Source organism: Neotabrizicola shimadae, assembly GCF_019623905.1.
Taxonomy (GTDB): domain Bacteria; phylum Pseudomonadota; class Alphaproteobacteria; order Rhodobacterales; family Rhodobacteraceae; genus Neotabrizicola; species Neotabrizicola shimadae.
Genome location: NZ_CP069370.1, coordinates 564,284 through 677,734, shown reverse-complemented (window position 1 = coordinate 677,734; position 113,451 = coordinate 564,284). Strand labels below are relative to the sequence as shown.

Below are 113,451 nucleotides of genomic sequence, written 5' to 3'. Positions count from 1 at the left end.
CGCCGCGCTGAACGACTGGACCCGGCGCGAGGCGGGGCGCATCCTGCCACGGTTGGCCGATCTTGGACCGCTGGTGGCGGCGCTGGAGACGGAGATCGGGGCGAACGGCTGGCAGATCGTCCAGTCAGACGAGCGCGGGGTTTCCTATCTTTTCCCCTTTGCGCTGCTGGCGCCCGATCCCGAAGGCGGGGAGCAGGGCGCCAGCTGGATTTCGCAGGATGGCGGGTTCGGCCTGATGTTGTCTTCTGCACCGCCGGATGAGGCGGACGCCCTGCATGACTACCTGCTGGGCGAGGCGGCCGAAGGGTCTGACCCGTTCCATGCGGAGGATACGGACTGGCGGTCCACGGCCGTTGACCTGGACGATGGCACACGGGTCATGGCGATGAGCGAGCGCATCGGGCCGGTGTTTGAAACCATGGTCGTTCTGGCGACAGAGCCCTATCTGCCGCAGATGTCGCTTTTGGCGGCGAGCTTCGTGCCGGGGCGGTTGGACGGGTTGGCCCTGCCGGCGGGCGGCGCTTTGGCCGGCCTGCCGGGGGTTCAGGGTCCGGGCGCGGAGGGCGCGATGACCGTGCCGCGGCTGGAGCCCGAGGACGACGGGATGGCCCGGCCCGAAACGGACACTGAGGGGAGCATCGGGGAAGGCGCGACCGGATCGGGAACGGCTTTCCATGTGGCGCCCGACATCCTGGTGACGGCGGCGCATGTGGTGCGGGGTTGCCGCGAGATGCGGCGGATCGACGGGTTGCCGCTGACCGTCCTGGCGGCGGATGAGACGCTTGACCTGGCGGTGATGCAAGCGCCCGAACCTTCGCAGGATTGGCTGGACATGGGCACGGCCGAGCGGCCGAGGCTGGGTGAGCCGGTCACGGCGCTTGGCTTTCCCTATCTGGGCAACCTTGGGCAGGGCCTGACGGTCACGGGCGGCAATGTGAGCGCCTTGAAGGGAATCGACGGCGGCGAGGGCGAGATCATGATTTCGGCCCCGGTGCAGCCGGGCAATTCGGGCGGGCCCCTACTGAATGCCTCGGGCGCGGTGATCGGGGTGGTGGTGGCACGGGTGGATGACCTGGCGATCCTGGAAGAAACCGGCACCCTGCCGCAGAACATGAACTTTGCCGTGCCAAGCCCCGTGCTTTCGGCTTGGTTGAGCGAGGTAGGCGTGGCCTTGCCAGAAGGGCGCGGCACCGCCGACGACCTGCGCGCCGGGATCAGCGACCGCATTGCGCGATCTGTCGTGGCAGTGCTGTGCTATGGGGAGTGACGCAAGTTGCGCGTGATCGGCATTCTGGGAGGCATGTCGGCGGCCTCGACCCAGATCTACTATCGGCTGCTGTGCGAGCTGACGCGCGACAGGCTGGGGCCGAAGCATTCGCCCGAACTGCTGATCCGGTCATTGGACTTTGCCCCGATTGCTGCCGCTCAGGCCGCCGGTGACTGGGACGGGCTGGGGCGGCTTCTGAACCGTGAGGCGAAGGCGTTGCAGGCGGGTGGGGCCGAGGTTCTGCTCTTGGCCACCAACACCATGCATAAGCTGGCTGACGAGATGACGGCCGGGGTTGGCCTGCCGATGGTGCATATCGCCGATGCCACGGCACGGGCGATCCGTGCGGCAGGATTGTCGCGGCCGGGGCTGATGGCCACGGCCTTTACCATGGAACAGGATTTCTACACCGGGCGTCTGCGGGCGGCGGGGCTGGCGCCCGTTGTGCCGGGGGCAGAGGATCGGGCGGAGACACACCGGATCATCTATGAGGAATTGGTGCAGGACGTGGTGAGCGAGCCGTCGCGCCAGAGCTATGAGGCGATAGCCGGTCGGCTGGCGGCGGCGGGGGCGGATTGTCTGATTCTGGGATGTACCGAGGTGGGCATGCTGCTGAATCAGGGCAATGTGCCGGTGCCGGTGTTCGATACGGTCAAGATCCATTGCGAGACGGCGCTTGAGGCGGCGCTGACCTGAACGAAGCGAGCCATGCGCCGATTGCATGGCGGTGCTTCCGGGCTGCGCGTGGTGCGGCGTGGCTGCAAGGTCTATCTGGGGGGCGAGGGAAGGACAGTGGAGAGACCAGATGTCTGCCTTGCGTGCCCCGAAATCCCAGCCCCAGCCGACGGCCCCGAGCGTCGAGGTTCCGGGGCTGTCTTACTATGCCCCAGAGCCGGCCAACCGCCCTGCCCCGCCGGCAAGTCCGCTGACGGCACTGGAGCAGATGTACGGCTACTGGAGCGCAGAGGGCTGAGGCGACTTCTGTTCGGTGGGGCAGCATTGACGCCACCCATGGGCCCGGAACAGCATGGGCTCGGACCAGATTGCGTCAGCCTGACGGGAGCCCCCATGCCGCGCCCCTTCCCTGAGTGCATCGCCGGAGTGGTCGGGTGACGGGCGTCTTGCGCCGCCTTGCGGCTTGGGGCGGGCATCGCCTGCGCGAGGTGGCTGTGCTGCCGCGCGCGCTGGATCGGCGGGACGGGCCGCGCATCGCCTTTTTCCCCAGCTCCAGCCGCGAGGGGGCAAGCCTTTTGCGCGCCTGGAACATGGCAGGGGCGCTGCGCCCCCTGGGCTGGCGCACGCTGGTGGTGCCGATGCAGTTGGAAGAGGTCCAGCGGCGGCGGCTGATGCGGGTCTTCGCGCCGGACCTCATCCTGTTCCAGCAATGCCGTCATCCCTTGAACGATGCGAATCACGCGATGGGACTTCCCTTTGTGCTGGATTGCGACGATGCCGATTTCCTGGACCCGGCCATCGCGCCCCGGCTGGAAGCGACGGCACGGGGGGCGATGGGGGTGGTCTGCGGCAGCCGGTTCATCCGCGACTGGGCGGCGGGGCTGAATGCGCGGGCCGAAGTGATCTGGACCGGCACGCCTGTGAGCCCGGTTCCGCCGCCTGACCAGCGGACACGCGGCGCGGTGGTGGCCTGGGCGCAGGCCTCTCCCGCGGGATACCCAATGGAATTGGCCTTCGTGCAGGAACTGACGCGGCGGCTGTGGGCGCGTGGGCTGCGGTTCCGGCTGCGCCTCTACGGCGTGGGCACGGCGGAGGAGGCGGCGATCCGCGCGGGCTTCGGGCCGGGAGCCGACCTGGAGCTGATGCCGCTGATGGGCTATGACGCCTTCCTGGCCTCGCTGCGCGACGTGGCGGTGGGGCTGTCGCCGATCATCGCGGCTTCGCCGTTCAGTCGCGGCAAGAGTTTTGGCAAGATCCTCGGCTATCTGGATGCGGGGGTGCCGGTGATCGCCAGCGACGAGGCGGATCACGCGCTGTTCTTCACGCCCGAGAGCGGTGTGGTGAGCAACGACCCCGCCGTGTGGGAAGCGGCGGTGGCGCGGCTTCTGGGGGATGGCGACGCGCGGGCGGCGATGGCGGGGGCGGCGCGGGCCGAGATGGAACGGCGGCTGTCGGTGACGGCGGCGGCGGCGCGGCTGGATGCCTTCCTGCGCGGGCTGCGGTTGCCGAAATAGAATCGTTCCAAGGTTGACGTCGCGCCGGGCGAGGCGCATATCCGAGTGGAACAGTCGGAGACTAAAGATGTTCATCCAGACCGAATCCACGCCGAACCCGGCGACGCTGAAGTTCCTGCCCGGCCAGGCCGTTCTGGAGATGGGGACGGCGGATTTCCCGAATGCCGAGGCGGCGGCAGCCTCGCCTTTGGCGCGGCGCATCTTTGCGGCCGGCGGCGTGACAGGGGTGTTCTTCGGCACCGATTTCGTGACTGTCACCAAGGCGGACGAGGTGCGGTGGGAGCATGTGAAGCCCGCGATCCTGGGCGCGATCATGGAGCATTACCAATCGGGCGCGCCGGTGATGGAGGGCGCGCAGGCCGGGGGCCATGCCGCGCATGAGGGGCCGGACGGGGATATCGTGCGGCAGATCAAGGAGTTGCTGGATACGCGCGTACGGCCGGCGGTGGCGCAGGATGGCGGCGACATAACCTTCCACGGCTTTGATCGCGGCGTGGTCTATCTGCACATGCAGGGCGCCTGCGCGGGTTGCCCGTCCTCGACGCTCACGCTGAAGATGGGGATCGAGAACCTGCTGCGGCACTATATCCCGGAGGTGCTTGAGGTGCGGCCCGTTGCCGCCTGATCCGGTCACCCTGGCCTTCGACACATCGGCCGCGCATTGCGCGGCCGCTTTGCTTGTGCGGGGGCGGATCGTCGCGGCGCGGGACGAGGCCATGGCGACGGGCCAGGCCGAGCGGCTGGTGGCGATGCTGGAGGAGGTGCTGGCCGAGGCGGGGCTGGGCTGGGGCCAGGTGGAGCGGATCGGCGTGGGTACGGGGCCGGGCAACTTTACCGGCGTGCGCATTGCCGTGGCGGCGGCGCGGGGGCTGTCGCTTGGGCTGGCTGTGCCGGCAGTGGGCGTGACGCGGCTGGCGGCTCTGGCCGAAGGGCTGCCCCGGCCGCTGGCGGTGGTGGAAGATGCGCGGCGGGGCGAGATCTATCTGCAAGAGATGCCAGGCAGCGCGGCGCGGCTGACGACGGTGGAGGGCTGCGGTCTGGGACCGGTGGCTTTGGTGGGTTCGGCGGCAGAGGCGATGGCGGCTGTCACCGGGGGCGCGGTGATCCAACCTGCGATGCCGCTTTGCGAGGCCATCGCGCGCATTGCCGCGCGGTCGGAGCCGGGCGCGCGCCCTGCCCCGTTCTACCTGCGTGGCGCGGATGCGGCGCCCCCGTCGGACCCGCCGCCGGTGATCCTGCCCGACCCGGCCCTCCCATGACACCCGAAGCTCTGGCCGTCCTTCATGCCGAGAGTTTCGTCATGCCGCGGCCCTGGTCGGCGGCGGAGTTCGTGGCGCTGATGGCGTCGCCCGGCGTCTTCCTTCTGACCGAGGGCAGCGCGGGCTTCCTGATGGGCAGGGCGCTGGCGGGCGAGGCCGAGCTTCTGACCGTGGCGGTCGCGCCTGCGGCGCGGCGGCAGGGCATCGGCGCGCGGCTGATGGTGCGATTCCTAGACGAAGCGCGGCAGCGGGGCGCCGAACGCGCATTCCTTGAGGTCGCGGCCGGAAATGACGCGGCCCGCACGCTGTATGCGGCGGCGGGATTCGCCGAGGCCGGGCGGCGCCGCGGCTACTACCGCAACCCGCAGGGCGGCGCCGAGGATGCAGTGGTGATGGCCCGGCCCCTTGGCTGAGCGGCCCGGCGCAAGTTTGATCGAAAAGTAAAATCCCGTCGGGGCGGCGACCAAATCGCTCTTGACCGGTCGCCACGGCTGCGCGCTAATCCCAGCCGATCCTCCGCGAACGGCACCTTAGGGGCCGGGGACAGGGGGGTAATGGTCCGACTGACCCAAACGACAACGGGAGAGATTCCATGACCCTGATGAAGACGCTGGCCGGAGCGACGGCTGCGCTGGCCCTGATGTCCGGCATCGCCGCGGCCGACCCCGCGATCATCTATGACTTGGGCGGCAAGTTCGACAAATCCTTCAACGAAGCCGCGTTCAATGGCGCCGAGCGTTGGGCGAAGGAAACCGGCGGCACCTTCAAGGAACTGGAGATGCAGTCCGAGGCGCAGCGCGAGCAGGCGCTTCGCCGTCTGGCCGAATCCGGCGCCAACCCGGTTGTTATGACCGGCTTTGCCTTTGGCGACGTGCTGGACAAGGTCGCCCGGGACTTCCCCGACACCAAGTTCGCCATCATCGACATGGTGGTGGAACAGCCGAATGTGAAATCGGTCGTGTTCAACGAGCATGAGGGCAGTTACCTGGTTGGCATGATGGCCGCCATGGCCTCGAAGACCGGCACGGTCGGCTTCATCGGGGGCATGGACATCCCGCTGATCCGCAAGTTCGGCTGCGGCTACGCCGAAGGCGTGAAGGCGGTGAACCCCGATGCGAAGATCGTGGTCAACTTCACCGGCACCACGCCGGCGGCGTGGAACGACCCGGTGAAGGGCGCGGAACTGGCCAAGGGGCAGAAGGCCCAGGGCGCCGACGTGATCTATGCCGCCGCTGGCGGCACGGGCGTGGGCGTGCTGCAAGCGGCGGCCGACGAGGGCATCCTGTCGATCGGCGTGGACAGCAACCAGAACTACATGCATCCGGGCAAGGTCTTGACCTCGATGCTGAAGCGCGTGGACAACGCGGTCTACGAAGCCTTCAAGGAAGGCCCCGAGCTGAAGCCCGGCATCACTGTGATGGGTCTGGCCAACGATGGCGTGGGCTATGCGCTGGACGACAACAACAAGCCGCTGGTGACCCAGGAAATGCTGGACGCGGTGAATGCAGCCGCCGGCAAGATCAAGGCGGGCGAACTGACAGTGCACGACTACATGTCGGACAACGCCTGCCCGGCCGTCGCGTTCTGATGGCGGGCACTCGGATTGGTGCGGAGGGGCGGCCGGCAACGGCCGCCCCCTTTGCGATCGAGTTGAAGGGCATTTCAAAGGCCTTCGGCCCGGTTCAGGCGAACAAGGACATTTCCATCGCCGTGCCGAAGGGCACCATTCACGGCATCATCGGCGAAAACGGCGCGGGCAAGTCCACGCTCATGTCGATTCTATACGGCTTTTACCGCGCGGATTCCGGGTCCATCTGGATCGACGGGCGCGAGACCGCCATTCCCGACAGCCAGAGCGCGATCCGCGCCGGCATCGGCATGGTGTTCCAGCATTTCAAGCTGGTGCAGAACTTCACGGTGCTGGAGAACGTGATCCTGGGCGCCGAAGACGGCCCCATGCTACGCGGGTCCATCGCCAAGGCGCGGCAGGAACTGGAACGGCTGGCGCGCGACTATGAGCTCGACGTGGACCCCGACGCGCTGATCGAGGATCTGAGCGTGGGCCACCAGCAGCGGGTGGAAATCCTGAAGGCGCTGTACCGGCAGGCCGAAATCCTGATCCTGGACGAGCCGACGGGTGTACTGACCCCGGCCGAGGCCGACCACCTGTTCCGCATCCTGAAAGGGCTGAAGGACCAGGGCAAGACCGTGATCCTGATCACCCACAAGCTGCGCGAGATCATGGAGGCCACCGACAACGTGAGCGTCATGCGGCGCGGGACGATGGTGGGCACGGTCAAGACCGCCGAGACCAGCCCTGAGGAACTGGCCGAACTGATGGTGGGGCGCAAGGTTCTGCTGGAGGTGGAGAAGACGCCCGCAGTGCCAGGCAAGGTTGTTCTGGCGGTCGAGAACCTGCGTGTGAAGGACGAGCACGGGGTCGAGCGCCTGAAAGGCGTGAGTTTCGAGATTCGTGCAGGCGAAATCCTTGGCATTGCCGGTGTGGCGGGCAACGGGCAGTCGGAACTGCTGGAGGCGCTTGGCGGCATTGCTGCGGCGACCGGACGCATCGTGCTGAACGGGACGGAGCTGGCGCTGGCGGGACATGGCGCAGACGGGCAAAGCCGCCGCGCCGCGGGCATTGCCCATGTGCCCGAGGACCGGCAGCACCTTGGCCTGATCATGGATTTCGCGGCCTGGGAGAACGTGGCCTTCGGCTATCACAATGCCCCGGAATACCGGAAGGGCCTGTTGGCCGACAATGCGGCGCTGCGGGCCGATTGCGCGAAGAAGATGGAAACCTTCGACGTGCGACCGCCCATCCCGACGCTGGCCGCCAAGAACTTCTCGGGCGGCAACCAGCAGAAGATCGTGGTGGCGCGCGAGATCGAACGGAACCCCGACCTTCTGCTGGTGGGTCAGCCGACGCGGGGGGTGGACATCGGGGCCATCGAATTCATCCACAAGCAGATCGTTGCGCTTCGCGATGCGGGCAAGGCGATCCTTCTGGTCAGCGTGGAGCTTGACGAGATCATGTCGCTTTCCGACCGTATCGCGGTGATGTTCGATGGCCGCCTTATGGGCTTCCGCGACCCGGACAAGACCGACGAGCGGGAGCTGGGCCTTCTGATGGCCGGCATGAGCGGGGAGGCGGCGTGATGGACCGTCTTCCGCGTTGGGCCGATGTTGTTCTTGTCCCCCTGGTCAGCCTGTTGTTTGCGGCGATTCTGTCGGCGCTGGTCATCCTCGCCATCGGGCAGGACCCGTGGGAGGCGCTGAAGGTCATGGTCGAGGGCGCGCTGCTTTCGGCCTACGGCTGGGGCTACACGCTATATTACACCACGAGCTTCATCTTCACCGCGCTGGCGGTGGTGGTGGCCTTCCATGCCGGGCTTTTCAACATCGGCGGCGAGGGGCAGGCGCAACTGGGTGGCCTGGGCGTGGCGCTGGTCTGCCTGGCGCTGCCCTGGCCGCACTGGACCATCGCTCTGCTGGCGGCGGTCACGGGCGCGGCGCTGTTCGGCGCGGCCTGGGCCGCCATTCCGGCCTGGCTGCAGGCGAAACGCGGCAGCCACATCGTGATCACAACGATCATGTTCAACTACATCGCTTCGGCGCTGATCGTCTATCTTCTGGTGGATGTGCTGCGGCCCACGGGCCAGATGGACCCGGCGACAGCGCGCTTTCCTGAAACCACGCATCTGCCGACGCTGAACGACATTCCGGGTCTGAACCTGTTCTTCGAGAAAAAGGTTCCAGCGAACGTGTCGCTGTTCGTGGCTCTGGCGGCCTGCTGGCTGGTCTGGCTCTTGTTGTGGCGCACACCGCTTGGCTATCAGATCCGAGCCTTTGGCAAGTCGCAGGCGGCGGCGCGCTATGCCGGGATCAACCCGGTGAAGATCACCATGATTGCCATGCTGATCTCGGGCGGGCTGGCCGGCATGATGGCCATCAACAACGTGATGGGCGAGGCCGGGCGTCTGGTGCAGAACTCGTCTGAGGGGGCGGGCTTCATCGGCATCGCGGTGGCGCTGATGGGGCGCAACCACCCGTTCGGGGTGCTGCTTGCGGCGGTGCTGTTCGGGTTCCTGTATCAGGGTGGCGCGGAACTGGGCCTGTGGACCTCGATCCCGATCGAGCTGCGGATCGTGGTGCAGGGGCTGGTGATCCTGTTCACCGGGGCGCTGGACATGATGGTGCGGATGATGCTGGTCTGGGTCTTCGGGCTGTTCCGGCCGCGGCGCGTAGGGGTGGCGTGATGGATTACGCGACGCTTCTGCAGCTTCTGGACTCCACGCTGCGTCTTGGCACGCCGCTGATCTTCGCCTGCATCGCCGGGCTATACTCGGAGCGTTCGGGCATCTTCGACATCGGGCTGGAAGGCAAGATGCTGGTGGCGGCGATGTGTTCCGGCACATTCGCCTTCTATTCCGGCTCGGCCTGGATCGGGCTGATGGCGGGGATCGCCGGGTCGCTGGTCTTTGCGCTGATCCACGGCGTGACCTCGATCACCTTCCGCGGCAACCAGCTGATTTCCGGCGTGGCGCTGAACTTCGTGGCCTCGGGGATCACCGTGCTGACGGCGCAGTCGCTGTTCGGCCAGGGGGGGCGCACTCCACCGCTGACCGGCGCGGCGCGGTTCAACGAGATTACGCTGCCCTTCGTCGAGGCGCTGCGGCCTGTGCCGGTGATCGGGCCACTTTATGCCGAGGTGATCTCGGGCCATTCGATCCTGGTCTATGCCGCCTTCGCGGTGGTGGCGCTGACCTGGTGGGTGCTGTTCCGCACCCGCTATGGCCTGCGGCTGCGCGCGGTGGGCGAGAACCCCGCGGCGGTGGATACGGCCGGGGTCTCGGTGAAGGGGCTGCGCTTTTCGGCAGTGCTGATCACCGGGGTGCTGTGCGGCTTTGCCGGTGCCTACATGGCCACCGCGCTGCAGGCGGGATTTGGCAAGGAAATGACGGCGGGGCGCGGCTACATCGCGCTGGCGGCACTGATCTTTGCCAAGTGGCGGCCGTGGCCTGCGCTGTGGGCATGCCTTCTGTTCGGCTTCTTCCAGGCGCTGGCGCTTAGGCCGGACATCGTGGAGGCGGTGGTGCGCGTGAAGGTGCCGGTGCCGGCGCTGGACGCCCTGCCCTATATCCTGACCGTGCTGGTTCTTGCGGGCTTTGTCGGCAAGGCCATTCCGCCGCGCGCGGGCGGCGAGCCCTATGTGAAAGAGCGGTGAGGGCCCCCGGCCCTTACTCCCATTTTTCGCCTGAGGCATCCCAGCGGGGTCCGGGGTATCCCACTCCCGATGCCTGCCAACGAACGAAAGGCCAGCCATGCGCGCCGAAGACCTCGCCCAACTCATCCGCTCCCGCGCCGGCGATGCGCCGGTCACGCTTGGCCTGATCCTGGGCTCGGGCCTGGGCCATCTGGCGCAGTCGGTCGATGGCGTGGCGGTGCCCTATGGCGAGTTGCCGGGCTTTCCCCATGCCGGCGTCTCGGGGCACAATCCGAACCTCGTGGTGGGCAGTCTGGAGGGCGTCCGCGTCGCGGTGCTCGGCGGTCGGGCGCATTACTATGAGAGCGGCAATCCGGCGGCGATGCGCCTGCCGCTGGAGGTGCTGAAGGCGCTTGGCGCGAAGGCGCTGATCGCCACCAATGCCGCCGGTTCCCTGCGCGCCGATATCCGGCCGGGCGACCTGATGCTGCTGTCGGACCATATCAACTTTTCCGGTCTGAACCCGTTGATCGGAGAAAAGACCGACGCGCGTTTCGTGCCGATGGGGGACGCGCACGATCCCGGTCTGCGGGCGGGTTTGACGGCCGCCGCCGCGGCGGAGGGCGTGGCACTGCCCGAAGGCGTCTATGCCTGGTATTCCGGCCCCTCCTTCGAGACCCCGGCCGAGATCCGTGCCATCCGTACGCTTGGCGGGGATGCGGTGGGCATGTCCACGGTGCCCGAGGTGATCCTTGCACGGTTCCTGGGGCTGAAGGTGGCGGCGGTTTCGACCATCACCAACATGGCGGCGGGCCTCTCAGACGAGAAGATCAGCCACGAACACACCAAGGCGATGGCGCCGCTTGGTGCGGCAAAACTGGACCGGGTGTTGCGAAACTTCCTGCGTTCCATGGCCGCAGGGACTGCAACCATTTGACCCCTGTCCTCGGTCGGGCCTAAGACTGGTTCAAGTGAGGATTTCCGTACCCGGGCACCCATGCAGCTTTACCTCCCCGTGGCCGAGGTATCGGTAGACGCCTTCCTTCTTCTGGGAATTGGAGGGGTTGTCGGTTTCCTGTCTGGCCTGTTCGGGGTGGGCGGTGGCTTCCTTATCACGCCGCTTCTGTTCTTCATCGGTGTGCCGCCCCCGGTGGCGGTGGCAACCGGGGCGAACCAGGTGGTTGCCTCGTCCATTTCCGGCGTGCTGACGCAACTGCGGCGCAAGGCGGTGGACATCCGCATGGGCACGGTGCTGACGCTCGCGGGCTTTGTCGGGTCGACGATCGGCGTTTGGGTTTTCAAGCGCATGACGGCGCTTGGCCAGATCGACCTGTTCGTGCAGCTGTCCTATGTCGTGCTTCTGGGCGGCGTCGGCGGCATGATGTTGCAGGAAAGCCTGCGCGCCCGGGCACGGGCAAAGCGCGGAGGCCCCCCGCCGCGGCGGGGCCAGACGCACGGGATGCTGCACAAGCTGCCTTTCAAGATGAAGTTCCGGGCGAGCGGACTTTACATCTCTGTCATCCCGCCGGCGCTGATCGGCGCCGCCGTTGGCTTTCTGGCAGCGATCATGGGCGTCGGGGGCGGCTTCGTCATGGTGCCGGCAATGATCTACCTGCTGGGGATGCCCGGTAAGGTGGTGGTGGGCACCTCTCTGTTCCAGATCATCTTCGTGTCGGCCTACACCACGCTGGCCCATGCGGTGCAGTTCCAGACGGTGGACATGCTTCTGGCGCTGGTGCTGATCGTGGGCGGGGTGATCGGGGCGCAGATTGGCACGCGGATGCAGATGAAGCTGAAGGCCGAGGACATGCGGATCCTCCTTTCGCTTCTGGTGCTGGCGGTCGCGGTGAAGATTGCGCTGGACCTGCTGCTGACGCCGACCGAGCTGTATACGATCACCCCGGTGCGGACATGAGGGTGCGGGCATTCCTTGTGGCCCTGGGGGTTGCGCTGATGGGCGCCGGCGTCCCGGCGCAGGATGTGCCGCAGGAAACCATCGTGGCAGGGCTGAGCCAGAGCCGGATTGCCATTACCGCGAATTTCGACGGATCGCAGATCATCGTCTATGGTGCGGTGAAGCGCGATGCGCCGCCGCCTTCCGGCCCCCTGGGCGTGATTGTCACGGTCGAGGGTCCGAGCGGCAAGGTGATCGTGCGGCGCAAGGATCGGGTCTGGGGCATCTGGATCAACGATGCCTCGGTGACCATCGATTCCGCGCCAAGCTTCTATGAGGTGGCGACCAACGCGCCCATCGACGAGATCCTGAGCGGGACCGAGGATCTGCGCCACAGGATCACCGTACCGCGCGCGATCCGGGCCGTGGGGGCGACATCGGAATCCGAGGATGCCGCAGCCTTTTCCGATGCGCTGCTGCGTGTCCGCAAGGAGGATGGCACCTATCGGCTGGCGACCGATGCGGTGGACCTGTCGGAAGAGACACTGTTCCGGGCCGATGTGGACCTGCCTGCGAACCTGACCGAGGGCGATTACCGGGTGCGCATGTTCCTGACGCGCGAGGGCAAGATCGTGGATTGGCAGGAGCAGTTGATCGACGTGCGCAAGGCCGGTCTGGAGCGGTTCCTGTTCAACCTGTCGCAGGAGCAGCCGCTTGTCTATGGCGTGCTGGCCCTGGCGCTGGCGGCCCTTGCGGGATGGGCGGCATCCGAGGCGTTCCGGCGGTTCCGGGCCTGAGGCTCAGGCGGCCTTGGCTTCGGCCGCGCGATAGCGCAGCGCCATGGTGACGCCGCGGGCGATGTTCAGCACCATCAGCGCGGCCCAGAGGCCGTGGTTGCCGAAGGCGGGCAGGAGCGTGATGACGGCCAGGATATAGATCGCGACCGAAATGGTCATGGCCTTCAGCATCTCGCGCGTGAGGGTGGCTCCGATGAAGATGCCGTCGAACATCCAGCTTGCAATGCCCACCAGCGGCGCGGCGGCGGCCCAGGGCAGGAAGGCTCGGGCGGCCTCCCGGACCTCGGGTGCGGTGGTCATCAGGTCGATGAGGGAGGGGCCAGCGAGGGCGAAGGTGAGCGAGAGGACAGCGGCGCCGCCGACGCCCCAGTGCGAGGCGACGATGCTGGAGCGGCGGACGGCAAAGGGATCGCGAGCGCCGACGGCCTGGCCGACCAGGGTTTCGGCGGCGAAGGCGAAGCCGTCCAGCGCATAGGCCGTGATTTCCAGGAATTGCAGCAGCACCTGGTTGGCGGCCAGCGTCACGTCGCCCTGATGCGCGCCGAGGAAAACGAAGGCCGTGAACGACAGTTGCAGCATGACCGAGCGGATCATGATGTCGCGGTTGACCGAGACCATGCGTCCAAGCGCGGCGCGGTCCATGAACCGAGCGCGGGCTGCGGCGAAGGCGCGGCCAAAGGCGGCGCGGCAGAGCCAGAGGCCGAGGGCGAGCCCGGTCCATTCGGCGATGAGCGTGGCGAAGGCCACGCCGGGCACGCCCCAGCCGAGGCCGAGCACGAACCACAGATCCAGCACGATGTTCAGCCCGTTCATCCAGAGTTGCAGCACGAGGACGCCCCGCGTACGTTCCAGCGCGATGAGCCAGCCGGTGACGGCGTACAGCGAGATGGTGGCGGGCGCGCCCCAGATGCGGATGGAGAGATACTGGCGGGACAGCGCCTCGACCTCGGGGCTGGCGGGCGCGATGGCGAAGGCGGCGCCGAAGAGGAGCCATTGCAGCAGCACCAGCACCGCCCCGGCACCAAGGCCGATGGCAAGTGCGCGCAGGAAGACGGCGTTGCGTTCGGGCAGGTCGCCTGCGCCCTGCGCCTGGGCGGCGAGGCCGGTGGTGCCCATGCGAAGGAACCCGAAGATCCAGTAAAGCGAAGCGAGGATCACTGCTCCCACACCCACGGCTCCGATCGGCGCGGCCTCGCCCAGGCGACCCACGACCGCCGTGTCCACCGCGCCAAGAAGCGGCACCGTGGCGTTCGACAGCACGATGGGTGCCGCAATGCGGAAGACGCGGGCGTGGGTGATGGCCGGCAGGACGCGGTCGGGCGCGCTCACAGAGCGACCGGGGTCACAAGGAAATGGCCGGTCGCCTGCGCGAAGGGCCGGTCACGGTTGTCCTGCCAGGCCTCGACATGGACCGAGGCATAGCGCCGGCCCGAGCGGTTTACCCGCGCGCGGGCATAGGCATCGCGCGGCAGGCCGGTGCGCAGGTAATCCACCGTGAAGTCGATGGTCTTGGGCAGGGCCGGCAGGCCGCCCGAGGCCAGGCTTTGCGGGTCGAGCCGGCCCTGCTCCATCTCGTCCCAGATCAGCGACCAGCTGAGCCCGATGATCGCCGTCATCTCCAGAAAGCCGGCGGTGACGCCGCCGTGCAGGGCCGGCAGCACCGGGTTGCCGATCAGATCGTCCCGGTAGGGCAGCGTGGCGGTCAGCTCGTCGCCGCGCCGGTCGAACTGGATGCCAAGAAAGCGGATGTAGGGCACGCCGCCCACCAGCGCCTTCAGCGCACCGTCACGGCGTTCCTTGATGACCTGCACCGGTTCAGGCGGCTGGCGGCTCATCCCCCGGCCTCCCGGTCGAAGGTGAAGGCCCCTGTCGCGGTGGCGACCGGGCGGTCCGCATCTTCGTCGGTGGCGGTGACGCGCACGAAAGCCACGGAGCGGGTGACGTGGTAACACTCGGCGGCAGCCGTGATGCGCTGGCCGGGTGTCGCCGGCCGCATGTAATCCATCCGCAAGTCAAGCGTCGCGGTTGATACGGGGCCGACCGGATGGCACATCACAGCCGCGCCCGAGGCGGTGTCCATCAGGGCGCTGACCGCCCCGCCCGCGATGACACCCGTCAATGGGTCGCCGATCAGGCGAGGGTCATAGGGCATCGAGATTCTCGCCCTGCCCTCTCCGATGTCCTCCAGCTGAAAGCCAAGCGCGGCGGCATGGGGCAAGGCCTCGATAAACTGGCGGGCAAAGGTCTTCGATGCAGGGTCCAAGAGCGGGATCCGAAAAGGGACAGCAGGCGCAAGTTATTGGCCCTTGCCAAGTGCAGCGCAAGACCCACCTAATGCAATTGCGAAGCATTCTCACGAGAGGACGACAACGCGATGACCTTGCGAACCGACACCCCTGCCCTTTCCATACCCGCCCCCGGCTTGCGTCCAGGCCGCCTGCTGCTGGTCGCGGCACTATTGGCGCTGGCAGTTGCGCCGGGAGAGCTTGGGGCACTGACGCGCGAGATGATGGCAGGCGCCTTCGTGGATGTGGCGGTCTTCGTGGCGGCCACCCTTCTGATTTTCTACGGCGCCGAGAAGATTTTCGGGATCGACCTCGGCCGGGCGATGGAGCGGGCCAGGGGATGGCAAGTCCCGATTGCGGCCTTCCTTGGGGCGACGCCCGGATGCGGCGGAGCGGTCGTCGTGGTGGCGGCCTACACGTCGGGAAAGGTATCGTTCGGGGCAGTGGTTGCCACACTGACCGCAACCATGGGCGATGCGGCCTTCCTTCTAATCGCAACCAAACCAGAGGCGGCGGCCGTGCTGATCCCGGTGCAGTTCGCAGCGGGCATTGTTACGGGTTGGCTGGTCGACCGCTTCGTGACTTCGGACTATCGTCCGAAGGGCGGCAGCTGCGTGGCCGCCCCGCTGATTGGCAGCATACGGGCGCGTGATTGGGCCTATCTGGCCTGCCTTGCGCCCGGCCTGGTCGTGGGCGCGGCGGGCTTCGCCGATATCGAGATGACCCGAATCCTGGGCCTGCCGGTGAACGCGGTCGCTTTGGTCGGCGTGGCCGTCGGTCTGGCGATCTGGGCCTTCTCCCCCGTTCAGGCGATGACAAACCCGGACGATCCGGCGCTGCCGCGCATGGCCGAAGAGACAGCGTTCATCTCGACCTGGGTGATCCTGGCCTACCTTGGGTACAACTACATCGAGACCTTCGGCGGCCTGGACCTGACGGCCGCGTTCGCGGCGGTCGGGCCTTTGCTGCCGCTGATCGGGGCAGCAATCGGCCTCATCCCGGGCTGCGGCCCGCAGGTGGTGGTGGCAACGCTCTACATCAACGGGGCCGTGCCTTTTTCGACGCTGGTGGCCAACGCGGTGTCGAACGACGGCGATGCGCTCTTGCCCGCCATCGCCCTTGCGCCACGGGCAGCGGTGATGGCGACCCTGTTCACGACGCTGCCGGCGCTGGTGCTGGCCTACGGGTTCCAGATCCTTGCGCCCGGCTTTCTGAACTAGTTGCCCCTTTCCCGGTGCCCGCGTAGCGTGGGTGCGTCCGGCCATCCCGATCCGGGGCCGGACGGGCGGCTGGAAGGGAGACGGTTGCATGGCGGATGACGTCATCAGCTTCAAGGAGATGTGCGCGCGGTTCGACGTGACGGCGCGCACCCTGCGCTACTACGAATACATCGAACTTCTCGCCCCGCTGAAGGAGGGCCGCGCCCGGTTCTACGGCCCGCGCGAGGTTGCGCGGATGACACTGATCCTGCGCGGGCGCCGATTCGGTTTCAGTCTGGAAGAGATTCGCCAGTGGCTTCTGATCTACGAGGAACAGGGGACGCGGCCGCAGCTTGAGACGTTCCTCACCCTGGCCGACCGTCAGATTGGCGAACTGACACGTCAGCGCGACGAGATCGAGGCCACGATTGCCGACCTGCAGGCCCTGCGGGGGACCGCCGAGGCCGAACTTGCGCGCCTGCCCAAGGCGGACTGAGGCCGGCTTCCGCGGCGGCATGACCTTGCGGAAGGGGCCGTGACGGGGCGTCACCGCCGGGCTGACGTCACGTCACGATGACGTGCACGTCAACTGGTCTGGTAATCGGGGTTCAAGCTTCACATCTGCGCCTCGCCCGAAAGCGAGAGAGTGGAGAAAGAAGCATGACAAACGACCTGATGACGATCCGAACCATGTGCGACGCCTTTGACGTGACCCCGCGGACGCTGCGCTTCTATGAGGCCAAGGAACTGCTGTTCCCGGTCCGTGAAGGCACGAAGCGGCTGTTCACCAAGCGCGACCGTGCCCGCCTGACGCTGATCCTGCGCGGCAAGCGCTTTGGCTTCAGCCTGGAGGACATCCGCCAGCTTCTGGATCTGTATGACCGCGACGGAAACGATCTGGCCCAGAAGCGCGCCGCCTATGATCTGGCGATGAAGCGGCTGGCCGAGATGGAAACCGAGCGCGCCGCCCTGGACACTGCCATCGCCGAGTTGAAGGGCGAACTGGCAGAGAATGCCGCCGTTGTCGCCGAACCGGCACGCAACGCGGCCTGACCCACAGAAGACGAGGAAGAGGAGCCCCGGATGACCTATACCGCCCCCGTGACCGACATGCAGTTCCTGCTGCACGACGTGCTGAAGGTGAGCGAGTCCGGGATTCCGGGCTATGCCGACCTGGACCGCGACTTCACCGCCGCGGTGCTGGACGGCGCGGGGCGGCTGGCCAGCGAGGTGCTGGCACCCTTGAACGCGGTCGGCGACAAGGAAGGTTGCCGGCTTGAAAACGGCGTGGTGCGCACGCCCCAAGGTTTCAAGGCGGGCTATGACGCGATCCGCGAAGGCGGTTGGGCCAGCCTCGACTGTGACGTGGATCACGGCGGACAGGGCCTGCCTTACCTGGTGAACACCGCCGTGGGCGAATTGTTCGTCAGCGCCAACATGGCGCTGCAGATGTACTACGGCCTGACGCACGGCGCCTATTCGGCGATCCGGGCGCATGGCACGGAAGACCAGAAGGCCAAATGGCTGCCGAAGATGGTGTCGGGCGACTGGACCGGCACCATGAACCTGACCGAGCCGCATTGCGGCACCGACCTCGGCCAGATGCGCACCCGGGCAGAGCCGCAGGCGGATGGCAGCTACAGGATCACCGGCACCAAGATCTTCATTTCGGCCGGCGAACACGACATGGCCGAGAACATCGTCCATCTGGTGCTGGCCAAGGCGCCAGGCGGCGGCGAGGGAACGAAGGGCATCAGCCTCTTCATAGTGCCGAAGTTCCTGGTGAACGAGGATGGCTCGCCTGGCGCCCGCAATGCGCTGTCCGCCGGCAAGGTGGAAGAGAAGATGGGCATCCACGGCAATGCCACCTGCGTGATGAACTATGACAGCGCGACCGGATGGCTTCTGGGTGACCTGCACAAGGGCATGCGCGCCATGTTCACAATGATGAACGAGGCGCGGCTTGGCGTGGGCCTGCAGGGCTATGCCGTGGCTGTTGCGGCCTACCAGCAGGCGGTGACCTACGCGAAGGAACGGCTGCAGGGCCGCGCCATCACTGGTGCGGCCAATCCCGCTGGTCCTGCCGATCCGCTGATCGTGCATCCCGACATCCGTCGTGCACTGATGGACCAGAAGAGCTTCATCGAAGGCGCGCGCGCACTGGCACTGTGGGGCGCGAGCCTCATCGACCGGGCGCATCGGATGCAGGATGCGCAGGCCGACGGGTTGGTCAGCCTGCTGACGCCGGTGATCAAAGGCTTCCTGACCGACAAGGGCTTCGAGGCCACGGTGCAGGCCCAGCAGATCTGGGGCGGCCACGGCTATATCGAAGACAATGCGATGAGCCAGTTCGCCCGCGATGCCCGCATCACCATGATCTACGAGGGCGCGAATGGCGTGCAGGCGCTGGACCTTGTGGGGCGCAAGTTGGCCTCGGACGGCGGCAAGCACGTCATGGCCTTCTTCGAGATGGTGAAAGCCGAGTGCCGCGCCCATGATGCCGACCCGCGCATGGCCGCTTTCACCGGCCCCCTGAAGACGGCGTCCAAGCAGCTTCAGGCTGCGGCGATGTTCTTCATGGAAAAGGGCATGAAGGATCCGAACGCGGCACTGGCCGGATCGACCGATTTCCTGCACCTGACCGGGCATGTCTGCCTGGGGCTGATGTGGACGAAGATGGCAGCCGCTGCGCTGGCCGCGCTGGATGCGGGCCAGGGCGACCGGGACTTCCTGGAAACCAAGCTCGCCACCGGGCGCTACTACATGGCGCGCCAGCTGCCGGCCTGCGCGATGCACCTGGCCCGGATCGAAAGCGGGGCCGAACCTGTTATGGCCTTGTCGGCCGAGGCGTTCTAGGCTGGGGGCGAATTTCCGCGACCATTCCGCGCCAAGACCAGCCGGAGGATGCAATGCCCAAACGCTTTCGCCTGACCCGCCGCTTCCCCGTCGCCATGACGGAAGACGGCTACCGCCGCCTGCGCCGCTTTGCGCAGGAGGCGGGGCTGGACGAGGGCGAGGCGCTGTCCTTCCTGTTCGAGCATTTCGACAGCGTGACGGACAAGGACAACCTCACCCACCGGCTGCGGCTGTTCAATTCCGAGCTGGAGGCTCGGAAGTCCTGACAAGAGAGGAAGGCGGGCCGGGCGGCCTGGCTTCTTCTGTTCTCAAATATCCCACGGGGGTCGCCGATGGTTCGCCATCGGTTCAAGAACCGGAGGCGACGGGGTGTGAAACCCCCGCTGCCGACGACAGGTCTGGGAGGGCCGGCGGGAATGATGGAGCTTCACTGCTTCGGCGAAAGCGGCAATGCCTACAAGGTGGCGTTGATGCTGAACCTGACCGGCCAGGACTGGCGGCCGGTCTACGTCGATTTCTTCAACGGCGCCACGCGCACACCCGAGTTCCGCAAGCTGAACGAGATGGGCGAGGTGCCGGTGCTGGTGGACGAGGGCGAGGTGCTGACCCAGTCGGGCAACATCCTCTATCACCTCGTCGGCAAGACCGGGCAGATGGGCGGCGCGACGCCCGCCGAGCAGAAGGAGGTCTGGCGGTGGGTGCTGTGGGACAACCACAAGCTCTCCGGCCAGGCCGGGACCTGCCGGTTCCTGGCCAATTTCCTGGCCCCCGAGAAGCGGCCGGAAGGGGTGATCCCCTTTCTGCAAGGCCGCCTCAAGGCCGCCTACATGGTGCTGGACCAACATCTGAAGGGGCGTGACTGGATCGTAGGAACCAGCCCCACCGTCGCCGATCTCTCCTGCTGCGGCTATCTCTTCTATCCCGAACCCTTCGGCTTTTCCCGCGCCGACTGGCCCCACATCGACGCCTGGCTGAACCGCATCGCGGCGCTGCCCGGCTGGAAACATCCCTATGACCTGATGCCCGGCAATCCTTCGGACCGGGCCTGAGGAGGAACCATGCAAGACGCCTTCATCTATGACGCCATCCGCAGCCCGCGGGGCAAGGGCCGCCCGGACGGGTCGCTGCACGAAGTGACCTCGGTGGCGCTTTCGGCGCAGATGCTGGACCGGATCGCGGCGCGCAACGGGCTGACCGGCCATGCGGTCGAGGATGTGATCTGGGGCAATGTCACCCAGGTGGGCGAACAGGGCGCCTGCCTCGCGCGCTCGGCTGTCCTGATGTCGGGGCTGGACCGGCGCATTCCGGGCCTGGCGATCAACCGCTTCTGCGCAAGCGGCATGGAGGCGGTGAACCTCGCCGCGAACCAGGTCAGGGGCGGCGCGGGCGAGGGCTATATCGCGGGCGGCGTCGAGATGATGAGCCGCGTGGCGATGGGCTCTGACGGGGCGGCCATCGCGGTTGACCCGCGGCTCGCCATGGGCACCCATTTCGTGCCGCAGGGCATTTCGGCCGATCTGATCGCCACGCTGCACGGCTTTTCGCGCGAGGATGCCGACGGGCTGGCGGTCGAAAGCCAGCGGCGTGCCGCCATGGCGCAGGCCGAGGGCCGGTTCGCGAAATCGGTGGTGCCTGTGACCGACCGCAACGGGCTGACCATCCTGGACCGCGATGAATACCTGCGGCCCGGCACTGACATGGCGGCGCTGGCCGCGCTGAAGCCTGCCTTCAAGGACATGGGCGAGACCATGCCCGGCTTCGACAAGGTGGCGCTGCAGCAATATCCTCAGATCGAGCGCATCAACCACATCCACCATGCCGGCAATTCCAGCGGCATCGTCGATGGCGCCGCCGCCCTGCTGATCGGCTCGGCGGAGTTCGGCCGCGCCCATGGCCTGAAGCCGCGCGCCCGCATCCGGGCGACGGCGAAGATCGGCACCGAGCCCACCATCATGCTGACCGGCCCGGTTCCGGTGACCGAACGCGTGCTTGCCCAGGCTGGCATGGCGATTTCGGACATCGACCTGTTCGAGGTGAATGAGGCCTTCGCCTCGGTCGTGCTCCTGTTCATGAAGCATTTCGGCGTGGACCCCGCGCTGGTGAACGTCAACGGCGGCGCCATCGCGCTTGGCCACCCGCTGGGCGCGACCGGCGCCATGATCATCGGCACGCTTCTGGACGAACTGGAACGCACCGGCAAATCCACCGGCCTTGCCACGCTGTGCGTGGCCTCGGGCATGGGGGCCGCCACCATCATCGAAAGGCTCTGACGATGCCGAAGCTCGATCTGTCGCAGGTGCCGGTGAAGACCGGCTCGATCTATCCCGAACCCTATGCCTCGATGGTGAAGGGCCGCTCGTCCCTTCGGCTCGGCGATGCCGGGGGCCTCACGCAGTTCGGTGTGAACCTGGTGATGCTGGAGCCGGGCGCGATGTCCTCCTTGCGCCACTGGCACATGGCCGAGGACGAGTTCGTCATGGTCACCGAAGGCGAATGCGTCATGGTGCAGGACGGGGGCGAGACCGTCATGCGCCCGGGCGATTGCGCGGCCTTCCCGGCGGGGTCCACCGACGGGCACCACTTCCTGAATCGCACCGAGAAGGTGGCGAAGTTCCTGGTGGTGGGCACCAAGGCAAAACGCGAGGTGGCGACCTATTCCGACGTCGACCTGAAGGTGGAGATCGAGGCCGGAAAGGCCCGCTTCACCTACAAGGACGGCACCGACTGGACGGGACCCAGATGATCGTCGATCCGACCCGCGCCATCACCCACCCGGAAGTCGAAGGGGTGACGACCTGCCACCTGTCCGACGCCGGGGGGCTGACGCAGTTCGGCGCCTATCTGCAGGTGCTGGCGCCCGGCGGTGTCACCTCGCGCCGGCATTGGCACGAGAGTGAAGACGAGTTCCTGTATGTGCTGGAAGGCACCGTTGTGGCTGTGGACGAAGAGGGTGAGCACCCGCTTCATCCCGGCGATGCCGCCTGCTGGCGGCACGGCGAGCCGAACGGCCACCATGTGAAGAACCTGTCGGACGCCCCCGCGCGGTTCCTGATCGTCGGTTCGCGCGCGGCGCGGGACGTCTGCCACTACCCGGACGGGGGCTGGAAGCTCGTGAACAGCGATACCGCCTGGGAGCTTCTGGACAGCGCAGGCGTCAGGCAGCGCGGCGGCGACCTGCCGGCCGAGCTTCTGGGTCTGCGGCCCGCCTGGGGCAAGCCTTGGGATGGCACGCGCAAGCCACGCTACTTCGCCAGAGGCTCGGTCCCCGGCGAGACCGGATCGGCAGGGGGCGAACATGGCCTGCCCGCGCTTGGCGCCTATGTGGCCCACCCGATCTCGGATGCTGGCGGGCTGACCCAGTTCGGTGCCTTCACCGAAACGCTCATGCCGGGGGCGCAATCCAGCCACCGGCATTGGCACGCAGAGGAGGACGAGTTCCTCTATGTTCTGGAGGGCGAGGTCACGCTGGTCGAAAATGATGGCCCGCATATCCTCCGCCCCGGCGGCTGCGCCTGCTGGCCGGCAGGCGTGGCCAATGGCCATTGCCTGCGCAATGACGGCACGGCCCCTGTCACCTATTTCGTCGCGGGCGCGCGCCTGCCCGAGGACGAAGTCACTTATCCCGACGTAGACCTGCATTACCGCCGTGCCGCAGGCTGGCGCCATGTCACCCGCAAGGATGGCACCCCCCTGCCCGGCTGGCCCAAGGAGACGAACCGATGAAAGACTTCACCCTTGCCAAGGACGCCGATGGCGTCGCCGTCATCACCTGGGACGTGCCGGGCCGGTCGATGAACGTCATGTCGCGTGACGGCTTTGCCGAACTGGACGCGCTGGTGGCCGGTGCACTGGCCGATCCGGAGGTGAAGGGCATCGTCATCACCTCGGGCAAGCCGGACTTTGCCGGGGGTATGGATCTGAACACCATCGCGCAGATGAAATCCGAAGGCGGTGAAAGCCCGGCGGCCTCGGTCTTTGCCGGGCTGATGGACGTGCACGGCATCCTGCGCCGGATCGAGCGCGCGGGCATGGACCCCAAGACGCTGAAGGGCGGCAAGCCCGTGGTTGCCGCCCTGCCCGGAACCGCGCTTGGCATCGGCTTCGAACTGCCGCTGGCCTGCCACCGTATCATCGCGGCCGACAATCCCAAGGCGAAGATCGGCCTGCCCGAGATCATGGTCGGCATCTTCCCCGGCGCCGGCGGCACGACGCGGCTGGTGCGCAAGCTGGGCGCGATGATGGCGGCGCCCTTCCTGCTGGAGGGAAAGCTCTCCGCGCCCAAGGCCGCGCTGGCGGCGGGTCTGATCGACGAGGTGGTGGCGCCCGAGGACCTGCTGAAGCGGGCCAAGGAATGGGTGCTGGCCGCCAAGCCCGACGACATCGTGAAGCCCTGGGACCGCAAGGGGTTCAAGCTGCCGGGCGGCGCGCCCTACACGCCGCAGGGGTTCGAGATCTTCGTCGGCGCCTCGGCCATGGTGTCGGGCCGCACGATGGGCGCCTTCCCGGCGGCGCAAGCCCTGCTGGCCGCGGCCTACGAGGGTTCGCTGGTGCCCTTTGACACGGCACTGAAGGTCGAGGCGCGGCACTTCACCTCGGTCCTGCTGAACCCGTCTTCCACCGCGATGATCCGGTCGCTGTTCATCTCGAAAGAGGCGCTGGAGAAGGGTGCGAACCGGCCGAAGGTCGAGGATCAGAAGGTGGCGAAGCTGGGCGTGATAGGCGCCGGCATGATGGGCGCAGGCATTGCCCATGTGGCGGCCAAGGCCGGCATGCAGGTGGTGCTGCTGGATGCCAGCGCCGAGGCGGCCGAACGCGGCAAGGCCGGCATCGCCGCCGGCATCGACAAGGACATCTCCCGCGGCAAGGGCAGTGCTGCGGCACGGGATGAGCTCTTGGCGCGCATCGCGGCGGGGGCGGATTACGCGGCGCTGGCGGGCTGCGACCTGGTGGTGGAAGCGGTGTTCGAAGATCCGAAGATCAAGGCCGATGTGACCGCCAGGATCGAGGCCGTCGTCGGCCCCGATTGCATCATCGCCACCAACACCTCGACCCTGCCGATCTCCGGCTTGGCGAAGGCCAGCACCCGCCCAGATGCCTATATCGGCATCCACTTCTTCTCGCCGGTCGAGAAGATGGCGCTGGTCGAGATCATCAAGGGCAAGGCAACCGGTCCCCGCGCCGTGGCCAAGGCGCTGGACTTCGTGCGCCAGCTTCGCAAGACGCCGATCGTCGTGAACGACGCTCGGTTCTTCTATGCCAACCGCTGCATCATCCCCTACATCAACGAGGGCATCCGCATGGTGGCCGAAGGCGTCTCGCCGGCTCTGGTGGAGAATGCGGCGAAGCTTTTGGGGATGCCTGTCGGGCCGCTGCAGCTGGTGGACGAGACCTCGATCGACCTGGGCGTCAAGATCGCGAAGGCGACGCGCGCCGCGATGGGCGACGCCTATCCCGATGGCGCGGTAGATGCGGTGCTGTTCCGCATGGCCGAACTGGGCCGCATGGGGCGCAAGGCCAAGGCAGGCTTCTACGCTTATGACGAGGCTGGAAAGAGGCAGGGCCTGTGGGATGGCCTTGGCGCGGAATGGCCGGTCAAGGCCGCGCAGCCGGATGTCGAAGAGGTGAAGAACCGCCTGGTGCTGGTGCAGGTGCTGGAAGCGGTGCGCGCACAGGACGAGGGCGTGTTGACCGACATCCGCGAGGGCGATGTGGGCGCCATCCTCGGCTGGGGCTTCGCACCCTGGTCGGGCGGCCCCTTCGGCTGGCTGGACATCACGGGCGCTGCCGCGGCGGTCACGCTGTGCGACCGGCTGGAGGCCGCACATGGCCCCCGCTTCAAGGCGACGCAAAGCCTGCGCGACATGGCGGCCAGCGGCGGACGCTTCTACGACGGCATCGTCCCCGCCGCGGCCTGACCCGCGGCCAGCGCGGTGCCCAGGTCCTGTGCCATTAGGCACAGGGCCAGGTGCCGCGCCTGATCGGCGGGGAAAGGAACGGGCGAAAGGGCTTGCGCCGGACCCTCGCCCGGGCAGGCCACCAGAAGCTCGCGCGCCGCATAGATCACCTGCGGCGCGCGAAAGCGCGGCAGGACCATCGGCACGGCGCCATGCGGCAGGGCGACGATGCCGCGCCATCCGACCAGCGCACCGATCGGCAGCACCGCGAAGGGATCGGCGTAGAGCTCTTCCGCAAGCGGCTCGTGCAGCAGAATACCCTGCCCAGGCGCCAGAGAGACCCCGCGCCGGTTGCCAAGCGCCCAGGAGGGCACGCGCACCGCGCGGACGCGCGCGGCAAGGTCGATCCGCTCCACCCCGGTCACCGCGACCGCCCCAGCATCCATCGTGAAAAGCAGGTCACCCGGCGCGATCTCTCCCGCGGGACGCCAACCCGTCGGGGTCGCCACGGGCGTCGTCAGGCCCAGCCCGACCGGCGGTAACCCGCCCTGCCCCATCTTTCTGCCTCCGCGCATCATGGTTCGGGCATGCAGGATGCAAAGCGCCATTCCACGACGGAGGAGCGGCAGTTCGATGGCAGTTCCGTCAAATTGCGCGAAGACGCGCCAGGGACCTCGGCTAGACCGCGTTGGGCAGCGGCCGTCCTTCCAGGTGGGCCACCAGATTGTCCACCGCCATCAAGCCCATGGCCTCGCGTACTTCCAGCGCGGCGGTCCCGATATGGGGCAGCAACGTGACATTCTCCATCGCCACGAGTTCGGTCGGTACCTTGGGCTCGAACTCATAGACGTCAAGCCCCGCGCCCTTGATCTGGCCCGCGCGCAGCGCCGCGATCAGCGCCGCCTCGTCCACCACATCCCCGCGCGAGATGTTGACGAAGATGCCCTCGGACTTCATGGCCGCGAAGGCCGCCGCATTGATCAGGTGATGCGTGGCCGGGCTGCCCGGCACGGCGACCACTACGAAATCGGCCGCCATCGCCTCGGCCAGCGGCACCTGGCGCGCCGGAAGGCCCGGATCGTCCACTGTCGATCGGTTGGCAAAGACCACGTCCATGCCAAAGCCGTAATGACAGCGCCGCGCGATGGCCTTGCCGATGCGGCCCATGCCGACGATGCCCACGCGCTTGCCCGTCACATGGGTACCAAGCATCTGCACCGGTCCCCAGCCTTCCCACTTGCCGGCCCGCAGGATGCGCTCGGCCTCGCCGGCGCGCCGTGCCGTCATCAGGATCAGAGTCAGCGCCACATCGGCCGTGGCATCTGTCACCGCACCCGGCGTGTTCGTCACCGCAACGCCCGCGGCCTTGGCGGCCACCGCGTCGATATGGTTGTAGCCCACGCCGAAGTTCGCAAGAATCCCGCAGCGCGGCTTGCCCACCTCGGCGAACAGCGCGGCGTCAAAACGGTCGCCCAAAGTGGGCAGCACCGCGTCGAACTCGGTCAGCGCGGCGCGCAACTCCCGCTGGGTCAAGGGCTTGGTCTCGTCGCGCAGCGTCACGTCGAAACGGGCGCCGGCAGCGGCCAGAACCCGGTCGGGCAGGCGGCGGGTGATCAGCAGCGACTGGGTCAAAAAAGGCGCCCTCCATCCGGCACGTCGAAATCGGGGCGGATCAGCACGACCTCGCCCGCTTCATCGGGAACTCCCAGCACCAGCACTTCCGACATCACCTTGCCGATCTGGCGCGGTGGAAAGTTCACCACAGCCAGAACCTTGCGACCCACCAGCGTGTCCGGTGCATAGTGCCGGGTGATCTGGGCCGACGACCGCTTCTCGCCCAGATCGCCACCGAAATCCACCCACAGCTTGATGGCGGGCTTGCGCGCCTCGGGGAAAGGTTCAGCGCGCGTGATGGTGCCCACGCGGATGTCCACCCGCGCAAAATCGTCATAAGTGATGGTCACTTGCCCAGCTCCCGCCCGCGTTCCGCCGCCGCATGGACGGCGCGGCGCAACAGGGCCGGAAAGCCCGATTCCGCATCCATCAGAACGCCAAGCGCCGCGGCGGTCGTCCCCCCCGGCGAGGTCACGTTGATGCGCAGCTGCGCCGCCGTTTCGGGTGAGCGCGCGGCCAGCTCCCCCGCACCGCACACGGTCGCTCGGGCCAGTTGCATCGACAGGTCGGCCGGCAGACCCTCGGCCTCGCCTGCCGCGGCCAGCGCCTCGATCAGGTGGAACACATAGGCCGGGCCCGAGCCGGAAACGGCCGTCACCGCATCCATCTGGTGCTCGCCCTCCAGGCGCACCACCTGCCCGACCGCCGACAACAGCGCCTCGGCCAGATCCAGATCCTCTGCCGTGGCCTGCGCGTTGCCGATGATCGCCGTGATGCCCCGCCCGACCGCTGCCGGGGTGTTCGGCATGGCGCGCACGATCCGCGTGGCCTGGCCCAGCACTGATTCATATGTGGCAATCGTGGTGCCCGCAGCCACCGTCATCACCAATGTGTCGCCGCCGCCGTACGACCGCAGCGCCGGCAGCGCCTCGCCCATCATCTGCGGCTTGACGGCAATCAGCGCCACGGCGGGATTTTCGGGCAGGTCCGCGTTCAAGCGCAGGCCACGATTGGCCAGGCCCTTCAGCCAGGGCGATGGGTTTGGGTCGTTCACCCAGGTCGCGTTCAACGCAAGCCCGCGCGACAGCCAGCCTTCCAGCATGGCAGAGCCCATCTTGCCGCAGCCAAGAAGCACAAGCCCCCGGCGGTTGATCTGTTCCAGTTGCATGGTTACCCCGCTTTGCCGCGGGAGGTTATGCGCGCCCGTAGGCCTCGGCAATGGCAACCTGCATCGCCGCTGCAGGTGTCTGGTCGCCCCAGGACACCAGCTGGAAGGCCGGATAGAACCGCTCGGCCGCCATGACGGCAGACGATATCATGCGGTCGATCTGCTCGGGCACCGCCATCTGCCCGCCATTGAGCGCAAGCCCATAGCGCCAGACCATCAGCTTCTGGTCTTCCCACCAAGTGAAGGCGCCGGTCCACACAATGTCGTTGCAGCGGTTCAGCACTTCGTACAGGGCAGCACGGCGTTCGGCCGGCGGCTCCATCTCGAAGGTGCAGATCAGTCGCAGCGTCTCGTCCTGGCCCGACCAGGCGAGCGTCAGGGAGTATGTCCTCCACTGGCCCTCGACCGCCATGGCGATCTGGTCCTCGGTGACGCGATCGAACTCCCAATCATGGGTTTCCGCAAGCGTCTCGACGATGTCGATCGGGTGAAGGTCACCCGTCGTGAGGAAATCTTCGGAAAGCGACATTGCCCGGCCTCATCATGATGCCCACAGGCAAGTCTTTCTTGCCTACCTGTTGGGTGTCTGGCAAGGGTCTGCGTTTGCCCGACGCGGCCCTTACTAGATATGGTGTGGCCAAAGCGAAAGTGTGTAAAGCAATTTCTTGCGGATTTAGCTGTGGATAAGATGTTGCTATTTTGTTCTCACGCCCACTCTGCATACAGCGCGCCCGCCGGCGCATCAACCGTCGCTGCACCGTCCAGGCGCGAAGGCAGAGATTCTCGGGAGTTCGCGGAGCGGTACGCCCTCAGGGCGATGCCGGCAGGCAAGCCCGCCGGCGCAGGGCCGGGGCCGAGGCCCCGGCCGCGGGGGTCACGACTGGCCGGCAGCTTCGGCGACGGTCATTTCCGGGTTGGTCGGGCAGGTGTTCTCCAGCTTGCGCACGATGTCGGCGTTCACTTCGTTCGGTCCACCACCGTTGATGCTCACCTGGCGGCTCACCTGCGCCATGCCCTCGGCGCTCAGCGCCATGAACTCGACGCACTTCATGGTGTTGGGGTCGCCCTCCTGGGCGAAGCTGGCCGTACCGGCCATGGCAACAAGCGAGGCAGCAGCGAGAATGCGGATCATGATTCCTCCATGGGGTCTTTTCCCACGCAGAGCTTTGCACGAAGCAAGGCTACCGACTTGCCGGATTGCGCCGTCCTGGCCGTCCCTGCGCCGCCCTCAGGGTGCAGATACATCAGCCGAACAGGCCCTCGCCCTGTTCGTCAATCATCTGCCGTGCCTTGGAAAGCGACAGTGACGTCGCCTCCTCCAGCGAGGCCATGGTATCCGCCCGGATCAAATCGTGCTTGCGCCCGTCCTTTTCGATCAGAGCGGAAACCCGGTACTGCCCCCCCTCACGGATGGGCTTGGGCGTGATGAGAAAACCCTTGTGGTCTTCGGTGCTGCCAGCGGCAGCCGAAGGTTCCCTGGACTCGGACTTGCCTCCAAAGAGGCGGGATAACAGCGACATGCGTTCCCTCCCTCACTGATCCAGGAAACTCCGCAGCTTCCTGCTCCGGCTCGGATGCTTCAGCTTCCTGAGCGCCTTCGCCTCGATCTGACGAATCCGCTCGCGCGTGACCGAGAATTGCTGACCCACCTCTTCCAGCGTGTGATCGGTGTTCATGCCGATGCCAAAGCGCATCCGCAGAACCCGCTCCTCGCGCGGAGTCAGCGAGGCCAGCACACGGGTCGTGGTTTCCTTCAGGTTCTCCTGAATGGCGGAATCCAGCGGCAGGATTGCGTTCTTGTCCTCGATGAAATCGCCAAGCTGGCTGTCTTCCTCGTCGCCGATCGGCGTCTCCAGGGAAATCGGTTCCTTGGCGATCTTCATCACCTTGCGAACCTTCTCCAGCGGCATCTGCAGCTTTTCGGCCAGTTCCTCGGGCGTGGGCTCGCGGCCGATCTCGTGCAGCATCTGGCGGCCGGTGCGCACGAGCTTGTTGATCGTCTCGATCATGTGCACCGGAATGCGGATGGTCCGCGCCTGGTCGGCAATGCTGCGCGTAATCGCCTGCCGAATCCACCAGGTGGCGTAGGTCGAGAACTTGTAGCCGCGGCGGTACTCGAACTTGTCCACCGCCTTCATCAGGCCGATGTTGCCTTCCTGAATAAGATCAAGGAATTGCAGCCCGCGGTTCGTGTACTTCTTCGCGATGGAAATCACGAGCCGCAGGTTGGCCTCGACCATTTCTTTCTTGGCCTGGCGGGCTTCCTTCTCGCCCTTCTGCACCTGGTTCACGATGCGGCGGAACTCGCTGATGTCCACGCCGACATACTGGCCGACCTGGGCCATCTCGCCGCGCAGGTCTTCCACCTTGTCGCGGCTCTTTTCCATCAGCGTCTGCCAGCCGCGCCCGGACTTCGCCGCCATGCGCTCGATCCAGGTCGGGTCCAGCTCATAGCCCTGATATTCGGCGATGAATTCCTGGCGGTTGATGCGGGCGGCATCGGCCAGCTTCACCATGCCCGAGTTGATCGACATGATGCGCTTGTTGATGCCGTAGAGCTGGTCGATCAGCGCCTCGATCCGGTTGTTGTGCAGGTGCAGCTCGTTCACCAGCACCACGATCTCCGACCTCAGCTTCTGGTAGGCCGCCTCTTCCGCCGCCGAGAACCGGGTCTTCTCCGACAGGGTCGCGCTCATCCGCGCTTCCTGCATCTCGGCCAGCGTGCCGTAATCCTCGGCGATCCTGTCCAGGGTTTCCAGGACCTTGGGCTTCAGTGCCGCTTCCATCGCGGCCAGCGACATGGCCGAGGCTTCGTCGTCCTCGTCGTCGTCATCGACCCGGCTGATCGGGTTGCCGTCCGCGTCCAGTTCAGGCTCGCTCGAGGCCGACCGGCGCGGCGCCGGGGCCGCGGGCATGTCCACGCCCTCGAGGTCCGGCCCCACCATCTCTTCGTCGCCATCGAGGCTGCGGCCGAAGGTGGCCTCCAGATCGATGACGTCGCGCAGCAGGATGTCCTCAGACAGAAGCTCGTCGCGCCAGATGGTGATGGCCTGGAAAGTCAGGGGGCTTTCGCACAGCCCCGCAATCATCGTGTTGCGACCGGCCTCGATGCGCTTGGCGATGGCGATTTCGCCCTCGCGGCTCAAAAGCTCGACCGACCCCATCTCGCGCAGGTACATGCGCACCGGGTCGTCCGTGCGGTCCAGCGTCTCGCTCGCCGGGCCGACCACCGCCACCTCGCGCGAGGTCGAGGTCTCGACCAGCTCGGTCGCCGTCGCCTCGCCTTCCTCGGCTTCCTCTTCCTCGATGACGTTGATGCCCATCTCCGACAGCATCGACATCACGTCCTCGATCTGTTCCGAGGACACGGTGTCGGGCGGCATCACCTGGTTCAGCTGGTCATAGGTGATGTAGCCGCGCTCCCGGGCATCGGCGATCATCTTCTTGACCGCCGCCTGGCTCATGTCCAGCGAGACATCGGGCTCGTCGGTTTCAGGCTTGGCGTCGTCGGTGTCTTTAAGGGCCATGCGGATTCCAGATCTGTCGGGTGTCTGTCAGGTGGCGAAGTCAGAGGGCCGAATCGGCCGAACCGGATTCGAATCAATACTGCGAATCAAGGCGGGGGGAAGGTCGGTCATCGGTTTTTCTTGCGCCAGATCTCTCCGTCGATCAGCGATTGCAGGTGGCGCGACAGCGCTGCCCGGTCTTCGCCCCCATCGCCCTCGTCCAGCCGGGACCGTTCCGCCCGGTTGCGCGCCTCGGCCGCCTGGCTCAGCCGCCAGGTCAGCCCCTCGTCGGCCAGCCGTTCCACGTCTTCCATCGCTTCGGCGATCTCGGCCGCCGCGCCGCGTCGCGCCTCTAGTTTCGCAAGCCCCTCGGCCACGCACAAGAGCGCCAACTCGCGGTCCTCGGGCTTGCGCACGGGTGGCGCCGACCGGACATGGGGATCGGCGCGCAGGGTTTCAAGCGCGGTAGACAGACGGCCTTCCAGGTCGGGCAGCAGGGCCTCCGGGTCATGGGCATGGCGCAGCAGGGCCGCCGTCAGCGCCTGCAGGTCGGCATCGGGCAGGTCCAGCCCTTCCAGGTCGCTCTCGAACCGGGCGATCAGCGCAGGGTGGGCGATCAGCGTGGCGATCAGCACCCGCGCCAGCGTCAGGTGCTCGACCTCCGGCCCTTCCGCCGCCAGCGCCGAGGCGCGCGAGGTCGGCACGGGCGCAACCGCAACCTGCGGCCCCTTGCGGAAGCCGGGCCGGAACGGGCTGACACGCCCGGCGGGCGCAAATAGCTCCGCCCGCAATCGCCGGATTTCCTCGGCGTAATGGCTGCGGATCGACGGATCGGCGATCCGCGCCAGCACCGCGCGTAGCGTCTTGTCCAGGCTCGCGCGGCGTTCGGGGCTGTCGAAGACGCGGCCCTCGGTCTCGCGCTGCCACAACAGGCTCACCATCGGCTTCGCCTCGTCCAGCACCTTCTGCATCGCAGGGGCCCCGCGCGCCTTGATCAGGTCGTCGGGGTCCATGCCGCCGGGCAGAAGCGCAAAGCGCAGCCCCTTGCCCGCCTCCAGCAGCGGCAGCGCCAGATCCACCACCCGAAGCCCGGCGCGGATGCCCGCGGCATCGCCATCCAGCGCGATGATCGGCTCGTCGGACACGCGCCACATCAGCCGCAGCTGGTCCTCGGTCACTGCCGTGCCAAGGGGGGCCACGGCGGCGCGGAACCCGGCCTCGGACAGGGCGATCACATCCATGTAGCCCTCGGCCACAATCAGCGGCAGCCCCTTGCCCGCCGCTTCACGCGCGGGGCCGATGTTGAACAGGTTGCGCCCCTTGTCGAACAGGGGCGTCTCCGGCCCGTTCAGGTACTTGGCCGAATCCTTGGGGTCCATCGCCCGGCCGCCCAGGCTGATCGCCCGGCCGCGCGCATCGCGGATCGGAAAGATGATCCGGTTGCGGAACCGGTCATAGGGCTCTCCGCCCCGGTCCGATTTCGCGCAAAGCCCCGCCTCGACCAGAAGATCGTCGGCAATGCCCTTCTGCTTCATCGCCAGTTGCAGAGCATGCCAGCCGTCCGGCGCAAAACCGATGCCCCACCGGTCCTGCGCCTCGGGCGAAAGTCTGCGGCGCACCAGATAGTCCCGCGCATCGGCCGCCGCGGCGGTCTTCAGCTGCAGCCGGAACCACTTCACCGCCTCTTCCATCACCGCCGCCAGCTGGGTACGCCGGTCTGCTACCTGTGCCTGGCGCGGGTCGCGTTCGGGCATTGCCATACCCGCCTCGCGCGCCAGAACCTCGACCGCCTCGATGAAGGACAGGTTCTCCGTCTCCTTCACGAAGGTCAGCAGGTCGCCCTTCGCGTGGCAGCCGAAACAGTAATAGAACCCCTTGCGGTCATCGACATGGAACGACGCCGACTTTTCCTGATGGAACGGACAGGGCGCCCAGAAATCGCCCTTGGCCATGTTCGACTTGCGCATGTCCCAGGTGACCTTGCGGCCGACCACCTGCGACAGGGTCAGGCGGGTTCGCAGCTCGTCAAGGAATCCGGGGGGCAGCGACATGGCACCTATATCGGCGCTTCCGGCCCCGCCGTAAAGCGGGACGGACAGGCTGAGGGGGCCGTCTGCCCTCCGGCCCCGACCCAGGATACCGGCATGACGGAAAGCGAGGCGGCCGGCCTCAGATAAGGGCCGCCCTGGCCTCCAGCACTGTCATCACCTCCTCCAACTCATGCCAGGCAGTGCGCGCCATCGAGCGGAAGACGTAAAGCTCGAAGCCCGCTTCCGTGCGGGTCAGGATCAAGCTCATGTGGTTGAGCGGCGCGCGGATGCAGCGCCCCACCGGGAAGGCGTTGTCGCGCAGGTCCACCGGCACCAGCCGCATCAGCGCCTGATCCGCCACCGCGCCGGTCAGCGTCAGGCAGGCCCAGCCATCCGACTGGTCGGTCAGCGCGGCAAGTTCCGACAGCCCCGCCGGGGCCTCGGCGCTGATCAGGAAAGCCTGATCGCGTCCGGTCCACAGGATGCGGGCGCGCCCTGCCGACAGGCTTTCGTTCGGGCCGGGGAAGACCAGGCCAAGCGGCGCCAGAACCGCCGACACCGCCGCCCCCTGCCCCGGAAACGGCGCAACCGAGGTGATGCGGCCCGGCTCGGCCTCGGCCAGGGTGATCCCGGCAAGGGTCAGGGGCGCGTGGCCAAGCGCGGGTTTGGCGATCAGGTCAGGCACGCAGCTTCCTCCCCTCGGGGTCGTGGAACACGGGGTCTGAGACTTGGCACAGCACGTCGATGCTCCGCAAATGATCGACCAGCCGGATGGTCTGGCCATGCCGCGCGCGGCCGTCCTTCAGGAAGGCCAGCGCCAGCCAACTGTCCAGCGTCACCGAATAGCCGACCGAGGTGACATAGCCCTGGTCGTTCACCCGCTTGACCTCGTCGCCGGGCACGAAGAGATGCGCGCCCGCGGTGATCGGCCGGTCCGGGGTCAGTGGCTTCAGCCCCACCAATTGCTCGCGCTCGGGCCCGGTCAGCCCGGGGCGCTGGCTTGCGGCCTTGCCGATGCAGTCCTTCTTCAGGCTGACCATCTTTTCCAGCCCGATGTCGAAGGCCGTGGTGCGGCCATGAATCTCGGCATGGGTGATGAAGCCCTTCTCGATGCGCAGGACGTTCAGCGCCTCCATGCCATAGGGTCCGCCGCCCAGGGTTTCAGCCTTGGCCAGCAGGTCACGGAACAGGCTTTCGCCGTAGCGCGTGGGCACCGCAATCTCATACCCCTCCTCGCCGCTAAACGAGATGCGGAAAAGCCGCGCCTCCACCCCACCCACCCGCACCGACCCGCAGGCCATGAACGGGAAATCGGCGAGCGGCGCATCCAGCACCGCGTTCAGCAGAACCCGCGCCTTCGGACCGGCGACGGCGAACTGCGCCCAGCTTTCCGTGACCGAGATGAACCGCACGTCCCAACCGGCGCAGAAGGCCTGCTGCACGAAATCCAGATGCCGCATCACCAGCCCCGCCGCGGCGGTGGTGGTGGTCATAAGGTAATGGTTCTCGCCAAGCCGCGCCGTGGTGCCGTCGTCCATCACGAGGCCATCCTCGCGCAGCATCAGGCCATAGCGGACCCGGCCCACCGGCAGCGTCGAGAAGGTGTTGGTGTACACCAGGTCCAGAAACCGCGCGGCGTCCTTCCCCTGAATGTCGATCTTGCCCAGAGTGGACACATCGGCCACGCCCACGCTTTCGCGCACCATGCGGACCTCGCGGTCGCAGGCTTCCTTCCAGGTGGTCTCGCCCGGCTTCGGGAAATAGCTGGGCCGGTACCACAGCCCCGCCTCGATCATCGGCGCGCCGCGGTCGCGGCTGGCTTGGTCGCTGGTCAGGAAGCGCTGCGGCGCGAAACCGGCGCCCCGCCCGCCAGCGCCCATTGCGGCGATGGAGACCGGCACGAAGGGCGGGCGATAGGTCGTCGTCCCCGTCTCCGGAATACCCCGCCCCGTCGCATCGGCCAGCACCGCCAGAGCGGCGACGTTGGAGTTCTTGCCCTGATCCGGCGCCATGCCTTGCGTGGTATAGCGCTTCATGTGCTCGACCGAGGCGTAGTTCTCCTTCGCGGCCAGCTTCACGTCCTTGGTCGTGACGTCGTTGGCAAAGTCCAGCCAGGCACGCCCCGTCCCCGGCACCGCCCACAGCGCCTTGACGTAATAGGACATATCCTCGGCCTGAGGCAGGTCGATCTCCGGGCCACGCTTGTCCATATCGGACATTGCCCGCAAAGCCGCCGCCCGCCCTTCGCGCAGCGCGCCGGCGGTCGAGAAACTGCCGTTGCAGGCCCCGGCGGCGATCAGCCCCGGCACCGCCCCCTCGCGCGGGACAAAGGCCGCGATATCCTCGCGCCAGTCGGGCCGGCCGTTCATATGGCAGGTCAGGTGCACCGTGGGGTTCCAGCCGCCCGAAAGCCCCAGGCAATCGGTCTGGATGCGGAACTCCGTCCCGCCCTTCTTCACCGTTATCTCGCTCAGCCCGTGGCGGCCCTTCGTCCCGGTGATCACCGCCCCTGCATGAACCGGGAATTCCTCGGCGGTGGAGGCATCCTCGCGCGGGTCGATCAGGCCCGCGATCTGCACGCCCGCCGCTGCCAGTTCCCGCGCCACGGCCCGCGCGCCATCGGTGTTGGCGAACAGAGTCACCCGCTTGCCGGCGCTCACGCCATAGCGGTTGAGATAAGTCCGCAAAGCCGAGGCCAGCATCACCCCCGGCCGGTCGTTGTCGGCAAAGGCAATCGGCCGCTCCAGCGCCCCCGCCGCCAGCACCGCACGCTTCGCCACGATGCGCCAGAAGCACTCGCGCGGCACACCGGGCTTCGGCGCGACATGAAGCCCTACCCGCTCCAGCGCGCCAAAGGTGCCCTGGTCATAGGCGCCGGTCACCGTGGTGCGCGTCATCAGCCGCACATTGGGCAGCGCCCCAAGTTCCGCCAGAACGCCCGCCACCCAGTCCGCCGCCGCGCCACCGCCAATCTCCTGCGGGTCGGACAGAAGCCGCCCGCCCATGCGCGCCTCTTCCTCGGCCAGGATCACATCCGCCCCGGCCCGCGCCGCCGTCAGCGCCGCCATCAGCCCGGCAGGCCCCGATCCGATCACCAGAAGGTCGCAGAAGGCAAAGGCCTTCTCGTAGACCGCCTCGTCATGCTTGCCCGAAAGGCTGCCCAGGCCCGCCGCGCGGCGGATCGCCGGCTCATACAGCCGCTCCCAGAAGGACCGCGGCCACATGAAGGTCTTGTAGTAGAACCCGGCGCTGAAGAAGGGCGCCGCCAGGTCGTTCACCGCCATCAGGTCATGCTTCAGAGAGGGCCAGCGGTTCTGGCTCTGTGTGACCAGCCCGTCATAGACCTCCTGCACGGTCGCCCGCACGTTCGGCGTCTGCTGCCCCCCCTCCAGCACCTCGACCAGGGCCGAGGGCTCCTCGGACCCCGCGGTCAGGATGCCGCGCGGACGGTGATACTTGAAGCTCCGCCCCACCAGCCGCACGCCATTGGCAAGCAGGGCTGAGGCCAGCGTATCCCCCTGATAGGCCGGGTAATCCACCCCGTCGAAGCGAAAGCGCAGCGGTTGGGTGCGGTCCACCAGACCCTTGGTGTCGATCCTCATTTCGCGCGCTCCGCCACAAGTTCGGCACCCAGCACATCGTGGGTGACCGTGTTGCGCGTCACCACCAGCCAGGACCCACAGCCGCTTTCGTGGTACCACAGATCCCGCACCACCCCGGCGGGGTTGTCGCGCAGGTGCAGGTAATCGTCCCAGGCCTCCGGAGCGGCCCCCGGTTCGGGGCGAGCCAGGTAATCGGCGGCGCCGTAGTAGTAGAACTCGCGCCGGTCGCGTTCGCCGCACAGGGGACAGGTCAGGCGCATGTCAGAACTCCGGGCAGGCGGTGACGGTGCCGACCTCGCGGCTCCCCACCATGAATCGCAACGTGCCGCCCGCGGCGACCAGCTGTTGCACCTCGTCGATCGAACAGATCATCGGCACGATCTCGTCCATGCTGACCGCCCGGTCGGCGGCGGGCGTCAGGATCAGATCCAGCCGCGCGCCCTCGATGGCGCTGTCGGTCAGCATGATCCCCGGCGCCAGCTCCCGCGGCAGCGTCGGCACCAGCGTCTCGTCCGCCATGCGAGCCATGTCGCAGATATTCGCCCCGCTGGACCCTGTGCAGGAGGCCGAAGCGACAGCGGGCGCCAGGATGAGGGCAAGGGACAGAAGGATGCGCATGGTGTTCCTCATGAATGTCGGCGGCCAGACAGGATAGGACAGAGCAGCGCCGGATCGGGCGGCCCCCCTCCCCCATCCCCTTCCCACAGGGGGGAGGGGCGCCTCTCCAGCCGAAAACCGGCACGCCCTGCGGCATTTCGCGCTTCCCTCCCCCTTGTGGGGAGGGAGAGGGAGGGGGGCGTTGTGCTCAGATTCATTCTCTTGCCCCCCTCAATGCAAATTATGCTGCGACCCGGTGCCCTCTTCATCCAGAAGATGGCCGGTGGCGAAACGGTTCAGCTTGAAGCGGCGGGCGACCTCGTGGCTTTCGCCGGTCGCCATCAGATGCGCCATGCACCAGCCGCTTGCCGGCACGGCCTTGAACCCGCCGTAGTTCCAGCCGGTGTCGACGAACAGCCCCTCGATATGGGTCTTGTCGATGATGGGCGACCCGTCGGGCGACATGTCCATGATGCCGCCCCAACTGCGCAACACCTTCGCCCGGCCGATCATGGGCATCAGCGTCATCCCTGCTTCCATCACATGCTCGACCATCGGCAGGTTGCCCCGCGCGGCATAGCTTGCGTAGAAATCCAGGTCGCCGCCAAAGACCAGCCCGCCCTTGTCGGACTGGCTGATGTAGAAATGCCCCATGCCAAAGCTGATGACATGGTCGATCACCGGCTTCAGCCCCTCGGACACGAAGGCTTGCAGGACATGGCTCTCTATGGGCAGGCGCATCCCGGCCATCGCCGCCACCTGCCCCGACCGGCCGGCCACCACCATGCCGACCTTCTTCGCCCGGATCGCGCCGCGCGTGGTCTGAACGCCCGTCACCCGGCCATTCTCGATGTCGATGCCGGTCACTTCGCAGTTCTGGATCAGATCCACCCCGCGCCGGTCCGCGCCCCGCGCATAGCCCCAGGCCACCGCATCGTGCCGGGCCGATCCGCCGCGCGGATGCAGAAGCCCGCCATAGATCGGAAAGCGCGTCTGCTCGAAATCCAGATAGGGCAGCAGTTCGCGCACGCCCTCGCGGTCCAGAAGCACCGCGTCGTCGCCCTGGTTGATCATCGAATTGCCGCGCCGGGCAAAGGCATCGCGCTGGCCGTCCGAATGGAACAGATTGATCAGGCCGCGCTGCGAATGCATGACATTGTAGTTCAGCTCTGCCTCAAGACCTTCCCACAACTTCAGGGAATGGCTGTAGAATTCGCTGTTGCCAGGCAGGATGTAGTTCGCGCGCACGATGGTCGTGTTGCGGCCCACATTGCCGCCGCCCAGATAGCCCTTCTCGAGCACGGCGATGTTCGTCATCCCGTGGTTCTTCGCCAGGTAATAGGCCGTCGACAGGCCATGCCCGCCGCCGCCAATGATCACCGCGTCATATTCGGCCTTGGGCGCGGGATCGCGCCAGGCAGGCTTCCAGCCCTTGTTGCCGAACAACCCTTCGGTGATGACCCTGAGGCCGGAATAGCGCATGGGGCAGATCCTTCTCCGTCCGGTCCAGTGAACCGGGGCGCGGCGGAGTTTTCAACCTTCCCCGGCGATTTCCTGCCCCATCCGCGACAAAAGGCGTCGCAAGCGGCACCTCACCCTGCGGCAAGCGCGCTGCGGTCGTGGTCGGCCCGGCAATGCGCGTGGTCGGCCAGGCTGTCGATCACCGCACAATCCGCCGCCGTGCCCCCCTCGCAGGCGGTCACCATCCGCTCCAACTCGCCCTCCAGTGCGCGCAACGCCGCGATCTTGCCGCGCACGTCCGCCAGCCGCTCGCGCGCCAGCCGGTCGGCATCGGCGCAGGGCGCCTCGGGATGGGCCGCAAGCTCCAGAAGGTCCGCGATGGCCTCCATCCCGAACCCCAGGTCGCGGGCATGGCGGATGAACCGCAGCCGCGCCACCTCGCGTGCGGAATAAAGCCGCTGGCCCCCGTCCGACCGGGGCGGCGCTTTCAACAATCCGCGCTCCTCGTAGAAGCGGATCGTCGTCACCTTCACGCCGCTCTGCCGCGCCGCCTCGCCGATGGTCACCTCGCGCGCCACGCCGCCTCCGGAGTCCGCTTGCCTCTACAGCGACTGTAGATGCTACGCCCCGAATCATAAGGACAAGCCCGAGTCGCAAGGACAAGAAGGAGAACGCCATGTCCGCCCAATGCGGCCATTCGCACAGTTTCGACGGCACCGATCCCGCCTACCGCCGCGTGCTCTGGATCGTCATCGCCGCCAATGCCGCCCTGTTCACCGTGGAACTCGCCGGCGGTGCACTGGCCGGCTCGCAGGCGCTGAAGGCCGATGCGCTGGACTTCCTCGCCGATGCCGTGACCTACGGCCTCAGCCTCGCCGTCATCGGCTGGCCGCTGGCAGCGCGGGCGCGCGTGGCCCTGCTGAAGGGCCTCTCGCTTCTGGCCATGGGGCTCTGGGTCTTCGGCACGACGCTCTGGCACCTCGCCGGGCCGGGCCTGCCCCAGGCCGAGGTCATGGGGGTGATCGGCGTTATGGCACTCGCCACCAACCTCGGCTCGGTGCTCCTGCTGATGCGCTACCGTGAAGGCGACGCCAATGTCCGTTCGGTCTGGCTCTGCTCGCGCAACGACGCCATCGGCAACGTCGCCGTCATGGCCGCCGCCGGCGCCGTGGCCCTGACCGGCACCGCCTGGCCCGACCTCGTGGTCGCGCTAATGATGTCGGGGCTGTTCCTCACCTCGGCCACCCAGATCCTGCGCCGCAGCCTGGCCGAGATGCGCCAGCCTGCCTCATCCCAGGCGCATCACCGCCACGCCTGACTCAGCCGGCGCTGCGCCGCATGGTCACCACCGGCTCCACCCGGCCCTGCGGCCCCTGCGGCTTGCGCGGCGCGGCCGGCGCACGCAGCGCCGGCTCTTCCGCCTTCGCCACGCTGCGCATCCGCGGCGCAGGCTCCACCGGCGCCTCGGCCAGTTCCACCATCCGCGCCGGCCGCCCGCCCTGCGCCTCCAGCGCATCGGCGATCCGCGCCAGCAGCTCGGTGTTCTCGATCTGCAACGCCACCAGGCCGAACAGCACAACCAGAAGCGCCAGGCCCAGGCCCGCAAATACCACGGCCAGAAGCGCGTTGCCCCCGGCCATGAAATAGCCCACCGCCCCGGCCATCACGGCCAGGGCAAAGGCGATGACGATTGCCTTGAAACTGGCGCGAAACGCGCCGGATAGGGTGGAGGTCATGACTGCCCCGCATCTTGGACTGCTCTGCCCCGGATGAATCAGCCTTCCGCCCGCTTGTCAACGAAACCCCGCGTGAGACGCCCCGTCACCGCGCAGGCCGCCGCAATCGCGGGCAGCCTGCGCGCCTTCGCGTCACAGACCCTTGCTCACATAGGTCATGGCCACCCGGTCGATCGCCACGAGATAGGCCGCCACCCGCAAATCCTGCACGTCGTTGCGCCCATGCCAGACGGCGCGCATCGACTGGTAGGCGGTGCGCATCGTGTCATCCAGCCCCGACCGCACCAGCGCCAGCTCGTCTGACCCGGTCAGGAACTTCTCCTTGAAATCCGGCGTCAGCGTCCAGCCCAGATGCTGGTCGGCCGACAACCGCTCCAGCTCCTCGACCAGCAACCGAGACCGCGATTCCTCGGCCCGCCGCTGCATCCGGCCGAACCGGATGTGGCTCAGGTTCTTCACCCATTCGAAATAGCTGACCGTCACGCCCCCGGCATTGGCATACATGTCCGGCACGATCACCACGCCCCGGTTCCGCAGGATCTCGTCCGCGCCAAAGGTGATCGGCCCGTTCGCCGCTTCGATGATCAAGGGCGCCTTGATCCGCTCGGCATTGCCCTTGTGGATCACGCCCTCCATCGCTGCCGGGATCAGGATGTCGCACTCCGCCTCCAGGAGCGCCGCGCCGTCCTCGACAAAGCTGCCATGCGGATAGCCCTTGATCGTGCCATGCGCCACGATCCACTGGCGCACCGCTTCCACGTCCAGCCCCTTGTCGTCGCGCAATGCCCCGTCGCGCTCGATGATGCCGGTGATGCGGCAGCCGTCCTCTTCCGACAGGAACTTGGCCGCGTGATAGCCCACGTTGCCCAGGCCCTGCACGATCACGCGCTTGCCCTCCAGCCCGCCCGACAGCCGGGCCAGCGCCACATCCTCGGGGTGGCGGAAGAACTCGCGCATCGCGAACTGCACGCCGCGCCCAGTGGCCTCGACACGGCCCTGGATGCCCCCGGCATGGGGCGGCTTGCCGGTGACGCAGGCCTTGGCATTGATGTCGGTCGTGTTCATCCGCGCATACTGGTCGGCGATCCAGGCCATCTCGCGCTCGCCCGTGCCCATGTCGGGCGCCGGCACGTTCTGCGCCGGGTTGATCAGGTCGCGCTTGATCAGCTCATAGGCAAAACGCCGGGTGATCTGCTCAAGCTCATGCTCGTCCCACTGGCGCGGGTCGATGCACAGACCCCCCTTCGATCCGCCGAACGGCGTCTCCACCAGCGCGCATTTATAGGTCATCAGCGCGGCCAGCGCCTCCACCTCGTCCTGGCTCACCGACAGCGCATAGCGGATGCCGCCCTTGACCGGCTCCATATGCTCGGAATGAACCGACCGGTATCCGGTGAAGGTCTCGATCTTGCCCCGCAGGCGCACCCCGAACCGCACCGTATAGGTCGAGTTGCAGACCCGGATCTTCTGTTCCAGCCCCGGCGGCAGGTCCATCAGCGCCACCGCCCGGTTGAACATCAGATCGACCGAGTCGCGAAAGCTCGGTTCACCCGCGTGCTTCATGCCATTCCTCCCTGTCCGGCACGGGCGCAGCCGCGCCCCGCCCGCGACCCTAGCCGCAAAACATGACAGGGACACCGGTCGAATTGCACAATGCGCAGGCGGAAACGAATCGTTCCGACCGGCGACACCGTCTTTTCGTCTGGTCGCCTCCCTCGAACCGTCCACCGGGGCCGCTCTGTCCCGTCAGCACGAACAGTCGGCACCGCCGCACAATGATCGTTCGCATGACAATGGCATTCCACGCAAAGCCCAAGATTTCGCCGCAATTCTGGCTCAAGGGTGAAGGCATCTGGCCTGTGGAGAAGTCCGACCGCAGGCACATGGTTTCCGGTGCGCTGCGTGGCTTGGAGTGTGACATGCATCTTCGTGGTTTCGGTCTGTCAATCGACCGCCTCTCGACTGCCCTCGCCCGGTTCCGCCGGGACGAGGAAGGTGCGCTCGTCTATTTCACCATCCTGCTGTTCCTGCTGATGATCATGATGGGCGGCATCGCGGTGGACGCGATGCGCTACGAACAGCGCCGCACGAACCTGCAAAGCACGCTCGACCGCTCCACCCTCGCCGCCGCCTCGATGACCCAGGATCTCGACCCCGAAACCGTGGTGCGCGACTATTTCGATAAGGCCGGCCTTACGCCCTACCTGACCAAGGTCACCGTGACCGAGGGCATGAACTTCCGCAATGTGAAGGCGCAGGCCAAGGCAGATGCCGAGCCGATGTTCCTTGGAATGCTCGGGATCGAGGATTTTCAGGCCAAGGCCGTCTCTGTCGCCGAACAGCGCATCAACAACGTCGAGATCGTGCTGGTGCTCGACGTCTCGGGGTCAATGGGAGACCCGATGTCGAGTGGCGGAAGCAAGATCGCTGCCCTGATCACGGCCGCAAAGGAATTCGTATCGACAGTCCGCGCGAACGACTCAGAGAACCGCGTGTCAATCTCGATCGTCCCGTTCAATGCTCAGGTGAACATCGGCCCCGATCTGATCGCAAAGTACAACGCCCAGTATCCGCATGGTACGGCGAATTCGAACTGCCTTGAGCTTCCGGCAAGTTCGTTCGCCTCCACGGGCATCTCGCGCACGGACCCAATTTCCTATGTGACCTACGCAGACACCGCCAACTCGTCTTCGCAGTCGAACAACAATTACGTCTCGGTGTCATCGGGCGCCGCGTCCTCCTTCTTCTGCCCGGTCTCGACCAAGAACATCGTCCGGCTTCCCCAGAACGATGTTGCGACCCTGCAGAACTACATCGGCCAGCTCACCGACGACGGGAACACGTCGATCGCGCTCGGAATGAAATGGGGTCTCGCCCTCCTCGATCCGAACGCCCGACCGATGTTCCAGGAGTTCATCACCGCAGGCAAGATTCCCGGCACCATGGCGGGTCGCCCTTTCGACTGGGATGACGACGAGGCCATGAAGGTAATCGTCGTCATGACGGACGGCGAACACGTCGCCCACGACGTAGTGAATGACGCCTACAAGAGCGGCCTGTCACCAATCTACAAGTCATCCGACGGCTATTACTCCATCCACCACACCTCTGGTCGGCCCACAGCCGCCGGAAGCAACGAATACTGGGTACCGCATCTCTGCACCTCGTCAACCTGCCGCACGACGACAAACACTTCTGCTGGATGGCGTTCGACACCCTTCAATAGCGGGGTGCAGCAGACTTGGGCACAGGTCTGGGCGTCGCAGCGGGTGACCTGGGTGGCCTGGCAGCTCTATGCCCGCGCGCTTGGCACCACATCCTCGACGCGCACAGACATTTACGACACCTGGATGGAAAACTTCGAACATCAGTATCAGTCGGTCACCAGCCTGAACTCTCTTCTCCAGCAGTCCTGCACACTGGCGAAGAACAACGGCGTCATCGTCTATGGCATCGCCTTCGAGGCGCCTTCAAACGGCCAGACCCAGATTTCCTCCTGCGCCACCTCGCCGTCGCACTACTTCAATGCTCAGGGCATGCAGATTCAGACAGCCTTCCGCGCCATTGCGAACAACATCAGCCAGTTGAGGCTGATGCAATGAGACGCGCCCTTACACGGGTCCTGTCACGCTTTGTCGGCGAGGAACGGGCCACCGCCTCGGTCGAATTCGTGCTGACCGTGCCGGTGCTCATGCTGATCTTCATGTCGTCCTTCGAAAGCGGCCTGTTGATGACCCGCCAGATCCTTCTGGAACAGTCGCTCGACCAGGTGATGCGCGATCTCCGCCTCGGCAAGGTGCCCAACCCAAGTGCGCGCGCGATCAAGAACCGCATCTGCGCCAAGTCGATCATCTTCAAGGACTGCGCCGCCTCGACCTCGGTCGAACTGACGCCGGTCAACGCGACCAGCTGGTCGCTGCCCGCCACCAACACCGCCTGTTCTGACCGCGAAGAGGATGTAGAGCCCGTTGTCACCTTCGTTCCCGGCGCCGAGAACGAGATGATGCTGGTCCGCGTCTGCGTGGTGCAGGATGCCATGTTCCCCACCACCGGCCTCGGCGCGGACCTGCCGCTCGACAGCCAGGGCGGCTACGGCCTCATCGCCGTCTCCGCCTTCGTGAACGAACCGAAGTGAGGGTGTGATGCGCTGGCTGATACAGACCCTCCGCCGCTTCCGCTCCGAAGACCGCGGCTCCGTCGTCGCCGAGGCGGTCATCGCTCTGCCCCTCATGATCTGGGCCTACATGGGCCTCTACGTCTATTGGGACGCCTTCCGCGCCGTGAACCTGGCGCAGAAGGCCAGCTACACCATCGCCGACTACATCTCGCGCGAACGCGGCACGCTCTCCAACACCGAAATCGCGGGCCTTGCCAAGGTGTTCCAGTACATGATGGACACCGACCAGACCACGAAGATGCGCATCACCAGCATCTACTGGAACCCCCAGACCAACCGGTTCGAGGTCTACTGGTCCCGCTCGCCCGGCGCCACCATGACGCCGCTCACCACCACCACCCTCCAGGCGGTGCGCGACCGTATCCCCCTGATGTCCGACGGCGACTCGGCGATCCTGCTGGAAACCGAAACCTCCTACTCCCCCGGCTTCCAGGTCGGCATCGAGGATCAGGTGTTCAAGAACTTCATCGTCACCCGCCCGCGCTTCCTGACCCGCATCTGCCTGACCGACGTGGCCTGCTGACAGGCAGCACAATCCCTGTGCGCCAGTCCGCACTTGGGCGGCGGGCCGCGCGGCCCTACCTTCCGGTCAACCGCAACATCCGGAGGTTCCCATGTCCATCCGCCCCGTCGCCGCCGAATCCCGCGCCCAGCCCCATGTCGAGGGCGCCGGCGTCCACCTGCACCGCGCCTTCGGCTTCGGCGACACCGAACTCACCGACCCGTTCCTGCTGTTCGACGATTTCCGCGGCGACCGCCCCGACGATTACCGCCGCGGCTTCCCCTGGCATCCCCACCGCGGCATCGAGACCATCACCTATGTGCTGGCCGGCTCCGTGGAACACGGCGACAGCCTTGGCAACCGCGGCACGCTGAAGGGCGGTGATGTCCAGTGGATGACCGCCGGCTCCGGCATCCTCCACCAGGAAATGCCCCTCGGCAACGCCCGCGGCCAGATGCACGGCTTCCAGCTCTGGGCCAACCTGCCCTCGTCGCTGAAGATGACCGCGCCGCGCTACCAGGACGTGAAGGGCAAGGATATCCCCGAGATCACCGATGACGACGGCACCACCGTCAAGGTCATCGTGGGGTCGTTCTGGGGCAAGACCGGCCCGGTCGACGGCATCGCCGCCGAACCGCAATACCTCGACATCTACGTCCCCCCCGGCCGCCGCAAGACCTTCAAGGTCGACACCTACCGCCGCGCCTTCGCCTATATCTTCGAAGGCAACGGCACCTTCCGCGACGCAAGCCGCCCCGAAGGCGTGCTCCTGGAAAAGGAAGTCCGCGGCGAAGAGGTCAACATCCGCGACCTCTCGGGCAACCGCACGCTCGTCCGCTTCGGCACGGGCGACGAGGTCACGGTCCAGGCCGGCCCCGACGGCATCCGGTTCCTGCTGATCTCGGGCGCGCCGTTGCAAGAGCCGGTCGCCTGGCACGGCCCCATCGTGATGAACACGCAAGCCGAAATCCGCCAGGCCCTGACCGAACTGCGCAACGGCACCTTCATCCGCCCCGCGCACTGACCGCCACGACCGGGGGCAGGGCCTGCCCTGCCGCATTTGCCTTGCCCCCGGCTTTCGTCCATCCTGCGCCCAACCCGCAGGAGGTCCCCGTTGCGCCGCGTCCTTCCCCTCTGCCTCGCCCTCGCCGCCTGTGGCGAGTGGAAGGACTTGCCCCCGCCCCCGCCCGACGACGGCCCGCCGCCCGTCCTCGTTCCATTGGAAGACATCCCCCCCGCACCCGAAGCCCCGCCCGACACGGGCGAGGAACTCACCGCCCGCGCCCAGGCGCTTCAGGCCCGCGCCGACGCGATCCGAAGCCAGTAGCCGCCGCCAGTCGCCGCGCCCACATTGCACCAGCGCCGCACCCGCGCTAACAGGGCGCGACCAGTGAACCACGAGGTGCTCCCATGTCTGCCGCCCCCCTGCGTCTTGGCCTTGCGGGTCTCGGCACCGTCGGCACCGGCGTGGTCAAGATCGTGCAGTCCCATGCCGATCTCATCGCCGCCCGTGCCGGCCGGCCCGTCGCCATCACCGCCGTCTCGGCCCGCTCGCGGGGCAAGAACCGCGGCGCGGACCTCTCGGCCTATGCGTGGGAGGACGATCCCGTGGCGCTGGCCACCCGCCCCGATGTCGATGTGTTTGTCGAGGTGATGGGCGGCCACGAAGGTGCGGCGAAAGATGCAACCGAAGCCGCGCTTTCCGCCGGCAAGGACGTGGTCACCGCCAACAAGGCGCTGCTCGCCCATCACGGCCAGGCGCTTGCGCTCGCCGCCGAACAGGCCGGCCGCACCATCCGCTTCGAGGCCGCCGTCGCTGGCGGCATCCCCGTCATCAAGGCCCTGACCGAGGGCCTTGCCGGCAATGCCATGAAACGGGTCATGGGCGTGATGAACGGCACCTGCAACTACATCCTCACCCGGATGCAGAACGCGGGCCTGCCCTACGAGACGGTGTTCGAGGAAGCCCGCCAGCTCGGCTACCTCGAGGCCGACCCCAACCTCGACGTGGGCGGCATCGACGCCGGCCACAAACTCTCGCTCCTTGCCGCCATCGCCTTCGGCACCAAAGTCTCTTTCGACGCGGTGGAACTGGAAGGCATCGGGTCGGTGTCGATCGACGACATCAATCTTGCCGCCGACATGGGCTACCGCATCAAGCTACTGGGCGTGGCGCAGATGACGGGCCGGGGGCTCGAACAGCGCATGACCCCCTGCCTCGTACCCGCCGACAGCCCGCTCGGCCAGTTGCAGGGCGGCACGAACATGGTGGTTCTGGAAGGTGACTCGGTCGGCCAGATCGTGCTGCGCGGCCCCGGTGCAGGCGAAGGCCCGACCGCGAGCGCCGTGATGGGCGATGTGATCGACCTCGCCCGCGGTTTCCGCCTGCCCTGTTTCGGCCAGCCCGCGGCCACGCTCGCCACGCCGGTCGCCGCCGCCACCTCGGCCCCCGCGCCCTGGTATCTGCGCATGACGCTGGTGGACAAGCCCGGCGCACTCGCCAAGATCGCCACCTGCCTGGGCGAGGCCGGCGTCTCCATCGACCAGATGCGCCAGTATGGCCACAAGGGCGTGCACGCCCCGGTGCTGATCGTCACCCACAAGGCCACGCGCGACGACCTCGACCACGCCATCGCCCGCTTCGCCGCGACCGGCGTGCTGGTCGGTGCGCCCGTGGCGCTCAGGATCGAAGAGGTCTGACCGCAGGATGGGCGTTCCTGCCCATCCTCCCGGCCCGACCAAGCCCGAGGCCATCGCCTCGGGCGCCGCGACCGGCTGACGCAATCCCGCCCGTGCGCAAGGCCGCACGGGCCGCGACTGCCCCCCGCAGGGCAGTCGCGCAAGCGCGACAGCCGGGGCAGCCGCAACCCGTGCCCCAGCCCGCAGGGATATCGGAAAGCCCCTTGGCGAAATGCCGGCATTTCGCCAACGCGCCGGGTCGGCCTCCACCGGAGGCCGACCCGGCGCGAAGGCAAAGCGGGTCATCCTCCCCATAACGACGCATTCGGTCTTTCCAGACTGGATCGGCGCCGAAACCCGCTTCCTCCAACCATTGCCATGCCTGCCCTCCCACCTGGCAAATGCACCCTCTCGCCGCATTTCCGTCGATCTCTCCGACCGTTAGCGCGACCATTCTTGCCGGTGTCATGACCCCGCGTTAAGGCGGCGGAAGCATCACCCCCGAAGGACCCCCGCCCATGGCCGACGTCGCCGAATTCCATGACCGCATGCTCTCGCTTGGCCTTGCCCGGGTCTCCGAAGCCGCGGCGCTTGCCTCAGCCGGCCTGATCGGCCACGGCGACGAAAAGGCCGCCGACCAGGCCGCCGTCAACGCCATGCGCGACCAGTTGAACGCGCTCGACATCGCCGGCGTCGTGGTGATCGGCGAAGGCGAGCGCGACGAGGCGCCCATGCTCTACATCGGCGAACAGGTCGGCACCGGCAACGGCCCGGCCGTGGACATCGCGCTCGACCCGCTGGAAGGCACGACGCTGACCGCCAAGGACATGCCGAACGCGATGACCGTCATCGCCATGGCGCCCCGTGGCACCATGCTGCACGCCCCGGATGTCTACATGGACAAGCTCGCCATCGGCCCCGGCTTCAAGACCGGCACCGTCACCATGACCATGACGCCGTCCGAACGTGTCTCGGCGCTCGCCGCCGCCAAGGGCGTCTCGACCGAAGACATCACCGTCTGCGTGCTGGAACGGCCCCGCCACGAGGATCTGATCAAGGAAATCCGCTCCACCGGCGCGGCGATCCGGCTCATCACCGATGGCGACGTGGCCGGTGTCATGCACTGCGCCGAACCGCACCTGACCGGCATCGACATGTACATGGGCTCCGGCGGCGCGCCCGAGGGCGTGCTGGCCGCCGCCGCGCTGAAATGCATGGGCGGCCAGTTCTTCGGCAAGCTCCTGTTCCGCAACGAAGACGAGAAGGGCCGCGCCCGCAAGGCCGGCATCACCAATTTCGACCGCGTCTATACCCGCGACGATCTGGTGCGCGGCGACGTGATCTTCGCGGCCACCGGCGTCACCAACGGCTCGCTCGTCAAGGGCATCCGACGCGAACCCGGCTGGGTGACGATGGAAACCATCCTGATGCGCTCCAAGACCGGCTCGGTGCGCCGCATCGAATACCGCACCCCGGTCCGCTGAACCCCCGCAGGCGGCTCGAACGACGCATCTCCCTCCCCCTTGTGGGGAGGGATGGGGAGGGGGGCACCGCAGCAGCACCGAACGCGCGGGCACCCGCACCCCCTCGGACAGAAGTTAAGTCCAAGTAAATCCGCGCCCGTAACCCGTTGAAATTGCAGGGTCGAGGCAAGCGTCCGAGCTCGGACGCCCGTTGGGCCCCTTGCCAAGCCCACCCACCCTTGCCACAAGCACCCCATGGGCGCCTTCCTCAACGTCGAAACCTCGCTGACCGGCCGGCGCTGGACCGGCCCGACCGAGTCCGAGCTGCGCCTGGCCGAGGCCATGGCCCAGACCACCCGCCTCCCCCTCGCCCTCTGCCAGACCCTCGTGCGCCGGGGCGTGACCCCCGGCGAGGCCGCCGCCTTCCTCGCCCCCGCGCTCCGCGACCTCCTCCCCGATCCCCTGACGCTCAAGGACATGGGGCCCGCCGCCGCCCGCTTCCTCCAGGCCCTCAGCCGCCGCGAAAGGATCGCCGTCTTCGCCGACTACGACGTGGACGGCGGCGCCTCCGCCGCCCTTCTCCTCACCTGGCTGCGCGCCATGGGCCACGCCGCCACCCTCTACATCCCCGACCGCATCGACGAAGGCTACGGCCCGAACGAGCCCGCCATGGCCGAGCTCGCCTCCCGCCACTCCCTGATCCTCTGCGTGGACTGCGGCACCCTCTCGCACGGCCCCATCGCCGCCGCCAAGGGCGCCGACGTGGTCGTCCTCGACCACCACCTCGGCGCCGAGACGCTCCCCCCGGCGCTGGCCGTGGTGAACCCCAACCGCCAGGACGAGGACGGCACCCTCGCCCACCTCTGCGCCGCCTCCGTGGTCTTCCTGATGCTGGTCGAGGCCAACCGCCAGCTGCGGGCCGAAGGCGCTCAGGGTCCCGACCTGATGGCCCTCCTCGACCTCGTGGCGCTCGCCACCGTCGCCGACGTGGCCCCCCTGACCGGCGTGAACCGCGCCCTGGTGCGTCAGGGGCTGAAGGTCATGGCGCGGCGCGACCGCCCCGGCCTCGCCGCCCTGGCCGACATCGCCCGGATGAACGAGGCCCCCACGCCCTATGCCCTGGGCTTCCTCCTTGGCCCCCGCATCAATGCCGGCGGCCGCATCGGCCAGGCCGATCTCGGCGCCCGCCTGCTGGCCACCGCCGACCCGCGCGAGGCGGCGGCGCTTGCCCAACGCCTCGACCAGCTCAACTCCGAGCGCCGCGAGATCGAACTCAGGGTCCGCGACGAGGCTCTGGCCCAGGCCGAAGCGCGCGGCCTGGGTGGCCCGCTGGTCTGGGCCGCGGCCGAGGGCTGGCACCCCGGCGTGGTCGGCATCGTCGCGTCGCGCCTGAAGGAAGCCACCAACCGCCCCGCCGTGGTCATCGGGTTCGACGGCGCCGTGGGCAAGGGCTCGGGCCGCTCCGTCACCGGCGTGGACCTTGGCGCCGCCGTCCACCGCGTCGCGGCCGAGGGGCTGCTGGTCAAGGGCGGCGGCCACCGCATGGCGGCTGGTCTGACCGTTGACCGGCCCCACCTGGACGCCGCCATGGAGCGCCTCGCCGACCTGCTGGCGAAACAGGGCGCCGGTCAGGGCGGTGCGGGCGAGTTGAAGCTGGACAGCCTACTGATGCCCGGCGCGGCCACTCCCGCCCTGGTGGAGCAGATCGAGCAGGCCGGCCCCTTCGGCGCCTCGGCCCCCGCCCCCCGCTTTGCCTTTGCCGACATGGCGATCAGCCCCCGGCGGATCGGCGAGACCCACCTGCGTCTGCTCGCCTCCGACGGCCAGGGCGGCCAGATCGAGGCAGTCGCCTGGGGCGCCTTCGAAGGCGCGCTAGGCCCCGCGCTGAACCAACCCGGCCACCGCCGCTTTCACCTCGCCGGCCGGCTGGAGCTGAACACCTGGGGCGGCCGCACCAAGGTCCAGCTGCGTCTGGAGGATGCCGCCGAAGCCTGAGCGGGACTGCAAAGAATCCGCTTGCACCCGCCGCGGCCTGCCCTTATTCAGCCCGCCACGACCGAAGCGCGGCCCGTTCGTCTATCGGTTAGGACACCAGGTTTTCAACCTGGGAAGAGGGGTTCGACTCCCCTACGGGCTGCCACTTTCCCTCCAATGAATGAACTGGTCTGTTCGACATCCGGCGGAAGTTCCCGGTGGCCTGTGGTCAATTCGCCCGATTCTCCTGCGACTTTTCGAGGGCATTGCCCGGAGAATGGGCGGGAGAAAAATCCACATCCAACCCGATTCTCAGCAGAGAGAAGCGCCATACGGCTACAGCAAGCAATGATGTTGCATGAAGCCCCGCAGTCGCGACGATATCTTCGATAATGACTGCCTATCCGGGGCATCTTTTCGAAACCCTTTCACACCGCATCGCTATCCTTTCTTGCAACTGCAAAACGGATGTCGGGGAAGGAAGCTGCCATGAAGGTCGTGGTTCTGGGGGCGGGTGTGATCGGGGTGACGTCGGCCTATTACCTGGCCCGTGCGGGCCACGAGGTGACGGTGATCGACCGCCAGCCCGGCCCGGCGCTCGAAACATCTTTCGCCAATGCCGGCGAGATCAGCCCCGGCTATGCCTCGCCCTGGGCGGCACCAGGCATTCCGGTCAAGGCGATCAAGTGGATGTTCCAGAAGCACGCGCCGCTGATCATCCAGCCGAAGCCCGACTATGCCAAGCTGAACTGGCTGGGCCGGATGCTGCTGAACTGCACCACCGACGCCTACAAGGTGAACAAGGGCCGCATGGTCCGGATCGCCGAATACTCGCGCGACGTGCTGAAGGACCTGCGCGCCGAGACCGGCATTTCCTATGACGAGCGCACCCAGGGCACGCTTCAGGTGTTTCGCACCAAGAAGCAGGTCGATGGCGCCGCCAAGGACATCGAAGTGCTGGCCGCCGATGGCGTGCCCTTCGAAGTGCTGGACGCCGCCGGCTGCGTGGCGGCAGAGCCGGGCCTGGCCGCGTCGAAGGACAAGATCGCCGGCGGCCTGCGCCTGCCGGGCGACGAGACGGGCGATTGCTTCAAGTTCACCAACAGCCTTCAGGCCATGGCCGAAGCGATGGGCGTCACCTTCCGGTGGAACGTGGCCATCGACGGGTTCGAAACCGACCGCGGGCGCATCACCGCGGTCAAGACGGCGGAGGGCCGGATCGTGGCCGACAGCTATGTCGTGGCCATGGGATCCTATTCACCGAAGCTGGTGGCGCCGCTTGGCCTGAACCTGCCGGTCTACCCGCTGAAGGGCTATTCGATCACCGTGCCGATCGTGGATGAAAGCCGCGCCCCGGTGTCCACCGTCATGGACGAGACGCACAAGATCGCCATCACGCGCCTCGGCGACCGCATCCGTGTGGGCGGCATGGCGGAAGTGGCCGGGTTCGACCTTTCGCTGAACCCAAAGCGCCGCGCCACGCTGGAACATTCGGTGGAGGACCTGTTCGGCGGCGCGGGCGACCAGAGCCGTGCCACCTTCTGGACGGGCCTGCGCCCGATGACGCCCGATGGCACCCCGGTGGTGGGCAAGACCGCCTACGGCAACCTGTTCCTGAACACCGGCCACGGCACCCTGGGCTGGACGATGGCGGCGGGTTCGGGCCGCGTTCTGGCCGACCTGATGTCGGGCCGCCCGACCGAGATCGACGCCTCGGACCTGGGCATCGCCCGGTACACCCGCAACCGCGCCAAGGCGCCGGCTCTGCGCCCGGCCACCGCCTGACGCTAGGGCCTCCGGCGCACGCGCGGGATGCGCGAGCCGGTCAGCACATATTCGGCCGCTGGATGCGGGGGCCGCCCCTCGGTGCGCGACCAGAACCGCGGCCCGCCCCGCCACAGCCAAGACGGCACCATCAGCACCATCCCGGCGATGAATCCGCCGATATGGGCGAAGTAGGCGACGCCGCCCTGGTCAGGGTCCATCGAGAAGCCCTGCACCAGCTGGATGCCGATCCAGACCATCAGCACGATCCAGGCCCGCACCGGGAAGATGCGGAAGAAGATCACGATGTAGATCAGCACATCGACCCGCGCCTTGGGAAACAGCAGCAGGTAGCCGCCCATCACCCCCGCGATGGCGCCAGAAGCGCCCACCATCGGCACGGGCGACCAGGGCGAGACCGCCACCTGCAACAGGGCCGCCGCAACCCCGCAGGCGAGGTAATAGCCCAGGAACCGCACCGGCCCGAGCGTGTCTTCCAGGTTGTCGCCAAAGACCCACAGGAACAGCATGTTGCCGGCCAGATGCAACAAGCCGCCATGCACGAACATCGAGGTGAAGACCGTGTGAAGGTCCTGCCCGCTGGACAGCTCCACCGGCTGAAGCCCCCAGTCGGTGTAGAACCGGTCGATCGCCCGGACATCCAGTGACAACTCGGCCCAGGTCAGGGCGTAGACCGCCACATTCACCAGGATGAGCGCGTAGACGACATAGGGCACGCGGCCCGAGGGGTTGTGGTCGCGGATCGGGAACATGGGCCAACCGTTCCCGATCCGTGACGTCCGGTCAAGCGGCAGGGATCAGCCCGACACCTGCGCCAGAAGCTGCGCATTGCCACCCGAGGCGGTGGTGTCGATGCAGACATGCCGTTCCAGATGCACATGCGCCGCATCGGGCATCCCGATCAGCGGCAGGATCGGCCCGCGCCGCGCCGCCAGCGCCTGCGCATGGGCCCGGCCTTGCATGGCATCGCCCCACCAGATCGCCCCCGAGAAACCTGCGAGCGTGGTCAGCGCCGCCGGGTCCAGCCCCGGCGCCTCGATGGCCGCCCCCCCCAGGGCGCGCACAGCAGCGGCCTGCGCCGCCGCCGTTTCCGCGCCGGGGCCAAGGCACAGCAGCGGCGCGCGCACCCAAAGCGACAGCCTGTTCGATTCGCCCGTCGGTCCCGGCAGGTCGCGCGTCTGCGTAGCGCGGGCCGGCAGAACCGCCGCTGCCAACGCCTTCTGCACGGCGCTTGCGGCGGTCGTGGTCGCGTCCTGCACGGCGTCAGGGACCGGCTGGCGCGTGAAGCGGGCCAGGTATTCCGGCCCACCCGCCTTTGGCCCGGTGCCCGACAAGCCCTCGCCGCCAAAGGGCTGGCTGCCCACCACCGCGCCGATCTGGTTGCGGTTCACATAGGTGTTGCCGGCGTGGATCGTCTCGACGATCTGCTGCACCCGGTCGTCAATGCGGGTGTGCAGGCCGAAGGTCAGGCCGTAGCCGCTGGCATTGATCGCCGCGATCACCCGGTTCAGGTCGCCCGCCTTGAACCGCGCGACATGCAGCACGGGGCCGAAGACCTCGCGCTCCATGTCCTCGATCCCACGGACGCGGATCACCGCGGGCGCCAGGAAATGCCCGCCGGCCGGCGCCACAAGTTCCTTCATCACCCGCCCCTCGGCCCGCGCCTTTGCCACATAGGCGGCAATCGCCCCCTGCGCCTCGGCGTCGATCAGCGGACCGATGTCGGTCTCCAGCGCCCAGGGATCGCCCAATGCCAGTTCGTCCATCGCGCCGAACAGCATCTCTTCCACCGCTTCGGCCACGTCTTCCTGCACATAAAGGCAGCGCAGCGCCGAACAGCGCTGCCCGGCCGACTGGAAGGACGAGGCCAGGATGTCGCGCACCGCCTGCTCGGGCAGCGCGGTGGAATCGACCAACATCGCGTTCAGCCCGCCGGTTTCGGCGATCAGCGGAGCGGTCGGCGCCAGGTTCGCGGCCATGGCGCGGCGGATCGCCAGCGCCGTCTCGGTCGAGCCGGTGAAGCAGACGCCATCCACACGCGGGTCGCTGGTCAGCGCGCCGCCCACGGTTGGCCCGTCGCCGGGCAGAAGCTGCAGCGCCGTCCTGGGCACACCCGCCCGGTGCATCAGGTCCACCGCCAGCGCGGCCACCAGCGGCGTTTGCTCGGCAGGCTTGGCCAGCACGGCATTGCCCGCGGCCAGCGCCGCCGCGATCTGGCCGGTGAAGATCGCCAGCGGAAAGTTCCAGGGGCTGATGCAGACCACGCGCCCGAGCGGCGGGTTGGTCAGGGCAGGCGCGCCTTCGGCATAGTAACGCAGAAAATCCACCGCCTCTCGCAGCTCGCTGACGGCATCGGCCAAAGTCTTTCCAGCCTCGCGCGCCAGCACCGCAAAGATCGCGCCATGTTCGGTTTCGTACAGGTCTGCCGCCTTGCGCAGCACTTCGGCACGGTCGATTGCTTCAGCCGCCCAGGGCTCGGCAAGGCGCAGCGCCTCGTCCACGTCGGGTTTCGCGGCCTCCAGCACATAGCCCGCCACGGCATCCGTGGCCGGGTTCGTCACCGCGCGCCGAAGGGCGCCGGCCACCGGCCCGGCGAGCCGCGGACCAGCCTCGAAAGGACGTGCCAGATGCGGCTCGCGCGCCGCCGCGATCCCGGCAAGATCGCCCGCATCCGTCAGGTCCCAGCCCTGCGAGTTCCTGCGCGCACCAAAGAGCCCCGGCCCGGTTGCCAGCGCCGGGTTGGGCAGCACCGCCAACGCCTCGACGGCGGTCAGCGGGCAGGCGGCCACCGCCTCTGGCGCCACCTCCTCGTTGACGATCTGATTGACGAAGCTGGAATTCGCGCCGTTTTCCAAGAGCCGCCGCACCAGATAGGCCAGCAGGTCACGATGCGCGCCCACCGGCGCATAGATGCGGCAGCGCGTGCCGCGGTCGGTCAGCACGATGTCATGCAGCCGCTCGCCCATGCCATGCAGGCGCTGGAACTCGAAGGCCCCCGCACCCACGCCCATCGCCTCGGCCATATGCAGCACGGCGGCGACGGTATGGGCGTTGTGGGTGGCGAATTGCGGATAGATGCGGTCGGTCAGGCCCAACAGCTTGCGCGCATTGGCAATATAGCTGACGTCGGTGGAATCCTTCCGCGTGAAGACCGGGAAGGAGGACAACCCCAGCACCTGCGCCCGCTTCACCTCGGCATCCCAATAGGCGCCCTTCACCAGCCGCACCATGATGCGCCGGTTCAGGCGGGCCGCCTGATCCGCCAGATGGTCGATCACCGCCCCGGCGCGGCGCCCATAGGCCTGCACCACCACGCCGAACCCATCCCAACCCGCCAGCGCCGGATCCTCCAGCACCGCGCCGATCACCTCCAGCGACAGTGCCAGCCGGTCGGCCTCTTCCGCGTCGATGTTGAACCCCAGTCCCGCATCCTTGGCCAGTGCTGCCAGCGCACGCAGCCGCGGCACCAGTTCCGCCAGTACCCGGTCGCGCTTGGCAACCTCGTAACGCGGATGCAGCGCCGACAGCTTCACCGAGATGCCGGGATTGGCACGGATGTCGCGCCCCTTGGCCGCTGCGCCGATAGTGGCGATGGCGCGGGAATAGGCCAGGTGATAGCGCCGCGCATCGGCTTCCGTCCGCGCCGCCTCGCCCAGCATGTCATAACTGTAGGCATAGCCCCGCGCTTCCAGTTCGGCCGCGCGGGTCATGGCCGCCTCGATGGTCTCGCCCAGCACGAACTGGCGGCCCATCTCCTTCATCGCCTGCGCCACCGCACGCCGGATCACCGGCTCGCCCAGACGGCGCACGGCGGCGCGCAGATGGCCCACCACCCCCGGCTCCCGGTCGTCCAGCACCTTGCCGGTCAGCATCAGCGCCCAGGTCGAGGCGTTCACAAGGCTGGAGGCCGACCGCCCGAGGTGCCGCCCCCAGTCGGACGGCGCGATCTTGTCCTCGATCAGCGCGTCCATCGTCTCGGCATCCGGCACGCGCAACAGCGCCTCGGCGAGGCACATCAGCGCGATGCCCTCGTCGGTGGACAGGCCGTATTCCGCCAGGAACACCTCCATCAGCCCCGGTTTCCCCCCCGCCCGGATCTGGCGGACCAGATCCGCCGCCTGCGCGACGATGGCGGCCCGCGCCGCGGCATCCAGCCCGGCCTCGGCCACCAGCTGGCGCACCAGCATGGCCTCGTCACGCAGCGATCCGGTGCGGATCACGGTCATCGGGTCGGTCTCGGGGGTCGCGGGCATGGGCGGGGCTCCTGTTTGGGCCAGTCTATCCCTGATCCGGCAGGCGATCTTCCCGCAAATCCGTGCTTCGATTATCCTTTCGCCCGAACTTGGAGGACAACACATGCCAGATGACCTTGACCGCTTCGATCTTGCCATCCTGCGCGTTCTGGCGACCGAGGGCCGCATCCCTGTGGTGGAACTCGCCCGCCGCGTGGGCCTGTCGAAATCGCCGGTGCAGACCCGGCTGAAGCGGCTGGAGGACTCCGGCGTCATCACCGGCTACCGCGCCATCCTGGACCCGATCCGCATGGGCCAGGCGCATGTGGCCTTCGTCGAGGTGCGGCTGGACGACACCCGCGAGGCGGCGCTTCAGGCCTTCAACCGTGCCGTGCTGGCGGTGCCGGAAATCGAACAGTGCCACATGATCGCCAGCCGGTTCGACTACCTGCTCAAGGTGCGCACCGCCGACATCCAGGACTATCGCCGCGTGCTGGCCGAACGCATCAGCGCCCTGCCCCATGTCGCCCAGACCTCGACCTATGTGGCGATGGAGGCCGTCAAGGAGACGCCCTGAACCCTTTGCGGCGGCACCACATTCGGCTAGCCTGCCCACAACAACAGAACACCGGGCAGACACATGGACAGGCGCGCATTCCTTTCTGGCATTTCCCTTCTGGCGCTTTCGGCCTGCGGCGGCGGCGGCGGCACGCCCACACGCGGGCCCGAGCCCGATTTCCCCAAGGCGCCGAACCCCGGCTGGGATCAATGGGTCGCCGACTTCCTGCCCCGCGCCCAGTCGCGCGGCATCTCGCAATCCACGCTGGACATGGCCTTCCGCGATGCCGGATACCTGCCGGGCGCGGTGGAGCGTTACCAGAACCAGACCGAGTTCAAGCGCAGCCTGGAAGACTATCTCGCCATTGCCGCCTCGAATGAGAGAGTGTCGCAGGGCAAGGCCGCGATGAGCCGCTATGCCGGCCTTCTGGATGCCATCGAGGCCCGCTATGGCGTGGACCGCGACGTGATCGTCGCCGTTTGGGGGCTGGAGAGCTTTTACGGCACCCGTCAGGGCACCGCGCCGGTGATCTCGGCCCTGTCCACCCTCGCCTATGCCAGCGGCCGCTCGGGCTTCTACGAAGACCAGCTCGTCGCCGCCCTGAAGATCCTGCAACGCGGCGACATCACGCCTGCGCGCATGACAGGAAGCTGGGCCGGCGCCATGGGCCAGACGCAGTTCATACCCACCACGTATCTGGCCTATGCCGTCGATTTCGCGGGCGACGGAAAGGCCGACATCTGGTCGGCCGACCCGACGGATGCACTCGCCTCGGCGGCCAACTACCTGAAGAAATCCGGCTGGACCAAGGGCCAGCCCTGGGGGGTCGAGGTCGTGCTGCCCTCGGGCTTCAACACCGCCCTCATCGGCCGCGGCAAGGGGCGCAGCCCGTCCGAATGGGCGTCGATGGGCGTGCGTGCCGCCTCCGGCGGCACCGTGCCCGACTATGGCGTGGCCTCGATCATCCGGCCCTCCGGCGCCTCGGGCCCGGCCTTCATGATCTTCAACAATTTCAACGTGATCCTGCGCTACAACAACGCCGAATCCTATGCCATCGGCGTGGGCTACCTGTCCGATCTGCTCAGCGGCGGGCCCCGTCTGCAGGCCAGTTTCCCGCCCGATGCCCAGGGCCTGACCCAGGCCGACCGCCAGCGCATCCAGCAACGTCTCACCGCTCTCGGCTTCGATACCGGCGGCACCGATGGCGTGATCGGTGCGAAATCCGAAGCCGCGATCCGCGCCTTCCAGGCCAGCCGCGGCCTGCCCGTCACCGGCCAGGCCACGCCCGAGCTTCTGGCCGCGCTTGGCTAGAGCGCATCTCTCTCGATCAGGTTCACCTGATGGAGAGAGATGCGCAACATTCCCAACGGCTTGCCTGTTCCGGATTGCGTTCAATCTGAATCGGATTGAACGCGGTCCGCCCCAGGGATCAGCGCCGGATCAGGACCGCGCGGAAATCGTTCACGTTGGTCAGCGTCGGCCCGGTGACGACCTGATCGCCAAGCGCGCCGAAGAAGCCGTGCGCATCGTTCCGCGCCAGGCTTTCGGTGGGCGACATGCCAAGGGCCTGCGCCCGCACCAGAGTCTCCGGCCCGATGATGGCCCCCGCCACGTCGGCCGCGCCGTCCACGCCATCTGTGTCGCAGGCGATCGCGTGGATGCCCGCCGCCCCGTCCAGCGCAAGGGCCAGCGCTAGGCAGAACTCGGCATTAGGTCCGCCCACGCCGTCGCCGCGCCGCGTCACCGTCAATTCGCCGCCGGACAGCAGCAGCACGGGCGCATCGCCGATGCGCATCGCAGCCCGGATCGCCCGCGCCTGCTTCGCCTGCGCGGCCGCCACCTCGCGCGCCTCGCCCTCCAGCGCATCGCCCAGAAGGCGCACGTCCAGCCCCATGCCCCTGGCCATCTCGGCCGCCGCCGCCAAGGATTGCGAAGGTGCTGCGTACAGCCGGTTCTCCACCCGCGCCAGCCGTTCATCGCCCGGGGCGATCACCCCGGTCGGGCGGTCCAGCGCGGCCAGAACAGACGGCGGGACCGGCACGCTCCACCGCTGCAGGATCGCCCGCGCCTCGGCGGCGGTGGAGGTATCGCCCACCGTGGGACCAGACCCGATGAAGGCCGGGTCATCCCCCGGAACATCTGAAATCAGCAGGGCCAGCACCCGCGCCGGAAAGGCCGCAGCCGCCAGTTGCCCGCCCTTCACCCGGCTCAGATGCTTTCGCACCGTGTTCATCTGCGAAATCGGCGCCCCGCTGGCCAGAAGCCCCGCGTTGACCGCCTGCTTCTCGGCCAGGCTCACCCCTTCGGCCGGCGCCACCAGCAGGGCCGACGCCCCGCCCGAGATCAGCGCCAGCACGAAATCGCCCTCGCCCAAGCCCTGCAGCAGTTCCAGCATCCGCGCCGTGGCCGCCAGCCCCGCCGCATCCGGTACCGGATGCGCGGCTTCGACAATTTCGATGCCCTTGGTCGGCCGGCCATAGCCATAGCGCGTGATCACCAGCCCCTCGCAGGGGCCCCATTCCGCCTCCACCGCCTCGGCCATTCGGGCGCTCGCCTTGCCGGCCCCCACCACGACCACCCGGCCCGACGGTCTGGGCGGCAGATGCCGCGCCAGCGACCGCATCGGATCGGCCACCTCGACCGCCTTGTCGAACAGCGCCCGCAGCAATTCGGCTTCCGTCATGTGCCCCCCGACGAAGCGCGGACCACCAGGTCAACCGGACCATGCCATTCCGGCGGCGGCACCTCGTCCCGCTCCAGCCAGCCCAGCACCGTCGCCGCGATCCGGCCCCCCAACCCCGCAATGTCGCAATGCACCGAGGTCAGCGCCGGCCAGACCTGCGCGCAATCCTCGATGTCATCAAACCCCACCAGCCGGAAGTCGCGTCCGACTGGGCGGCCCAACTCGGCAAAGCCGGTCATCATGCCAAGCGCCACCAGGTCATTGAAGCACAGCGCCGCGTCAATCTCGGGATGTTCCGCCGTCAGCCGATGCGCCGCCTCCCGGCCAAAGGCGCGCGAGGACCGGCCAAAGAGCGCAAACGGCTCGCGGCCCGCTGCGGCCATCGCCTCCAGATAGCCCGACATGCGCTCTGCCGTGACGCCCCGTCCTTCCAGACCGCCGACAAAGGCAATCCGCTGCGCCCCGGCGGCGATCAGGTGATCCGCCGCCAGCCGGCTTCCCCGCGCGTAATCCGGCGCGGCAAAGGGAAAGCGCGACGTGTCGGCCACCTTGCGCAGAACCTGCATCGCCGGCACCCCGGCGCGGGCCAGCAGGGCAAAGCTGCCTTCAGACCCATAGGCGGGCGAGATCACCAGCGCCGAGACGCCATGTTCGATCATCGCCCCAACCACCTGCGCCTGCAACTCCGGGCTTTCGTCGGTATTGGCCACCACCGTCGCATAGCCCCGCGCCGACAGCGCCATCTGCACCGAGGTGGCGAATTCGGTGAAGAACGGGTTCCTCAGATCGTTGATGACCAGCCCGATCAGCCCGGTGTTCGAAGACCGAAGCTGCGCCGCCGAACGGTTGTAGACATAGCCGATCTCGGCCATCGCCTGTCGCACCGTCTCGCGCGTTTCCGGCCGCACCAGTGGGCTTTCCTGCAGGACAAGGCTCACGGTCGATTTCGACACGCCCGCCCGGCTGGCCACGTCGATGATCGTCGGCCTTCGCATTCTACCCCTGTTCGATCCCGTGCAGGTCCAAGAGCCCCCGCATCCGCGCCTCGGCCAGATCGGGCTTCGCCAGAAGCCGCGCCCGGTCGGCCAGACGGAACACCTCGGCATAATGCGTGATGTCGCGGCTGGATTGAAAGCCCGCCGGCATGATGAAATGCCTCTGCCAGCCGTTCAGCCAGGCAAGGAAAGCGATGCCCGCCTTGTAGAACCGCGTGGGCGCCCGGAAAATCTCGCGCGACAGGGGCACGGTCGGCGCGAACAGGGCGTCATAGGTGGCCCGGTCCCCCTCGGCCAGCGCCTCCAGCGCCTGCGCCGCGGCCGGCGCAATGGCGGCAAAGATGCCCAGCAGCGCGTGGCTGTAGTGCCAACCGTCGCCCGCGATCAGCGGCGCGTAGTTGAAATCGTCGCCGGTATAAAGCCGCACGCCTTCGGGCAGCCGCGCCCGGAATGCCTCTTCATGCGCCTGATCCAGCAGGGAAATCTTGATGCCATCCACCTGCCCCGGATTCTCGGCGATCAGCGAAAGCACAAAGTCGCTGGCCTCGCCCACATCCTCGGTGCCCCAATAGCCCTTCAGCGCGGGGTCGAACATCTCGCCCAGCCAGTGCAGGATCACCGGCTTCTCGGCCCCGTCGATCAGCCGCCGATAGACGCGATGATAGACGTCCATCCGCGCCCCCATCGCCGGCAGCGCCCGCGTCGCCATCAGGATCAGCTGCCCCCCCGCCCGCTCGATCGCCTCGGCCTGCTCCTCATAGGCCGCCGCCACCGCATCGGGGCTGGCCAGCCCCGTCGCATGGTCCGTCCCGGCGCCACAGGCCACGCGCGGTCGCATCGGATGGGCCTTGGCCGCCCGCATCGTCCGTTCGATCAACTCCTTCGCGGTCAGCCAATCCACCCCCATGCCGCGCTGCGCCGTGTCCATCGCTTCGGCCAGACCCAGCCCCTGGTCCCAAAGCCCCTCACGGAAGGCCAGGGTCGTCTCCCAGTCCACCGCCGGCCGCGTGTCCCAGGGGTTCCGCTCGCGCAACGGGTCGCTCACCACATGTGCCGCGGCAAAGGCCGTGCGGGTCAATGCCACCCGCGGCGCCCGCGGCACCAGCGGCTCGCCGGTCAGGCGATAGCTTTCAAGGCGGAAATCCTGTGTCGGCAGCGTCAGCATCGGGACCTCCGGTCAGGCGATGGGCAGGTCAAAGACCAGGATGCCATCCAGCCCGCCTTCGGCATGGGCCACCAGCGCCGCCCCCACGCGGCGATGGTCGGGATGCACCTGATAGGCTTCCAGCGCCGCCCAATCGGCGAAATCCACCGTAAACCCATGCAGGTAGCCCCGCTCGATCTTCTCGGGGCTTTCGCTGCGCCCCGAGGCAATCGACAACAGCCCCGGCACCTTGCCCTCAATGGCATGCAGGTCGGCAAAGATCGCCGCAATGGCCTCGGGCGAGACATCCGGCCGGAACCGGACAAGAACGATGTGACGGATCATCTGCGCGCTCCATGGTCGGCCTTGATCATGTCCGCGGCCTTTTCCGCGATCATGATGGTCGGCGCATTGGTGTTCGAGGAAACGACGGTCGGCATCACCGAGGCATCGACAATCCGCAACCCCGCGATCCCGTTGAACAGCAGCCGCGGATCGACGACCGCCGCCGCGTCAGCCCCCATCCGGCAGGTGCCCGCAGGGTGGTGGTCGGTCTTGGCATGGGCGCAGGCGTAGGCGAAGTAATCCGCCTCCGTCCGCACCTCCGGACCCGGCAGGCGCTCGGCCTTCACAAAGGGCTTCAGCGCGTCCTGCGCCATGATCTCCTGCGCCAGCTTCAGCCCGCGGATCGACATCTCTCGGTCATGCGGGTCTTCCCAGTAATTCGGGTCGATCAGCGGCGCCGCCATCGGGTCGCCCGACGCCAGCCGCACCGTCCCGCGCGACCGGGGGCGCAGATAGGCCGAGTTCAGCGTCACCCCGCCATCCGGCATCGCCGCCACCCCCGCCTCGATCCCCGAGCCAAGACCCAGATGGAACTGGATATCCGGCGACCGCGCCGCGGGGTCCGCGTACCAGAACCCCCCGGTCTCGAACAGCGAAGAAGCCACCGGCCCCTTCTTCGTGAGCAGATATTGCAGCCCCGCCACCGCCGACCACAAGGGCTTGGCATAGCGGTCATAGGTATGCGGTCCGGTGCATTCCGCGATCACGAACAGGTCCACATGGTCCTGAAGGTTCGACCCCACACCCGGCTGGTCGAAAACCACAGCCACCCCGACGGAGTCCAGGTGGTCCGCCGGCCCGATCCCCGACAGCATCAGAAGCCGCGGCGAGCCGATGGCGCCCGAAGAGACGATCACTTCGCGCCCCGCCCGCACCACACCCTCAGTGCCGAGGTCCACCCCCACGGCGCGGCCCTTTTCCACCACCACCCGCCGTACCTGAGCGCCGGTCTTCACCGTCAGGTTCGGCCGTCCCCTCGCCCGCCCCAGATAGGCGACCGAGGCGGAAGACCGCCGCGCCCCGCGCTGCGTCAGCTGGTAGTAACCCACGCCGTCCTGGACCTCCCCCGTCATGTCCAGGTTGCGCGGAATGCCAATCTCGGCCGCCGCCTTGAAATAGGCCTCGCAGATCGGCAAGGGCGCCGCCGGCTGGCTCACCCCCAGAGGCCCGCCCTTGCCGTGATACCGGTTGTCCCAGGTATCGTTGTCTTCCGCTTTGCGGAAATACGGCAGCACATCCTCGTAGGACCAACCCTCGCAGCCCATCTGCCGCCATTCGTCATAGTCCAGCGCATTGCCACGCGTGTAGATCTGCGCGTTGATCGAGGAACCCCCGCCGATCACCTTCGCCTGGGTGTAGCGGATCACCATGTTTCCCATGTGCCGCTGCGGCACCGTATGCCAGCCCCAGGAGCCGATGCCCTTGGTCATCTTCGCAAAGCCCGCCGGCAGGTGATAGAACGGGTGATTGTCCCGCCCCCCGGCCTCCAGAAGCAGCACGCGGAACGCCGGATCCTCGGACAACCGGCTTGCCAATACGCAACCTGCCGAGCCGCCCCCGACAATGATGAAGTCGAATTCCTTGTCCATTTCGGACCTTTCACACCAGCAGGTCGGTCAAAGCGCCTCCCCTCCCCCTCGTGGGGAGGGGCCGGGGGAGGGGAGATGGGGCGGACTGAAAAGGTCTCATGGTCACAGCCGCGGCACCGAAAGCCCGCCATCCACGGCGATGGCCGCCCCGGTGGCAAAGGCCATCTCTCCGCGCACCAGCGGCAGCACAACGCGCCCGATATCGGCAGGCTCGCCCCACCGCCCCGCGGGCACCAGCCCCCCGGCAATCCGGGCGTCATAGCGGTCGCGCACGCCCTCGGTCATCGGCGTGGCGATGATGCCGGGGCGCAGTTCAAAGACCCCGATCCCCTCGCCCGCCAGCCGCAGCGCGAAATTCTGCGCCATCATCGAGGCCCCGGCCTTCGAGATGCAGTATTCCGCCCGCTCCGGGCTCGCCATTACCGCCGAAACCGAGGTGACGAAGATCAGGCTGCGATACTCGGCAGAGGTGTCCGCCAGCATCGCCCGCGCCACCGCCTGCGCCAGAAAGAACGTGCCCCGCAGGTTCACATCCATGCAGCGGTCGAAACTGTCGGCCTGCATCTCCAGCAGATCGCCGCGCCGCATCGCCGGCACGCCGGCATTGCAGACCAGCGTGGTCAACGGCCCCACCGCCGCCAGAAGCCGCCCGATCCCGTCAGTTTCGGCCAGATCATGCCGCAGATAGCGCGTGCCCGGCGGCAGCTCCGCCAGGGCCGCACCCACCGCCGGCGCATCTTCCGCCTGTTCGGCGGCCAGCGTCACCCGCATCCCCGCCCCGGCCAGCGCCCGCGCGATGCCCAGGCCAATGCCCTGCTGCCCGCCGGTGATCAGCGCATGTCCGGTCATTGCCAGCCCTCCCGGATGCGCTCACCCGCACGCAGCGCCAGCGCCGCCACCGTCAGCGAGGGGTTCACTGCCGCCGAGGTCGGCAGGATCGAGGCATCGAGGATCCACAGGTTGTCATGGTCATGCGCCTTGCCGAAAGCATCGACCACGCTCGTCGCCGGGTCGGCCCCCATCCGCGCCGTGCCGCATTGGTGGCTGGGCTTCGACTTCGGAAACCCGCGTGAAAGCACGATGGGCCAGCCCGCCCGCCGCATCGCCTGCCCCAGCTTCTTCACCAGAAGGTCATGGGCCCGCGTGTTGGTGCGCCGCCAGTCCAGCACCACCTCGCCGTTCCTCCAGAACACCCGGCTGTCCGGGTCCGGCAGATCCTCCGACATCGCCATGATATGGATCGACCGGTCCGCCATGTGCCGCGCCAGCCACAGGGGCAGACCCGCCTCGCCGGCAAGGATCGGCCCGGTGATGCGCCCCAGCATCTGGATATTGCCCAAAGGCTCGCCATTCGGCCCGCCGGTCAGATAGAAGTCATTGACCTGAATGGTCTTTTCATAAATTGACCGGTTCCGGCGCAGGGGATTGCAGGCAATCATCCCCGTCAGGTTGTGGTTCATGAAGTTCCGCCCCACCTGGTCCGAGCCGTTGGCCAGCCCCGTGGGATGGTCCTCGTCGGCCGAGGCCAGCAGAAGCGCCGCCGACAGGATCGCCCCGGCACAGAGGCAGACCACCGGCGCCGACAGCGTCTCGCGCTGCCCGGCCCGTTCCACCTCCACCCCGGTGATGCGGCGTCCCTCGGCCAGCAGTCGCACCGCGCGGGCGCCGGTCAGCAGCGTCACGTTCGGATGCTTCAGCGCCTCCGCCAGCCCGCAGCTTTCGGCGTCCGACTTGGCGCCGGTCGTGTCGGGAAACGCATCCCAGGTCGTCGGCGCCCGGGCCAGCCAGCGGTCAAGGTCCACGCCCAGGGGCAAGGCCGAAGGATGCAGACCTTGCGCCACGAAGGCGCGGCGCAGCGCGGCGATGTCCGGCTCATCCGGAATCGGCGGAAAAGGATATGGCCCGGAATGGGCGGGCTCGGTCGGATCGCCCGAAACCTCGCCCCGCACCCGGTAAAGCTCTTCCGCCGCCTGATAGTAACGTTCCAATTCCGCATATGGAAAAGGCCAGCCCGGGGTGGTTCCCTCCAGATGCCGCAGCGGCGCGAAATCCTCGGCGCGATAGCGCAGCAGCACCGCGCCATAGAACTTCGTGTTGCCGCCGACAAAGGCATAGTTGCCGGGGTTCAGCACCTCGCCCGAGACATCGCGCCAGGTCTCCTTCGGCTTGAAGAAGCCCCGCCCGAAGATCGCCGCCGGATCACGCGCCTCGGGGCAATCCTCCAGCCGCTCGCCCCGCTCCAGGATGACGATGCGCTTGCCCGAAGGCGCCAGCGCCGCCGCCAGCGTGGCCCCCCCCATGCCCGAGCCGATGATCAGAACGTCGGGCGTCATGGCCGGATGCGGTCCTCTGTCTTGGGATCGAAGGCCACGGCCTTTTCCATGTTCACGGCAAAATCGAAGACCTGCCCCGGCGCCACCGTGGCATCGGCCCGCATCCGCGCGATCACGTCCTTGCCCGACAGCGCCATGGTGACAAAGGTATCGGACCCCGCCGGTTCCGTCACCGTCACCCGGTTCGCCAGCGACTGGATATTGCCCGACTTGCGGTCCGCGCCCTCGGGATCGGTGATCGCCTCGGGCCGGATGCCCAGAAGGATCTCGCGTCCCGCCCAGTCGGCCAGGTTGGCCTGCCCGAACCGCAGATACCGGGCCTTGCCCTCGGCATCCGTCACCTCGGCATGGGGCGCGCCCTCCGCCATCACCACCTTCGCGGGGATGATGTTCATCGCGGGCGAGCCCATGAAGGTCGCCACGAACAGGTTGGCCGGCGTGTCGTAAATCTCCTTCGGTGTACCCAGTTGCTGGACATAGCCCTTGTTCATCACCGCGATGCGGGTCGACAGCGTCATCGCCTCGATCTGGTCATGCGTGACATAGACGATGGTGGTCTTGAGCTTGTGGTGCAGCTTCTTGATCTCGGTGCGCATATCCACGCGCAGCTTCGCGTCCAGGTTGGACAGCGGCTCGTCGAACAGGAAAACATCCGGGTTGCGCACCAGTGCCCGCCCCATCGCCACCCGCTGCCGCTGCCCGCCCGACAACTGCCCCGGCTTGCGGTCCAACAGATGGTCGATCTGCAGAAGCTTCGCCACCTCGGCCAGGGCGCGGTCCCGCTCGGGTTTCGGCACACCGTGCATTTCCAGCCCGAAGGTGATGTTCTGGCCGACCGTCATGTTCGGGTAAAGCGCGTAGGACTGGAACACCATCGCGATGTTGCGCTTCGACGGATGCACGCCGTTGATGACCCGCCCCTTGATCGAGATGTCGCCGCCCGAGATTCCCTCCAGCCCCGCGATCATGTTCAGCAGCGTGGACTTGCCGCAGCCCGAAGGCCCGACCAGCACAAGGAACTCGCCCTCCTGGACCGAGATGTCCACGCGGTGCAGAACCTCGACCGGCCCGTAGGATTTGGTGACGTTGGAGATGTCCAGAAAGCCCATGGGATCAGCCTTTGACAGAGCCCGCCATCAGGCCGCGCACGAAGTAGCGGCCCGCGACGATATAGACGACAAGCGTGGGAAGCGCGGCCAGGATCGCGCCGGCGAAATGGACGTTGTATTCCTTCACGCCCGTCGAAGAGTTGACCAGGTTGTTCAGCGCCGCCGTCATCGGCTGGCTGGTGCCGCCGAAGGACACACCGAACAGGAAGTCGTTCCAGATATTCGTGAACTGCCAGATCACCGAGACCACGATGATCGGCCCCGAAACCGGCAAAAGGATCCGCCAGAAGATTCGGAAGAACCCCGCCCCGTCCATCATCGCCGCCCTGACCAGCTCGGTCGGGAAGGACGCATAGTAATTGCGGAAATACAGCGTGGTGAAGCCGATGCCATAGACCACGTGCACCAGGATCAGCCCCTGCACCGTGCCGGCGAGGCCGAGGATCCCCAGCACCCGCGCCATCGGGATCAGCACGATCTGGAACGGGATGAAGCAGGCGAACAGCATCAGCGCGAACAGGACGGAATCCCCCCGGAACCGCCACTTGGTCAGCACATAGCCGTTCAGCGCGCCGACCACGGTGGAAATCGCCACCGCCGGCACCACCATCATGACCGAGTTCAGGAAATACGGCCGCAGCCCCGTGGGCTCCACCCCCACCTGCGCGGTGGACCAGGCCGAAAGCCAGGGCTCGATGGTCCAGACCTTGGGCAGCGCCATCATGTTGCCGCCGGTGATTTCGGACAGCGGCTTCACCGAGTTCACCAGCATCACGAAGAAGGGCAGCAGGTAGAACAGCGCAAAGACCAAGAGCACCACATAGATGAAGACCCGGGTCACGCGGCCGGTGCGGACCGCGCTGTCCTGCGTCACGGCGCTCATTCCCGCTTCTCCTTCAGCTCGGCGTAAAGATAGGGGATCATGATCGCGGCAATCGTCATCAGCATGATCACCGCCGAGGCCGCGCCGATCCCCATGCTCTTCCGCGTGAAGGTGTAGGAATACATGAAGGTCGCGGGCAACTGCGTCGCCGTCCCCGGCCCTCCACCCGTCAAGGCGATCACCAGGTCATAGGACTTGATGGCCAGGTGGCTCAGGATCACGAAAGCCGACAGGAAGGCCGGGCGCAACAGCGGGATGACGATGCGGCGATACAGGTTCCAGTTCGACGCGCCGTCGATCTGCGCCGCCTTCAGGATCTCGTTGTCGATGCCGCGAAGGCCCGCCAGGAACATCGCCATCACAAAGCCGCTCGTCTGCCAGACCGCGGCGATGACGATGGTGTAGATCGCCATGTCCTTGTCCTTGATCCAGGTGAAGGAAAAGCTCTCCCACCCCCAGAGGTGCATGGTGTTTTCCAGCCCGATGCCGGGGTCCAGGAACCACTTCCAGGCCGTGCCCGTCACGATGAACGACAGCGCCATCGGATACAGGTAGATCGGCCGCAGCACGCCCTCGCCCCGGATCTTCTGGTCCAGGAAGATCGCCAGCATCAGCCCGATCACGGTGCAGATCACGATGTAAAGCGAAGCAAAGATCGCAAGGTTCGCCAGCGCCGTGTACCAGACCGGCAGGTTCCACAGCTTCACATAGTTCTCGAACCCCACCCAGTCATAGCTGGGCAGCATCTTGGAATTCGTGAAGCTCAGGTAGACCGTATAGATGATGAAGCCATAAACGAAGACCAGCACCGCCGCGACCGAGGGCGAAAGAACGATCTTCGGCAGCCAGTCCTGCAGCCGCGTGCGGAAATCCGTCTCCGCGTGATGACCCGTGGTCGCGGTCATGCCCCCCCCCCTCGCGCCCCAGGGGCGCCTCATGTCCGAAGATGCCGGTCCGTCCCGGCCAGGTGGGCCGGGGCGTGAAACCGCCCCGGCCGCCGTGTCGTTACTGCGCGGCAGCAACCGCTTCGGCCAGCGCGGCCGCAGCGGCGGCGCCATCCGGATAATTGCCGTTCATCGCGCCGGTCACCACGTCATAGACCGCGTTCTTCACCGCGGCCGGTGCGGCATGGCCATGCGCCATCGAGCCGAACAGCGTGCCCGCGGCATTGGCTTCGGCCAGGTCCGCCATGCCCTTCTTGCCGCAATCGTCGAAGGCGTCGTTCGGCACGTCGGTGCGTGCCGGCACCGAGCCCTTCACCACGTTGAACGCCGACTGGAAGGCCGGGTCCATGATTGCCACCGCCATCGCACCCTGCGCGGCCTTGGCGCCGTCGCTGGCCACGTTGAACATGGCGAACTGGTCGCTGTTGAACGTCACCGCCCCCTGGGTGCCGGGGAAGCGGATGCAGACGAAGTCCACACCGGGCACCTTGCCGGCCTTCAGGAACTCGCCCTTGGCCCAGTCGCCCATCATCTGCATCCCGCCTTCGCCATTGATCACCATGGCCGAAGCCAGGTTCCAGTCGCGGCCCGAGAAGTTGTCGTCCACATAGGTGCGCAGCTTCATCAGCTTGTTGAAGGCATCCGCCATCTGCGGGCCGCCAAGCGCCTCGGGGTTCAGGTCGATAAAGGCAGCCTTGTAGAAATCGGTGCCTTCCGACAGCACGATCCCGTCGAAGATGGTCGCGTCCTGCCAGGGCTGGCCGCCATGCGCCAGCGGCGTGATGCCATTGGCCTTCATCGCATCCAGCACGACGATCAGCTCGTCCCAGCTTTCCGGGGCCTTGCCGCCCGCGGCGTCCAGCGCCGCCTTGTTGATCCACACCCAGTTCGTCGAGTGGACGTTGACCGGCGCCGCGATCCAGTGGCCGTCATACTTGGAAAAACCCTGCAGCGCCGCCGGCACCACCGCGTCCCAGCCACCGGGTCCCGCCACGGCGTCCAGATTGCCAAGCGCGCCCTGCCCGGCCCAGTCGGTGATGTCGAAGCCCAGCATCTGCACGGCGGTCGGCGGGTTGCCAGCCGTCACCCGGGCCGCCAGCGCCGTCATCGCGGCTTCGCCGCCGCCGCCGGCCACCGGCATGTCGACCCAGCCGATGCCCTGTGCCGCCAGGTTCTCCTTCAGCACGTTCAGCGCCGCCGCCTCACCGCCGCTCGTCCACCAGTGAAGCACTTCCACATCTTCAGCGCGCACCAGACCGGTGGTCAGCATCAGCGCAGCAACCGCGGCAAGGCCGCGTTTCATCATCGTCATGGTGATCCTCCCAAGATCAGGTCCCCACACGGGACACAGAATTTAAATCGTTGCAACAGCCGCAGAGGTCAATCGGAAATTTGCACGGACCCGTAGCATTCTGCGTTGAAATCCGTGGCCTTCCAGTCCACCCTGCAGATTGCGGCACTGCCCTGCAGGGGGCAAACAGTGTTGTATCGTTGTACATTTTGCGCAGATCCGCTCCCGGAGCCCGCCTTGCCAGACCCGCAGGCCAGCCAGACCGTCGCCCAAGCGCCCCGTGCGCGCGCCACGCTGCGCACGCTGGCGCAGGCCACTGGACTGGCCATAACCACCGTTTCGCGGGCGCTGTCGAACGATCAGCGGATCGCCGCCCAGACCCGCGCCCTGGTGGCCGAAGCCGCGCGCCAGCAAGGCTATGTCCCCGACCGCGCGGCGCAGCGCCTGCGCACCGGTCGCACCAAGGTCGTCCAGCTTCTCTTGCACCTCGACCACGAATTCCTCGGCTTCACCCACGATCTTCTGGGCGGTCTGGCCGAAGCGTTGGCGGGTACCGGCTATTCCGTCACGCTGTTCCCCGACGTGATGGCCACCGACCGCATGAACGCGGTGCGCCAGATCGTCGAAAACCGCCTCGGCGACGGGATCGTGCTCAACCGCACCGAACCCTTCGATCCGCGCGTGCGCTATCTCAGCGAACAGGGCTTTCCCTTCGTCAGCCACGGTCGCACCGAGTTTTCCGTGCCGCATCCCTTTGTCGATTACGACAACGAGGCCTTTGCCCGGGCAGCCGTGGCCCGGCTGGCCGAAAGGGGCCGTTCGCGGCTCATCATGATCCTGCCCGACGCCCGCTACACCTTTGCGCAACACCTGCGCTACGGCCTGATCGCCGCCTGTCGCGAACGCGGCCTTGCGTGGGAGGTGCCAGATCATATCACACTGGACACGCCGCCCGTGGAAAGCGCGGCCTGGCTGCGCCAGCGCCTCACGCAGCCCGACCGACCTGACGGCTTGATCTGCGTGGGCGAAGTCGCGGCCATCGCTGCGCTCGCCGCCTTGGCCGACAGCGGCCTTGCTCCGGGGCGCGAGTTGGACGTCGTCGCCAAGCGCGCCTCGGCGATCTTCGATCTCCTGCGCCCGCAGGTCGACACGGTGTTCGAAGATCTCTGGGCCGCGGGCCGCGCCATGGGCGAGACCCTGCTCCGCAGCATGGCCGGCGAGCCGGCCGAGCGGCTTCAGGTCCTCCACGCGCCGCGGATCGAGTTCCCGCTCCATCCTAGCCCCTGACCCATTTCGCCCGCGTGTCGCGCCCGACGCGCATCGCCACGGTCTTCACTTCCAGGAATTCCTCAAAGCCATAGCGCCCGATCTCGCGGCCCAGGCCGGACTGCTTCATCCCGCCAAAGGTCATCTCGGGGAATCCGTCCATCCAGGTGTTGGTCCAGACCGTCCCCGCCTGAGCGCGGCGCGCGAACTCCAGGCAGGTATGGACATTCTCGCTCCACACCCCCGCCGACAGCCCGTAAGTGGCGTCATTGGCCAGGGCCAGCGCCTCCTCCATCGTGCGGAAGGTCAGGACCGACAGCACCGGCCCGAACACCTCTTCCCGCGCAATCGCCATGTCGGCGGTCACACCCGTCACCACGGTCGGCTGGTAGAACTGCCCCGGCAGCCCCTCGATCTGCAAGGCACCGCCGCCAAGCGCCACCTCCGCCCCCGCCTCCACCGCGTCCTGCACATAGCCGTCGATCTTGCCCTGATGCGCCGCGCTGATGATCGCGCCCACCTGGGTTTCCGGGTTCAGCGGGTCGCCGAAGGCCACCTTCCGCGACAGCGCCACCACGCGGGCCACCAGATCGGCCGCCACATCTTCATGCACGATGATCCGGCTGCCCGAATTGCAGCACTCGCCCGCGTTGAAATAGACCCCGAACGTCACCGCATCCGCCGCCTGGTCCAGGTCCGCATCGGCAAAGATCACCTGCGGGTTCTTGCCCCCCAGCTCCAGCGCCACCTTCTTCAGCGTGCCAGAGGCCGCCGCCGCAATCGCCCGCCCCACCGCCGTGGACCCGGTGAAGGTCACCATGTCCACATCCGGATGCGAGGCCATCAGCGCCCCCACCGGCTGGCCGTGCCCCAGCACGATGTTCACCACCCCGGCCGGCAGCCCGGCCTTGACCAGCAATTCCCCCATCATCACCGTGGTGGAAGGCGTCATCTCCGACGGTTTCACCACGCAGGTGCAGCCAGCCGCCAGCGCGAAAGGCAGCTTCTGGCTCAGGATCCAGAACGGAAAGTTCCACGGCGTGATGATCGACACCACGCCAATGGGCTCCTTCAGCACGATCCCCAGCATGTCGGGCCCCAGCGAGTTGTGGCTGTCCCCGTGATGCGTCCGCGCCAGCGAGGCCGCAAAGCGCCACAGGTCCGCCGCCCCCGCCACCTCGCCCCGCGCCTGCGCAATCGGCTTGCCGCTCTCCAGCGTCTCGATGCGGGCAATCCGCTCCACATCCGCCTCGATCAGCTCGGCCACCCGCAACAGCACCGCCGCCCGCGCCTTGCCCGAAGCCCGGCTCCAGCCACCGCCGTCAAACGCCGACCGCGCCGCCGCAATCGCCGCCTCGGTCTCCGCCACCCCGCCCAGGGCCGACCGGCTCACCACCACCCCATGCGAGGGCGAGACGCGCTCGAACACGGCGCCATCGGCACTGCCCAGCCATTCCCCGCCAATCAGGTGGCGCCCCAGGAACACCGCATCCGGCAGGGTGGCACTTGCAGCCGCAATCAGCGTCAGATCGTTCATCTCATTCCCCCGGAAATTCCGGCTTCCGCTTCGCCCGGAACGCCGCCACGCCTTCGGCCTTGTCGGCACTGGCGCCAATCATGCCGGACCCCAGGGCCTCGACCATGGCCGCGCCATCCTCGCCCGCCGCCGCGTGGATCATGTATTTCGCCACTTCCACCGCCCGCGGCGACATAGCCTCCAGCCGCCCGGCGATGGCAAAGGCCGCGCCCCGCGCATCCCCCGCCACCTCGGCCACGAATCCAAGCGCCAACGCCCGCTCGGCCGAAAGCCGCCGGCCAAACAGCGCCATCTCCTTCACCACCGGCTCCGGCAACAGCCGCATCAGCCGCTGCGTGCCGGACCATCCGGGGACGATGCCCACGCCCGCCTCGGGGAGGGCGAGACTGGCCGCGGGCACCATCACCCGGATGTCACAGGCCGCCGCCAGCTCCAGCCCGCCGCCGAAGGCGGGCCCGGTCAGGGCGGCAACAGTAGGCTTCGACAGGCGTGCCAGCCGGTCAAAGATGCGATGGCCGCCGCGCACCCATTGGCGGGCAAAATCGGCAGGCGACAGGTCCGCCCAGGCGGTGATGTCCGCCCCGGTGCAGAAGGCCCGCTCGCCCTCGGCCGTCACCACCACGCCCAGGCACCCGGCATCGCCGTCGATCTCGTCGCAATGCCGCGCCAGATCGGACAGCATCGCCGGCGTCAGGCAATTCAGCTTTGCCGGATTGTCCAGCCGCAGCTCGGCCAGCCGCCCATGGCGGATCAGGTGGATCACACCCATCCCAATCCCCCCATCGGCCCTTCGCGCAGCAAGGACAGTGGCATCGCCCTCGCGTCCACCGCCACCGCAACGCGCCCGCCGCTGGCCGCCACGATGTCGCGCGCGGGGTCGATGCCCGGCATCACCTCCACCGCCACCAGCCCGGCATCGGTCAGCCGGATCACGCAGCGTTCGGTGACATATAGCACCTCCTGCCCCGTTGCCCGCGCCCGCGCGCCGCTGAAAGTCACATGCTCGACCATCGGCACGAACTTGGAAAACTTGCCGGGCTTCACCACCCGAAGGCCATCCGCAGCAATCGCCACCTCGGCCCCGGCCTCGAACCAGCCCGAAAACACGATTTTCCGCGCATGGGCCGTGATATCCACGAACCCGCCGCAACCAGCGGTCAGGTAGGGCTTCTTGCCCAGCTTCGAGACATTGACGTTCCCCTCCGCGTCCACTTCCAGGAACGACAGGAACGACATGTCGAACCCGCCGCCCTGGAAATAGACGAACTGCTGGGGCGAGGGCACGAAGGCGTCGGCATTGCTCGCACAGCCAAAGGCAAAGCCGGTCAAGGGCATCCCCCCCACCGCGCCCTGCTCGATGGCCCAGGTCACCGCCTGCGCCTCGCCCTCCTCCAGCAGAACGCGCGGCACCATGGCCGAAATGCCGAAGCCCAGGTTCGCCGTCATGCCGGGGCGCAACTCCATCGCCGCGCGCCGGGCGATGACCTTCTCCACCCCATGCTCGGCCAGGTGGAAACTCACCCAAGGCCGCATGATCTCGCCCGAAATCGCCGGGTCATGCGGCGTCTCTGTCGTCTGGCGCTGGTCGGGGTCCAGCACCACCAGGTCCACCAGATGCCCCGGCACCCGCACGTCATGCGGGCGCAGCGACCCCGCCGCTGTCATCCGCTTCACCTGCGCAATCACCAGCCCGCCGTGGTTGCGCACGGCAATCGCCTGCTCCAGCCCGCCCAGATAGGCGCCCTCGTGCTCATAGGTCAGGTTGCCGCGCTCATCCGCCGTGGTCGCCCGCAGGATGCAGACATTCGGCACGATGTTGGGAAAATGCAGCCAGGTTTCGCCGCCGAACTCCACCCGGCGCACGATGGGCCGCGCCGCCGCCCTGGCGTTCATCGCGCAGCCTTCGCGGACCGGGTCCACAAAGGTTTCCAGCCCCACCTTGGTCAGCACGCCAGGCCGCCGCGCCGCCACGTCGCGGTGCATGTCGAACAGGATGCCCGAGGGCACGTTATAGGCCGGGATCCGGTCCTCCACGACCATCTTCCAGATCTCCGGCATCGGCAGGTTCGACGAGCCAGAGGGGTAGGACCCGCCGATCACGCAGGCCAGAAGCCCGTCCTTGGCGATATGGTCGATGCCTTTCACGCCATACATGTCGCCCGCGGCAATGGGATGCAGCGTGGTGATGGCCTTCGGATGCCCTTCCGCATCAAAGCGCGCGCCGATGGCCTTCAGCACAAGGTCCGGGCAGCCAAGCGCCGAGGACGACGAGACCGTTACCACCGCCCCGTCCGCGATCCGCGCCGCCGCCTCGGCGGCAGAGACCAGCTTGCCCATCAGAGTCCCCCGTAATCCACGTCGCAGCGCCGGCCAGAAGCCGCCGCCTCGCGCACCGCCAGTGCCACCGCCAGCGACTTCACCCCGTCCACGCCATCCGCCGCCGGGCGGCCCCGGCCCTCGACGGCGGCCACGAACTCATCCACTGCGACCGCGTAAAGATCGTCGCCCGGAAACGGCACCGCCTCCGTGCCCTTTGCCGTGACCAGCGCGATTTCGCCTACGGGCGCCTGCGTCATCACCCCCCGCGCGAAGATCGAGCCTTCGGTGCCATGCACCTCCAGACCCGTGCCCGCGAACCGGTGGGTAAAGCTCTCGTGGCTGGAGACCATCGCGCCCGAAGGCAGGGTCCAGACCGACATGACCGAATCCTCGACGCCCTGCCCCATGCCGGACACGCCCGCCTGCGCCACCACCGAAACCGGATCCTCGCCGGTCAGGAACCGCACGCAATCCGCGTCATGCACCGTGATGTCGGGGATCACCCCGCCGCCCACGCCCGGATTGTCGATGCGCCAGCCCTGCAGATGCGGCGGCAGGAACACCGCGTGGTGCACCCGCAACGACAGCACCCGCCCGATGCGCCCCTCGGCCACCAGCCGGCGAACCGTGCGGTGACTGCCCGAACAGCGCAGGTGATGATTGGTGGCAAAGACCAACCCCGGCGCCTTGGCAGCGGCCACCATGCCAACCGCATCGGCCACGCTCATCGCCAGCGGCTTTTCACAGATCACATGTTTGCCCGCAGCAATCGTCGCCAGCGCCTGATCGCGGTGCTTTTCGTTGGTGGTCGAGATATAGACCGCTTCCACGCCCGGATCGGCCAGCACCTCGGCCAGATCGGTGGTCGCCTGCGCGATGCCATGCCGTGCGGCATAGTCCCGCCCGCGCACCGCATCGCCGCTGACGACCCAATCCACCTCGCCATGCCGCCGCAGGGCGCGGATCATATGCTCCGCCGCAATCGTGCTTGCCCCTACCAGCGCCCAGTGCATCGACTCACCCAGATTGGACCGTTCCAAATCCGTAACTGGAACGATCCAATCCGTCAACCGCAGAAGGTGCCAAGTGAGGTCTTGCCAGCGTGGGCAAAGGTCTTGGACCCGGCGCGCAAATCCCGCAGACGCGGGCAGTCCTTAAGTCCAAGTTAAGACGCGCGCGCAAGCCATTGATTTATAAGGGTCGGACAAAGCGTCCGAGCTCGGACGGCTAAGGCCCGGCCGCGACCTGGGCTTTCCTCAGCTCCGGCAGGAACCGGTTCTCGAAGTCCGCCCCCACCAGCGGCCCGGCAAAGCGGTACAGGACCCGCCCCTCACCATCCAGGATGAAGGTCTCGGGCGGCGCCGTGACCCCCCAGTCGATCCGGAAGCGCCCTTTCGGGTCCACCCCCACCGCCTTGAACGGATTGCCCTCCTCGGCCAGATAGGCCGAGGCCTTGGCATCGTCGTCCAGGATATTGACCCCGATGATCGGCACCCCCTCCGCCGCCAGCGCCTTCAGGGTCGGATGCTCCGCCCGGCAAGGCGGGCACCAGGTGGCCCAGAAATTCACCAGCGTGACGGCCCCCGACTTCAGGTCCGCCGCCGTGGGCACCGCGATCCCCGGCAACCCCTCCGACGGAACCGCCGGCGCCTCGGCCCTCTCGTCGGCCAGCACCGAGGGCAGCGCGGACGGATCGTCCCGCTCCATGCCCGCCCAGAACAGCCCAGCCAGCCCGGCAAACAGCAGGGGCGGGATCGCCATCAGCCAGCGGCTAGCCATCCTGTCCCCCCTGCCCGGCCCGCGCCTCCACCTCGGCCAGCGCCCGCCGCATCCGGGCGCCCTGCCAGACCGTCAGGCCCACGATCGCCAGCAACAGCCCCAGCCCGGCCCCATAGGACCCCAGCACCGCCACCGCATATTTGCCCAGCTCCGGCATCATGCCATCCGCTCCCGCGCCACCAGCGCCGCCAATCGCCGCGCCCGGATCTCGGTCCGCGTCCGGGCCAGCACAAGCGCGACGAACAACAGGATGAACCCGACGATGCAGACCACCAGCGGCACCCAGAACACGTCCGCCACATTCTCCTCGGCATCCATCGACAGCGACGCCCCCTGGTGCAGCCCCTGGTTCCAGAAGTTCACCGCATAACGGCTGAGCAGCGCAAAGACCGAGCCCACGATGCAAAGCACCCCGGTCAGGTCTGCCGCCGTGTCCGGATTGTCGACCGCGGCCCAAAGCGCGATATAGCCTAGGTAGAACAGCCCCAGGATCAGGAACGAGGTCAGCCGCGGATCCCAGGCCCACCAGGTGCCCCACATCGGCTGGCCCCAAAGCGCCCCTGTCACCAGGGCGATCAGCGTGAATGTCAGCCCCACCGGCGCCGCCGCCTTGGCCGCCAGCGCGCTGACATGGTGGCGCCGCACGATCCAGATCAGGCTCGTCACCAGCATCATAACCCAGGCATTGATCGCCATCATGGCCGCCGGCACGTGCAGATAGATGATCTTCACCGTCGAGCCCTGGCGGTAATCATCCGGCGTGAAGAAGAAGCCCCAGATCAGCCCGGTCACAAGGCAAACCGCCGCCGCGCCCGAAACCCAGGGCAAGGCCCAGGCCGAGGTCTGCATGAACTTCTTCGGGTTGGCGTATTCCCAGATCGACATATCCTGCGCCTAGCGTTTCACGGCGGGAACCTCAATTCCCTAACACGGGCTTTTCAACGAAGGTTGACGCGGATTGCCGCAGCCGCCGCGAAGGGCAAGAGTGCGCCGGCGCCGAACGTGATCCCCGCCATCAGCAAAAGCGGCACCGCCGCCTCCATCCCCTGCGCGCCGCGCTTCACCGCCTCGGCGCCGAAGATCAGCGTCGGAACGTACAGCGGCAGGACGATCAGCGACAGCAGCAGCCCCCCGCGCTTCACCCCCACTGTCAGGGCCGCCCCGAAGGTCCCGATCATGCTGAGCGCGGGGGTGCCCAGAAGAAGCGAGGCCAGAAGCCAGGGATAGCCTTGCGCGGGCAGGTTCATCAGAAGCGCCAGCACCGGGGAGACCAGCGTCAGCGGCAGCCCCGTCACCAGCCAGTGGGCGAGCGCCTTCATCGCGACCGTCCCCTCCATCGGGATGGGCGCGGTGGCCAGCAGGTCCAGCGAGCCGTCCTCGAAATCCAGCGCGAAGATCCGGTCCAGCGTCAGCAGGCAAGCCAGAAGCGCCCCGACCCAGAGGATGCCCGGCGCAATCCTCGCAAGGGTTGCAGGCTCGGGTCCCACGCCCAGGGGCACCAGCACGGCGACCAGCAGAAAGAAGGCGAGGCCAAGCCCGAAGCCGCCGCCAGCGCGGATCGCCAGGCGAAGGTCGCGGGTCAGGACGGCAATCATGCGAAGGCCTCGTCAAAACCGCCGGGCATCCGGGTCACCGGGCGCGCCCGGAACGGGGAAAGGTCCAGAACCCGTGCCTCGGCCAGGCCAAGGTCGATGTGGGTGGCCATCAGCGCCGCACCGCCGGTGGCCAGATGCCGCCGCACCACCTGCCCGAACAGCGCGACCGAGGCCCCGTCGAGGCTGACCGTGGGTTCGTCCAGGAGCCAGATGGGCCGGCCCGTCACCAGAAGCCGGGCAAGGCCGAGCCGCCGCTTCTGGCCGGCCGAAAGGTTGGCCGCCCTGCGGCTGCGCAGCGCCAGAAGGTCCATGGCCGCCAGCGCCTCGTCAACCGCATCGGTGCCATGAACCGCCGACCAGAAGCGCAGGTTCTCCTCGACCGTCAGCACGGCCTTCAGCCCGTCGGCATGGGCGCCATAGGCCAGGCTTTCGGGCGGGACCGAAACAGTGCCGTCCAGCGCCGGTTGCAGCCCGGCAAGGGTGCGCAGGAGGGTGGTCTTGCCGATGCCGTTCGGGCCGCGCAGGATGACAGCCTCGCCGGCCGAGAGGGTGAAGCTCACCCGCTCCAGCACAGGCACTCCGCCGCGTGCGACCGCCAGATCCTGAACCCGCAATTCCATCCCTCCCCCGTAGCGGATGGGACCCGCCCCGGAAAGGGGCTGCGGCAGGTCGCCGGGGACGCAGGCCCTTCCCACGGGCGGCAACATGGCCCACATAGGCCACCGGGCTGGCAGCACCGCGCAGCCCCGCGGGTTGCAGGAGGATGCGATGACCCTTTCCACCAATCCCTTCGGCCGGACCGGCCGGAATGTCAGCCGCCTCGGCTTTGGCGCCTGGGCCATCGGCGGGACCTGGGGAGAGGTCAGCGAGGCCGATGCCCGCGCGGCGCTTCATGCGGCGCTCGATGCCGGGGTGAGCTTCATCGACACGGCCGATGTCTATGGCGACGGGCGCAGCGAACGGATCATCCGGGCGGTGCTGGCAGAGCGGGGAGGCGCGCGGCCCTTCGTGGCGACCAAGGCGGGGCGGCGGCTCTCGCCTCATGTGGCCGAGGGCTATGATCTGGACAATCTCTCGGCCTTCGTGGACCGGTCGCGGCAGAACCTCGGGATGGACCGGCTGGACCTGGTGCAGCTGCACTGCCCGCCGACGGCGGTCTATTTCTCCAGCCGGGCCTTCGATGCGCTGGACGAGCTGAAGGCGCGGGGGTGGATCGCGGATTATGGCGTCTCGGTCGAGACGGTGGACGAGGCCAGCCAGGCGCTGCACCATCCGGGGGTGGTCTCGGTCCAGATCATCTTCAACCTGTTCCGGCTGAAGCCCCTGGAGGTGTTCCTGCCGGCGGCCAAGGCCAGGGGGGTGGCGGTGATCGCGCGGGTGCCGCTGGCCTCGGGGCTTCTGACCGGCAAGATGACGGCGGCCTCGACCTTCTCGCCCGACGACCACCGGAGCTTCAACCGGAATGGCGAGGCCTTCGACAAGGGCGAGACCTTCTCGGGCGTGCCCTTCGACGTGGCGCTGGAAGCGGTGGAGGCGCTCCGGCCGCTGCTGCCTGAGGGGGCGACCATGGCAGCCTTTGCCCTGCGCTGGATCCTGATGGAGGAGGCCGTCACCGTGGCCATTCCGGGGGCCAAGTCGGCCGCCCAGGTGGCGGGCAACCTGGCGGCGGAGGCGCTGGCCCCCCTCAGCCCCCAGACCATGGCCGCCGCGCAGGATGTCTATGACCGGCTGGTCCGGCCCCATGTCCACGGGCTCTGGTGAGGCCTCCGATCTCGGACGCTTTTCGAACGCAGCAATATCAATGACTTGCGGGCGCGATTTAACTTGCGCTTAAGGATTGTCCGGGGGATGCCCCTCGGGCGGCCAGACGGGTCTCGCAAGGACAGCCCCGGCCCTGTGGGCCCTGCCCCACGACCCATCGGCGCATTTCGCCGGGACTTCCCGCTCGCCTGCACGGCAAGCTGCGCCAAGAGCGCGCTCATGAGCGGTAAGCGCGCCCCGTGGCAGGAGGTGCTATACGCGGTGATCACCGATGCGCTCAAACGCGCGCCTGCCACGCCGCTTGATGCCGAGGCGAAGCGCGAATGCAGTGAGATCATGCGCGCCCGCGATGACTTCCTGCGCCCGAACCGTGATTTCAACATTGTCTGCGCATTCGCTGGCCTTGACCCGGAAGCGGCGCGGGATCGGCTGAGGAGGCGGATCGCCCAGGCCGATGCACGATCCGCTTGGAAGGCAGCCAAGCATGGGCCTAGCCGCGCACCGACGATGGTGACCGCGTGCGGTGAGACGATGCCGCTTTCCGAGTCGGCACGGATTGCGGGTATATCGCGCAGCACGATCTATCAGCGCATCCGGGTTAAGGGGATGGATGCCGAGGACGCGCTAACGGCGCCGACTTAGGAATACGTCTTAGCCCCTCGAAACTCGATTCGCATCAATCGCTTTGAAGAAGTCTTCTCTAGCCGCTGCGTTGCTTAATCCAAACATCCAGTCCGGCGGAGAAACCCGATGTTCTATTCAGAAACGAGTGCGCAAGCGCAATTCCAATCGGGGACAATTTGAAGTTGGCTAACCGATTATCATGGAAAATGGAAGCGATCTGGCGGGCATCCGGAAGATGTATGCTGAGTGCATCAATTATCTCGTCCGGAGTCGGTTTCCGCCCTTCAGTGAGTGCAATGTATTCGGTCATGAATGGGCCGAGCGCCTTATCCTCTTTCCATTGCCTGGCAGTGGAGCCACTTGGCGGGCGGGAGAGACAGTAATGAGCGCTATTGAATGGAGACGTCTCCCAACGCAATTCATTTACGGCATCTCCGCCCAACGCCTTCAAGTTCTCCATCTCGCCTTCAGCAACTCCCGTTGTAAAGACCTGCGGATACCTGTTCACCAAGCTCTCTGCAAGTAGCGTGATGTTGACGAATCTGCCTGCTTCGGGAATCGCAAGCAATCCTTGCGAGCCGAGGTAATCCATTGATTCGGAAGATAGTTCGATCTTGGGGAGAAGTGGAGAGATGTGGCGCGAGAAGTATTCAGATACATCGCGAATGCCGACATTTCCGGATACGGTAGTGTGATTCAGAAGGAATATGATTGAAACGTTTGCCAAATCTGGCAGCGTAAGAAACTCTGTGTGGCGTATTGCTTGGTTAAGGACCAGCGATAATCTTGTCCTTTCCGATTCCTGAGCGCGACTTAACAGAAGCTCGCACAGCGTCGAATGGAGCTCGGCGGAATCAGTCCGCGAGTAACTTCGCTGCGCATCAAATGCCGCAATGTGAAAATCTGGGTCACGAAATGCCTTCGATGCGTCTGGGCTCCGCTCGACGATCAGACTGAGGAATTCGTTCCGAAAGGATTCCAGCCTGGATTGCAGGATAGCCTCGGCCTCCTTCGTGAAGGCAATCTGCTTCTTGCCGATAAAATCAAGCACTTCTTCCATCTGCTGTAGAGACATCCCTTGAGACAACTCAATGTGGACGTCTCGGTTGGCTTGGATTGCAACAGCGCTTTCCGACGCACTTTGCGAAGACCTATTTCCGATCATTTACCTTGACATCCCTTCCGGCTTGAATTCCGCTTGAGCCTTTCTCTACCCTCTGCCGAAGTGATCGGCCCTTAACAACAAACTTAAATGAAAAAAAGGCGGCCAGAATGGTGACAAGAATCCCAACGACTGCAAGAATCGTGCCTGTGTCCATGACTTACTCCCCTGAGCATCTCGGCTTGAGCCAGCTTAGTCTCACAATGTGTTCCTGGGGAAGTGCTTAGTGGTAGAGTAGGTAAGCGCGCCGAGGGTATCTTTCGACTTTCTCACCCGATTAGGGACCGGCGGGGGAGTTCGCGCAGGACACGCCATAAATAGATTTCGGTTACCATTGGCACATGGAATATCACGTTCCGTGATGCAGCTAGTCTTGCCATGTCTGCCGTGTCCCTGCCCGAACTCAAGGCTCACCTAAACCTTGACCACGACGAAGACGACGCGCTCCTGGGCCCGTGTCGGATGGCGCCGGTGGGCAAGGATTTTCGCAGAAAATCCTTGGTTTCTGCCTAGCAAGCCGTGGGTCGGGGTTCACCCCGACACTCCTGCCCCCAACCAAGTCGCACAAGGCCGGGGTGTGCGCTGGCGGACTTGTCCCCCACCCAATCCTTAAGTCCAAGTTAATCCGCGCCCGTAACCCCTTGGAATCCCTCACTCCACCCAGGTGTCCGAGCTCGGACGCCTCAAAGGCCCAGCCTCTCCAGCAGGGCCGGGACCCCCTCGGGCGGAGCCATGCGGGACCGGAACAGGCAGGCCTGGGACTGCAGGACCAGCCCGTCGGACAGGGTCTTCAGGTGGTTGGCCCTCAGCGTCTCCCCCGACGAGGTGATGTCTGCCACGGCCTCGGCGGTCAGGTTGGCCACCGTCCCCTCGGTCGCCCCCAGGCTGTCGACCAGGGCATAGTCGGCCACCCCGTTCTCCTGCAGGAAGTCCCGCACCAGCCGGTGGTACTTGGTGGCGATCCTCAGCCGATGCCCATGCGCCGCCCGGAACGCCGCCGCCGCGGCATCCAGGTCATCCAGGGTATCCACGTCGATCCAGACCGCCGGCACCGCGATCACCAGGTCGGCATGGCCGAACCCCAGGGGCGCCACCTCCTCCACGATCTCGTCCCAGCCCGCCAACGTCTCGCGAACCAGGTCCGTGCCCGTCACCCCCAGGTGGATGCGCCCCGCCGCCAGCTCCCGCGGCACCTCGGAGGCCGAGAGCATGACCAGCGACACGCCCTCCATCCCCTCCACCGTCCCGGCATATTCCCGGTCGTTCCCGGTCCGCCGCATGGTCAGGCCACGGGCGCCGAACCAGTCGAAGGTCTTCTCCATCAGCCGCCCCTTGGACGGCACGCCGATCTTCACCGTCATGGTTTCGCCTCCCTGAGGCGCGCCACCAGCCCGGGCCGGATGATCCCCCCGACCGCCGGGATCGACCGCCCCCGCCCCAGCACCGCGGTCAGCGCATCATAGCGACCGCCCGAAGCGACGGGCGGCAGGTCCCCCGCCCCGTGGAAGCTGAAGACGAAGCCGTCGTAATACTCCAGCGAGGTCCGCCCGTGGCTCGCCTCGAAGGCCAGCGTCGCGACCTCCACCCCCCGCCGCTTCAACGCCTCCAGCCGCGTGGCAAAGCGGTCCACCGCCGGCCCGATCGCCGGCAGGAATGGAGTGATCCCCCGCAGGTGCGCCAGGGCCGCCTCGGCCGGCGCTTCCAGCGTCAGAAGGTCATAGAGCAGCGCCGCCTCCGGCGCCGAGATCGGCGGTGTGCCGGCATCCTCCAGCAGGGCCTCCGCCCGCGCCGCCACATCCTCGGCGGTCCGCGCCCCGATGAAAGGCCCCGCCGCCGCGATCAACTCCCCCGGCGCGCCGGTTGCCAGCCGCTCCAGCAGCCGCGCCCGCGCTGGCGGCGCAGGCGCCCGGCCCGAGAACCGGTCCAACAGCGCGCGGAACCGCCGGGGCCGCCAGATGTGGCGCAACAGCGCCGCCTTGCGACGGTCACTGGTCTTCAAGCCCCGGATCGCCGCCATCAACAGGCCGATATCCCCGGTCACCGCCCGCGGCGCCACGTCCGAGACCAGATCGCGGAACAGTGCAAAGACCTCGGCATCCGCCTCTTCCGGCGCAACGCGGTCAAAGACCTCGAACCCCACCTGAAGGTACTCGCTGGCCCGCGTCTCGCTGCGACGCTCCTGCTTGCGGAACACCTCGCCCAAGTAACAGTAGCGCGCCGGTTCTGCCTGCCCCTCCATATGAGCCTGCACCACCGGCACGGTGAAGTCGGGCCGCAGCATCATCTCGCCGCGGAGGGGGTCGGCGGTCACATAGGCCCGCGCCCGGATGTCCTCGCCATAGAGGTCGAGCAGCGTGTCGGCGGGCAGCAAAATGTCGGCCTCTACCGGCACGGCCCCGGCGGCGCGGAAGGCGTCGAAAAGGCGCTGCGCCTCGGCGCGGGTGGCGGCGCTTTCGGTCATTGCCCCAGCATCTTCCGCACCGCGGCCACCAAGTCGGCGCGCGGCACCTCGACCTGCGCCGGGCGGTCCTTCCATTCCTCCAGCGTCGCGCTTTCCGCGATCTTCGCACCCAGGATCAGGTCTTTCAGGATCACTGTGCCCTTCTCGCGTTCCGCCGACCCCTGGATCACCGCCACGGGAGAGGCCCGCTTGTCGGCATATTTCAACTGGTTGCCGAAATTCTTGGGATTCCCGAGGTAAACCTCGGCCCGGATGTTCGATTTCCGCAAGTCGCTGGCCATGGCGAAATAGTCCGCCATGCGGTCGCGGTCCATCACCGTCACCACCACCGGCCCTGCCGCCTCGCCGCCCATGCGCCCCTTGGCGCGGAGCGCGGCCAAGAGCCGGTCCACCCCAATGGAAACGCCAGTCGCCGGCACAGCCTGCCCGGTGAAGCGCTTGACGAGGTCGTCATAGCGCCCGCCGCCCGCGACCGAGCCGAAAGACCGCTTCCGGCCCTTCTCGTCGAGGATTTCGAAGGTCAGTTCCGCCTCGAACACCGGGCCGGTGTAATAGCCGAGGCCACGTACCACGCCGGGGTCGATGATGATGCGGTCGGGGCCATAGCCCTGGGCAGCAAGCAAGCGTGAGATTTCCAGAAGCTCTTCCACCCCTTGCTTGCCCACTTCCGATGGACCAACGAGTTCAAGCAAGTATTCTAGCGTCTTCCGATTACGAAGATTGAAGCTTGCGTCAGGGATGTTGCCTTTCTCTTTCTTGGCTATTCCTGGCACCCCGAGTCCGGCCGCGTAACCGAGTTCTCGCGTCTGCTGTTCGTCCCCCATCCCAAAAGCAACATCCTGTTGCCTAGCGAGGAGTTGAGTAACCCTCTCGTTCGCCCCGACAAACCCCATCACCACCTCGGCCTGAGCCTCACTCAGCCCCGCACCCTTGGTGAAATCGCCGCTCTCGTCCTTGCGGCCGGCGCCCAGTAGCGCCCGCACGCCGTCCTCGCCAAGCCGGTCGATCTTGTCGATGGCGCGCAGCACGATGCCGCGTTCGGCCTCGAACTTCGACGGGTCGGCCGGGTCCAGCACGCCCGCCACCTCCATCACGCCGTTCAGGACCTTCCGGTTGTTCACGCGGATCACATAATCCCCGCGCGGGATGCCCACCGTTTCCAGAGCATCCGAAAGCATCGCACAGATCTCGGCATCGGCCGCCACCGAGGGCGCGCCCACCGTATCGGCATCGCATTGATAGAACTGGCGGAATCGCCCCGGCCCGGGCTTCTCGTTGCGCCAGACCGGGCCCATGGCATAACGGCGATAGGGCGAGGGCAGGTCGTTGCGGAACTGCGCCGCCACCCGCGCCAGGGGCGCCGTCAGGTCATAGCGCAGGGCGAGCCAGTCCTTGTCCTCGTCCTGCCAGCCGAACACCCCTTCGTTCGGGCGGTCCACATCGGGCAGGAACTTGCCCAAAGCCTCCACCGTCTCGACCGCGCTCGTCTCCAGCGCCTCGAAGCCATAGCGATGATAGACCTCGGCGATGGCATCCAGCATCGCCTTCCGCTCGGTCACTTCGGCGCCGAAATAGTCGCGAAACCCCTTGGGCGTCTCGGCCTTCGGGCGGCGGGCGGTCTTGTCGCTGGCCATCATGGCCCCCTTCGCTTTTGGTCGCGCGACCTGTAACGGATGGGGCGAATACCGGCAAGCGGGGCAAGACGATGGACCGGCAACAGGCTTTGGAAGAGCGTGTGGCGCATCTGCAGAAGGCGGTGGAAGACCTCTCGGACGTGGTCGCCGAGCAGGCACGCGAAATCGCGCGGCTGACGCGGCACGTGGGCCTTCTGATGGAGCGTGAGGCGGAACGCGAGGCAGAGGGCGGCGCGATCCCCCTGGCCGACCAGAGGCCGCCGCATTGGTAAGGCTGCCCTTCCGCCTGCAGCTGAACCCCGCCGCGCTGGCCGCCACCTTGGCCATCGCGGGCACGGCGGGGCTGGTGGCTTGGGCTGCACACCTGCCGCTCGGCCTCCTTCTCGGCGCGCTTGGGGCTACGGCCACCTGCGCCATCGCGGGCTGGCGGCCCTTTGGCCAGCCGCTGCACCTGCCCGGCTGGCTGCGCACCTCTTTCGTGCCGGTGATCGGCGTCTCGACCGGCGGGGCCTTCTCGCCCGAAATCGCCGCCCAGGCCGGCGAATGGCTGGCGAGCCTTGCCGCGCTGGTGCTCTTCATCCCGCTCATCCATGCGGCGGGCTTCCTGGTTTACCGCATGGGCGGCCTGCCCCCGGCCGAGGCCTTCTTCGGCGCCGCCCCCGGCGGTCTGATCGAGACGGTGGATCTCGCCCACCGCTCGGGCGCCGACGAGGCGATGGTCACAGTCCTGCAATTCCTGCGCCTGATCGTCACCATCGTGGCCGTGCCGATGATCTTCCTGTTCCTGACAGGCCACGCCGTGGGCTCGGCTGGCGGCGCACAGATGGCCGGCGCCGGGCCGCTGTCGCCCGCCGATGTGCTGGTGCTGGCCGCCTGCGGCATCGGCGGCTTCTGGGCGGCGATGCGCCTGCACCTGCCGGCGGCCCAGATGATCGGCCCCCTGATCTGCTCCGCCGCCGCGCATGGGCTTGGCCTCGTCCATGGCGTGCCGCCCGCCTGGCTCGTGGGCCTCACCCAGGTCATCCTCGGTGCCGGTCTCGGCGTGCGCTTCCTTGGCGCAGACCATGCCATGCTCCGCCGCGCCTCGGGCCTGGCCATCCTGGCCACCGGCCTGTCGCTGGCGGGTGCCGCCGGTGCAGCGCTCCTCCTGCACGCGCTGGTGGGCGAGGACATCACCGCCGTCTTCCTGGCCTTCGCCCCCGGCGGGCTGGCCGAGATGAGCCTGATCGCCCTCTCGCTCCAGACCTCGATCGCCTTCGTGACCGTGCACCACGTCCTGCGCATCGTACTGGCGGTCAGCCTGGCCAAAGGCGGGGCGCGGTGGCTGCTGAACTGACGCCGCCCGGCGAGCGACCCGGCACCACCACGAATCCGCCATATTGGCTGCACAGGCTGCGGGGGTGAGATTAACCAGTCTGCCGGTTCCCATGCCCCGCCCCCCTTTCCGCTCCGCCATCGCGGCGCTCGTGTCCGCCTTTCTTGCCGGCCCCGCCCCGGCCGACGTCCAGCGCCCCCTCGACGAACGCGCCACTGGCCGGCTGGTGGCCGAAGCGATTGCCGAGGCCGATCCGAGACTGAAGGTGACGTTTGGCGCGACGCAGGCCACTCTGACGGCAACGCGCCCCGATGGGCGCAGCCACGCGTTCCGGCTGGATGAGATCCACGCACAGCTCCGCACGGCCCCGAACGGCGCAACCCGCAGCACTCTCCTGGACGACTACGTCGCCAAGGAACTGGCGATCATGGACGAGCTCGCCGGCGGCACGGCGGCGACCGGCCTTCAGGTGCTGAACGCCTTTGATCCCGAGGCCCTGCTGCCGATCCTGCGCCCCGCCAATTCGGATGCCTCCTGGCAAATCCCCGAGGCCAGCCATCTTGGCTTTGCCGGCGGCCTGTTCATCCTGTGGATCCAGGACAGGACGCTGCAGGTGGGAAGCTTCCGCATGACTCCTGCCCCCCTCTCGGCGCATGAGGCCCGCAGCCTGAATCTGGACAAGCTGGACCTGCAAAGGCTGGGCCTCGCCAATCTCGAAGGCCGGCTCGACCGAGTCACGCAAGCTTGGGACGGGCGCTTCCTGACCCTGTCGCTGGATGGCCGTTTCGGCTCATCCCTGATGCTTTTGCCCCGCTACTGGCAGGCCATGGCGCAGGACGCGCAGGTCCTGACCGCCGCAATCCCGCAGGACGACGCGCTGATCGTCATTGCCAATGCCAGTGCGGCCGAGCTGTCGGAGTTGCGCCGGCGCATCACGCGCAGCGCCGATGCCGCGGGCGTTCGCCCACTCAGCACGGACCTCTTTCGCTGGACAGGCAGCGACTGGCAGGTCCTGCCGCCCTGAGCGGCCTCAGATCTCCTCCACCAGCACCACGCCCTGCACCGCCTTCAGCGCGCCCTTGATCTGCGGCGTCACCGGATAGGGCTGGGGCAGCGCGATGTCGATTTCGCGCCCTTCGCCATCGGCAACGCACAGCGTCACCGGCGCGCGCCGCTTGCCCTCCAGCCTGCCCAGAATCGCCGCCAGCGAGGCCACCGCCTCGGGCCGGTTCAGATGGATGCGCAGGGGAGAAGCGCCAGCCTCCGCCGCCACCGCGTCAATCGGCTGGGCGCCCCGCGCCAACAGCTTCAGCGTCTCGCCCTCCAGCGTCGCCTCGACCGTCAGCACGACGTTGCGGCCCGGTTCCAGGTGATCGCGCGCTGCCTCCAGCACGTCAGAAAACACCGTCACCTCATATAGCCCGGTCGGGTCCGACAGCGCCACGAAGGCAAAGCGGTTGCCCTTGGCCGATTTCCGCTCCTGCCGCGCGCTCACCGATCCGGCCATCTTCGCCACCAGCGGACCCCGCTCGGCCAGTTGCGTCACCTCGGTCAGCGTCTTCACATCCTTGCGCTTCAGCGAGGGCATGTAGTCGTCCAGCGGGTGCCCCGACAGATAGAAGCCGATCGCCTGATGCTCTTGTGCCAGCCGCTCCACCGGCAGCCAGTCGTCGCGGTAGGGCAGCCGCGGCTCGGGAATGTCGGCCCCTGCCTCGCCGAACAGCGACACCTGGTTCGACCCGCGCGCCTCGTGGATCGCGGCGGAGTAGCCGACCAGCGCATCCAGCGCCTCGAAGACCCGCGCCCGGTTCGCGTCCAGGCAGTCAAAGGCTCCAGCGCGGGCGAGCATTTCCAAGGGCCGCTTGCCCACCTTCTTCAGGTCCACCCGCCGCGCCAGGTCGAACAGCGTGGCAAAGGGCTTCGCCCCCCGCGCCTCGACGATGGTCTTCATCGCCTCGACGCCCACGTTCTTCAGCGCGCCAAGCGCATAGACCACCGCCCCGTCGCGCACGGAAAACGTCGCCAGAGACTCGTTGACCGAAGGCGCCACCGTGCGGATCCCCAGCTTGTCCACCTCGCGCTTGTAGACGGCCAGCTTGTCGGTCAGGTGGATATCGCAGTTCATCACGGCGGCCATGAACTCGACCGGATGGTTCGCCTTCAGCCAGGCCGTCTGGTAGCTCACCACCGCATAGGCCGCAGCGTGCGACTTGTTGAAGCCGTAGTTGGCGAATTTCTCCAGAAGGTCAAAGACCTCGCCCGCCTTCTTGGCGTCGATGCCGTGGGTCGCCTTGCAGCCTTCAATGAACTTGGGCCGCTCCTTCGCCATTTCCTCGGCGATCTTCTTGCCCATGGCGCGGCGCAGAAGGTCGGCGCCGCCAAGGCTGTACCCCGCCATGACCTGCGCGATCTGCATCACCTGTTCCTGATAGACGATGATGCCCTGGGTTTCGGCCAGGATATGGTCGATGGTCGGGTGGATCGACTCCAGATCCCGCAGCCCGTTCTTCACCTCGCAATAGGTGGGAATGTTCTCCATCGGGCCGGGGCGGTACAGCGCCACCAGCGCCACGATATCCTCGATGCAGGTGGGCTTCATGCGCCGCAGCGCATCCATCATGCCCGAGCTTTCCACCTGGAACACCGCCACCGTCTTGGCCGCGGCGTAAAGCTCGTAAGACGCCTTGTCATCCAGAGGGATATGGCCGATGTCGTTCTCGGCCCCCGGCTTCGGCTCGAACAGCACCCGCCCGTCCGCCGCCTGGTGCAGCGCGCGCCCCGTGCCCTTGATCAGGTCGATGGCGTTCTGGATCACCGTCAGCGTCTTCAGGCCCAGGAAGTCGAACTTCACCAGCCCCGCCGCTTCAACCCATTTCATGTTGAACTGGGTGGCAGGCATGTCCGACCGCGGGTCCTGGTACAGGGGCACCAGCTCGTCCAGCGGCCGGTCGCCGATCACCACGCCGGCGGCATGGGTGCTGGCATTGCGGTACAGCCCCTCGATCTGCTCGGCATAGGACAGAAGCCGCCCCACCACCTCTTCCTTCGCGGCCTCGCGCAGGCGCGGCTCGTCGGCCAAGGCCTTGGTGATGGAAACCGGCTTCACCCCTTCCACAGGGATCATCTTCGACAGACGGTCCACCTGGCCATAGCTCAGCTGCAAGACGCGCCCCACGTCGCGCACCGCCGCCTTGGACAGAAGCGCGCCGAAGGTGATGATCTGCCCCACCTTCTCGCGCCCGTACTTGCCCTGCACATAGCGGATCACCTCTTCCCGCCGGTCCATGCAGAAGTCGATGTCGAAGTCGGGCATCGACACCCGCTCGGGGTTCAGGAAGCGTTCGAACAGCAGGGCATAGCGCAGCGGGTCCAGGTCGGTGATCGTCAGCACATAGGCCACCAGCGAGCCCGCGCCCGACCCCCGGCCCGGTCCGACGGGAATGTCGTGCTGCTTGGCCCATTTGATGAAGTCGGCCACAATCAGGAAGTAGCCGGGGAACTTCATCTTCTCGATGATCGAAAGCTCGAAGCGCAGCCGCTCCTCATAGACCTCGCGCGGGGCCGCCATGGGAATCACGGCCAGACGACGCTCCAGCCCCTCCCAGGCCTGGCGCCGCAACTCCTCCACCTCGTCATCGGCAAACTTCGGCAGGATCGGCTTGCGCTTGAAGGCGGCAAAGGCACAGCGCCGGGCGATTTCCACCGTGTTTTCCAGCGCCTCAGGCAGATCGGCGAACAGCGCGCACATCTCGGCTTCGGACTTGAAATAGTGCTGCGGCGTCAGCCGCCGCCGCGGTTGTTGCTGGTCCACATAGGCGCCTTCCGCGATGCAGATCAGCGCGTCATGCGCCTCGTACATCTCGGATTTGGGGAAATAGACGTCGTTGGTCGCCACCAGCGGCAGGCCCATGTCATAGGCCATCTCGACAAAGGGCCGCTCGGTCGCCTGCTCGCCCTCGGTCAGCCGCCCGCCCTCGCCCGGATGGCGCTGCAACTCCATATACAGCCGCCCCGGATAGGCCGCCGCCAGCCGCTGCACCAGCGCCCGCGCTTTCGGCAACTGGCCCCCCTGGATCAGCCGCCCGACCGGCCCCTCCGCCCCGCCGGTCAGGCAGATCAGCCCGTCGGCATGCGCCTCCAGCTCCTCCAGCGTCACCTGCGGCAGCTGGCCGCCCTTGTCCACGTATAGGCAGCTGCTCAGCTTCATCAGGTTGCCGTAACCCGCCTCGTCCTGCGCCAGCAGAACCACCGGCGCCGGCATCCGGGGCTTCTCCCCCGGCTGCGCCGGGTCAAAGGCCACCGAGACCTGGCAGCCCACGATCGGCTGCACCCCGGCCCCCAGGGCCGTGACGGAAAACTCCAGCGCGGCGAACATGGCATTGGTGTCGGTCACCGCCACCGCCGGCATCTTCGCCGCCTCGCACAGCTTCACCAGCTTCTTCACCGGCACCGCACCTTCCAGAAGGGAATGCTCGGTATGGACACGCAGATGGATGAATCGGGGGGCATTGTCGGACATGGGCACAGCCTAGCGACCGGGCAGCGCCAGCGAAAGTGCGCCCCATTCTGAGGCAGGCCCGAAAACTGCTTCTGCCCGCCCCTTAGACAAATGCCTTGCGCCCCCGGCCCCCCGCGTCTTTCATGCAAGAGCGCCCCGTCTTACGCCGCATCAGGCGGGCGCACCGTCCAGGGACAAGCCAGGTACCGCGGCAGGCAGACACATGACCGAAATCGCGTTTCTCCTGAACGGAACGCCCGTCACCGTCACCGCCCCCCCCACGCGCACGCTCCTCGACTGGCTGCGCGAGGACCACCGCCTCACCGGCACCAAGGAGGGCTGCAACGAAGGCGACTGCGGCGCCTGCACCGTCATGGTCACCGATGCCGAAGGGTCGCGCGCGCTGAATGCCTGCATCCTCTTCCTGCCGCAACTGCACGGCAAGGCCGTCCGCACGGTCGAGGGTCTCTCCGGCCCCGACGGCCAGCTTCACCCCGTCCAGCAGGCCATGATCGACCATCACGGCAGCCAGTGTGGCTTCTGCACGCCGGGCTTCGTCGTCTCGATGGCCACCGCCCACCTGAACGCCCGCACCGACCATGATGACGTGCTCGCCGGCAACCTCTGCCGCTGCACCGGCTACGCCCCCATCATCCGCGCCGCCGAGGCAGCGGCCAGCGCCCCCGTCCCCGCCTGGATGGAAGAGGACCGCAAGGCCCTGCTGGACCCCGGTTTCTTCCGTTCCCAAATATCCTCGGGGGGAGAGGCGCGGCACGCGCCTCCGGGGGGCAGACAGCCCCCCGTCGACGCCTTCCGCCCCACCACGACCGACGAGCTGGCGGCATGGTACGCCGCAAACCCCGAGGCCACGCTGATCGCCGGCGCCACCGACGTGGGCCTCTGGGTGACGAAACAGCTGCGCGACCTCGCCCCCATAGCCTTCCTGAACGGCGTCGCCGACCTCGCCCGCATCGACCGCAGCGGCGACACCCTCCGCATCGGCGCCGGCACCACCATCGCCACCCTGCGCGACGCCCTCCGCGACCTGCACCCCTCCTTCGCCGAGCTTCTGCGCCGCTACGCCTCCGAACAGGTGCGCGCCGCCGCCACCATCGGCGGCAACATCGCCAACGGCTCCCCCATCGGCGACGGCCCGCCCGCCCTCATCGCGCTTGGCGCCACGCTGCACCTCCGCCAGGGCGACACCCGCCGCGACCTGCCCCTCGAAGCCTTCTTCCTCGACTACCGCAAGCAGGACCGCCGCCCCGGCGAATTCGTCGAGGCGGTGACCATCCCCGCCACCGCCCCCGCGCTTCGCTGCTACAAGCTGTCCAAGCGCTTCGACCAGGACATCTCGGCCGTCTGCGGCTGCTTCAACGTCACCACCCGGGACGGCATCGTCACAGAGGCCCGCATCGCCTTTGGCGGCATGGCCGGCATCCCCAAACGCGCCGCCCATGTCGAACAGGCCCTCATCGGCCACCCCTGGACCCAAACCACCGTGCAAAAGGCCCTGCCCGCCTTCGCGCAGGACTTCACGCCCCTCACCGACATGCGCGCCTCGGCCGCCTATCGCCTGACAGCGGCACAGAACATGGCGCTCCGCTATGTCCACGACCTCGCCGGAACACCCACCAATGTGCTGGAGGTGCGGGCATGAGCATCGGCCTCCCCCTCCCGCATGACGCGGCACCGCTGCATGTCACCGGACAGGCGCGCTATGTCGATGACATTCCGCTCCCCGAAGGCGCCCTGCACCTCGCCTTCGGCACCTCCACCATCGCCCACGGCGACATCACGGCGCTTGACCTCAGCGCCGTGCGCGCCGCGCCAGGCGTGGTCGCGGTGCTCTCGGCCGAAGACCTGCCCGACATGCCGGACTGTTCGCCTTCGGTCCATGACGAGCCTCTGCTGGCCACGGGCCGTGTGCATTACTGTGGCCAGCCCATCTTCCTCGTCATCGCCGAAACACACCTTGCCGCCCGCAAGGCGGCGCGTCTGGCCAAGGTCAGCTACGCCCCCCTCCCCGCCCTCCTGACGGTGGACGAGGCGCTGGCCGCCAACTCGCGCTTCGAACAGGGCCCGCTGATATGGACACGCGGCGATGCCGCCAAGGCCATCGCCGCCGCCCCAATCAAGATCGAGGGCCGGATGGAGGTGGGCGGACAGGAACATTTCTACCTCGAAGGCCAGATCGCCGCCGCGCTGCCCCAGGAAGGCGGCGACATGCATATCCTGTGCTCGTCACAGCACCCGACCGAGATCCAGCACAAGGTCGCCCATGCGCTCCACCTGCCCATGGCCGCGGTGCGCGTGGAAATGCGCCGCATGGGCGGCGGCTTCGGCGGCAAGGAAAGCCAGGGCAATGCGCTGGCCATCGCCTGCGCGCTGGCCGCCCGCCTGACCGGCAAGCCGGCCAAGATGCGCTATGACCGCGACGACGACATGGTCATCACCGGCAAGCGCCACGACCTCGCCGTGATCTACCGCGCCGGGGTGGACGAACAGGGCCATATCCTCGGGATCGAATTCACCCACCTGATCCGCTGCGGCTGGAGCCAGGATCTCTCGCTCGCCATCGCCGACCGGGCGATGCTCCATGCCGACAACTGCTATCACCTGGCGAACGTCCGCATCGAAAGCCACCGGCTGAAGACCAACACGCAATCGGCCACAGCCTATCGCGGCTTCGGCGGGCCGCAGGGCATGGTGGGGATCGAGCGCGTCATCGACCACATCGCCCATGCCACCGGGCGCGACCCGCTCGCCGTGCGCAAGGCCAATTTCTACCGCGCGCAAGACCCGTCAGGCCCCGGCACCGGCCACCGCTACGGCGGCCCCCATTCGCCCCACCGCGAGGAGATCGGACCGCAGACCACGCATTACGGGATGCCGGTCGAGGATTTCATCGCCCATGACCTCGTGGCCGAACTGGAGCGGACCTCGGACTTCGCCGCCCGCAAGGCGGCCATCGCGCGCTGGAACCAGACCTCCCCGATCCTGAAGCGCGGCATCGCGCTGACGCCGGTGAAATTCGGCATCTCCTTCACCCTCACCTGGCTCAACCAGGCCGGCGCGCTGGTGCATGTCTATCAGGACGGCTCGGTGCACCTGAACCACGGCGGCACCGAAATGGGCCAGGGCCTGAACCAGAAGGTCGCCCAGGTCACTGCCTCTGTCTTCGGGCTGGACGCCTCGGCGGTGAAGATCACCGCCACCGATACGGCCAAGGTCCCCAACACCTCGGCCACCGCCGCCTCTTCCGGGGCCGACATGAACGGCATGGCCGCCAAGGCCGCAGCCGAAACCATCCGCGACCGCATGGCCGCCTTCATCGCCGAAAAGCACCAGGTCCCGCCCGAGACGGTGCGTTTCGAAAGCGGAATGGTCCGCGTGGCGGGCGAGGATTACGACTTCGCCCGCGTCGCCGCCTGGACCTATCAGGCGCGCATTTCGCTCTCGTCCACCGGCTTCTACGCCACGCCCAAGATCATCTGGGACCGCATCAAGGGCCAGGGCCGCCCCTTTTTCTACTTCGCCTACGGCGCGGCGGTGACCGAGGTGGTGGTGGATACGCTGACCGGCGAAAACCGCATCCTGCGCGCCGACCTGCTGCACGACACCGGCACCTCGCTGAACCCGGCCATCGACATCGGCCAGGTCGAAGGCGCCTATGTGCAGGGCGCAGGCTGGCTCACGACCGAGGAACTGGTCTGGGACGGCAAGGGCAGGCTGATGACGCACGCGCCTTCCACCTACAAGATCCCCGCCTGCTCCGACCGCCCTCCGGTGTTCAACGTGGCCCTCTGGGGCCGCCCGAATGGCGAAGATACCGTGGGCAAGTCCAAGGCCGTGGGCGAGCCGCCCTTCATGCTGGGCATCTCGGCCTTCCTCGCCCTGTCCGATGCCGTGGCCGCCTGCGGCGACGGTTCGGTCTATCCCGCGCTGGAAGCTCCCGCGACGGCAGAGCGGGTGCTGCAGGCCATCCAGCGGGTGCGGGGAAATGTGTGATTCTCCCGTAGGATGGGCAATACTGCCCATCCTACCCTCCACCCCGCATCCTGCTTCCCGCGCCGACGAGGCGGACGTCCAGTGGACGTCCGACCGGCGCGTTGGCGATTTGCCGGCAAATCGCCAAGGGGCTGTCGGATTTCCCCGAGCGCTAGAAGCACGGGGCGCGCCTGCCTGGGCGGGCGCGTCTTCGCGCCTGCCAAGGGGCGGGCAGGCGCGGCCCGTGCGCCGGGCGCACGGGCGGTCTTGTGGCATCCGTCCCCCTGTGCCCGCGGCGATGGCCGCGGGCAACCCAGCCCTCCAGGCACTCCGGTCAACCCACCTGCGCCTCCCCTCCCCCCTGTGGGGCACAAGGCACTGCCTTGCGGCGAGGGGAGGGGGGCAGTTCCCCATCCCCGCGCAGACAATCCTTAAGTCCAAGTTAAACCGCGCCCGCAACCCATTGATTTTCCTTAATCCACCCAAGCGTCCGAGCTCGGACGCCCCCCATGTTTGACCTCGCCGCCCTCACCCGCGCCGTGGCCCGGCACGGCCGGGTCGCCCGCGTGGTCATCGCCGCCCACGACGGCTCCTCCCCCCGCGAGACCGGGGCCGCCATGCTGGTCTGGGACGGGGGGCAAGAGGGCACCATCGGCGGCGGCGCCCTGGAATGGGAGGCCACCACCCGCGCCCGCGCCCTGCTGGCCCAAGGCGGCCGGCGCGTCGACCGCCAGGCCCTCGGCCCCAACCTCGGCCAGTGCTGCGGCGGGGCGGTCACGGTCCTGACCGAGGTCCACGACCCCGCGACCCTGCCCGTCCCCCAGTCCGGCCTCATCGCCCGCGCCGTGGACGGCCGCCCCCTGCCCCTTGCCGTCGCCCGCCTCCTCGACCGCGCCCGCGCAGAAGGCGCCCGCCCCGGCCCCCTGCTCCTGCAGGGCTGGTTCATCGAACCCCTGGCCGAACCCACACGCGACCTCTGGATCTGGGGCGCCGGCCACGTTGGCCGCGCCTTGGTCGGGGTCATCGCCCCCCTGCCCGGCACCCGCATCACCTGGGTGGACGTGGCCCCCGACCGCTTCCCCCCGGACCTGCCGGAGACCGTCACCCCCCTCGCTCTCCCCGACCCGGCAGAGGCCGTCGCAGAGGCCCCGGCCACGGCCGAGCACCTGATCCTGACCTATTCCCACGCCCTCGACCTGGAGCTTTGCCACCGCCTCCTGACCCACGGCTTCGCCGCCTGCGGCCTGATCGGATCGGCCACCAAATGGGCCCGCTTCCGCTCCCGCCTCGCCGCCCTCGGCCATACACCCGACACCATCGTCCGCATCACCTGCCCGATCGGCGACCCTGCCCTGGGGAAACACCCCCAGGCCATCGCCATCGGCGTGGCCGCCCGGTTCCTCTCCTCCGCCCCCGCCAACGCGGCAGCGACCGAAGCTGGCTAGGGCGCCGACCAGAACCCCTCGTGCACCGCAGCCGCCTCGTCCTCCAGCATCGGGCCGATGACCTCGACCTTCCGCTGACCGGCGGCAAAGACCACCTCGCAGGGCAGGTCCAGCGTCGGGTTCTCGGGGTGGTTGCCGGTGATCTCCTTCAACGCCCTCTCGGTCAGACCGAAGACCACCCGCTTCAGCCCCGTCCAGTAGATCGCCCCCGCACACATCGCGCAGGGCTCGGCCGAGGTATAGATGGTGCACTCCTTCAACAACTCGTGCGGCAGCGAGGTGGAGGCCCGCGTCATCAGAACCCGCTCGGCATGGCCGGTCATGTCATGGTCGGGCATGAAGGCATTGTGCTGGGTCATCAACACCGTGCCGTCCGGCCCGACGAGGATGCAGGCAAAGGGATGGTTGCCCGCCTCGCGCGCCTTGCGGCTTTCCCCGATGGCAAGGCGCAGCAGGGCGACGTGGTCAAGTTCAGGCAATGTCACACCTCCCTCGAATGCGTCACGCTCAGAGTGACGCAATCGGACCGCGACGCAAGCGCCGGTGCAGGGCCGCTCAGTGCCGGTCTGTTCCCGGTCCAAGCGATCAACAGGATGCACGGAAATTGGGCACGCCTGTCCACGCCCGCCGCAGGTCGGCCGTCCGCTGAGCGCCGGGCCTGTCCCGGCCCCATCGCGCGGGCCGCACCGAAAAGTGGGCCGCACGTCCGACATCCCGCACCAGGAGGCGCATTTCCTCAGGAAATACACGTTCCGTCCGGTTTATTCGCCCGCTGCCGACCGCCTTCGCCCGGCCTCGGGAACGAAGCACCACGCGCGCGCCTATCCTTGTGCGCCCGCTGAATCGCTTGTGACAAGATCGCTTTCCGTTCTAGCCTGCCACAAAATCAAGCAAGCACAGCTGCGGGGATGGGGGCATTGACGGGACGCGACAGCACGGGGTGCCTCGGCACCGGCCCATGCAGACCGAGTGCGCGTCTTTCGCGAATTCCTGAAAGTGCTTCAGCCGCCAGCCGCGTAGGCAAGCGCCTGCCGCCCGTTCATCACTTTCCGACCGGATGTCAGGCCGGCTGAGCCACGGAGCGCCGATGGAGAACCCTTCCGCCCCCCCCTGCCTCGATCTGTCCGGGATCAGCAAGCGCTATCCGGGTGTCCTTGCCAACGACAACGTGGGCTTCACGGTGCGGCCCGGCGAGGTTCATGCGCTTCTGGGCGAGAATGGCGCCGGCAAGTCCACGCTGGTCAAGATCATTTACGGCCTCGTGAAGCCCGATACCGGCCAGATGCGGTTCAATGGCCGCGATTTCGCCCCCGGCCGGCCAAGCGATGCCCGGGCCGCGGGTGTGGCCATGGTGTTCCAGCATTTCAGCCTGTTCGAGGCACTGAACGTAGCCGAGAACGTGGCGCTAGGCATGGAAAACCCGCCGCCGATGCGCGAACTGGCCGCCCGCATCCGCGCCGTGAGCGAGGAATACGGCCTGCCTTTGGACCCATCCCGCATGGTGGGTGACTTGTCGGCGGGCGAGCGTCAGCGGGTCGAGATCATCCGCTGCCTGCTGCAGGACCCAAAGCTCCTGATCATGGACGAGCCAACCTCGGTGCTGACACCGCAGGAAGTGGAGATCCTGTTCCGCACCCTGCGGCAGCTGTCGGCCGAGGGCACGGCGATCCTCTACATCAGCCACAAGCTGGAAGAGATCCGCTCGCTCTGCGACGGCGCCACGATCCTGCGGCGCGGCAAGGTGGTGGCCACCTGCACGCCAAAGGAAAAGACCGCGCGCGAACTGGCCGAGATGATGGTGGGCGCCACGCTGAACCCGCCTGAACGGCGGCCGGGCGAGAAGGGCGAGGTCGTGCTGGGCGTCACCGACCTCTCGGTGGAAAGCCCCATCCCTTTCGGCACCTCGCTGAAGTCGGTGGGTTTCACCGTGGCGCGGGGCGAGGTGCTGGGCATCGCCGGGGTGGCGGGCAACGGGCAGGACGAGCTGCTGCTGGCCCTGTCGGGTGAGGTGCGGACCGAAGCCGACAAGGTGCGCATCAACGGCCATGCGGCGGGCGATCTTGGACCCGCTGACCGCCGCCGCGCCGGGCTGGTGGCCGCCCCCGAAGACCGCTATGGCCATGCCGCGGCCCCCGACATGACGCTTGTGGAAAATGCCTTCCTGACCGGCGCGATCCGCATGCACCTGACGCGGCACGGCTTCATCGACTGGGCGGGCGCGCGCGCCTTTGCCGAGCAGGTGATCAAGGACTACGATGTGCGCACCCCCGGCCCCCTCGTTGCGGCGCGCGCGCTGTCGGGCGGCAACCTGCAAAAGTTTCTGATCGGGCGCGAGCTGGACCAGTCGCCCGAGGTGATCGTGATCAACCAGCCGACCTGGGGTGTCGATGCTGCCGCCGCGGCGGCGATCCGGCAGGCAATCCTGAACCGCGCCGCCGAGGGCGCGGGCGTGGTTGTGATCAGCCAGGACCTGGACGAGCTTCTGGAAATCGCCGACAGCTTCGCCGTCCTGAACGCGGGCCGGCTGACGAAACCGCGCCCGGTCGAGGGGCTGACCATCGACCAGATCGGCCTGATGATGGGCGGCGCTCATGGCATGGAGGTGGCGCACCATGGCCACTGACGCCAGCAAGCGGCAAATTCCTGTGAAGGAATTTGCAAATTCGTTCAAACGAATTTGTCCACGGCAGGGCCGGGGCGCAGGAGCGACGGCATGCTGAGACTGGAGAAACGCCCGATCCCGTCGCGCTTCTGGCTGTACGGCACGCCCGTGGTCGCGGTGATCCTGACCATGATCTTCGGCGGGCTTCTTTTCGCGCTGATGGGCGTCAACCCCTTCGCCGTCATCAAGACCATCTTTTGGGACCCGCTGTTCGGCGAATTCGCCTTCTACCTGCGCGGCCAGCTTCTGGTGAAGGCGGGGCCGCTGATCCTGATCGCCATCGGCCTGTCGCTCGGCTTCCGCGCCGGCATCTGGAACATCGGCGCCGAGGGCCAGTACATCATGGGCGCCATCGTCGGCGCCGCCGTGGGACTGGCGGTGTTCCCCACCGAAAACCGGCTGATCTACCCGGTGATGGTGCTGGCCGGCGCCCTGGGCGGATGGGCCTGGGCCATGATCCCCGCGATCCTCAAGACCCGCTTCAATACGAACGAGATCCTCGTCTCGCTGATGCTGGTCTATGTGGCGCAGACCATCCTCGCCAAGGCCTCCACCGGGTTCCTCAAGAACCCCGAGGGCATGGGCTTTCCGGGCAGCCGCAACTTCTCCAGCTTTCCGGCCGCTGCCAACCCCGAACTCATCGCCGGCTCCGGCCTGCACTGGGGCGGCGTTGCCGCCTTCGTCGTGGCGGTGGCGGCCTGGGTGCTGCTCAGCCGTCACATCATCGGCTTCCAGATCCGCCTCTCGGGCCAGGCGCCGCGCGCCGCGCGCTTTGCCGGGGTCGCCCCGCAAAGGCTCGTGGTCCTTTGCATGGGGCTTTCCGGCGCGCTGGCGGGGCTGGCCGGACTGTTCGAGGTCACGGGCCCGGCCGGCCAGATCAGCATCGATTTCAACGTGGGCTACGGCTTCACCGCGATCATCGTGGCCTTCCTCGGCCGGCTGAACCCCCTCGGCATCGTGCTGGCGGGCATCCTGATGGCGCTGACCTATGTCGGCGGCGAGATGGCCTCCACCAACCTCGGCCTGCCCTCGGCGGCGATCCAGGTCTTTCAGGGGATGCTTCTGTTCTTCCTCCTGGCGCTGGACCTCTTCACCAACTACCGGCTGCGGTTCGGCCTGCGGGAGATCGCGTGATGGATCTGGGCGGCATCAACCTCGTCACGCTGGTCGCCTCCCTCATGGTGGCCGCGGTGCCGATCATGCTGGCGGCGATCGGCGAGTTGGTGGTCGAGAAGTCGGGCGTCCTGAACCTCGGCGTCGAGGGCATGATGGTCATGGGCGCGATCTGCGGCTTCATTGCAGCGGTCAATACCGGCAGCCCGGTCCTGGGATTTGTCGGCGGCGCGCTTGGCGGCGCGGCGCTGGCCACGATCTTCGCGCTTCTGACGCTTGGCTTCCTGGCCAACCAGGTCGCCACCGGCCTTGCGCTCACGCTTTTCGGCCTGGGCCTGTCCAGTCTGCTGGGCCAGGGCTACAACGGCATAAAGCCACCGCCCACCACGGCCCTTTTCGGGCCGCTCGGCGAAATCCCGGTGATCGGCCCCATCCTGTTGGGCCATGACTGGATGGTCTATGTCTCGATCCTCGTGGTCGCCCTCGTCTGGTGGGTGCTGAAATTCACCCGCACCGGCCTCATCATCCGCGCCGTGGGCGAAAGCCACGATGCGGCCCATGCGCTTGGCTACAAGGTGGCGCGCATCCGGTTCCTGTGCATCCTGTTCGGCGGCGCCATGGCGGGCCTGGGCGGCGCCTATGTCAGCCTGGTGCGCGTGCCGCAATGGGTGGACGGCATCACCGCCGGTGCCGGCTGGATCGCGCTGGCCATCGTGGTCTTCGCCAGCTGGAAGCCCTGGCGCGTCCTGCTCGGCGCCTATCTTTTCGGCGGCATCAGCGTGTTGCAGCTTCGGCTGCAGGCGGCGGGCTCGGCCATCCCGGTCGAATACTTGTCGATGGCGCCCTACTTGATCACCATCCTGGTGCTGGTCATCATGTCGTCTGGCCGCGGCCGCTCTGCGCTGAACGCGCCGGCCGCCCTGGGACAGAACTTTCACGCCTCGCGCTGACGGGGACAAAACACCGGGGGCGCCATGCCCCCGCTCAACGGGGAGAAATACCGCTATGCTTCGCAGAACTTTGCTGGCGACCGCCGCGCTCGGCCTGAGCCTCGGCCTGTCCACCGGCGCCTTCGCCGCCGGAATGGACAAGGTGAAGGCCTGCTTCGTCTATGTCGGCCCCATCGGCGACGGCGGCTGGACCTTCCAGCACCATCAGGGCGCCCTGGAACTTCAGAAGGCCTATGGCGACAAGGTTGAAATCGCCTGGCAGGAAAATGTGCCGGAAGGCGCCGATGCCGAACGGGTGCTGACCCAGATGGCGCTTGGCGGCTGCAACATCATCTTCACCACCTCGTTCGGCTACATGGACGCGACCAATGCCGTCGCCGCCAAGTTCCCGAACGTGATGTTCGAACACGCCACCGGCTTCAAGCGCGAGCATCCGAATGTCTCGACCTACAATGCCCGCTTCTATGAGGGCCGTGCGGTGCAGGGCACCATCGCCGGGCGCATGACCAAGTCGAACAAGATCGGCTACATCGGGTCTTTCCCGATCCCCGAAGTCATCATGGGGATCAACTCCTACTACCTGCACGCCAAGAAGGTGAACCCCAACGTCGAGCTTACCGTGGTCTGGGCCTACACCTGGTTCGACCCTGCGAAAGAGGCAGACTCGGCCAAGGCCCTCATCGACGCGGGCGTGGACGTCATCGCCAGCCACACTGACTCGACCGCGCCGCTGGCCGAGGCCGCAAAGACGAACGGTGCCGTCGTCGGCTTTGGCCAGGCCTCCGACATGGCCGAGTACAAGCCCTCCCCCCGCGTCTCGTCGATCATCGACAACTGGGGTCCCTACTATGTGAAGCGTGTGGGCGCCCTTCTGGACGGCAGCTATGCCCAGGCCGATGCCTGGGAAGGCATCGCCGGCGGCGAAGTGCTGATCGGCGAGATCACCGATGCCGTCCCGGCTGACGTGAAGGCCGAGGCCGAGGCGATGCGCGACGCCATCGCCGCGGGCACCTACCACCCGTTCACCGGCCCGATCAACAAGCAGGACGGCTCGCCCTGGCTGGCCGAAGGCCAGACCGCGCCGGATGGCGACCTTCTCGGCATGGCCTTCTACGTCGAGGGCATCCAGGGCGATATCCCCAAGTGATCCCAGGCATTTGCCTGATGGAAGGGCCCGCGCCGTGCGCGGGCCCTTCTGCTTTCCGGGGGCGGAATGTCGCGGCAGGAAAATACACCTAACACATTCACGAATACATATGTATATTATCTTCCAGAGGGACTGTCTGGGAGGAAGACATGGCGCATGTGGTTGTACTTGGGGCCGGTCTCGGCGGGGCCATCATGGCCTACGAGATGAAGGACCAGCTTCGGAAGGAAGACACGATCACCGTGGTCACCAAGGACCCGGTCTATCACTTCGTACCGTCCAACCCCTGGGTGGCGGTGGGCTGGCGCGACCGCGACGACATCTCGATCGACCTTGCCCCCACCATGCGGAAGAAGGGCATCGACTTCAAACCCGTGGCCGCCCAGAAACTGCACCCGGACGAGAACCGCATCGAACTGGTGGATGGAAGCTCGGTCAGCTACGATTATCTCATCATCGCCACCGGACCGGAACTCGCCTTCGACGAAATCGAAGGCTTCGGTCCCCATGGCGGACATACCCAGTCCGTCTGCCACATCGACCACGCGCTGAAGGCCAAGGACGCCTTCGAGCAGCTTCTCAAGAAGCCCGGCCCGGTCATCATCGGCGCAGCCCAGGGCGCCAGTTGCTTCGGTCCCGCCTATGAATTCACCTTCATCCTGGAAACCGCCCTGCGCCGGGCCAAGGTCCGCGACAAGGTGCCCATGACCTTTGTCACCGCCGAACCCTATGTCGGCCACCTGGGCCTAGATGGCGTGGGCGACACCAAGGGCCTCTTGGAATCCGAGATGCGTGCCAAGCACATCAAGTGGATGACCTCGACGAAGGTCACGAAGGTCGAAGACGGCAAGATGCATGTCCAGGAAATCGCCGAGGACGGCAGCGTGAAGTCAGAAAAGGAACTGCCCTTCGCCTTCTCGATGATGCTGCCGGCCTTCCGGGGCATCAAGGCGGTCTCCGGCATCGAGGGCCTCTCCAACCCGCGCGGCTTCACCATCGTGGACAAGCACCAGCAGAACCCGAAGTATCGCAACATCTTTGCCGTCGGCGTCTGCGTCGCGATCCCGCCGATGGGACCGACCCCGGTGCCCTGCGGCGTGCCCAAGACGGGCTTCATGATCGAATCGATGGTCACTGCCACGGCGCACAACATCGGCAACATCCTGCGCGGGCGCGAGCCCGATCAGGTCGGCACGTGGAACGCGGTCTGCCTGGCCGATTTCGGCGACAGCGGCATCGCCTTCGTGGCGCAGCCACAGATCCCGCCGCGCAACGTGAACTGGTCGTCGTCCGGCAAATGGGTGCATCTGGCCAAGATCGGCTTCGAGAAGTACTTCATCCGCAAGATCAGGAAGGGCCAGTCCGAACCCTTCTATGAAAGCCTGGCGCTCAAGTCGCTTGGCATCGACAAGCTGAAGGAAACAACAACCGGCTGATGCACCCGGCCCAGCCGTCGGATCGGGGCACCTGCCCCCGCGCCGGATTGCATCCGGCGTCTACCCGAGGATAGTTGAAGACAGATAATGAGGCAGGCCGGTCCTGCCCTTCTGGCTTGGAGGCAGGGTTGGACGCGGATTTCCTCATCGTGGGCGGCGGCATTGCCGGCGTCTCGGCAGCAGCACGGCTGTCGGAACTGGGCTCGGTCCTCCTGGTCGAGGCCGAGGATCACCTCGCCCACCACGCCTCGGGCCGGTCGGCCGCGATGTACGAGCCGAACTACGGCGCCAAACCGGTGGTCGAACTGTCCATGGCCTCCGGCGATTTCTTCCGTGCGGGCGAGGGTCTCCTGTCCCCGCGCGGCCTTCTGTTCCTGGCCAAGCACGGCGAGACCGAGGCGTTCCGCCACGATGCCGAGGCGATGGAACTGGCCGAGATCCCGCTGGACCGCGCGCTTGCCATGGTGCCGGTGCTGAACATGGATGTCCTCGCCCATGCCGCCCATGCCGATCACGGCTGGGACATCGACACAGACCTCCTCCTGCAGGGCTTCGCGCGCGAGGCACGCGCCCGCGGCGCCCGCATCCTCACCTCGGCCCGCGTCAGCGCCATCGCCCGCGACGGCGCCGGTTGGCGCGTGGATACCGCAGCCGGCAGCTTCACCGCCGGCACGCTGGTGAATGCCGCCGGCGCCTGGGTGGACGTCATCGCCCGCATGGCCGGCGTTGGTCCCCTGGGCTTCCAGCCCATGCGCCGGTCGATGGCGCGCATCCCCGCCCCCGGCGGCCACGATGTCAGCCGCTGGCCCATGATGCACGGCGTCGGCGAAACCTGGTACGCCAAGCCCGACGCTGGCGCACTCATCGTCTCGCCCGCAGAGGAAGACCCGATGGACCCGCACGACGCCTGGGCCGACGACATGGTCCTGGCCGAAGGCCTGGCCCGCTATGAGGAAATCGTGACCGAACCCGTCACGCGGATGATCTCCAACTGGGCGGGCCTTCGCACCTTCTCGCCCGACCGCTCGCTGGTGATCGGGCGCGACCCGCGCGACCCCTCCTTCGTCTGGATCGGCGGCCAGGGCGGCTACGGCTTCCAGTCCAGCCCCGCCGCCAGCCGGCTTGCCGCCGACCTTGTCGCCGGCCGCCCCAGCGAACTGCCCGCCGCCACGGTGGCCGCGCTGTCCCCCGCGCGCTTCCTCTGACGCGGCGTTACATTCCATCCCTTGAATGCAATTGACATGGGTCAAGGCCGGCGCCCGCCTTCGCATGGCATGGGGACGCATCCCGAACAGGAGCCGACCATGACCTACCGCGACAAGATCACATCCATGCGCAGCGAGCTGAGGGTGATGAACAAGCTCATCCCCCAGACCGCCGCCGCCTTCGCCGACCTGTCCAAGGCCGCCAAGGACGGCCAGCCGCTCGGCCCCAAGGAAATCGAATATGTGGCCCTCGGCATCGCCATCGCGCAACATTGCGATCCTTGCGTGAACTTCCATGTCGAGGCGCTGCGCAAGGCCGGCGCCACGCGCGAGGAACTGGGCGCCGTGCTCGCCATGGCGGTGCAGATGGGCGGCGGCCCCTCGCTCATGTATGCCGCCCACGCACTCGCCTGCTGGGACGAGCTGGACGCCGCGGCCTGAGCGCCGCCCCGCCAAGTGACGCCGCGTCCCGCACCCAGGGCGTGCACCATTCTGCGTTGCCGCATCGTCGCCGCTGCCCCTAGACTTGGCCTGTCGGGAGCCGGGCGAGGGGGGAGAATCCGATGTTTGCAGGACGGTCCTGGGAAGACTGGATCCGACAGTATTCGCAAAGCCACCAGAACCGCTGGAACCAGCTGACGCACAGCTTCGGCATCCCGATGATCGTGCTCTCGCTGCTGCTGGCGCTGCTCTCGCCCTTCGTCACCGGCCTCTGGCCTCTGGCGGCGGGCCTGTTCCTGCTTGGCTGGGCGCTGCAATTCATCGGCCACGCAATCGAAGGCAAGCCGCCAGAGTTCCTGTCGGACTGGCGCTTTCTTCTCGTCGGCACGCGCTGGTGGCTGGCCAAGGTGACAGGGCGCCTCGACTAGGCCAATCGCCGCGCAGCTTCGCGTGCAGGGGGATGGTCAAGACAGCCCTCGCCTTGGCATAGTGGGGCAAATCCTGGAATCCCCTCATGCAGCGCCGTCATTTCCTTGCCCTCTCGGGCTTCGCCGCCCTCGCCGCCTGCGGCGGTCGGGGTCGCACCCGTGCCAGCACCTCGGGCCTGCACGGCAACCCCGTGGTCAACCGGCCCGATTTCGGCGACGCCGACCCGGTGTCATGGGAAGGTCGCGGCCCTGACGGCCACCCCGTCCACGGCATCGACGTGTCAAAGTTCCAGGGCCAGATCGACTGGTCCACGGCGCGCGACAGCGGCGTGAGCTTTGCGTTCATCAAGGCGACAGAGGGCGGCGACCGCGTGGACGACCTGTTCGACAGCCATTGGCAGGGCGCCGGCCGCGCAGGCGTGCCGCGCGGGGCCTATCACTTCTTCTACCACTGCCGTCCTGCCAACGAACAGGCGCGCTGGTTCATCCGCAACGTGCCGCGCACGCCGGGCGCCCTGCCCCCCGTGCTCGACATGGAGTGGACCCCGTTCTCGCCCACCTGCACCATCCGCCCCCCCGCCGAACAGGTGCGCGCCGAGGCCGAGACCTTCCTGGCGATCGTCGGTCGCCACTATGGCCAGGCCCCCATCCTCTATGTCCCGGTCGAGTTCTGGAACGACAACCAGATGTGGAATGTGCGCGGCGCAGGCGACTTCTGGCTGCGCTCCACCGCCGCCCATCCGGCCGAAACCTACGACGGCCACCACTGGACCTTCTGGCAATACACCGGCACCGGGCTTGTGCCCGGCATCGGTGGCAAAGTGGACATCAACGCCTTCCACGGCTCGCGCGGCGCCTGGACGGACTGGCTCGCCCGACGCAGCGCATGACGCCGGCCCCGTCTCAACTGCCGCGATAGGTCGAATAGGCAAAGGGCGACAGAAGCAGCGGCACATGATAGTGCTGCCCTGTCTCACGCACGCCGAACCGGATCGGCACTTCGTCCAGAAAGCCCACGCCCGGCTCGATCTGCCCGGTCTCGCGCAGATAGTCGCCCGCCCGGAACACCAGCTCATAAACCCCCGGCTGCACGGCCGGCCCGGCCAGCATCGGCACATTGGTGCGGCCGTCCGTGTTCGTCACCGCCTCGGCCAGCTTCACCGGCGCGCCGGCCCCCAGCCGGTACAGGGTGATCTTCAACCCCGCCGCCGGCCGGCCAAGTGCCGTATCCAGCACATGCGTGGTCAATCGTCCATCTGCCATATCGAGTCCCCTTCGAACCGGCCAAACAAGCTGCAATCCTGCCCCGGACTGCACCTTTTCGCGACCGGGGGCCACTGCGGAAGGTGCTTCCGGAATTTCTTGATAAACCCTGCCAGATCGCGGACCTAGAAGGAAGGGCAGGACGACGGAGAAGCCCATGAACCGCTACCCCCGCGATTTCCGTGGCTACGGCCCCAACCCGCCCGATGCGGCCTGGCCCGGCGGCGCCAGGGTGGCCGTCAGCCTGGTGCTGAATTACGAAGAGGGCGGAGAGAACAACCTCCTGCACGGTGACGCCCAGTCCGAGGCGTTCCTGTCGGACATCGCCGGCGCAGCGCCCTGGCCGGGCATGCGGCACTGGAACATGGAATCGATCTACGATTACGGCGCCCGCGCCGGATTCTGGCGCCTGCACCGCCTGTTCACCGGGCGTGACCTGCCCGTCACCATCTACGGCGTCGCCACAGCCCTCGCCCGGGCGCCCGAACAGGTGGCGGCGATGAAGGCGGCCGGATGGGAGATAGCAAGCCACGGCCTGAAATGGGTCGATCACCGCGACATGCCCGAAGACGTCGAGCGTGCCCAGATCGCCGAGGCGATCCGGCTTCACACCGAAGTCGTGGGCGCCCCGCCGAAAGGCTGGTACACCGGCCGCTGCTCCATGAACACCGTGCGGCTCACGGCCGAGACCGGCCAGTTCGACTGGATCTCCGACACCTATGACGACGACCTGCCGTACTGGATGGAAGCGGGCGACCGAGACCAGCTGGTGATTCCCTACACGCTCGAAGCCAATGACATGCGCTTCGCCACCGCGCCGGGCTACATCGAGGGCGAGCAGTTCTTCACCTACCTCAAGGACAGCCTCGACGTGCTCCATGCCGAAGGTGCGGCGGGGCGGGCAAAGATGTTTTCCATCGGCCTGCACTGCCGACTGATCGGGCGGCCCGGCAAGATCGCCGGCCTGATCCGCTTCCTCGATTACGCGCAGGCCAAGGGCGGCGTCTGGTTCGCCACCCGTGGCCAGATCGCCGCGCACTGGAAGGCCCACCATCCGCACCGCCGCATCGAACGGCCCAGCCAGATGACGCAGGCCCGCTTCGTGGAACGCTTCGGCGGCATCTTCGAACATTCCCCATGGATCGCCGAACGCGCCCATGCGCTGGGACTTGGCCCCGTCCATGATTCCGCCGGCGGCCTGCACAACGCCCTGGCCCGCATGTTCCGCTCTGCCACGCCCGAAGAGCGGCTTGCCGTTCTGAAGGCCCACCCCGACCTCGCCGGCAAGCTCGCAGCGGCGAAACGGCTGACCCCGGAAAGCACGCGCGAACAGGCCAGCGCCGCGCTGGACGCGCTGACCGACGACGAGCGCGCGGCGTTCCAGCGGCTCAACGCCGAATACGTCTCCCGCCACGGCTTCCCCTTCATCATCGCGGTGCGCGACAACACGAAGGACAGCATCCTCGCGGCCTTCCACACCCGCATCGCCAACGACAGCGCCACCGAATTCGCCACCGCCTGCGCGCAGGTCGAACGCATCGCCGAACTGCGCCTGAAGGACATCCTGCCATGACCAGCTATGCCGTCCCCGCCGACGGCCTTCCGCCCCAGACCGCGCTGCACACCGGCCGCGCCGTGTTTACCGAAGCCTACGCCGTGATCCCGCGCGGCGTCATGTCCGACATCGTCACCAGCCTCATGCCCGGCTGGGACAAGACGCGCTTCTGGGTCATCGCCCGCCCGCTGTCGGGCTTCTCCGAGACCTTCTCGCAATACATCCTGACCATCGACCCCCAGGGCGGCTCGGATTATCCCGAACCCGAATCGGGCGCCGAAGGCGTGCTCTTCGTCACCGAAGGCCGCCCCCGCCTCACCATCGGCGACCAGCACCACGACCTCGCCCCCGGCGGCTACGCCTATCTGCCGCCCGGCGCGAAATGGACATTGTGGAACCCCGGTGCCGCCCCCGCGAAACTGCACTGGATCCGCAAGCTATACGAGCCCGCCCCCGGCCTGCCCCTGCCCGAGGCTTTCGTCACCAACGAACAGCACCGCTCCCCCGCCGCCATGCCGGGGACCAAGGGTGCCTGGGCCACCACCCGCTTCGTCGATCCCTTCGACCTGCGCCACGACATGCATGTGAACATCGTCACCTTCCAGCCCGGCGGCCTGATCCCGTTCGAGGAAACCCATGTCATGGAACACGGGCTCTATGTGCTGGAAGGCAAGGCGGTCTACCGGCTGAACCGCGACTGGGTCGAGGTCGAGGCCGGCGATTTCATGTGGCTGCGCGCCTATTGCCCGCAGGCCTGCTATGCCGGCGGCCCCGGCCCCTTCCGCTATCTCCTCTACAAGGACGTCAACCGCCACGCCAAACTCCGCGGCCCCGGTGCCTTCGGCCCGGCACGCGGCTAGGGGCCAAGGATGAGGATCATCCACCCCGAACCCCTGACCGCCGAAGCCTTCGCCCTGTTCGGCGAGGTGCTGGAGGCGACCGGCGACTTCCGCCTCATCAACGCCGGCCTCTGCCGCCGCCACCACGACCGCGCCCGGCTGGATTTCGGCACCGGCCGCGCCGGCATCTCGGTCTTCGACGCCGAACCCCGCGCGTTGCCCTACGACTTCGACCTGATCGAACGCCACCCCGAAGGCACCCAGGCCTTCCTGCCCATGACGCAGTCCCCCTTCCTCGTCATCGTGGCGCTCAACCCTGAGGCAATCCCCCGCGCCTTCGTCACCAATGGCGCGCAGGGCATCAATCTCGCGCGCGGCACCTGGCACGGCGTGCTCACGCCCTTGCACGCCCCCGGCCTCTTCGCTGTCGTGGATCGCATCGGCGACGGCGCGAACCTCGAAGAGCACCGCTTCGCCGAACCCTGGCGGGTCACCGCCTGAGGCAAGGCCGGCTCAAGGGGAGGCCGCAATCGTCCCCGACACAACAAGGAAGGGACAGATGACCGACAAGACGCATCCGGTGGACGAGGTCCTCCCGCCGCCCCGGCTCTTCGTGCTGGGGCTTCAACATGTTCTGGTGATGTATGCCGGCGCCATCGCCGTGCCCCTGATCGTCGGCCGCGCGCTGAAGCTGGAGCCGGCCGACGTGGCCTTCCTCATCTCGGCCGACCTCTTCGCCTGCGGCATCGTCACGCTGATCCAGTCGCTCGGGATGACCCAGTGGTTCGGCGTCAAGCTGCCGGTGATGATGGGCGTCACCTTCGCCTCGGTCGGCCCGATGCTGGCCATCGCCGGAGCGAACCCCGGCCCGGACGGCGCGCGGCTGATCTTCGGCGCCATCATCGGCGCCGGCATCATCGCCATGCTCATCGCGCCCCTGGTAAGCCGGATGCTGCGCTTCTTCCCGCCCGTCGTCACCGGCACCATCATCCTGGTGATCGGCGTCACGCTCATGCGCATCGGCATCAACTGGATCTTCGGCAACCCCGTCGGCCCCACCGCGCCGATGCTGGTCGATCCCGCCCAGGCCGACTGGCTCAAGGCCCTGCAAGAGGCCGCCGCCGCCGGCGGCGCGGCTGTGCCGGAAAAGCTCGCCCTCGCGCCCTCGGTCCCCAACCCCGCCTATGCCACGCCCGGCAACATCGCGCTTTCCGCCGTGGTGCTGGCAGCCGTCCTTCTCATCGCCCGCTTCGGAAAGGGCTTCCTCGCCAACATCTCGGTGCTCCTTGGCATCGTGATCGGCGGCCTCTTGGCCACGCTTCTGGGCCAGATGAGCTTTGCCAAGGTGGGCGAGGCCGCCTGGTTCGGCCTCATCACCCCCTTCCACTTCGGGATGCCGATCTTCGATCCGGTGATGATCCTCACCATGACCCTGGTGATGATCGTGGTGATGATCGAATCCACCGGCATGTTCCTGGCCCTGGGCGACATGACGGGCCGCAAGATCACCCAGCCCGTCCTGTCCGCCGGCCTGCGCACCGATGGCCTCGGAACGCTGATCGGCGGCATCTTCAATACCTTCCCCTACACCTCGTTCAGCCAGAACGTGGGCCTCGTCGGTGTCACCGGCATCCGGTCGCGCTTCGTCTGCGTGGCCGGCGGGCTCATCCTCATCGTCCTCGGCCTCGTCCCGAAGATGGGCGCCCTGGTCGAGGCGCTGCCCACCGCCGTCCTGGGCGGCGCGGGGCTTGTCATGTTCGGCATGGTCGCCGCTACCGG

Annotated in this window: 107 protein-coding genes and 1 tRNA gene (2 of these 108 only partly in view); 59 read left to right on the top strand and 49 right to left on the bottom strand. The window is 67.4% G+C overall.

The genetic code is table 11. The features are described 5' to 3' along the window. The 14 genes from JO391_RS03200 to JO391_RS03135 all read left to right on the top strand — a co-directional run. Window positions 1-1,267: the 3' portion of a S1C family serine protease gene (locus JO391_RS03200; protein WP_220662760.1), read on the top strand. Its footprint begins 206 nt before the window's first position; 1,267 of the gene's 1,473 nt are visible here — the last part of the coding sequence; its start codon lies beyond the left edge, outside the window; the stop codon is at window positions 1,265-1,267. 12 nt (window positions 1,268-1,279) lie between these two features. Continuing rightward, a complete protein-coding gene (locus JO391_RS03195; RefSeq protein ID WP_259444878.1) occupies window positions 1,280-1,963 on the top strand; it encodes an aspartate/glutamate racemase family protein in 684 nt (227 codons plus the stop codon). A 109-nt stretch (window positions 1,964-2,072) separates the two neighbouring features. Next, window positions 2,073-2,240: a hypothetical protein gene (locus JO391_RS03190; protein ID WP_220662758.1), complete on the top strand. Its 168-nt coding sequence runs from the start codon at window positions 2,073-2,075 to the stop codon at window positions 2,238-2,240. A 136-nt stretch (window positions 2,241-2,376) separates the two neighbouring features. Beyond that, window positions 2,377-3,456: a glycosyltransferase family protein gene (locus JO391_RS03185; RefSeq protein WP_220662757.1), complete on the top strand. Its 1,080-nt coding sequence runs from the start codon at window positions 2,377-2,379 to the stop codon at window positions 3,454-3,456. Window positions 3,457-3,523: 67 nt separating this feature from the next. Then, window positions 3,524-4,081 (top strand): NifU family protein, encoded by a 558-nt coding sequence (locus JO391_RS03180; protein WP_220662756.1) that lies wholly within the window; start codon window positions 3,524-3,526, stop codon window positions 4,079-4,081. After that, window positions 4,071-4,715, top strand: coding sequence for a tRNA (adenosine(37)-N6)-threonylcarbamoyltransferase complex dimerization subunit type 1 TsaB (gene tsaB, locus JO391_RS03175; RefSeq protein WP_220662755.1), 645 nt, complete (start codon window positions 4,071-4,073; stop codon window positions 4,713-4,715). The genes JO391_RS03180 and tsaB overlap by 11 nt, the downstream gene beginning before the upstream one ends. Next, a complete protein-coding gene (rimI, locus tag JO391_RS03170) occupies window positions 4,712-5,128 on the top strand; it encodes a ribosomal protein S18-alanine N-acetyltransferase (protein ID WP_220662754.1) in 417 nt (138 codons plus the stop codon). The genes tsaB and rimI overlap by 4 nt, the downstream gene beginning before the upstream one ends. Window positions 5,129-5,307: 179 nt before the next feature. Further along, window positions 5,308-6,303, top strand: a complete 996-nt coding sequence (locus JO391_RS03165) for a BMP family lipoprotein (protein ID WP_220662753.1) — start codon at window positions 5,308-5,310, stop codon at window positions 6,301-6,303. Beyond that, window positions 6,303-7,874 carry an ABC transporter ATP-binding protein gene (locus JO391_RS03160; protein WP_220662752.1) on the top strand — a complete coding sequence of 524 codons (1,572 nt, stop codon included), beginning with the start codon at window positions 6,303-6,305 and terminating at the stop codon, window positions 7,872-7,874. Before JO391_RS03165 ends, JO391_RS03160 begins: the two co-directional genes overlap by 1 nt. Further along, window positions 7,874-8,974 carry an ABC transporter permease gene (locus JO391_RS03155; RefSeq protein WP_220662751.1) on the top strand — a complete coding sequence of 367 codons (1,101 nt, stop codon included), beginning with the start codon at window positions 7,874-7,876 and terminating at the stop codon, window positions 8,972-8,974. Before JO391_RS03160 ends, JO391_RS03155 begins: the two co-directional genes overlap by 1 nt. Further along, complete coding sequence (locus tag JO391_RS03150; RefSeq protein WP_220662750.1) at window positions 8,974-9,942, top strand: ABC transporter permease; 969 nt, start codon at window positions 8,974-8,976, stop codon at window positions 9,940-9,942. Before JO391_RS03155 ends, JO391_RS03150 begins: the two co-directional genes overlap by 1 nt. 97 nt (window positions 9,943-10,039) lie before the next feature. Then, window positions 10,040-10,858: a purine-nucleoside phosphorylase gene (locus JO391_RS03145; protein ID WP_220662749.1), complete on the top strand. Its 819-nt coding sequence runs from the start codon at window positions 10,040-10,042 to the stop codon at window positions 10,856-10,858. A 60-nt stretch (window positions 10,859-10,918) separates the two neighbouring features. Further along, entirely contained in the window at window positions 10,919-11,836 is a 918-nt protein-coding gene (locus JO391_RS03140) for a sulfite exporter TauE/SafE family protein (RefSeq protein WP_220662748.1), read from the top strand. Further along, window positions 11,833-12,612, top strand: a complete 780-nt coding sequence (locus JO391_RS03135) for a TIGR02186 family protein (protein ID WP_220662747.1) — start codon at window positions 11,833-11,835, stop codon at window positions 12,610-12,612. The genes JO391_RS03140 and JO391_RS03135 overlap by 4 nt, the downstream gene beginning before the upstream one ends. Window positions 12,613-12,615: 3 nt before the next feature. Here the strand turns inward: JO391_RS03135 and JO391_RS03130 are convergent, their stop codons facing one another. The 3 genes from JO391_RS03130 to JO391_RS03120 are packed head-to-tail and all read right to left on the bottom strand — an operon-like array spanning window position 12,616 to window position 14,875. Further along, the gene (locus tag JO391_RS03130) at window positions 12,616-13,941 is read right to left on the bottom strand and encodes an MATE family efflux transporter (protein ID WP_259444812.1); all 1,326 of its coding nucleotides are present in this window, start codon (window positions 13,939-13,941) and stop codon (window positions 12,616-12,618) included. Further along, the gene (locus JO391_RS03125; protein WP_220662746.1) at window positions 13,938-14,447 is read right to left on the bottom strand and encodes a PaaI family thioesterase; all 510 of its coding nucleotides are present in this window, start codon (window positions 14,445-14,447) and stop codon (window positions 13,938-13,940) included. The genes JO391_RS03130 and JO391_RS03125 overlap by 4 nt, the downstream gene beginning before the upstream one ends. Continuing rightward, on the bottom strand, window positions 14,444-14,875 hold the full coding sequence (locus JO391_RS03120) for a PaaI family thioesterase (RefSeq protein ID WP_259444811.1): 432 nt from the start codon (window positions 14,873-14,875) through the stop codon (window positions 14,444-14,446). Before JO391_RS03120 ends, JO391_RS03125 begins: the two co-directional genes overlap by 4 nt. Before the next feature lie 111 nt (window positions 14,876-14,986). On the opposite strand from JO391_RS03120, the gene JO391_RS03115 reads away from it, so the two are divergent. From JO391_RS03115 to JO391_RS03070, 10 genes are all read left to right on the top strand, one after another. Further along, on the top strand, window positions 14,987-16,117 hold the full coding sequence (locus tag JO391_RS03115; protein WP_220662745.1) for a putative manganese transporter: 1,131 nt from the start codon (window positions 14,987-14,989) through the stop codon (window positions 16,115-16,117). A gap of 88 nt (window positions 16,118-16,205) precedes the next feature. After that, window positions 16,206-16,592 carry a MerR family transcriptional regulator gene (locus JO391_RS03110; protein WP_220662744.1) on the top strand — a complete coding sequence of 129 codons (387 nt, stop codon included), beginning with the start codon at window positions 16,206-16,208 and terminating at the stop codon, window positions 16,590-16,592. A gap of 164 nt (window positions 16,593-16,756) precedes the next feature. Beyond that, entirely contained in the window at window positions 16,757-17,149 is a 393-nt protein-coding gene (locus JO391_RS03105) for a MerR family transcriptional regulator (RefSeq protein WP_220662743.1), read from the top strand. Window positions 17,150-17,179: 30 nt separating this feature from the next. After that, window positions 17,180-18,952, top strand: a complete 1,773-nt coding sequence (locus JO391_RS03100) for an acyl-CoA dehydrogenase C-terminal domain-containing protein (RefSeq protein WP_220662742.1) — start codon at window positions 17,180-17,182, stop codon at window positions 18,950-18,952. A 53-nt stretch (window positions 18,953-19,005) separates the two neighbouring features. Next, on the top strand, window positions 19,006-19,218 hold the full coding sequence (locus JO391_RS03095) for a hypothetical protein (protein ID WP_220662741.1): 213 nt from the start codon (window positions 19,006-19,008) through the stop codon (window positions 19,216-19,218). 153 nt (window positions 19,219-19,371) lie between these two features. Beyond that, complete coding sequence (locus JO391_RS03090) at window positions 19,372-20,001, top strand: glutathione S-transferase family protein (protein ID WP_220664425.1); 630 nt, start codon at window positions 19,372-19,374, stop codon at window positions 19,999-20,001. A 9-nt stretch (window positions 20,002-20,010) separates the two neighbouring features. Continuing rightward, a complete protein-coding gene (locus tag JO391_RS03085; protein ID WP_220662740.1) occupies window positions 20,011-21,222 on the top strand; it encodes an acetyl-CoA C-acetyltransferase in 1,212 nt (403 codons plus the stop codon). Window positions 21,223-21,224: 2 nt separating this feature from the next. Continuing rightward, window positions 21,225-21,695, top strand: a complete 471-nt coding sequence (locus JO391_RS03080) for a cupin domain-containing protein (RefSeq protein ID WP_220662739.1) — start codon at window positions 21,225-21,227, stop codon at window positions 21,693-21,695. After that, window positions 21,692-22,675: a cupin domain-containing protein gene (locus tag JO391_RS03075; protein ID WP_220662738.1), complete on the top strand. Its 984-nt coding sequence runs from the start codon at window positions 21,692-21,694 to the stop codon at window positions 22,673-22,675. The genes JO391_RS03080 and JO391_RS03075 overlap by 4 nt, the downstream gene beginning before the upstream one ends. Further along, entirely contained in the window at window positions 22,672-24,867 is a 2,196-nt protein-coding gene (locus JO391_RS03070) for a 3-hydroxyacyl-CoA dehydrogenase NAD-binding domain-containing protein (protein WP_220662737.1), read from the top strand. The genes JO391_RS03075 and JO391_RS03070 overlap by 4 nt, the downstream gene beginning before the upstream one ends. On the opposite strand, the gene JO391_RS03065 is transcribed toward JO391_RS03070, so the two are convergent. The 15 genes from JO391_RS03065 to JO391_RS02995 all read right to left on the bottom strand — a co-directional run bounded on the left by JO391_RS03065 (window position 24,837) and on the right by JO391_RS02995 (window position 39,402). Then, window positions 24,837-25,403: a Hint domain-containing protein gene (locus JO391_RS03065; protein ID WP_220662736.1), complete on the bottom strand. Its 567-nt coding sequence runs from the start codon at window positions 25,401-25,403 to the stop codon at window positions 24,837-24,839. The genes JO391_RS03070 and JO391_RS03065 overlap by 31 nt on opposite strands. Before the next feature lie 121 nt (window positions 25,404-25,524). Further along, complete coding sequence (locus tag JO391_RS03060) at window positions 25,525-26,478, bottom strand: 2-hydroxyacid dehydrogenase (protein WP_259444810.1); 954 nt, start codon at window positions 26,476-26,478, stop codon at window positions 25,525-25,527. Continuing rightward, complete coding sequence (locus JO391_RS03055; protein WP_259444809.1) at window positions 26,475-26,810, bottom strand: tRNA-binding protein; 336 nt, start codon at window positions 26,808-26,810, stop codon at window positions 26,475-26,477. Before JO391_RS03055 ends, JO391_RS03060 begins: the two co-directional genes overlap by 4 nt. Next, window positions 26,807-27,628 carry a pyrroline-5-carboxylate reductase gene (gene proC, locus JO391_RS03050; protein WP_220662735.1) on the bottom strand — a complete coding sequence of 274 codons (822 nt, stop codon included), beginning with the start codon at window positions 27,626-27,628 and terminating at the stop codon, window positions 26,807-26,809. Before proC ends, JO391_RS03055 begins: the two co-directional genes overlap by 4 nt. 25 nt (window positions 27,629-27,653) lie before the next feature. Continuing rightward, window positions 27,654-28,157: a type III secretion system chaperone family protein gene (locus JO391_RS03045; RefSeq protein WP_220662734.1), complete on the bottom strand. Its 504-nt coding sequence runs from the start codon at window positions 28,155-28,157 to the stop codon at window positions 27,654-27,656. A gap of 345 nt (window positions 28,158-28,502) precedes the next feature. Then, the gene (locus JO391_RS03040) at window positions 28,503-28,760 is read right to left on the bottom strand and encodes a hypothetical protein (protein ID WP_220662733.1); all 258 of its coding nucleotides are present in this window, start codon (window positions 28,758-28,760) and stop codon (window positions 28,503-28,505) included. A gap of 112 nt (window positions 28,761-28,872) precedes the next feature. Next, window positions 28,873-29,148, bottom strand: coding sequence for an HlyU family transcriptional regulator (locus JO391_RS03035; protein ID WP_220662732.1), 276 nt, complete (start codon window positions 29,146-29,148; stop codon window positions 28,873-28,875). 12 nt (window positions 29,149-29,160) lie between these two features. Then, a complete protein-coding gene (gene rpoD, locus JO391_RS03030; RefSeq protein ID WP_220662731.1) occupies window positions 29,161-31,155 on the bottom strand; it encodes an RNA polymerase sigma factor RpoD in 1,995 nt (664 codons plus the stop codon). 107 nt (window positions 31,156-31,262) lie between these two features. Further along, window positions 31,263-33,185 (bottom strand): DNA primase, encoded by a 1,923-nt coding sequence (dnaG, locus tag JO391_RS03025; protein ID WP_220662730.1) that lies wholly within the window; start codon window positions 33,183-33,185, stop codon window positions 31,263-31,265. 118 nt (window positions 33,186-33,303) lie between these two features. Further along, window positions 33,304-33,849, bottom strand: a complete 546-nt coding sequence (locus JO391_RS03020) for a sarcosine oxidase subunit gamma (protein ID WP_259444808.1) — start codon at window positions 33,847-33,849, stop codon at window positions 33,304-33,306. Further along, entirely contained in the window at window positions 33,842-36,766 is a 2,925-nt protein-coding gene (locus JO391_RS03015; protein ID WP_220662728.1) for a sarcosine oxidase subunit alpha family protein, read from the bottom strand. Before JO391_RS03015 ends, JO391_RS03020 begins: the two co-directional genes overlap by 8 nt. After that, window positions 36,763-37,026: a sarcosine oxidase subunit delta gene (locus JO391_RS03010; protein ID WP_220662727.1), complete on the bottom strand. Its 264-nt coding sequence runs from the start codon at window positions 37,024-37,026 to the stop codon at window positions 36,763-36,765. The genes JO391_RS03015 and JO391_RS03010 overlap by 4 nt, the downstream gene beginning before the upstream one ends. 1 nt (window position 37,027) lies before the next feature. Beyond that, complete coding sequence (locus tag JO391_RS03005; protein ID WP_220662726.1) at window positions 37,028-37,384, bottom strand: hypothetical protein; 357 nt, start codon at window positions 37,382-37,384, stop codon at window positions 37,028-37,030. A gap of 210 nt (window positions 37,385-37,594) precedes the next feature. Beyond that, window positions 37,595-38,845, bottom strand: coding sequence for a sarcosine oxidase subunit beta family protein (locus JO391_RS03000; RefSeq protein WP_220662725.1), 1,251 nt, complete (start codon window positions 38,843-38,845; stop codon window positions 37,595-37,597). A 110-nt stretch (window positions 38,846-38,955) separates the two neighbouring features. Then, window positions 38,956-39,402 (bottom strand): MerR family transcriptional regulator, encoded by a 447-nt coding sequence (locus JO391_RS02995; RefSeq protein WP_259444807.1) that lies wholly within the window; start codon window positions 39,400-39,402, stop codon window positions 38,956-38,958. Between the two features lie 98 nt (window positions 39,403-39,500). Between JO391_RS02995 and JO391_RS02990 the strand changes: the two genes are divergently transcribed. After that, window positions 39,501-40,142 carry a cation efflux transmembrane domain-containing protein gene (locus JO391_RS02990; RefSeq protein ID WP_220662724.1) on the top strand — a complete coding sequence of 214 codons (642 nt, stop codon included), beginning with the start codon at window positions 39,501-39,503 and terminating at the stop codon, window positions 40,140-40,142. 1 nt (window position 40,143) lies between these two features. On the opposite strand, the gene JO391_RS02985 is transcribed toward JO391_RS02990, so the two are convergent. After that, a complete protein-coding gene (locus JO391_RS02985) occupies window positions 40,144-40,560 on the bottom strand; it encodes a hypothetical protein (protein WP_220662723.1) in 417 nt (138 codons plus the stop codon). Window positions 40,561-40,692: 132 nt separating this feature from the next. Next, window positions 40,693-42,123 (bottom strand): Glu/Leu/Phe/Val family dehydrogenase, encoded by a 1,431-nt coding sequence (locus tag JO391_RS02980; protein ID WP_220662722.1) that lies wholly within the window; start codon window positions 42,121-42,123, stop codon window positions 40,693-40,695. Window positions 42,124-42,347: 224 nt separating this feature from the next. On the opposite strand from JO391_RS02980, the gene JO391_RS02975 reads away from it, so the two are divergent. The 10 genes from JO391_RS02975 (at window position 42,348) to JO391_RS02930 (ending at window position 53,140) form a co-directional block, all read left to right on the top strand. Beyond that, a complete protein-coding gene (locus JO391_RS02975) occupies window positions 42,348-44,162 on the top strand; it encodes a pilus assembly protein TadG-related protein (RefSeq protein ID WP_220662721.1) in 1,815 nt (604 codons plus the stop codon). Further along, entirely contained in the window at window positions 44,159-44,695 is a 537-nt protein-coding gene (locus JO391_RS02970) for a TadE/TadG family type IV pilus assembly protein (RefSeq protein ID WP_220662720.1), read from the top strand. The genes JO391_RS02975 and JO391_RS02970 overlap by 4 nt, the downstream gene beginning before the upstream one ends. 7 nt (window positions 44,696-44,702) lie before the next feature. Beyond that, window positions 44,703-45,260, top strand: a complete 558-nt coding sequence (locus JO391_RS02965; RefSeq protein WP_220662719.1) for a TadE/TadG family type IV pilus assembly protein — start codon at window positions 44,703-44,705, stop codon at window positions 45,258-45,260. A 91-nt stretch (window positions 45,261-45,351) separates the two neighbouring features. Beyond that, on the top strand, window positions 45,352-46,263 hold the full coding sequence (locus JO391_RS02960) for a pirin family protein (protein WP_220662718.1): 912 nt from the start codon (window positions 45,352-45,354) through the stop codon (window positions 46,261-46,263). 90 nt (window positions 46,264-46,353) lie between these two features. Beyond that, window positions 46,354-46,566 (top strand): hypothetical protein, encoded by a 213-nt coding sequence (locus JO391_RS02955; protein WP_220662717.1) that lies wholly within the window; start codon window positions 46,354-46,356, stop codon window positions 46,564-46,566. A gap of 83 nt (window positions 46,567-46,649) precedes the next feature. Further along, entirely contained in the window at window positions 46,650-47,939 is a 1,290-nt protein-coding gene (locus tag JO391_RS02950; protein WP_220662716.1) for a homoserine dehydrogenase, read from the top strand. Window positions 47,940-48,436: 497 nt separating this feature from the next. Further along, entirely contained in the window at window positions 48,437-49,402 is a 966-nt protein-coding gene (gene glpX, locus JO391_RS02945; RefSeq protein ID WP_220662715.1) for a class II fructose-bisphosphatase, read from the top strand. 234 nt (window positions 49,403-49,636) lie between these two features. Continuing rightward, entirely contained in the window at window positions 49,637-51,376 is a 1,740-nt protein-coding gene (gene recJ / locus JO391_RS02940) for a single-stranded-DNA-specific exonuclease RecJ (protein ID WP_220662714.1), read from the top strand. 70 nt (window positions 51,377-51,446) lie between these two features. Then, window positions 51,447-51,521: transfer RNA gene (locus JO391_RS02935), tRNA-Glu, on the top strand. A 230-nt stretch (window positions 51,522-51,751) separates the two neighbouring features. Next, window positions 51,752-53,140 carry a D-amino acid dehydrogenase gene (locus JO391_RS02930; protein ID WP_310795067.1) on the top strand — a complete coding sequence of 463 codons (1,389 nt, stop codon included), beginning with the start codon at window positions 51,752-51,754 and terminating at the stop codon, window positions 53,138-53,140. A 2-nt stretch (window positions 53,141-53,142) separates the two neighbouring features. Here the strand turns inward: JO391_RS02930 and JO391_RS02925 are convergent, their stop codons facing one another. Together JO391_RS02925 and putA are read right to left on the bottom strand one after the other, a co-directional pair. Further along, on the bottom strand, window positions 53,143-53,892 hold the full coding sequence (locus JO391_RS02925) for a rhomboid family intramembrane serine protease (protein WP_220662712.1): 750 nt from the start codon (window positions 53,890-53,892) through the stop codon (window positions 53,143-53,145). A gap of 45 nt (window positions 53,893-53,937) precedes the next feature. Continuing rightward, entirely contained in the window at window positions 53,938-57,393 is a 3,456-nt protein-coding gene (putA, locus tag JO391_RS02920; protein WP_259444806.1) for a bifunctional proline dehydrogenase/L-glutamate gamma-semialdehyde dehydrogenase PutA, read from the bottom strand. Window positions 57,394-57,496: 103 nt separating this feature from the next. Here putA and JO391_RS02915 point away from each other — a divergent pair, with 103 nt between their 5' ends. Continuing rightward, a complete protein-coding gene (locus tag JO391_RS02915; protein WP_220662711.1) occupies window positions 57,497-57,949 on the top strand; it encodes an Lrp/AsnC family transcriptional regulator in 453 nt (150 codons plus the stop codon). A 63-nt stretch (window positions 57,950-58,012) separates the two neighbouring features. Beyond that, a complete protein-coding gene (locus tag JO391_RS02910) occupies window positions 58,013-59,242 on the top strand; it encodes a lytic murein transglycosylase (protein WP_220662710.1) in 1,230 nt (409 codons plus the stop codon). Window positions 59,243-59,360: 118 nt separating this feature from the next. On the opposite strand, the gene JO391_RS02905 is transcribed toward JO391_RS02910, so the two are convergent. From JO391_RS02905 to JO391_RS02855, 11 genes are all read right to left on the bottom strand, one after another. Beyond that, the gene (locus JO391_RS02905; protein WP_220662709.1) at window positions 59,361-60,614 is read right to left on the bottom strand and encodes a glycerate kinase type-2 family protein; all 1,254 of its coding nucleotides are present in this window, start codon (window positions 60,612-60,614) and stop codon (window positions 59,361-59,363) included. Then, window positions 60,611-61,609, bottom strand: coding sequence for a LacI family DNA-binding transcriptional regulator (locus JO391_RS02900; RefSeq protein WP_220662708.1), 999 nt, complete (start codon window positions 61,607-61,609; stop codon window positions 60,611-60,613). The genes JO391_RS02905 and JO391_RS02900 overlap by 4 nt, the downstream gene beginning before the upstream one ends. A 1-nt stretch (window position 61,610) precedes the next feature. Next, window positions 61,611-62,774 (bottom strand): DUF993 family protein, encoded by a 1,164-nt coding sequence (locus JO391_RS02895; RefSeq protein ID WP_220662707.1) that lies wholly within the window; start codon window positions 62,772-62,774, stop codon window positions 61,611-61,613. Between the two features lie 12 nt (window positions 62,775-62,786). Beyond that, complete coding sequence (locus JO391_RS02890) at window positions 62,787-63,098, bottom strand: Dabb family protein (RefSeq protein WP_220662706.1); 312 nt, start codon at window positions 63,096-63,098, stop codon at window positions 62,787-62,789. Beyond that, a complete protein-coding gene (locus tag JO391_RS02885) occupies window positions 63,095-64,687 on the bottom strand; it encodes a GMC family oxidoreductase (protein WP_220662705.1) in 1,593 nt (530 codons plus the stop codon). The genes JO391_RS02890 and JO391_RS02885 overlap by 4 nt, the downstream gene beginning before the upstream one ends. A gap of 102 nt (window positions 64,688-64,789) precedes the next feature. Beyond that, entirely contained in the window at window positions 64,790-65,536 is a 747-nt protein-coding gene (locus JO391_RS02880; RefSeq protein ID WP_220662704.1) for a 3-ketoacyl-ACP reductase, read from the bottom strand. Further along, window positions 65,533-67,020 carry a GMC oxidoreductase gene (locus JO391_RS02875; protein ID WP_220662703.1) on the bottom strand — a complete coding sequence of 496 codons (1,488 nt, stop codon included), beginning with the start codon at window positions 67,018-67,020 and terminating at the stop codon, window positions 65,533-65,535. Before JO391_RS02875 ends, JO391_RS02880 begins: the two co-directional genes overlap by 4 nt. Then, the gene (locus tag JO391_RS02870) at window positions 67,017-68,129 is read right to left on the bottom strand and encodes an ABC transporter ATP-binding protein (protein WP_220662702.1); all 1,113 of its coding nucleotides are present in this window, start codon (window positions 68,127-68,129) and stop codon (window positions 67,017-67,019) included. Before JO391_RS02870 ends, JO391_RS02875 begins: the two co-directional genes overlap by 4 nt. A gap of 4 nt (window positions 68,130-68,133) precedes the next feature. After that, entirely contained in the window at window positions 68,134-69,012 is an 879-nt protein-coding gene (locus tag JO391_RS02865) for a carbohydrate ABC transporter permease (RefSeq protein ID WP_220662701.1), read from the bottom strand. Further along, a complete protein-coding gene (locus JO391_RS02860; protein ID WP_220662700.1) occupies window positions 69,009-69,917 on the bottom strand; it encodes a carbohydrate ABC transporter permease in 909 nt (302 codons plus the stop codon). Before JO391_RS02860 ends, JO391_RS02865 begins: the two co-directional genes overlap by 4 nt. A gap of 100 nt (window positions 69,918-70,017) precedes the next feature. Next, the gene (locus JO391_RS02855; RefSeq protein WP_220662699.1) at window positions 70,018-71,268 is read right to left on the bottom strand and encodes an ABC transporter substrate-binding protein; all 1,251 of its coding nucleotides are present in this window, start codon (window positions 71,266-71,268) and stop codon (window positions 70,018-70,020) included. Window positions 71,269-71,484: 216 nt separating this feature from the next. Here JO391_RS02855 and JO391_RS02850 point away from each other — a divergent pair, with 216 nt between their 5' ends. Next, a complete protein-coding gene (locus JO391_RS02850) occupies window positions 71,485-72,534 on the top strand; it encodes a LacI family transcriptional regulator (protein WP_220662698.1) in 1,050 nt (349 codons plus the stop codon). Here JO391_RS02850 and JO391_RS02845 read toward each other — a convergent pair. From JO391_RS02845 to ccmA, 9 genes are all read right to left on the bottom strand, one after another. After that, window positions 72,524-74,050 (bottom strand): aldehyde dehydrogenase family protein, encoded by a 1,527-nt coding sequence (locus JO391_RS02845; RefSeq protein ID WP_220662697.1) that lies wholly within the window; start codon window positions 74,048-74,050, stop codon window positions 72,524-72,526. The two genes, JO391_RS02850 and JO391_RS02845, sit on opposite strands and share 11 nt — an antisense overlap. 1 nt (window position 74,051) lies before the next feature. Further along, window positions 74,052-74,819 carry an enoyl-CoA hydratase/isomerase family protein gene (locus JO391_RS02840; protein WP_220662696.1) on the bottom strand — a complete coding sequence of 256 codons (768 nt, stop codon included), beginning with the start codon at window positions 74,817-74,819 and terminating at the stop codon, window positions 74,052-74,054. Continuing rightward, entirely contained in the window at window positions 74,810-76,387 is a 1,578-nt protein-coding gene (locus JO391_RS02835; RefSeq protein WP_220662695.1) for an acyl CoA:acetate/3-ketoacid CoA transferase, read from the bottom strand. The genes JO391_RS02840 and JO391_RS02835 overlap by 10 nt, the downstream gene beginning before the upstream one ends. After that, window positions 76,387-77,337 (bottom strand): Gfo/Idh/MocA family protein, encoded by a 951-nt coding sequence (locus JO391_RS02830; protein ID WP_375155680.1) that lies wholly within the window; start codon window positions 77,335-77,337, stop codon window positions 76,387-76,389. The genes JO391_RS02835 and JO391_RS02830 overlap by 1 nt, the downstream gene beginning before the upstream one ends. 259 nt (window positions 77,338-77,596) lie before the next feature. Then, window positions 77,597-78,148, bottom strand: coding sequence for a DsbE family thiol:disulfide interchange protein (locus tag JO391_RS02825; protein WP_259444805.1), 552 nt, complete (start codon window positions 78,146-78,148; stop codon window positions 77,597-77,599). Next, window positions 78,141-78,308: a heme exporter protein CcmD gene (gene ccmD, locus JO391_RS02820; protein ID WP_220662693.1), complete on the bottom strand. Its 168-nt coding sequence runs from the start codon at window positions 78,306-78,308 to the stop codon at window positions 78,141-78,143. The genes JO391_RS02825 and ccmD overlap by 8 nt, the downstream gene beginning before the upstream one ends. After that, window positions 78,305-79,033 (bottom strand): heme ABC transporter permease, encoded by a 729-nt coding sequence (locus JO391_RS02815; RefSeq protein WP_220662692.1) that lies wholly within the window; start codon window positions 79,031-79,033, stop codon window positions 78,305-78,307. The genes ccmD and JO391_RS02815 overlap by 4 nt, the downstream gene beginning before the upstream one ends. Before the next feature lie 53 nt (window positions 79,034-79,086). Beyond that, entirely contained in the window at window positions 79,087-79,743 is a 657-nt protein-coding gene (gene ccmB / locus JO391_RS02810) for a heme exporter protein CcmB (protein ID WP_220662691.1), read from the bottom strand. After that, window positions 79,740-80,363: a heme ABC exporter ATP-binding protein CcmA gene (gene ccmA / locus JO391_RS02805; protein WP_220662690.1), complete on the bottom strand. Its 624-nt coding sequence runs from the start codon at window positions 80,361-80,363 to the stop codon at window positions 79,740-79,742. Before ccmA ends, ccmB begins: the two co-directional genes overlap by 4 nt. Before the next feature lie 148 nt (window positions 80,364-80,511). Between ccmA and JO391_RS02800 the strand changes: the two genes are divergently transcribed. Beyond that, window positions 80,512-81,504 carry an aldo/keto reductase gene (locus tag JO391_RS02800; protein ID WP_220662689.1) on the top strand — a complete coding sequence of 331 codons (993 nt, stop codon included), beginning with the start codon at window positions 80,512-80,514 and terminating at the stop codon, window positions 81,502-81,504. Between the two features lie 219 nt (window positions 81,505-81,723). Then, the gene (locus JO391_RS02795; RefSeq protein WP_220662688.1) at window positions 81,724-82,146 is read left to right on the top strand and encodes a hypothetical protein; all 423 of its coding nucleotides are present in this window, start codon (window positions 81,724-81,726) and stop codon (window positions 82,144-82,146) included. Between the two features lie 58 nt (window positions 82,147-82,204). Here the strand turns inward: JO391_RS02795 and JO391_RS02790 are convergent, their stop codons facing one another. From JO391_RS02790 to hisS, 4 genes are all read right to left on the bottom strand, one after another. Continuing rightward, entirely contained in the window at window positions 82,205-83,203 is a 999-nt protein-coding gene (locus JO391_RS02790; protein ID WP_375155696.1) for an LPO_1073/Vpar_1526 family protein, read from the bottom strand. Window positions 83,204-83,973: 770 nt separating this feature from the next. Further along, a complete protein-coding gene (hisG, locus tag JO391_RS02785) occupies window positions 83,974-84,651 on the bottom strand; it encodes an ATP phosphoribosyltransferase (protein WP_220662686.1) in 678 nt (225 codons plus the stop codon). Further along, the gene (locus JO391_RS02780) at window positions 84,648-85,751 is read right to left on the bottom strand and encodes an ATP phosphoribosyltransferase regulatory subunit (protein ID WP_220662685.1); all 1,104 of its coding nucleotides are present in this window, start codon (window positions 85,749-85,751) and stop codon (window positions 84,648-84,650) included. The genes hisG and JO391_RS02780 overlap by 4 nt, the downstream gene beginning before the upstream one ends. Continuing rightward, window positions 85,748-87,385 (bottom strand): histidine--tRNA ligase, encoded by a 1,638-nt coding sequence (gene hisS, locus JO391_RS02775; protein ID WP_220664419.1) that lies wholly within the window; start codon window positions 87,383-87,385, stop codon window positions 85,748-85,750. The genes JO391_RS02780 and hisS overlap by 4 nt, the downstream gene beginning before the upstream one ends. Before the next feature lie 71 nt (window positions 87,386-87,456). Here hisS and JO391_RS02770 point away from each other — a divergent pair, with 71 nt between their 5' ends. The 3 genes from JO391_RS02770 (at window position 87,457) to JO391_RS02760 (ending at window position 89,724) form a co-directional block, all read left to right on the top strand. After that, the gene (locus JO391_RS02770) at window positions 87,457-87,657 is read left to right on the top strand and encodes a SlyX family protein (protein ID WP_220662684.1); all 201 of its coding nucleotides are present in this window, start codon (window positions 87,457-87,459) and stop codon (window positions 87,655-87,657) included. Beyond that, complete coding sequence (locus JO391_RS02765; protein WP_220662683.1) at window positions 87,651-88,721, top strand: AbrB family protein; 1,071 nt, start codon at window positions 87,651-87,653, stop codon at window positions 88,719-88,721. Before JO391_RS02770 ends, JO391_RS02765 begins: the two co-directional genes overlap by 7 nt. Before the next feature lie 91 nt (window positions 88,722-88,812). Then, the gene (locus JO391_RS02760; protein ID WP_220662682.1) at window positions 88,813-89,724 is read left to right on the top strand and encodes a DUF1444 domain-containing protein; all 912 of its coding nucleotides are present in this window, start codon (window positions 88,813-88,815) and stop codon (window positions 89,722-89,724) included. 6 nt (window positions 89,725-89,730) lie between these two features. Here the strand turns inward: JO391_RS02760 and dnaE are convergent, their stop codons facing one another. Continuing rightward, window positions 89,731-93,219, bottom strand: a complete 3,489-nt coding sequence (gene dnaE / locus JO391_RS02755) for a DNA polymerase III subunit alpha (protein ID WP_220662681.1) — start codon at window positions 93,217-93,219, stop codon at window positions 89,731-89,733. Window positions 93,220-93,421: 202 nt separating this feature from the next. Here dnaE and xdhA point away from each other — a divergent pair, with 202 nt between their 5' ends. The 3 genes from xdhA (at window position 93,422) to xdhC (ending at window position 98,633) form a co-directional block, all read left to right on the top strand. Next, the gene (gene xdhA / locus JO391_RS02750) at window positions 93,422-94,858 is read left to right on the top strand and encodes a xanthine dehydrogenase small subunit (protein ID WP_220662680.1); all 1,437 of its coding nucleotides are present in this window, start codon (window positions 93,422-93,424) and stop codon (window positions 94,856-94,858) included. Then, window positions 94,855-97,209 carry a xanthine dehydrogenase molybdopterin binding subunit gene (gene xdhB / locus JO391_RS02745; RefSeq protein WP_220662679.1) on the top strand — a complete coding sequence of 785 codons (2,355 nt, stop codon included), beginning with the start codon at window positions 94,855-94,857 and terminating at the stop codon, window positions 97,207-97,209. Before xdhA ends, xdhB begins: the two co-directional genes overlap by 4 nt. A gap of 488 nt (window positions 97,210-97,697) precedes the next feature. Next, on the top strand, window positions 97,698-98,633 hold the full coding sequence (gene xdhC, locus JO391_RS02740) for a xanthine dehydrogenase accessory protein XdhC (protein WP_220662678.1): 936 nt from the start codon (window positions 97,698-97,700) through the stop codon (window positions 98,631-98,633). Here xdhC and JO391_RS02735 read toward each other — a convergent pair. Then, window positions 98,630-99,112, bottom strand: a complete 483-nt coding sequence (locus JO391_RS02735) for a nucleoside deaminase (protein ID WP_220662677.1) — start codon at window positions 99,110-99,112, stop codon at window positions 98,630-98,632. The genes xdhC and JO391_RS02735 overlap by 4 nt on opposite strands. 608 nt (window positions 99,113-99,720) lie before the next feature. Here JO391_RS02735 and JO391_RS02730 point away from each other — a divergent pair. The 9 genes from JO391_RS02730 to JO391_RS02690 all read left to right on the top strand — a co-directional run bounded on the left by JO391_RS02730 (window position 99,721) and on the right by JO391_RS02690 (window position 108,905). Further along, window positions 99,721-101,256 (top strand): ABC transporter ATP-binding protein, encoded by a 1,536-nt coding sequence (locus JO391_RS02730; RefSeq protein ID WP_220662676.1) that lies wholly within the window; start codon window positions 99,721-99,723, stop codon window positions 101,254-101,256. Window positions 101,257-101,346: 90 nt separating this feature from the next. Next, complete coding sequence (locus JO391_RS02725) at window positions 101,347-102,429, top strand: ABC transporter permease (protein WP_220662675.1); 1,083 nt, start codon at window positions 101,347-101,349, stop codon at window positions 102,427-102,429. Then, window positions 102,429-103,358 (top strand): ABC transporter permease, encoded by a 930-nt coding sequence (locus JO391_RS02720; RefSeq protein ID WP_220662674.1) that lies wholly within the window; start codon window positions 102,429-102,431, stop codon window positions 103,356-103,358. The genes JO391_RS02725 and JO391_RS02720 overlap by 1 nt, the downstream gene beginning before the upstream one ends. Before the next feature lie 55 nt (window positions 103,359-103,413). Further along, the gene (locus JO391_RS02715; RefSeq protein WP_220662673.1) at window positions 103,414-104,505 is read left to right on the top strand and encodes a BMP family ABC transporter substrate-binding protein; all 1,092 of its coding nucleotides are present in this window, start codon (window positions 103,414-103,416) and stop codon (window positions 104,503-104,505) included. 149 nt (window positions 104,506-104,654) lie between these two features. Then, window positions 104,655-105,941, top strand: a complete 1,287-nt coding sequence (locus tag JO391_RS02710) for an NAD(P)/FAD-dependent oxidoreductase (RefSeq protein WP_220662672.1) — start codon at window positions 104,655-104,657, stop codon at window positions 105,939-105,941. A 128-nt stretch (window positions 105,942-106,069) separates the two neighbouring features. After that, the gene (locus tag JO391_RS02705; RefSeq protein ID WP_220662671.1) at window positions 106,070-107,146 is read left to right on the top strand and encodes an NAD(P)/FAD-dependent oxidoreductase; all 1,077 of its coding nucleotides are present in this window, start codon (window positions 106,070-106,072) and stop codon (window positions 107,144-107,146) included. Window positions 107,147-107,245: 99 nt separating this feature from the next. Then, window positions 107,246-107,587, top strand: a complete 342-nt coding sequence (locus JO391_RS02700) for a carboxymuconolactone decarboxylase family protein (RefSeq protein ID WP_220662670.1) — start codon at window positions 107,246-107,248, stop codon at window positions 107,585-107,587. A gap of 122 nt (window positions 107,588-107,709) precedes the next feature. Continuing rightward, window positions 107,710-108,015: an Mpo1-like protein gene (locus tag JO391_RS02695; RefSeq protein ID WP_220662669.1), complete on the top strand. Its 306-nt coding sequence runs from the start codon at window positions 107,710-107,712 to the stop codon at window positions 108,013-108,015. A gap of 86 nt (window positions 108,016-108,101) precedes the next feature. Next, window positions 108,102-108,905, top strand: a complete 804-nt coding sequence (locus JO391_RS02690) for a glycoside hydrolase family 25 protein (protein WP_220662668.1) — start codon at window positions 108,102-108,104, stop codon at window positions 108,903-108,905. Between the two features lie 13 nt (window positions 108,906-108,918). Here JO391_RS02690 and uraH read toward each other — a convergent pair whose 3' ends face one another. Then, complete coding sequence (gene uraH, locus JO391_RS02685; protein ID WP_220662667.1) at window positions 108,919-109,278, bottom strand: hydroxyisourate hydrolase; 360 nt, start codon at window positions 109,276-109,278, stop codon at window positions 108,919-108,921. Window positions 109,279-109,435: 157 nt separating this feature from the next. On the opposite strand from uraH, the gene puuE reads away from it, so the two are divergent. The 4 genes in view from puuE to JO391_RS02665 are tightly spaced (at most 58 nt apart) and all read left to right on the top strand, a layout consistent with a single transcriptional unit that may run on beyond the window. After that, window positions 109,436-110,851, top strand: a complete 1,416-nt coding sequence (puuE, locus tag JO391_RS02680; protein WP_220662666.1) for an allantoinase PuuE — start codon at window positions 109,436-109,438, stop codon at window positions 110,849-110,851. Beyond that, on the top strand, window positions 110,848-111,693 hold the full coding sequence (locus JO391_RS02675) for a bifunctional allantoicase/(S)-ureidoglycine aminohydrolase (protein WP_220662665.1): 846 nt from the start codon (window positions 110,848-110,850) through the stop codon (window positions 111,691-111,693). Before puuE ends, JO391_RS02675 begins: the two co-directional genes overlap by 4 nt. A 9-nt stretch (window positions 111,694-111,702) precedes the next feature. After that, a complete protein-coding gene (locus JO391_RS02670) occupies window positions 111,703-112,173 on the top strand; it encodes an ureidoglycolate lyase (RefSeq protein WP_220662664.1) in 471 nt (156 codons plus the stop codon). 58 nt (window positions 112,174-112,231) lie between these two features. Further along, window positions 112,232-113,451, top strand: partial view of a nucleobase:cation symporter-2 family protein gene (locus JO391_RS02665; protein WP_220662663.1) — the 5' portion only. 256 nt of this gene lie beyond the right edge of the window; 1,220 of the gene's 1,476 nt are visible here — the first part of the coding sequence; the start codon lies at window positions 112,232-112,234; its stop codon lies off the right edge, out of view.

Excerpts from the sequence above, each read along its gene's own strand:
- JO391_RS03160 (WP_220662752.1), top strand. The coding sequence starts at position 6,303 with ATGGCGGGCACTCGGATTGGTGCGGAGGGGCGGCCGGCAACGGCCGCC.
- JO391_RS02860 (WP_220662700.1), bottom strand. The coding sequence starts at position 69,917 with ATGACCGCGACCACGGGTCATCACGCGGAGACGGATTTCCGCACGCGG.
- JO391_RS03105 (WP_220662743.1), top strand. The coding sequence starts at position 16,757 with ATGACAAACGACCTGATGACGATCCGAACCATGTGCGACGCCTTTGAC.
- JO391_RS02870 (WP_220662702.1), bottom strand. The coding sequence starts at position 68,129 with ATGGGCTTTCTGGACATCTCCAACGTCACCAAATCCTACGGGCCGGTC.
- JO391_RS02915 (WP_220662711.1), top strand. The coding sequence starts at position 57,497 with ATGCCAGATGACCTTGACCGCTTCGATCTTGCCATCCTGCGCGTTCTG.
- JO391_RS03135 (WP_220662747.1), top strand. The coding sequence starts at position 11,833 with ATGAGGGTGCGGGCATTCCTTGTGGCCCTGGGGGTTGCGCTGATGGGC.
- JO391_RS02730 (WP_220662676.1), top strand. The coding sequence starts at position 99,721 with ATGGAGAACCCTTCCGCCCCCCCCTGCCTCGATCTGTCCGGGATCAGC.
- JO391_RS02835 (WP_220662695.1), bottom strand. The coding sequence starts at position 76,387 with ATGGGCAAGCTGGTCTCTGCCGCCGAGGCGGCGGCGCGGATCGCGGAC.
- JO391_RS02980 (WP_220662722.1), bottom strand. The coding sequence starts at position 42,123 with ATGAAGCACGCGGGTGAACCGAGCTTTCGCGACTCGGTCGATCTGATG.
- JO391_RS02830 (WP_375155680.1), bottom strand. The coding sequence starts at position 77,337 with ATGATCCGCGCCCTGCGGCGGCATGGCGAGGTGGATTGGGTCGTCAGC.
- JO391_RS03045 (WP_220662734.1), bottom strand. The coding sequence starts at position 28,157 with ATGTCGCTTTCCGAAGATTTCCTCACGACGGGTGACCTTCACCCGATC.
- JO391_RS02760 (WP_220662682.1), top strand. The coding sequence starts at position 88,813 with ATGCCCCGCCCCCCTTTCCGCTCCGCCATCGCGGCGCTCGTGTCCGCC.
- JO391_RS02890 (WP_220662706.1), bottom strand. The coding sequence starts at position 63,098 with ATGATCCGTCACATCGTTCTTGTCCGGTTCCGGCCGGATGTCTCGCCC.
- JO391_RS03085 (WP_220662740.1), top strand. The coding sequence starts at position 20,011 with ATGCAAGACGCCTTCATCTATGACGCCATCCGCAGCCCGCGGGGCAAG.
- JO391_RS02895 (WP_220662707.1), bottom strand. The coding sequence starts at position 62,774 with ATGCTGACGCTGCCGACACAGGATTTCCGCCTTGAAAGCTATCGCCTG.
- JO391_RS02710 (WP_220662672.1), top strand. The coding sequence starts at position 104,655 with ATGGCGCATGTGGTTGTACTTGGGGCCGGTCTCGGCGGGGCCATCATG.
- JO391_RS03145 (WP_220662749.1), top strand. The coding sequence starts at position 10,040 with ATGCGCGCCGAAGACCTCGCCCAACTCATCCGCTCCCGCGCCGGCGAT.
- glpX (WP_220662715.1), top strand. The coding sequence starts at position 48,437 with ATGGCCGACGTCGCCGAATTCCATGACCGCATGCTCTCGCTTGGCCTT.
- JO391_RS02825 (WP_259444805.1), bottom strand. The coding sequence starts at position 78,148 with ATGGCTAGCCGCTGGCTGATGGCGATCCCGCCCCTGCTGTTTGCCGGG.
- JO391_RS02905 (WP_220662709.1), bottom strand. The coding sequence starts at position 60,614 with ATGACGGAAGCCGAATTGCTGCGGGCGCTGTTCGACAAGGCGGTCGAG.
- JO391_RS03100 (WP_220662742.1), top strand. The coding sequence starts at position 17,180 with ATGACCTATACCGCCCCCGTGACCGACATGCAGTTCCTGCTGCACGAC.
- JO391_RS02790 (WP_375155696.1), bottom strand. The coding sequence starts at position 83,203 with ATGTCTCTACAGCAGATGGAAGAAGTGCTTGATTTTATCGGCAAGAAG.
- JO391_RS02700 (WP_220662670.1), top strand. The coding sequence starts at position 107,246 with ATGACCTACCGCGACAAGATCACATCCATGCGCAGCGAGCTGAGGGTG.
- JO391_RS03000 (WP_220662725.1), bottom strand. The coding sequence starts at position 38,845 with ATGCGCTATTCCGGCCTCAGGGTCATCACCGAAGGGTTGTTCGGCAAC.
- hisS (WP_220664419.1), bottom strand. The coding sequence starts at position 87,385 with ATGGCCAGCGACAAGACCGCCCGCCGCCCGAAGGCCGAGACGCCCAAG.
- JO391_RS03065 (WP_220662736.1), bottom strand. The coding sequence starts at position 25,403 with ATGGGGCAGGGCGGGTTACCGCCGGTCGGGCTGGGCCTGACGACGCCC.
- JO391_RS03190 (WP_220662758.1), top strand. The coding sequence starts at position 2,073 with ATGTCTGCCTTGCGTGCCCCGAAATCCCAGCCCCAGCCGACGGCCCCG.
- JO391_RS02970 (WP_220662720.1), top strand. The coding sequence starts at position 44,159 with ATGAGACGCGCCCTTACACGGGTCCTGTCACGCTTTGTCGGCGAGGAA.
- xdhB (WP_220662679.1), top strand. The coding sequence starts at position 94,855 with ATGAGCATCGGCCTCCCCCTCCCGCATGACGCGGCACCGCTGCATGTC.
- JO391_RS02900 (WP_220662708.1), bottom strand. The coding sequence starts at position 61,609 with ATGCGAAGGCCGACGATCATCGACGTGGCCAGCCGGGCGGGCGTGTCG.
- JO391_RS03150 (WP_220662750.1), top strand. The coding sequence starts at position 8,974 with ATGGATTACGCGACGCTTCTGCAGCTTCTGGACTCCACGCTGCGTCTT.
- JO391_RS02690 (WP_220662668.1), top strand. The coding sequence starts at position 108,102 with ATGCAGCGCCGTCATTTCCTTGCCCTCTCGGGCTTCGCCGCCCTCGCC.
- xdhC (WP_220662678.1), top strand. The coding sequence starts at position 97,698 with ATGTTTGACCTCGCCGCCCTCACCCGCGCCGTGGCCCGGCACGGCCGG.
- uraH (WP_220662667.1), bottom strand. The coding sequence starts at position 109,278 with ATGGCAGATGGACGATTGACCACGCATGTGCTGGATACGGCACTTGGC.
- JO391_RS03090 (WP_220664425.1), top strand. The coding sequence starts at position 19,372 with ATGGAGCTTCACTGCTTCGGCGAAAGCGGCAATGCCTACAAGGTGGCG.
- JO391_RS03075 (WP_220662738.1), top strand. The coding sequence starts at position 21,692 with ATGATCGTCGATCCGACCCGCGCCATCACCCACCCGGAAGTCGAAGGG.
- JO391_RS03115 (WP_220662745.1), top strand. The coding sequence starts at position 14,987 with ATGACCTTGCGAACCGACACCCCTGCCCTTTCCATACCCGCCCCCGGC.
- rpoD (WP_220662731.1), bottom strand. The coding sequence starts at position 31,155 with ATGGCCCTTAAAGACACCGACGACGCCAAGCCTGAAACCGACGAGCCC.
- JO391_RS02670 (WP_220662664.1), top strand. The coding sequence starts at position 111,703 with ATGAGGATCATCCACCCCGAACCCCTGACCGCCGAAGCCTTCGCCCTG.
- JO391_RS02990 (WP_220662724.1), top strand. The coding sequence starts at position 39,501 with ATGTCCGCCCAATGCGGCCATTCGCACAGTTTCGACGGCACCGATCCC.
- JO391_RS02720 (WP_220662674.1), top strand. The coding sequence starts at position 102,429 with ATGGATCTGGGCGGCATCAACCTCGTCACGCTGGTCGCCTCCCTCATG.
- ccmA (WP_220662690.1), bottom strand. The coding sequence starts at position 80,363 with ATGGAATTGCGGGTTCAGGATCTGGCGGTCGCACGCGGCGGAGTGCCT.
- JO391_RS02840 (WP_220662696.1), bottom strand. The coding sequence starts at position 74,819 with ATGGGTGTGATCCACCTGATCCGCCATGGGCGGCTGGCCGAGCTGCGG.
- JO391_RS02985 (WP_220662723.1), bottom strand. The coding sequence starts at position 40,560 with ATGACCTCCACCCTATCCGGCGCGTTTCGCGCCAGTTTCAAGGCAATC.
- JO391_RS02675 (WP_220662665.1), top strand. The coding sequence starts at position 110,848 with ATGACCAGCTATGCCGTCCCCGCCGACGGCCTTCCGCCCCAGACCGCG.
- JO391_RS02815 (WP_220662692.1), bottom strand. The coding sequence starts at position 79,033 with ATGTCGATCTGGGAATACGCCAACCCGAAGAAGTTCATGCAGACCTCG.
- JO391_RS03125 (WP_220662746.1), bottom strand. The coding sequence starts at position 14,447 with ATGAGCCGCCAGCCGCCTGAACCGGTGCAGGTCATCAAGGAACGCCGT.
- JO391_RS03005 (WP_220662726.1), bottom strand. The coding sequence starts at position 37,384 with ATGCGCATCCTTCTGTCCCTTGCCCTCATCCTGGCGCCCGCTGTCGCT.
- JO391_RS02770 (WP_220662684.1), top strand. The coding sequence starts at position 87,457 with ATGGACCGGCAACAGGCTTTGGAAGAGCGTGTGGCGCATCTGCAGAAG.
- JO391_RS03180 (WP_220662756.1), top strand. The coding sequence starts at position 3,524 with ATGTTCATCCAGACCGAATCCACGCCGAACCCGGCGACGCTGAAGTTC.
- JO391_RS02780 (WP_220662685.1), bottom strand. The coding sequence starts at position 85,751 with ATGACCGAAAGCGCCGCCACCCGCGCCGAGGCGCAGCGCCTTTTCGAC.
- JO391_RS03010 (WP_220662727.1), bottom strand. The coding sequence starts at position 37,026 with ATGCGCCTGACCTGTCCCCTGTGCGGCGAACGCGACCGGCGCGAGTTC.
- puuE (WP_220662666.1), top strand. The coding sequence starts at position 109,436 with ATGAACCGCTACCCCCGCGATTTCCGTGGCTACGGCCCCAACCCGCCC.
- JO391_RS02880 (WP_220662704.1), bottom strand. The coding sequence starts at position 65,536 with ATGACCGGACATGCGCTGATCACCGGCGGGCAGCAGGGCATTGGCCTG.
- JO391_RS02965 (WP_220662719.1), top strand. The coding sequence starts at position 44,703 with ATGCGCTGGCTGATACAGACCCTCCGCCGCTTCCGCTCCGAAGACCGC.
- JO391_RS02950 (WP_220662716.1), top strand. The coding sequence starts at position 46,650 with ATGTCTGCCGCCCCCCTGCGTCTTGGCCTTGCGGGTCTCGGCACCGTC.
- xdhA (WP_220662680.1), top strand. The coding sequence starts at position 93,422 with ATGACCGAAATCGCGTTTCTCCTGAACGGAACGCCCGTCACCGTCACC.
- JO391_RS03070 (WP_220662737.1), top strand. The coding sequence starts at position 22,672 with ATGAAAGACTTCACCCTTGCCAAGGACGCCGATGGCGTCGCCGTCATC.
- JO391_RS02795 (WP_220662688.1), top strand. The coding sequence starts at position 81,724 with ATGAGCGGTAAGCGCGCCCCGTGGCAGGAGGTGCTATACGCGGTGATC.
- JO391_RS02875 (WP_220662703.1), bottom strand. The coding sequence starts at position 67,020 with ATGACGCCCGACGTTCTGATCATCGGCTCGGGCATGGGGGGGGCCACG.
- ccmD (WP_220662693.1), bottom strand. The coding sequence starts at position 78,308 with ATGATGCCGGAGCTGGGCAAATATGCGGTGGCGGTGCTGGGGTCCTAT.
- JO391_RS02715 (WP_220662673.1), top strand. The coding sequence starts at position 103,414 with ATGCTTCGCAGAACTTTGCTGGCGACCGCCGCGCTCGGCCTGAGCCTC.
- JO391_RS02885 (WP_220662705.1), bottom strand. The coding sequence starts at position 64,687 with ATGGACAAGGAATTCGACTTCATCATTGTCGGGGGCGGCTCGGCAGGT.
- JO391_RS03015 (WP_220662728.1), bottom strand. The coding sequence starts at position 36,766 with ATGAGGATCGACACCAAGGGTCTGGTGGACCGCACCCAACCGCTGCGC.
- dnaG (WP_220662730.1), bottom strand. The coding sequence starts at position 33,185 with ATGTCGCTGCCCCCCGGATTCCTTGACGAGCTGCGAACCCGCCTGACC.
- JO391_RS02845 (WP_220662697.1), bottom strand. The coding sequence starts at position 74,050 with ATGAACGATCTGACGCTGATTGCGGCTGCAAGTGCCACCCTGCCGGAT.
- JO391_RS02925 (WP_220662712.1), bottom strand. The coding sequence starts at position 53,892 with ATGTTCCCGATCCGCGACCACAACCCCTCGGGCCGCGTGCCCTATGTC.
- JO391_RS02855 (WP_220662699.1), bottom strand. The coding sequence starts at position 71,268 with ATGACGATGATGAAACGCGGCCTTGCCGCGGTTGCTGCGCTGATGCTG.
- proC (WP_220662735.1), bottom strand. The coding sequence starts at position 27,628 with ATGCAACTGGAACAGATCAACCGCCGGGGGCTTGTGCTTCTTGGCTGC.
- putA (WP_259444806.1), bottom strand. The coding sequence starts at position 57,393 with ATGCCCGCGACCCCCGAGACCGACCCGATGACCGTGATCCGCACCGGA.
- JO391_RS02910 (WP_220662710.1), top strand. The coding sequence starts at position 58,013 with ATGGACAGGCGCGCATTCCTTTCTGGCATTTCCCTTCTGGCGCTTTCG.
- JO391_RS03035 (WP_220662732.1), bottom strand. The coding sequence starts at position 29,148 with ATGTCGCTGTTATCCCGCCTCTTTGGAGGCAAGTCCGAGTCCAGGGAA.
- JO391_RS03165 (WP_220662753.1), top strand. The coding sequence starts at position 5,308 with ATGACCCTGATGAAGACGCTGGCCGGAGCGACGGCTGCGCTGGCCCTG.
- hisG (WP_220662686.1), bottom strand. The coding sequence starts at position 84,651 with ATGACGGTGAAGATCGGCGTGCCGTCCAAGGGGCGGCTGATGGAGAAG.
- JO391_RS03155 (WP_220662751.1), top strand. The coding sequence starts at position 7,874 with ATGGACCGTCTTCCGCGTTGGGCCGATGTTGTTCTTGTCCCCCTGGTC.
- JO391_RS02695 (WP_220662669.1), top strand. The coding sequence starts at position 107,710 with ATGTTTGCAGGACGGTCCTGGGAAGACTGGATCCGACAGTATTCGCAA.
- dnaE (WP_220662681.1), bottom strand. The coding sequence starts at position 93,219 with ATGTCCGACAATGCCCCCCGATTCATCCATCTGCGTGTCCATACCGAG.
- ccmB (WP_220662691.1), bottom strand. The coding sequence starts at position 79,743 with ATGATTGCCGTCCTGACCCGCGACCTTCGCCTGGCGATCCGCGCTGGC.
- JO391_RS03140 (WP_220662748.1), top strand. The coding sequence starts at position 10,919 with ATGCAGCTTTACCTCCCCGTGGCCGAGGTATCGGTAGACGCCTTCCTT.
- rimI (WP_220662754.1), top strand. The coding sequence starts at position 4,712 with ATGACACCCGAAGCTCTGGCCGTCCTTCATGCCGAGAGTTTCGTCATG.
- JO391_RS02960 (WP_220662718.1), top strand. The coding sequence starts at position 45,352 with ATGTCCATCCGCCCCGTCGCCGCCGAATCCCGCGCCCAGCCCCATGTC.
- JO391_RS03080 (WP_220662739.1), top strand. The coding sequence starts at position 21,225 with ATGCCGAAGCTCGATCTGTCGCAGGTGCCGGTGAAGACCGGCTCGATC.
- JO391_RS03095 (WP_220662741.1), top strand. The coding sequence starts at position 19,006 with ATGCCCAAACGCTTTCGCCTGACCCGCCGCTTCCCCGTCGCCATGACG.
- JO391_RS02865 (WP_220662701.1), bottom strand. The coding sequence starts at position 69,012 with ATGAGCGCCGTGACGCAGGACAGCGCGGTCCGCACCGGCCGCGTGACC.
- JO391_RS02975 (WP_220662721.1), top strand. The coding sequence starts at position 42,348 with ATGACAATGGCATTCCACGCAAAGCCCAAGATTTCGCCGCAATTCTGG.
- JO391_RS02725 (WP_220662675.1), top strand. The coding sequence starts at position 101,347 with ATGCTGAGACTGGAGAAACGCCCGATCCCGTCGCGCTTCTGGCTGTAC.
- JO391_RS03040 (WP_220662733.1), bottom strand. The coding sequence starts at position 28,760 with ATGATCCGCATTCTCGCTGCTGCCTCGCTTGTTGCCATGGCCGGTACG.
- JO391_RS02800 (WP_220662689.1), top strand. The coding sequence starts at position 80,512 with ATGACCCTTTCCACCAATCCCTTCGGCCGGACCGGCCGGAATGTCAGC.
- JO391_RS03110 (WP_220662744.1), top strand. The coding sequence starts at position 16,206 with ATGGCGGATGACGTCATCAGCTTCAAGGAGATGTGCGCGCGGTTCGAC.
- recJ (WP_220662714.1), top strand. The coding sequence starts at position 49,637 with ATGGGCGCCTTCCTCAACGTCGAAACCTCGCTGACCGGCCGGCGCTGG.